Consider the following 110,906-nt stretch of genomic DNA (forward strand, 5'->3'; position numbering starts at 1 on the left):
CAGATGCAAGAAGAAATTCTACATAGGACGCAACCCTGGGCAATGCGGATGTTCACGAGAGAACACAGTGTTTCGCAGAATTTGAAGATGCCGGACGCCACGAAACTGTCATCTTGCGCTTGCAAACCGGCGGCGCGTTAAGCTGTTATTAGCCGCGAGATCAGACAATTTAGAGTATTCCCGTCGGTGCGGCGGCGGGTTCCGGAGCAAGAAAGCCATGTGTCGCTGGGCAGCCTATCGTGGAGACCCTCTCTATCTCGAGGAACTGGTATCCTCGCCTGCCCATTCCCTGATCGAGCAGTCCCATTGCGCCACCCGCGCCAAGACGGCGACCAATGGCGATGGCTTCGGCATCGCCTGGTATGGTGACCGGCCCGAGCCCGGCCGTTACCGCGATATCCTGCCGGCCTGGTCGGATTGCAATCTGAAGAGCCTGGCGCGCCAGATCCGTTCGCCGCTCTTTCTCGCCCATGTCCGCGCTGCGACCGGCGGCGGCACGCGCCGCGACAATTGCCACCCCTTCACCCATGACACCTGGTCCTTCATGCATAACGGCCAGATTTCCGGCTTCGAGCGGCTGCGCCGGCCGATGGAGGCGATGCTCGACGACGATCTGTTCAATGCCCGCGGCGGCACGACCGATTCCGAACTGATGTTCCTGCTGGCGCTGCAGTTCGGTCTGCGCGAGGCGCCGGTCGCAGCGATGGCTCACATGATCGGTGTCGTCGAGAACCTTGCCGAAAGTGTCATCGGCTCGATCCTGTTGCGCTTTACCGCTGCCTTCTCCGACGGCAACACGCTCTATGCGATCCGTTATGCCACCGATCGCAAGGCGCCGACGCTCTATGCCTCACCCGTCAGCGCCGGTTATTGCCTCGTCTCCGAGCCGTTGAACGATGATGTCGACGCCTGGGCGGAAATTCCGGACGGCAGCGCCGTCACCATCGGCAAAGACGGCATCGACGTCGCCGACTTCCGGCCGGAGAAGCGCAATGCGGTCAAGCCGCAGCGCCTGGCTATTCCTGCCTGAGCCGCTCGCGATTAGCTGAGCCACTCGACGTCAGCCGAGCCGCGCGATCAGCGGAGCCGCTGGGCGATCAGCGCTGCGAGCCTTTCGGCAACCTCTTCCTTCGCCAGGTCGGGCCATTGCTCGACGCCGTCGCGGCGGACGAGTTTGACGCTGTTGCGGCTGCCGCCCATGATCCCGGTGGCGGGAGAGACGTCATTGGCGACGATCATGTCGGCGCCCTTCCTCTCGAGCTTCGCCTTGGCATTGCTTTCCACGTCCTGCGTCTCGGCGGCAAAGCCGATGACCAGCTTCGGCCGCATCGTATGATGGCCGACGGTTTTCAGGATGTCCGGATTTTCGGTCAGCGCCAGCGTCGGAATGGATTCGCCGGGATGTTTCTTCAGCTTCTGGTCGGCCGCCGAGGCGACGCGCCAGTCCGCTACCGCCGCCACCATCACGGCGACGTCGGCCGGCAGTGCTGCAAGCACCGCATCACGCATTTCCTCGGCCCGTTCCACGTGGATGACGTTGACGCCGACCGGATCGGCGATCGTCACCGGTCCCGATACCAGCGTCACCTCCGCCCCGAGCTTTGCAAGGGCTGCGGCGATCGCATGTCCCTGCCGGCCGGAGGAGCGGTTGGCGATGTAACGCACCGGATCGATCGGCTCATGCGTCGGTCCTGAGGTGACGATTGCCTTGCGCCCCTTGAGCGGCTTTTCTCCGTCGTCGAGCAGGGTTTCGGCGGCCGCCACGATCTCCAGCGGCTCCGCCATCCGGCCGAGGCCCGTCTCCCGGCTTTCCGCCATCTCGCCGGCCATCGGCCCGACGAAGCGGATGCCGTCGGCCCTGAGCATCGCGGCATTCCGCCGGGTCGCCGGATGCGCCCACATGGACGGATTCATTGCCGGTGCGGCAAGCACCGGCCTGTTGGTTGCCAACAGCACGGTCGAGGCAAGATCGTCGGCAAGCCCGTTCGCCATCTTCGCCATCAGATCGGCCGTGGCAGGGGCGATCAGCACCAGATCGCAGTCGCGCGCCAGCCTGATATGGCCGATATCCTGTTCGTCCTGCCGCGAAAACAGATCGAGGAACACATGGTCCGCCGCCAGCGCACCGACGGCCAGCGGCGTGACGAATTCCTGCGCCCCGCAGGTCATCACCGGGCGCACGCTGGCGCCGCGCTCGCGCAGCCGGCGGATCAGATCCAGGCTCTTATAGGCGGCGATGCCGCCCGAGATGATGAGGAGGATGCGTTTTCCGCTGAGAGCCATGGCTTTTTCTACCCGTCGCCTTTTCTGACCGGCCCCGACCCTAAGCCTTTGGCGGAGAACATGCAATCACGCGGCGACAGGCATCGGCCGCAGTCGGCGGGTGCTGCCCCGTTCATGGACGTCAGCCGCCATTTTCGTGGGGTCAGAGGTTGCTCATCCCGCCGTCGATGACGAGTTCGCTGCCGACGATATAGGCAGCCTCATCGGAGGCGAGAAAGATGATCGTCTTCGCGACTTCGCTGGGGCTCCCGAAGCGGCCGACAGGGATTTGGGACTGGATCTGCGCGGTCATCGCCTTGGAATCGGCTTCCGACGCCCCGAGCTTGCTGTAGAGCGGCGTGGCGATCGGCCCCGGGCTGACGGCGTTGACCCGGATGCCGCGGCCGATGAGTTCGCCCGACAGGGTCTTGGCAAGCGTCAGCAATGCACCCTTCGTCAGTGAATAGACGCTGGAGTTCGGCATGCCGATATGGGCGTTGATCGAGGTATTGAGCACGATCGCGGCCTGTTTCGAAAAGATCGGCAGTAGCGACTGGATCAGGAAGAACGGTCCCTTGACATTGATCGCTACCGACCTATCGAAGGCGGCTTCGCTCCACTGTTCCAGCGGCCCGAATTCGGCGACACCGGCATTGACGAAGAGGATGTCGAGCGTGCCGAAAGCCTCTTTCACCTTATCGGCGACGGCCTTTTGGCCGGCCGCATCGCCGGCATCGGCCTGGATGACGATCGCTTGGTCGCCGAGTTCGCGACGGGCGGCTTCGACGCTTGCGGCACTGCTGCCGGTAACGACGACACGGGCGCCTTCGGCAATGAATTGACGGGCGGTTTCGATGCCGATGCCGCTGGTGCCGCCGGTGATGAGGGCTGTCTTGTTCGGAAGACGTGACATGATGCGTTCCTTCAATCGAATGTGGGGCCGCGGCCCGGGGTCAGTGGGAGAATGTTCCGGAAAAGGCGGCGCGACAATCCGGAGCGGGTCATCGCGCTTGGCTTTCGTCAGGTGCGGGTGATCGAGGCGCCGCCGTCGACCAGCGAAGCCGTGCCGGTGACGAAGCTCGCATCGTGGGAGGCGAGGTAGAGAACCGAGCGGGCAAGTTCTTCGGGAGTTGCGACGCGCTTCAGCGCATGCAGGTTGGTGACGAAGGCCTGTTTGTCGGGCGTATCGTTCATGTCCCGATACATGTCGGTATCGACAGCACCCGGCAGGATGGCATTGACCCGCACGCCCTGCTGGCCGAACTCGGCGGCAAGCGCCTGCGTCAGTCCGATCAGGCCGGATTTGCTGGCGGCATAGGCGGCAACGCCCGGGAAGGCGAAGCTGTAGCCGACGAAGGTCGAGGTGAAGATCACCGACCCGCCGCCATTTTCCACCATCGCGCCGATCTGGTGTTTGGCGGCGAGGAAGGAGGCCGTCAGGTTGATCGCCAGCGCCTCGCTGAAGCCTGCTTCGGAAACGGCGGTGCTCGGGCCGGCTTCGCCGAGCGTGCCGGCATTGTTGAAGGCGATGTCGAGCTTGCCGTAATGCGTCACGGCGGCCGCGACCAGCGCCTTGTGATAATCTTCCGAGCGCACGTCGCCGGCAATGGCGATGGCCTCGCCGCCCTCTGCCTTGATCTCCGCGACCAGGCTGTCGAGTTCACGCTCGCGGCGGGCGCCGACGACGATCCTGGCGCCTTCGGCGGCGAAGAGCTTTGCCGTGGCGCGGCCGATGCCGGAGCTTGCGCCGGTGACGATCGCGACCTTGTTGTTCAAGCGGTTCATGGTTTCATCTCCTGATCTTGAGGTGAGGCGGCCCCTGCCGTCCCTTTCGATGAAGGGAAGATGGCATTTTCCTTTCGTTCGGATTAGTCTCCAGATTGGGGAACTCGAATTCGGAAAAGCCGAACGATGATCAGGATCGAAGGTATTACGGCTTTCGTCGCCGTCGTCGAGGCGGGCTCGGTCAGCGAGGCGGCTCGGCGCCTGCGGCTGTCAAAATCCGTCGTCAGCGAAAGGCTGGCCGAGCTGGAGAAGTCGCTCGGCGGCATGCTGCTGCACCGAACGACGCGCAAGCTGAGTTTGACGGAGGATGGCGCGGTCTTCCTGGAGCGTGCCGCGCGCATCGTGCGCGAGATCGAGGCGGCTGCGGCCGATATGGCGGAGCGGCGCGGAAGCCTGTCCGGCCCGATCCGCATCGCCGCTCCGGTCACCTTCGGCCGCATGCATCTCGGCCCGGCGCTCTATCCCTTCCTTGCCGAACATCCCGAGATCGAACTCACCCTCGATATTGACGACCGACGTGTCGATGCCGCTTCGGACGGCTACGACGCCATCATCCGCAACGGTCCGATCGCCGATAACAGGCTGGTCGCCTGGAAGCTCGCGCGCAGCCGCCGTCTTGTCTGCGCCTCGCCGGATTATCTCGCGCGCCAGGGAGTGCCGTCGTCGCTTGATGATCTCAACGGCCATCGCGGAATCTTCTATACCAATCGCGGCGTTGCCGACTGGCGCTTCCAAACGCCGGAGGGCGCGGTCGTCGTCCGTGCGAAACTGGCGCTCGGCATCAACAATGGCGACATGCTCCGCGACGCCGCCATTGCCGGTCTCGGCATCGCGCTGCTGCCCGCCTTCATCGCCGGCCCCGCCATTGGCGAAGGCCGGCTTGCCGAAATCGATGTCGGTCACAAGCCGGAGGCCGAATTCATCTACATGGCCCATCCCGAGGGCCGAAACCCCTCCGCCAAGCTCCGCGCCATCGCCGATCACCTGAAGAAGAGTTTTGGCGATCCGCCCTATTGGGATCCGGCGGGCTAGAGCGTGTCGCGCAAAAGTGTGCAGCGCTTTTGCAAAACGACATGAGCAAGAACAAAGACCAGAGCCTTTCCGGGTTAGATTGCAGCATTCTGTTGGCTCAAACGGAGTCGGATGGTCGACCGGCCGGCGCGCGTCGTAGCCCAGCTCTACGGCCAAGCCGGCCGGTCGATCAGCCGGCCCGTTTCAGCCAACCCGAAGGGCCGGGCATCTTTCCGCCAGGGCAAAGGCGATCGGCTCGACCGTACCAAGAGGTATGCCCTTCGCCAATCGCCTCTGCCCTGACGAAAACCTGCTCCGGCAGAATGCTGCAATCTAACCCGGAAAGGCTCTAAAGCGCGAAGAGCGAATCTGAAGGATCGCGACGCGCTTTAGCTCAGCAGGCTCATCAGGTTCTCGGTGACCGGCGAGCGATGTGTCTTCAACATTGCCAGCGCCAGGCGCGCCACAGCCGGCGGCCCCTCGATCGGCCGGTAGGCGACGCCTTCGAGCCTGATCTGCGAAATCGAGGCCGGCACGATCGAGACGCCGAGCTCTGCCGCCACCAGATTGACGACGGAGGAAATCTGCGGCGCCTCCTGGGCCACGGTCAGCTCGAATCCCGCCTTGCGGCAGGCCAGCACGACATCGTCGTAGAGGCTCAAGCCGACGAGCCGGGGAAAGAGGATGAAAGGTTCGTCCGCCAGTGCCGCAAGCGGCAGTTTGCTGCGCCGTGCCAGAGGATGGCTGGCGGGCAGGGCGATCACCATCGGCTCATCCGGCAATCGCCGCAGCCGGACGCCGGCGGGGTCGTCGAGGCTGGGGCGCATGAAGGCGGCGTCGAGCTCGCCGCCTTCCAGCTTCTGCATCAGCGCCAGCGTATTCATTTCCGTCAGCGCCAGCCGGACATCGGGCCAGCGGGCACGAAATCGGCGGATCGTCGTGCTGACCACTGGGTTGAAGGCCGAGGATGCGGTGAAGCCGAGCGACAGCCGGCCGGTCTCGCCGCGATTGGCGCTTTGCGCCGCAAGCTTTGCCTTTTCGGCAGCCGCCAGCGAAGCCTTTGCCTCGCCGAGGAAGGCAGCGCCCGCCGCCGTCAATTCGGCGCCGTGCGGCACGCGGTGAAACAGCGCCGCACCCACTTCCCTCTCCAGGTCGCGGATCTGCTGGCTGAGCGGCGGTTGCCCGATGCCGAGCTTGGCGGCCGCACGGGTGAAATTGCATTCCTCCGCCACCGCGAGGAAATATCGCAAGTGCCGCAACTCCATCGTCATCTCCAAAACATATCGAAATCGCCAGTTTCATATATTGGACAAATGGAGCGGCGTTGACTAGATCGGAGACCGGAAGGATGAAGAGATGCCGACGTCAGCGCATGTATTAAAGACCTCCGAGATATCAGCGATCCCAGGGCAGAAGCACTATCTCACCCGTGGCACCGGCGCCTATCGCCGCGCCAGCCTGGCGCTCTTCCTTTCCGGTTTCTCCACCTTCTCGCTGCTCTATTGCGTCCAGCCGCTGCTGCCGATCTTCTCGCAGGAGTTCTCCGTCAGCCCGGCCGAAAGCTCGCTGTCCCTCTCGCTCTCCACCGGTTTCCTGGCACTTGCCATCGTCTGTGCCGCCGCCGTCTCGGAAGGCCTTGGCCGCCGCAGCCTGATGTCGATATCGCTGGTCGGCGCGGCATTGCTGACCATTGCCACCGCTTTTGCCCCGAACTGGCACCTGCTGCTTGTCATCCGCGCCCTGCAGGGCCTCGTTCTCGGCGGCGTGCCGGCCGTCGCCATGGCCTATCTCGCCGAGGAAATCGATCCGCGCGGCCTCGGCACCACCATGGGCCTCTATGTCGCCGGCACGGCCTTCGGCGGCATGTCCGGCCGCGTGCTGACAGGTATCTTCGCCGAATATTTCAGCTGGCGTCCGGCGCTCTTTCTGATCGGCGCCATCGGCCTTGCCGCTGCGATCGGCTTCATCGCCCTCTTGCCGCCGTCACGCAATTTCGTCCGCCGGCCGGGCTTCGATCCGCGCTTTCATCTCAACGCGTGGCGCGGCCATCTCAGCAGTCCGGCGCTGCCCTTCCTCTTCGCCATCGCCTTCCTGGCGATGGGCTCCTTCGTGACGATCTATAATTATGCCGGCTTCCGCCTCGTGGCGCCGCCCTACGGCCTCAACCAGACCGAACTCGGCCTGATCTTCACCGTCTATCTCTTCGGCATCGGCGCCTCCTCGATCGGCGGCCTCCTCGGAGACCGGATCGGCCATTTTTCCGTGCTTCTCTTCGGTCTGGCACTCACCGCCGCCGGCAGCGCGCTGACGCTGTTTGCCTCGCTCCCGGTCATCATCCTCGGCATCATCGTGCTCACCACCGGCTTCTTCATGAGCCATTCCATCGCCAGCGGCCTTGTCGGCAGGCTGGCGCATGGCACCAAAGGCCACGCCTCGTCGCTCTATATGCTTGCCTATTATGTCGGCTCCAGCTTGATGGGTTCGGCGGGCGGCTGGTTCTTCGCGGTTGAAGGCTGGACCGCCGTCGTTATCTTCACGCTTGCCATGCTGGCGCTGGCCTTTGTCTCCGCCTGTCTTGCAAAGCATCTCGCGAGGAGAACAGCATGATCCGCATCGACCGCCTCGACCATCTGGTGCTGACCGTCGCCGATATTGCCGTCACCTGCGATTTCTATGCCCGCATCCTCGGCATGTCGGTCGAAACCTTCGCGGAAGGCCGCAAGGCGCTGAAATTCGGCCGGCAGAAGATCAACCTGCACCAAGCCGGCCGCGAATTCGATCCCAAGGCGAGTCATCCCACAGCCGGCTCCGGCGACCTCTGCTTCATCGCCGAGACGACGCTCGCCGATGTCATCACGCATCTGCAGGCCTCCGGCGTTGCGATCGAAGAGGGTCCGGTCGAACGCACCGGCGCGACCGGGCGTCTGCGCTCGGTCTATTTCCGGGACCCCGACGGCAATCTCCTCGAGGTCTCCAATCTGATTGCCTGATGCCTGATAATTCTGGAAAGGGTCTGGATGTCTGCTCCCGCACATCAGCCAAGCCGGAGATAGGGCACGTCTTTCTTCGCCACTTCATCCAGCGCCTCCTCGTAACCGGCATCGGCATACCGCATGACGCCGAGTGCGGTATCGTTGGTCAGCGCATGGTCGAGCCTTTCGTCGGCGGCATCCGTGCCATCGGCGATGACGGTGACGCCGCAGCTCGTCATATAGCCGGCATAGCCGCCGCCGCCGGAATGAATGACGACGAGATCGGCCATCGACGAGCAGAGCATCATCGCATCGATCAGCGGCCAGTCGGCGATCGCGTCGGAGCCGTCCTTCATCCGCTCTGTCATGATGTTCGGGTGCGCCATGGCGCCGGCATCGAGATGGTCGCGGGAGAAGGCGACCGGGCCTCTCAGTTCGCCGCTCGCAACCAGCGTGTTGACGCGCCTCGCGAGTGCCGTGCGTTCGCCGTGGCCGAGCCAGGCGATGCGGGCCGGCAGCCCTTCGAAGGGAACATGCTCGCGCGCCAGCCGGATCCAGTTGGTGATGATCTTGTTGTCGGGGAACATCTCGAGCAGCAGGTCATCGATCCGGGCGATATCGCTCTCCTCGCCCGATAGCGCCATCCAGCGGAACGGGCCGATCGCCCGGGCAAACAGCGGCCTGAGATAGGCTTCGGTGAAGATCGGAATGTCGAAGGCATTGGCAACGCCGCCCTCCTTGGCCTGCGTGCGGATCAGGTTGCCGTTGTCGAAGACTTCAGAACCCTTCTTCTGGAATTCCAGCATCGCCGTCACATGTTCGACGATCGAGGCGCGGCTTGCCGCCATCAATTGCCCCTGGCCATCGTCGCGCAGGCCCTTGACCTGATCGAGGCTCATGCCTTTCGGCACGTAGCCATAGACGAGGTCATGCGCCGAGGTCTGGTCGGTGACGATGTCGGGCACGATGCCGCGCCGGGCGATTTCGGGATAGACCTCCGCCGCATTGCCGACCAGCCCGACGGACAGCGCCCGTTTCTCCCTCACTGCCGCATCGATCATCTGCAGGGCGGTATCGAGATCGGGTGCGATTTCCTGGAGATAACCGATCTGCTGGCGTTTGCGGGCGCGCTCCGGATCGATGTCGACGCAGAGGATTGCCGCCCCCGCCATGCGGCCGGCCAGCGGCTGCGCCCCGCCCATGCCGCCGAGGCCGGCGGTCAGCACGAAGCGGCCGAGGAGATCGCCGCCGAAGCGCCGCTCGGCAATGCGCATGAAGATCTCGTAGGTGCCCTGGATGACCCCCTGGCTGCCGATATATTGCCAGGCGCCGGCCGTCAGCCCGCCCCAGCAGATCAGCCCCTTGCGCTGCAGCTCGTAGAACACCTCGGCCTTTGCCCATTGCCCGACGATATTGCAGTTCGCCATGATGACGAGCGGCGCCTTGGCATGCGTCCGAACGAGCCCGATCGGCTTGCCGGACTGGATGAGCAGCGTCTGGTCCTCGTCCATTTCGGTCAGCGCCTTGACGATGCCTTTGTGGGCCGCCCAGTTGCGGGCCGCCTTGCCGAGCGCGGCATAGACGATGAGGTTGTCGGGATCCTCGCCGACGGAGAGCACGTTTTCGAGCAGCCGCAGCAGCGCCTCCTGCCGCCAGCCCTTGGCGCGCAGCTCCGGCCCGCCGGGAATCGGAAATTTCGGATGACGTGGATTGGCCTTCGGCATCGTGGGTTCCTCGTTTTGCTCTGCCTTCGATCGTCACTTACTCGGCAGCGATTCCACATAGGCAAGTGCCGCATCGAGCAAACGCCGTCTCAGGGCATCGTCGCCGTAAACCTCGGCACCACCGCGCACCCAGCCATGCATCACCCGCTCGCCCGACAGCATCTGGATCACGCCTGGCAATGCCAGCGCCCAGCCGTCATTGCCCTTGCCGAGACGGATCAGCATGCCGTCATGGCGCGCGCAGCAGAGGAGATTGCCGTTCAGGATGAAGGCCCAGCCGCCGAACATGGATTTTTCGGTAAGGCCCGGCCGATCGCCGAGTTCCTCGCGCATCAGTTCTTCGAGACCGGGATCGCGCGCCATGGCTCAGGCTTTCGTTGCCAGCGCATAACGTGCGATCTCGATCCCCATCGCCTTTTCGACGACGGGATAGACGGTCGGATCGAGCACGCTTGCCGAGAGCGGAATGATGTCCATCGGCACATGCAGGATGAAGACGTGCATGCCGTCCTGAAGCTGGCCGACGCTGAGCGGTTCGCCCTCTTGGGAAAGCGTGGTGATGACGGCCGGGAAAGTGGCAAGCCGCCCGCCATCCGCATCGTCCACGGCCATATATTCGTTCATCACATGCAGCGTCACCGATTTTTCGCCCGTGCCGACGGTGATCGTGCCGATGTCGAAGGCTTCCTTGGTGTAGACGACGTCCTTGCGGTTGATGATCCCCTCGGCAAGGATATGTCCGCCCGTCGTCTTGCAGATCGCGTCGATGACAGCTGATCCGCCGCGTTTCTCCGCCGCGATGATCGCCTCGCCGAGCGCCAGCGCCATTGAGATGCCACCGAGCGCCGCATGGCTCCGGACATAGGAAGCCCTCAGCGGATTGCGGCAGCTGGCGATGAAGCCGCCGGATTGATCGGCGGCGGCGCGCAGCACCGGCGAGATCTTCGCCGTCGCGCCCTTCACCACCAGTTCGATATAGCGGTTCTCCGCCCGATTGCCGCCGACCGCGGTCTGGATCATCTGCTCGGGCGAACCGGCCATGCCGATCGAACCCATGTCGCCCGTCGGATGCGCGCGGATGTCGCCGACCGCATCGACCACCTTGGTGCCGAGGATGGCCGACGGCAGCCAGCCGTTCAGCGTCGAGGATTTGCCGTTCTGGCCGATGATCAGCCCGGAAAGCTTTTCCCCAAGCGCCTCCTGCAGCAATTGCACTGCTTTCACATAGTCGATGCCCTGCATTTCCCAGGGGGTGGTGGAGGCCGGCGCGCCGATTGCGGCCGCGGTGGCGATCCAGTCCTCATCCTGCAACTCGTCGATCGAGACCAGCTCCGGCTTGCCGACATTGACGGCGGCAAGCCCAAGCATCCGTCCATGATCGGCCCAGCCGCCGCCGCCGGCGGCATAGACGGAGCCGCCCTTGACGGCTGCTTCCACGTCCTTCTCAACGAGTATGCGTCCCATCGGTCCTCTCCTGCCTCAAGCTCGTGTCCATCTCGCGCACCGCTTCGAACAGCACGGCGGCGCCAAGCGCGATATCGTCATTCTCGGCCCATTCGTCGGCCGAATGGCTGCGGCCTTCCCGGCAGGGCACGAAGATCATCGCCGCCGGCGCCACCTTGGCGATCCAGGCCGTATCGTGTCCCGCGCCTGAGGCGATGCGCCGGCTTTTTGCGCCGACCCGCTCGCAGGCCGCCTCCAGTGTCGACAGCAGCCCGGCATCGCCTGGCGTCGGCAGATTGTCGGAAACCCGGTTCGGCGTCTTGATCGTCACGCCGTAGGCTCCTGCCAGCTTTTCGACATGGCCGTCGAGCCAGCGGCAGAAAGCCTCCATGTCGGCGCGGATCTCCGCGCGCCCATCGATCAGCAGCGTGACCTTCGACGGCACGACATTGGCGGCATTCGGCTCGATGCGGAATTCCCCGACCGTCGCTGCAAAATGCCCCGGCGTTTTGGCAAGCTCTGCGGCGGCATTGCGGATGTCGAGCACCAGCTGCGATGCCGCCACCAGCGCATCCGCCCGTCGGTCCATCGGCGTCGTGCCGGCATGGTCGGCCCGCCCTTCGACGGTAATCTCGATCCGGGTGATGCCCGAGATCGCGGTGACGATGCCGATATCCTGCCTCTCGGCTTCGAGCACCGGACCCTGCTCGATATGGAGCTCGAGAAAGCCTGCTATATCGGGCCTGTTCTGCTGCATCAGCACATCGGGCCTGCCGCCGACCTCAGCGATGCCCTCGGCGAGGTCGCGCCCGTCGCTGACGCGCGAAAGCCAGGCCTCCGGCAGTTGGCCGGTCATGCCGCGGCTGCCGATGCAGGACACGCCGAAGATGCTGACCTCCTCGGCCAGGAAATCGACGATTTCGAGATCGTGATCGAGCTTGATATCCTGCTCAGCAAGCGCCCGCGCCACCTCCAGCGCCGAGATCACCCCGGCGATGCCGTCGAAGCGGCCGCCGTCCGGCACGGTGTCGGAATGCGAGCCGATCATGATCGTGCCGAGCCATGGTTTCTGGCCTGTCCGCCGGCCGACCAGATTGCCGGCGGCATCGATCCGCGTTTCCAGTCCCGCCGCCTTCATCCGCGCTTCGATATAGGCCCGGCCCTCGAGGAAGAGCGGCGAGAAGGCCCGCCGCGTCCAGGGACGCCCCGGCTCGGTCATTGCGGCCAGCGCCTCGATATCGCCAGCGATCCGGCCGGCATTGACGGGAAGATTGCGGCTCATGCGGCAGTTCCTGCCATGACCTGGCGCGGCAGCGGCCGCACGAACCGGCCGGTGCCGGGCTCGGCCAGCACCTTTCCGCCCTCGGCGATCTTTTCGCCGCGCAGATAGGTGGCCGAGACGGTCCAGGGCAGGCGGATGCCGTTATAGGGGCTCCAGCCGACGACGTTGTTGCCGCTCGCGGCGGCATCATAGACGCTGTCGTGCGGCTCCAGCACGGTGATATCGGCGTCCTTGCCCGGTGCCAGCGCGCCCTTGATATGCTCGAGCCGGAAATGCTTCGCCGGGTTCTCCGCCATCAGCTTGGCCGCCCATGTCAGGGGAATGCCGCGCTCGGTGGCGCCTTTGACGAACAGCGGCACCATCACCTCCAGGCCGGGAACGCCGGATGCGTTGGCGAGCATGTCGGGATTGATCTTGCGGTTTTCCGACCAGCTGACGTGATCGGTCGAGACCAGCCAGACATCGCCCTCGGCCACCTTCCGCCAGAGCGTCTCCACCTCGGCGCGCGCCCGTAGCGGCGGATTGATCTTCGCCTTGCCGCCCAAGCGCTTCACGTCGTTTTCCTCGTCGAGCGTCAGGTAGTGGATGCAGCATTCGACCGTTGCCGCAAATCCGTCGCGGCGATAGGCGCGGGCGATATCGTAGCCGCGTCCGAGCGAGCAGTGCACCACATGCGCCGGGCAGCCGGTGGCCGCACCCGTCTCGAAGATCGTGTGCATCGCCAGCAGCTCGGTAATCGCAGGCCGCGACAGGCCGTGCGCCCGCCAGTCGGTGATGCCGCTCGCCTTCACCTGCTCCATATAGGTTCGCACCGCCTCGTCGTCTTCATTGTGCACGCCCGCCGTCAGCCCCGTCGGCGCGATCGCCGCAAAGCAGGCGTCGAGCAGGGCCGGCGGAATGCGCGGAAAGCGCTTGGGATCGGTGCCGAAGGTCGAAAACTTGAAGGCGGCAACGCCTGCCTCCACCATCTCGGGGATCCGCGCCGGACCTTCTTCCGGATCGATGGTGCCGTAAAGCGCGAAGTCGACGCGCGCCTGCGGTCCGGCATGGTCGATCTTCCGCTGTAGCGCCGCAGCCGAGCAGACGAGATTGCCCTCGTCATAGGGCATGTCGACGATTGTTGTCACGCCGCCAGCCGCCGCCGAGCGCGTCGACCAGATGAAATCCTCCTGGTCCTTCTGCGAGAGTGAATGCACCTGCGCGTCGATCGCGCCGGGCAGGATCAGCGCTTTTCCGAGCAGATGCCGTTCGCGGCCCGCCGGCGGCACGCCGAGGCCGACCTCGGCGATCTTGCCGTCGCGCACGGCGACATAGCCCTGTTCAAGAATGCGGTCCGGCAGCACCACCGTGCCCTGCAGAACGAGATCGAAGTCCATGCCGCTTCCTCCCTAAACTGAAATCAGAGTGCTGCCGGCCCGTGATGGGTCAGCCGCTCTTCGACACGCTCCAGCGAGCCGAGGGCGAAGAAGTCGTCGAAGGAGGCGATCGGAACCTGCTCGGTCAGCTTCGAGACGAAGTCGTCCGAACCGAGCTCCTCCTCGATCGCCTCCACTTCCGCCGAAAGCGGCCGGTCGACAATATAGAAATCCGCATGTTTGCGCACGACCTCGTAGAGCATGGCGGCAACACCCTTCGGTTCATCGCCGAGTATGTCGATCGCCTGAGCCGACAGCAGCGCCTCGAGGGCGGCGAGGCGTTTCAGCGCCCGCATCTGCCGGTCGAAGCGCTCGATGACGAGCGGCAGGAAGGCCGCCTCGTCCTCCAACCCGGCTGCGACGACCAGCGACTGGGCCGAAACAGGATTGGACATCGACAGCACGCGCGAGAAGATCTCGCCGGCAAGCTTGATGATCGGCCCGAAACCTGTGGCGATCCGCCCCGGCGGCACGAGATTGACCGGCAGGTCGCGCCGCTGGCCGTTGCCAAGAATGACGCAGCGATTGAAGGCGTTGCGCGCCGCATGCGCCATGCAGAGCGCTGCCGATTCGAGCAGGATCGTTACATCGAGCGGCAGCGAACCGCCCGACGTCATCACCCGGCCCTCGACGACGACGGGATTGTCGTCCGAGCGGCCAGTGGCGGCAAGGATCTTGTGGCCGGTCGACAAAAGGTTTTCGATCACCGCGCCGAACACCTGGGCGATCATGCGCAGGCTGAGCGGATCCTGCACATGGGTCGCGACCGGCCAGTTCCATTCTTCGGAAGCATTGCAGAGCCAGGCGCCGATCAGCGCTTCGCGCGCCGTGCCGACATGGCGGACCGCCTTCCAGGGATCGCGGGAAGCGCCGAGCGCGCCGGCCGCCATCATCGCCGTCGCCAGCAGGATGCGGATCGAGGCCGCGGCATTGCGCGTCGTTTCCGCCGCCGAGGCAAAGCTCACCGCATTGATGCTGAGCGAGGCGAGGCTGTCGCGCGGCGCCATCCGCATCGGTTCCAGCCCGGCCGCCCGGAAGGCCTCGGCCGCCTGCATCCGGTTGCCGCGATAGATCGCTTCACCGACGCCGGTCAGCACCGCGCCGATCTGTCCCATCAGCCCGATATCCGCACAGCCGATGGAGCCGGTGCGGCGCACGACCGGGATGAGATCGGCCTCGAGCATCCGGATATAGGCCTCGATCAGCTCCGGCGTGCAGCCGACCTGGCCGGTCAGCGCCGTATTGATGCGGATCGCCATGGCATTGCGCACGATGTTGCAGGAAAAGGGTGTGCCGGTGCCGAAATGATGGGCGCGCACCAGGCCGAGATTGAAAGTGTCGAGTTCGTCGGCCGACCACTCCACATCCTTCATGGCGCCGACGCCTGTCGTCGAGCCGTAGACGGGCATGCCGGAGGCAATTGCATCCTCGACGATCTCGCGGGCGATCGCGATGCGGGACATGCCTGTCGCCGAAGCCGAAATCGCAGCCTTGCCCGCACCAATCGTCACCATCTCGGCAAAACCGAGCGGTCGTCCGGAAAGTTCGATGCCAAGGCGTTCGTGCTTCATGTGCCTATCTCCTTGAAAATGAGACTAAGCGAGCCCTCCGTCACATGGGATATCCCAAATGCCGAACACAGCATGTTTTTGGCAGACGGTCAGCTCAGCATCCAGGCAATATAGAGAAGCGTCAATGCGATGATCCACAGCGCGATCCTGGCCGAGCGATTGTGGCGCGCCTCGGCCTTGCCGATCGCATCCGCCGTCTGCGCATCGAAGCGCAGCCCGTGCTCGCTCATATGCAGAAGCTGGTGGTGGAATTTTTCGGTCTTCGCCGCAATTTCCGGCACGGCTTCGGCGAGCTTGACCGCTGCCTTCAGCCCGTCCTTGATATCGGTGGCGATCCGCTTCGGCCCGAGATTGGTGCGGATCCAGTCGCCGACGACGGGCTCGGAGGCCTTCCACATGTTGAAGCGCGGATTGAGCATGCGCGACACGCCTTCGACCACGACCATGGTCTTTTGCAGCATCACCAGTTCCGGCCGCGTCGCCATGTCGAACAGTTCGGTCACTTCGAACAGCAGAGTCAGCAGCTTGCCCATCGAGATCGTCTCGGCCGGCTGCCCGTGGATCGGCTCGCCGATCGCCCGGATCGCCTGGGCGAAGCTCTCGACATTGTGATGGCCGGGCACATAGCCGGCCTCGAAATGCACCTCGGCGACGCGGATATAGTCGCGGGTGATGAAGCCGTAGAGGATTTCGGCGAGGAACCGCCGCTCCTTCTTGCCCAGCCGCCCGACGATGCCCATGTCGACGGCGACGATCATGCCGTCGGCATCGACGAAGAGATTGCCCGGATGCATGTCGGCATGGAAGAAGCCGTCGCGCAGCGTGTGGCGCAGGAACGACTGGATCAGCGTATCGGCAAGCAGGTTGAGATCGTGGCCGGCCGCCCGCAGGCCCTCGACGTCGGACATTCTCGTGCCGTCGATCCACTCCATGGTGATGACGTCGCGCCCGGTGCGCTCCCAGTCGACCTTCGGCACCCGGAAGCCCGGGTCTTTTTCGGTATTCTCGGCGATCTCGGAAAGGGCGGCCGCCTCCAGGCGAAGATCCATCTCCACCTTGGTCGTCTGCTCTAGCGTCTTCGTCACCTCGACCGGCCGCAGCCGCCGGCTGAAAGGCAGGAAACGCTCCTGCATATGGGCAACGAGATACATCGCCTCGATGTCATGGGCGAAGCGCTGGCGCACGCCCGGCCGCACGATCTTGACGGCGACCTTCTTGCGGCCCGCCGATGTCTCGACCTCGGCCGGATGCACCTGGGCGATCGAGGCGGCGGCGATCGGCTCGCCGAAGCTCGCATAGAGCTCGCCGATCGGCCGTCCAAGCGAGCCTTCGATATTGGCCTTGGCGGCGGCCGAGGGAAAGAAGGCCATCCGGTCCTGAAGCTGCGACAGGTCGTTGGCAAATTCGACGCCGACGACATCCGGCCGCGTCGCCAGGAACTGCCCGATCTTCACATAGGAGGGGCCGAGCCGTTCGACGGCCTGCGCCAGCCGGTCGCTGCGCGCAATCGCCTTGGCGCGGTTGCGCGCAAACACGCCGACGAAGGATTTGGCAAGGCTGATCGGGGGCGGCAGGCCCTCCGACGGCAGCGCCGAGATCACGCCTTCGCGCACAAGAATCCAGCCGACCCGAATGAGCCTGAAATATGCCCCGAAAGTGCTCATGTCCTGTGTGATTCTCGCGCGACGCTATCCGAAAACCGCTCTACATTTTTCGGCGTCATGCGTCAGAGCTTCCAGCCGGAATGGAGAGCGGCGATGCCGCCGGTATAATTGGTGTAGGTGACGCGCGAAAAGCCGGCCTGGCGGATCATGGCCGCAAAATTCTCCTGGTTCGGGAACTTGCGGATCGATTCCACCAGATATTGGTAGGGTTCGGCATCGCCGGTGATCGCCTTGCCGAATTGCGGGATGGCATTGAATGACCAGGCGTCGTAGATCTTGTCGAGAAGCGGCATATCGACTTCGGAAAATTCCAGCACCAGCAGCCGTCCGCCGCGTTTCAAGACGCGATAGGCTTCCGACAGCGCGACGTCGATCCTCGGCACGTTGCGGATGCCGAAGGCGATCGTATAAGCATCGAAGCTCCCGGCCTCGAAAGGCAGTTCCTCGGCATTCGCCTCGACGAAGGTGAGATTGCCGGAAAGCTTCTTCTTTTCCGCCCGCTCGGCACCGACGCCGAGCATCGAACCGTTGATGTCGAGCACGGTGGCATGCGCCTGCCGGCCCGAGGCCTCGACGATGCGGAAGGCGATATCGCCCGTGCCGCCGGCGACGTCGAGCACCTTGTAACCCGGCTCCTTGCGCGGGTTCAGCGCCGAAATCATCGCATCCTTCCAGGCGCGGTGCATGCCCATCGACATGACGTCGTTCATGATGTCGTAGCGCTTGGCGACCTTGTGGAACACCTGGTTGACCAGGCCCTGCTTCTCGCCGTCAGGCACCTCGCGGAAGCCGTAGGAGGTCTCCATGCCGCCATCGGCGGAAGTGCGGCTTTCTGACATCAGACTGCTCCATTCCTGAAGATTCGGGCGCGGCGGCCATAGCGAAAGACCGTGCGCGACGTTATCTATGGACCGCGTTCTCCGCGGCACACTGGCGCTATAGCGCACATCGTCGTCGGTTGAAACACGTTAGATATAGATGGGTTAAGATGCCGGAATTGCCAGAAGTCGAAACGGTGAAACGCGGCCTGACGCCGGCGATGGAAGGCACGCGCATCACCAGGCTGGAACTGCGGCGCGGCGATCTGCGCTTCCCCTTTCCCGACGCTTTCGCCGACAGGGTTTCCGGCCGCACTATTGTCGGCCTTGGCCGCCGCGCCAAATATCTGCTGGTCGACCTCGACGACGGCAACACGCTGATTTCCCACCTCGGCATGTCCGGTTCCTTTCGCATCGAGGAGGGCCGCATCGAGGAGGGGGTTGCCTCCGCTGCGCCAGGCGAATTCCATCATGCCCGCTCGAAGGACGAGAAACACGATCACGTCGTCTTCCATTTGCAGGGTGCAAGCGGCCCGCGCCGCGTCGTCTATAACGATCCGCGCCGTTTCGGCTTCATGGATATGGTGGGGCGGGCCGATCTTGCCGCCCATCCCTTCTTCCGCGATCTCGGCCCGGAGCCGACGGGAAACGAACTCGGCGCCGCCTATCTCGCCGAACGCTTCCGCGACAAGGCGCAGCCGCTGAAGAGCGCGCTGCTCGACCAGAAGAACATTGCCGGTCTCGGCAATATATATGTCTGCGAGGCGCTGTGGCGCTCGCATCTTTCGCCGGTCCGCGCCGCCGGCTCGCTGGTGACGGCGGCCGGCAGGCCGAAGGCGCAGCTCGACCTGCTCGTCGCCTCGATCCGCGACGTCATCGCCGATGCGATCGCGGCCGGCGGATCGTCGCTGCGTGACCATATCCAGACCGACGGATCGCTCGGCTATTTCCAGCATTCCTTCTCCGTCTACGATCGCGAAGGTCAGACTTGCCGCACGCCCGGCTGCGGCGGTACGGTCGCCCGCATCGTCCAGGCGGGTCGCTCCACCTTCTATTGCGCCGCCTGCCAGAAGTAAGAGTGAGAAACCGGGAGAACAGCATGACCTACGAGACCCTGATCGTCGAAACCCGAGGCAATGTCGGCCTCGTCACGCTGAACCGTCCGCAGGCGCTGAATGCCCTGAACTCCACCGTGCTGAAGGAGCTGAAGGAGGCCTATGCCGGCTTCCACGCCGATGAGACGGTCGGCGCGATCGTGCTCACCGGTTCCGAGCGCGCCTTTGCCGCCGGCGCCGATATCAAGGAAATGCAGGCGCTTCAGTTTGCCGACATCTATAAGAGTGATTTCATCAGCGGCTGGGATGATGTCGCCAAGGCGCGCAAGCCTGTCATCGCTGCCGTCAGCGGTTTTGCGCTCGGCGGCGGCTGCGAGCTCGCCATGATGTGCGATTTCATCATCGCCTCGGAGACGGCGAAGTTCGGCCAGCCGGAAATCACCCTCGGCGTCATTCCCGGCATGGGCGGGTCGCAGCGGCTGACCCGCGCCGTCGGCAAGGCGAAGGCGATGGACCTCATCCTGACCGGCCGGATGATGGATGCGGCGGAAGCCGAACGATCGGGACTCGTTTCGCGTGTGGTGGCGCCCGAGCGTCTGCTCGACGAGGCTTTTGCCGCGGCCGAAAAGATCGCCTCGCTGTCGCGTCCCTCGGTCCTGATGGCCAAGGAGGCAGTCAACCGCGCATTCGAGACGACGCTGGAGGAGGGCTTGCGTTTCGAGCGCCGGCTGTTTCACAGTCTCTTTGCCACCGACGACCAGAAAGAAGGCATGGCGGCCTTCGTCGAGAAGCGCAAACCGGCTTTTACGCACCGTTGAATGTTTTTCGGCGCTTGCCGGTGGTAAAGCTTGAAAATCCGCGTTGACGTGGGCCGGCTTTAGAGTTATATGCCCGCCCACGGTTCGGAAAGCCGGTTTGGTTTTCCGCGATTGCTCCCGCATTGCTGGATTTTGTGGCCGCAGGGCCCGCGGTAATGGCGGAGTTTGTTCGAATTCTTGAGAGAGGCATCCATGGCCAATACAACTTCGGCGAAAAAAGCGACCCGCAAGATCGCCCGCCGTACCGACGTCAATAAGGCTCGTCGCTCGCGCGTTCGTACTTTCGTTCGCCAGGTCGAAGAGGCCATCGCATCCGGTGACGCCGCCAAGGCGAAGGAAGCTTTCCTGGCGGCTCAGCCCGAGCTTGCCCGCGCCGCCAGCAAGGGTGTGCTGCACTCCAATACGGCATCGCGCAAGGTTTCGCGCCTGGCTGCTCGTGTGAAGGCTCTTTCGGTCACCACGACCGCATAATCTTCCTTTAACGACTTCCTCTTTATGATTAGCCCGGTAATTTTACCGGGCTTTTTCGATTCCGCCAATCAGCCCCTGCATGGTTAATCTCACGACTGTTTCGTGTCAGTGCCATGACAGGAAAAATTGTTTAAAAACAATGGCTTGCGCTAGGATGCTTTCACGCCGCGCGACTCTACCCCACGCTTTCGGGGTCAGGGGTGAGTCAAGAAGATTTTTATTTTTTTTCTTTCCATGCGTGTCAAAATAGCCCGAACGGGGAATCTCCTTGATTCAAAAGCGATTCTTTTTTGACGCTGGTGTGACGCCCGAAAAGGGCAGGCGGAGTCAATGGCCGCTTCTTAATTTTGCGTAAAATTCATCGTTGATATTGCCTTTTGATCCTGCCTAAATGGCTTTCAACAAAGGGCGCGGACATCACCTGCAGAGGCTCGGTCTTAACTGCCACGTCGGCAGGGCGATAAGTTTGTGCCCTTTGTTACGGAGCATTGCGTTTCCGTTTTTTCAAGCACTTGACGGATTTGGGCCGTAACGTGGCTGTTACGGAGCGGAGATGTTTTGTGCCTTCAGCGGCCACACGTTTAAGGCGAGACCGCAGGAGAGGGTTAAAGTGATATTGCGTTCGGGCTGGTCGGCCGAAAACGAGGATCGACCGCCAGCCTGGCACGGAAAGCCGCTGAAGGTTCCGCATGAATGCGGTCCCTGCAACGGAATTCTGTTGCCGGTCCCTTCGGGGGCAGTGTTTGAGTGAACCGGCAGGTGAGCGGCTTCATGAGGATGCCGTCAGCCCGCCAAAGCGGGGAATGATCGGGCGGCTATTTTAGCGGAAGCCGCCCGGTGGAATTGAAAGGCGGCATTATGCACATGAATACGATGACGACGGGCGGGCTCGACAATGGGGATGCGGCACCGCAGACGTTCGGCACCATTCGCCTGGAAGTGGGGGAAGCAAAGGCGGACATGAAGCACAGCATCTTGTTTGAGCGCGTCAGCGCGCGCTTGAAGGCCCAGGTCGGTCCTGACGTCTATGCCAGCTGGTTCGCCAGGCTGAAGCTGCATTCGGTATCGAAGAGCGTCGTTCGTCTCTCGGTTCCCACGACCTTCCTGAAGTCGTGGATCAACAATCGTTATCTCGATCTCATCACCGGTCTGTTCCAGGCCGAGGACCCGGAAATTCTCAAGATCGAAGTCCTGGTGCGCACGGCAACGCGCAGCGGCACCAAGGCGCTCGACGAGGCGGTTCAGCCCGAGCCGGTCGTTGCCCCCCAGATGCGCCGCCCGACGAGCGCCCAGCCGGCCGGTCAGGCCGTCCAGCAGGCGGTGTCGGCTGTTGCTGCGGCAAGGCCCGCAAGCTTCGGTTCGCCGCTCTTTGGCTCGCCGCTCGATAGCCGCTTCACCTTCGATACCTTCGTGGAAGGCAGCTCGAACCGGGTCGCGCTTGCGGCTGCCAAGACGATCGCGGAAGCCGGTTCCGGCGCCGTGCGCTTCAATCCGCTCTTCATCCATTCGACGGTCGGCCTCGGCAAGACCCATCTGCTGCAGGCGGTCGCCAATGCGGCGGTGCAGAACCCGAGAGCGCTGCGCGTCGTCTATCTGACGGCCGAATATTTCATGTGGCGCTTCGCCACCGCAATCCGCGACAATGATGCGCTGACGCTGAAGGATTCGCTGCGCAACATCGATCTCCTGATCATCGACGACATGCAGTTCCTGCAGGGCAAGATGATCCAGCATGAATTCTGCCATCTCCTCAACATGCTGCTCGACAGCGCCAAGCAGGTCGTCGTTGCTGCTGACCGTGCGCCCTGGGAGCTGGAGTCGCTCGATCCCCGCGTCCGTTCGCGCCTGCAGGGCGGTGTCGCGATCGAATTCGACGCGCCGGATTACGAGATGCGTCTCGAAATCCTCAGGCGTCGCCTTGCTGCAGCCCGGCTCGAAGATCCATCACTCGAAATTCCGGCCGAACTGCTCCAGCATGTCGCCCGCAACGTCACGGCCAGCGGCCGCGAACTCGAAGGCGCCTTCAACCAGCTGGTCTTCCGCCGCTCCTTCGAGCCGAACCTGTCGATTGAGCGCGTGGACGAACTGCTCGCCCATCTGGTCGGCTCCGGCGAGCCCCGCCGGGTGCGCATCGAGGATATCCAGCGCATCGTCGCCAGGCACTACAACGTCTCGCGCCAGGAACTGGTCTCGAACCGCCGCACCCGCGTCATCGTCAAGCCGCGCCAGATCGCCATGTATCTGTCGAAGACGCTGACGCCGCGCTCCTTCCCGGAGATCGGCCGCCGTTTCGGCGGTCGTGATCACACGACCGTGCTGCATGCCGTGCGCAAGATCGAGGAACTGATTTCGGGAGACACCAAGCTTTCGCACGAAGTCGAGCTTCTGAAGCGGCTGATCAACGAATAATCGACGATTCTCTTCTGAATTCGACGGCCGGAAGCGATTCCGGCCGTTTTCCTTTATAAGTTTTTTATTCTATACCTCCGGCGCATCCAGTGCATGTCAAAGACTGAAGCGCTGAAATGAGCGCGTGGGAGGAATGAATGAGTTTCGAAAAGATCGCCGTTCTCGGCCTGGGCAAGGTCGGACGGCTGGCGGCGACGCTGTTGCATGAAGGCGGCTTCGAGGTGATCGGCGTCGATGCGCAGCTGCCGCTGAGCGACGTCCCCTTCAAGTGCCGCACCGGCGATATTTCAGATCCCGCGGTGATCGGCGAACTGCTCTCCAGTGTCGAGGCGGTGCTCTCCTGCCTGCCTTATCATTTGAACATCGAGTTGGCGCGCGCCGCCCATCTTGCCGGCATTCATTATTTCGATCTGACCGAAGATGTTCCCACAACCAATTTCATCATCGAACTGTCGAAGACCGCCCGCGGCCTGATGGCGCCGCAATGCGGCCTGGCGCCGGGTTTCGTCGGTATCGTCGGCGCAAGCCTGGCCGACGGCTTCGATCGCTGCCGTTCGATCCGCATGCGCGTCGGCGCCCTGCCGCAGCACCCGACCGGGCTGCTCGGCTACGCCTTCAACTGGTCGCCCGAGGGCGTCGTCAACGAATATCTGAACGACTGCGAGGTGATCGAGGGCGGTGTCCGCAAGCTGGTCTCGCCGATGGAATGGCACGAGACCGTCTATGTCGGCGGCGTCAAGCTCGAAGCCTTCACCACCTCGGGCGGTCTTGGCACCATGTGCGACACCATGCTCGGCAAGATCGACAATCTCGATTACAAGACGATGCGTTATCCCGGCCATATGGAGCTGATGAACTTCTTCTTCCACGAACTGCTGATGCGCGACAAGCGCAAGCTCGCCGGCGAGATCCTGACCAACGCCAAGCCGCCGGTTGAAGACGATGTCGTCTATGTCCATGTCGCCGCCGAAGGGACGGAGAATGGCAGCCTGCGCCGCAAGGAATTCGTGCGCGCCTATTACCCGATCGAGATTGCCGGCGCCCGCCGCACCGCAATTGCCTGGACGACCTCGGCCTCGGTCGTGGCCGTCATCGAAATGGTCCGCGACGGCCTGCTGCCGGCGACCGGCTTCCTGCACCAGGAGCATATTCCGCTGGAGATGTTCTTGAAGACGCCGACCGGCAGCCTGTTCAAATCAGGCGCGACCAGCCACGGCTGATAAATGCGCTCCAGCGCGGCGGCGATATCGATGCCGCCGCGTTGTAAATTCGCACGTCGTATTGATGTCAGCAGGCGAGATCGGCGACGACGGAGTCGAGGATCAGCATGCCGGACGGCGTGCAGCGCAGGCGTGAATTGCCGATCCGCTCGATGAATTTGTGTTCCAGCAGGAATTCCTCGCGTTTCGGGTCGAGGTCGCGGCCCGAAAGCTGCTGCCAGCGGGCAAGATCGACACCTTCCCGGAGCCGCAGCCCCATCAGCAAGAGCTCGTCGGACTGTTCCTCGAAGCCGAGCCGCTCCTCGTCGAGAATGCCGTGGCCGTCGCGCTCGACCATGTCGAGCCAGGCTTCCGGCTTGCGCTCGGTCGCCGTGGCGATCTTCTCCGGGCCGCGTGTCAGCCGGCCATGGGCGCCGGGGCCGATGCCGGCATAATCGCCGTAACGCCAGTAGGTCAGGTTATGCCGGCTTTCGGCACCCGGCCGGGCGTGATTGGAAACCTCATAGGCCGGCATGCCCTCGCGCGCGGTGATCTCCTGCGTCGCCTCGTAGAGCAATGCCGATTGCTCGCCGTCCGGCACGACCAGCTTGCCCGCCTTGTGCAGGCCGTAGAAGGGCGTGCCTTCCTCGATGGTCAGCTGATAGAGGGAGAGATGGTCGACCGCATAGGAGATAGCCTCCTTCAGCTCTTTCTCCCATTCCTCGACCGTCTGCTGCGGCCGGGCATAGATCAGATCGAAGGACATGCGGGGAAAAATGTCGCGCGCCAGCCGGATTGCTTTCAGCGCGTCGGCGACATCATGCAGACGGCCGAGGAATTTCAGGTCCCGATCATTCAGCGCTTGCACGCCGAGCGAGACACGATTGACGCCGGCGGCCCGATAGCCGCGGAAGCGGTCGGCCTCGACGCTCGAAGGGTTGGCCTCCATGGTGATTTCGATGCCGGCAGGCACGTGCCAGTGCCGGGCAATGCCGTCGAGAATGGCCGAGACCGTTTCCGGCTTCATCAGCGAGGGCGTGCCGCCGCCGAGGAAGATGCTGGTGACCGTCTTCGGCCCGCTCATCGCCCGCACCGTTGCCATCTCCTTCAAGAAGGCAGCGGTGAAGCGCTCCTGATCCACCGGCTGGTGGCGCACATGGCTGTTGAAATCGCAATAGGGACACTTCGCCGCACAGAAGGGCCAATGCACGTAGACGCCGAAGCCGGGCTCACCGGTATCGGGCAAAAGTGCTGCATCGCGCGAGCTGCTTGGCGTGTCTGATGTGCCCACGTACCGACCTTATGCCTCCAGGCAGGTTTCGACGAAGAGTTTGAAGGCGCGGGCCCGGTGCGACAGCGCTTGCGGCTTGCCGACGTTCCAGCCGTGTTTTTCCTCGCCGCTCATTTCGCCGAAGGTGATGTCGTAACCCTTAGGCTGGAAGACCGGATCGTAGCCGAAGCCCTGGGTGCCGCGCGGCGGCCAGACGACGCTGCCTTCCACCTCGCCACGGAACAGCTCCGTGTGCCCGTCCGGCCAGGCGAGGCAGAGCACGCTGATGAAACGTGCGGTGCGCTGTTCCGGCTTCGTCGCGCCGGCATCCTGCAGCGCCTTTTCCACCTTGGCCATCGCCATGTCGAAATCGCGCGTGCCGTCGGCCCTCTCCGCCCAGTTGGCGGTGTAGACGCCGGGATCGCCGCCGAGCGCGTCGACCACCAGTCCGGAATCGTCCGAAAGCGCCGGCATGCCGGCGGCATTGGCCGAGGCCACCGCCTTGATCGTCGCATTCTCCTCGAAACTCGTGCCGGTCTCGTCAGGCTCGACGAAATTCAGCTCCGCCGCCGATTTGGCGGTGAAGCCGAGCGGCCCGATCAATTCCTGGATCTCGCGGATCTTGCCGGCATTGTGGCTGGCGACGACGATGGTCTTCGTTTCAAGCTTGCGCATTCAGATATCCTGTTCGATGCCCCAGATTTTAGCCTCTGCGCATTCCAGGCTGTTGCCGGCCGGATCGCGGAAATAGATCGAGCGGCCGCCGTTCGGCCAGCGCACCTCGGATTCGATCGCCACATCAGCCGCCGTCAGCTTCTCGGCCATGGCGTCGATATTGCGGCCGGATACCCGGAAACAGGCATGGCCCTGGCCGGTGGTGCCGTGCGGCGGCACCTGCAGGGCATCAGGCGCCGGCGGCTTCACCGTTTCCTCGGGGTTGAAGATTAACAGAACGCCGGGCCCGCAGCGGAAGAAGACATGCCGGTTGGCGGCGCGGGCGATCTTCTCCAGTCCGAGGACGTCTTCGTAAAACGCCTCGGCCTGATCGAGATCCCGCGCATAGAGCGCCGTTTCCAACATGCCTTCCAGCATGGGGTTCATCCTTCGACGGCTTGCTTCTGCAGCGCCACCAGTTCGCCGATGCCGTTTCTGGCAAGCTGCATCAGCGAGGTGAATTCGCCCTCGCTGAACGGCGTGCCCTCGGCCGTGCCCTGGATCTCGACGATCCCGCCGGTGCCGGTCATGACGAAGTTCGCATCGGTCTCGGCCGAGGAATCCTCGAGGTAATCGAGATCGATCACCGGCTGGCTGGCGAAGATACCGCAGGAGATGGCGGCGACATGATCCTTCAGGACCCGGTCAACCTTGATCATGTTGCGGCTTTCCATCCATTTCAGGCAATCGTAAAGCGCAATCCAGCCGCCGGTGATCGAGGCGGTCCGCGTGCCGCCATCGGCCTGGATGACGTCGCAGTCGAGCGTGATCTGCCGTTCGCCGAGCGCCTGCAGGTCGACGACGGCGCGCAACGACCGGCCGATCAGCCGCTGAATTTCCTGGGTGCGGCCGCCCTGCTTGCCGGCGGCGGCCTCGCGCTTCATCCGTTCGCCGGTCGCCCGCGGCAGCATGCCGTATTCGGCGGTGACCCAGCCCTTGCCGGTATTGCGCAGCCAGGGCGGCGTCTTTTCTTCAAGGCTGGCCGTGCAGAGCACATGCGTATCGCCGAACTTGACCAGGCAGGAGCCTTCCGCATGCTTGGAAAAATTGCGCTCGAACGAGACCTTGCGCATCTGGTCGATTTTTCTGCCTGAAGGCCGCATTCTTATCTCCTGGGGTTTGTTGACCGCTTCTACGATTGGCGGCGCCTATTTGCAAATTCCCTTTTGCCACGGGTGCGAGTTTGACTTACTTTTCGGGAAGTATCATCAGCGCGGGTTCTTAAGCTTCATGGGCATCAGGTCGACGTCGGTTTCGGATGCTGTTGCCGCACTGGACGAGCGCTCCAGGGAAATTTTTCGGCGCATCGTCGAAGGCTATCTGGAAAGTGGCGAGCCGCTCGGTTCGCGCAACCTGTCCCGTCTTCTGCCGATGTCGCTGTCGCCGGCCTCGGTGCGCAACGTCATGAGCGATCTCGAAGAACTCGGCCTGATCTATTCGCCGCACGTCAGCGCCGGACGGCTGCCGACCCAGATCGGCCTGCGTTTCTTCGTCGATGCCTTCATGCAGGTCGGCGACCTCTCTGCCGAGGAGCGCGCCAACATCGACCGGCAGGTGCGGGCCGAAAGCGGCGGCAATCCGGTGGAATCGATGATGAACGAGGCAAGCCGCATGCTGTCCGGCATTTCGCGCGGCGCCGGCCTCGTCATCACCTCGAAAAGCGATCCGGTGCTGAAACATGTCGAGTTCATCCGGCTCGAACCGACCAAGGCGCTGGCCGTGCTCGTCGGCGATCACGATCAGGTGGAAAACCGCATCATCGAGCTGCCGGCGGGCGTCACCTCCTCGCAACTGACCGAGGCGGCGAATTTTCTCAATGCCCATATGTCCGGCCAGACGCTGCCGGAACTCCGCAAGCAGTTGAGCCGGCTGAAGGATGACGTCCGCCACGAGCTCGATGCCCTGTCGCGCGATCTCGTCGAGCGCGGCATCGCTGTCTGGGCCGGCAGCCCGGACGAGGGCAAGCCCGCGCAACTGATCATCCGCGGCCGCGCCAACTTGCTCGAGGGGCTGGCCGGCGCCGAGGATCTCGACCGGCTGCGCTTGCTGTTCGACGATCTCGAGAAGAAGGACAGCCTGATCGAGATTCTCAATCTCGCCGAAACCGGTTCCGGCGTGCGCATCTTCATCGGTTCGGAAAACAAGCTCTTCTCGCTGTCCGGCTCGTCGCTGATCGTCGCGCCCTATCGTGACGATGACGATCGCATCGTCGGTGCCGTCGGCGTCATCGGCCCGACGCGGCTCAATTATTCCCGCATCGTGCCGATGGTGGATTACACCGCCCAGCTCGTCTCCCGCCTTTCGCGCAATCAGCTTTGACGCCGCAACTGGCGAACGTGCGGAATTTTCGCTTCTTTGTCACGCAGACTTGATTTTTTTCGGTCAAACCTCGATATCGGGCGCATCTGAAGACACCAACCGGAGACCGTCATGACCGATGACACGACGAAAAACGGACCTGACGCAACTGCGGCCGATGCCGCAGCCGACGCTGCCGCCTACGTCGAGAACGATATTGCGCAGGAAGAGGCTGCCCAGCCGGACCCGCTCGAGCTTCTGAAAGCCGAAAACGGTGAGCTGCGCGACCGCTATCTGCGCCTTGCCGCCGAGATGGACAATCTGCGCCGGCGCACCGAGCGCGAAGTGAAGGACGCCAAGTCCTATTCCGTCGCGGGTTTTGCGCGCGACATGCTCGCCGTCTCGGACAATCTGCGCCGCGCGCTTGATGCCATCTCTCCGGAGACCAAGGCCGCGGCCGATGCCGGCCTCAGCACCCTGATCGAAGGTGTCGAGATGACCGAGCGCGCCATGCTGTCGGCTCTTGAGCGCCACGGCGTTCGCAAGCTGGAGCCGGTCGGCCAGAAGTTCGATCCGAATTTCCATCAGGCGATGTTCGAGGTGCCCAACCCCGACGTGCCGAACAATACGGTCGTCCAGGTCGTGCAGGCAGGCTTCACCATCGGCGAACGCGTGCTGCGCCCGGCCATGGTCGGCGTCGCCAAGGGCGGCCCCAAGCCGGCCGAAGCCGAAACCAATTCCGTCTTCGACGAGAAGGACGCTTAAGGACGTTTCCCTTCCGCTCAGGAAGGGAAACCAAAGCTTCAGATGCGGGCGAAACGTTCGATCAGCAGATCGAAGAAGCCGTCCGCATCGACATGGCGCATGACCTTGGCATTGCGCTTGCGCTCGGTCACATGCCACCAGTCGACGACGGTCATGCCGACGGTGAGTTCGGACCGGACCTCGATCTCGACATTGCAGTCCCGACCCCTGAAGAGCTCCGGCTTCAGCAGATAGGCGATCACGGTCGGGTCGTGCAGCGGCCCGCCGTCGGAGCCGTATTTCTCGATATCGAACCGCTCGAAGAATTCCAGCATCTCGACCATGGCCTTAACAGGCGCCGTGCCGATTTCGGCCATGCGCTTCACCCGGTCCTTGCGGGTCAGCAATTGGTGAGTGACGTCAAGCGGCATCATCACGATCGGCACGCCTGAGCGAAAGACGATATCGGCGGCCTCGGGATCGACATAGATGTTGAATTCGGCGGCCGGCGTGATGTTGCCGCCCTCGAAGAAGCCGCCGCCCATCATCACCAGTTCGCGGATGCGGGGAACGATGTCGGGCGCCTTCTGGAAGGCCAGGCCGATATTGGTGAGCGGCCCGAGCGTGCAGAGCGTCACCGTGCCTGTCGGCTCGCGGCGCAGCGTCTCGATGATGAAATCGACCGAATGGTCGGGCTGCAGCGCCATCGTCGGCTCGCTGAGGTCGGGCCCGTCGAGGCCGGTCTTGCCGTGCACATGTTCGGCCGTCACCAGATTGCGGGCGATCGGCGCGTCGGCGCCGGCGAAAACCTTTGTCTCCCGCCGGCCGCAGAGCTCGCAGACGATGCGCGCATTGCGGCTGGTGAAGGAAAGCGGCACGTTGCCGGCGACCGTCGTGATCCCCAGCACCTCCAGCTCCTCGGGACTGCCGAAGGCCAGCATGATGGCGGCCGCATCGTCCTGGCCGGGATCCGTGTCGATGATGATCTTTCTTGCGCTTGCCATTCCGATCGTTCCATCCTCGCGGGTGCGCTTTGCCTCGGCATGCACCGATTTGTTCATTTCCCGTCACAAATCAGCACAGTCCGTGCGGGCATGTTTTGATGCGAGGCAGCCGCCGCTTTGTCAAGCAAGCAGCCGGCGGCACCGCTTTAAAATTGTGAGGTGGCGCCGGCACGTCGCACCGTGCCTTGCAGCACTGGACTGCTCTCCCCATATTAGCGGCATCCGGACGCTGCGTTTAAGGTCCGGGATGGTCGCTTGCATCAAGGACTTGAAAAGAGATGAGCCGCATTACCCCTTTCGCCAGCCCGCTGCTTCTGGGCTTCGATGCCATGGAAAAGACGCTGGAGCGCATTTCCAAGGCGAGCGACGGATATCCGCCCTACAATATCGAGCGCATCGCCGCCGACAACGGCGCCCCGGAACGTCTGCGCATCACCCTTGCCGTCGCCGGTTTCAGCGAGGAGGAACTCGATGTCTCCATTGAGGAGAACCAGCTTCTGATCCGCGGCCGCCAAGTGGAACAGGGCGAACGGGACTATCTCTACCGCGGCATCGCCGCCCGCCAGTTCCAGCGCACCTTCGTTCTTGCCGACGGCATGCAGGTGCTCGGCGCCGGCCTGAAGAACGGTCTGCTCTCCGTCGATCTAATTCGTCCGGAACCCGCGCGCATGGTCAAGAAAATTAACATTTCGGTTTCACAGTAGCACAACGGTTTGTCGAACCGTTGGTCCCTTCTTCCGGAGGAACAGGAATGTTGATGAAAGAAGCCACGTCTCACTTGACCAAATCCGAGCTTGCCCACATCGGCAACGGCGAGGTCGCCTACATCAGAAAAATGCGCACCGAAGAGGTCGCCAAGTGCTTTCCCGAGGCGCCGGATATCGATCCGAACGTCGATCTCTGGGCACTCTTCGGCGCCGACGGCACGCCGATCCTCTTGACGGACAACCGCTCCAGCACCTTTTTCAAGGCTGCCGAGGACGAACTGAAGACGGTCAGCCTGCACTGACCGTCAGATGGTGTCCGTCGCGTTTCACCGCTCTTGCAGTGCGCGGTCGCTTATCCGATTTTGCTGCGGTCGGGGCTGATGTCACGATATATGCGCGTAGCCTGCTTTCGACGTTTTCCGTGCGATGATGTTGGAAGCTCCAGGATTCGGTATCAAATCCCACCAGACTGACAGGGTTATGGCAACTGTGCGCCAGTAGGAGAGATTGGCGTCGGGTTGGATTAGTGACCGCATTGGGGCCGTAAGCCGACTGGCAGCTTTTTGGCGCTCACACGCGATAACAGACATCCAGCGAGGAAAGATCAGCGCCATCCCTGACCGATGCGGACGCTTGATCACTATGAGCGTTTCTTCCGCTTTGCGGCCAAAAGCGGTGAGCAAGCGGTAACTATGCGACCAAACACCAACTGTTCGAGTAAGATCTTCAGCTTCGACGGATTTGGGTCTAGAGAGCATTTCCCCGACATCTGAGTTAGTATTGCGACTGAGGAACCGAATTCAGCCACAGGAGAGCTGGTGTGGACGTTGCCGCTTGGTTGCGAGGAATCGGTGTCACAGCCCTTGAATAGCGTCGACCTCTGATAGTGGTGAAGCCTGCCGTCCACTTTTGCCTCGCGCTCCTTGATCGGAAAAGTCGAGATGGGTCGATACCCGAAATTCGAGAATGCTGAACAAGATTCGGGAGCACGCCAACAAGCAGAAATCGCATGAGCTTGATCTCTGCTATGGAATTTCAGCATAGCGGATGATGCTCTGATTTTGGACGTTGGCGACTAATTCATCAGAGCGAGACAAAAATCGGCGGAGCAAAGGTGAGGAATTTGAATCGTTGTATCCTAAGGTGAGATCAATTGTCGGAGGCACACCCTCAAGTGCTCTAGCAACGACATTTGGCGTCAGCATATTTTGCGCATAAAGCGGAATAAGCGTTATTCCACCTGTAGACACGACGAGCGACATTGCTGACGGCAGGCCTTCGCCTTCGTACTCTGCCTTGAGGGTGATCCCAACGTTCGACGCGTAATCTTGGATCACGGATTGCAATACGGGAGAAATTCTAGCCGAACTGACGTAAGTTTCGCGGGCAAGGTCCTGCGGCCGGATCTTTTTGCGCGACGTCAAGCGATGGTCCGCCGGCAGTACGGCGATCAGTGGCTCCTTGGCTAAAAACTTGAAGGACACACCAACACTCTGCGTCTCGGGGCGAAGGAACGCGACGTCCAGCTTGCCTCGCATCAGTGCCAGAGCAAGGTCCGGGGAAGACTGACTGGACAATATGATTTCAACCTCCGGCGCTTCCTCACGAATAATGCGCAATGCATGGGGTAGCCACACGACCTCTTGCCCTGCGAGAAAACCGATAGTGAACGACTGCTTTTCTGGCCGTTCTGCCCGCCGGGCCCCTTCCGCAGCCGCCTCGACTTGCAATAACGCCAGCCGCGCGTGATCAAGAAACACTTTACCGGCGGCGGTGAGCGTCACGCCGCGCGACTGCCGTTCCAGCAGCTTTACACCGACTTCGGTTTCCAGATCGCGAATTTGCCTGCTGAGTGAGGGCTGGGACGTGTGAAGCCGCCGCTCTGCTGCGGTCAGTAAGCTTCCCTCCTCCGCAACAGCAACAAAATAGCGCAAATGCCTCAGCTCCATCGGATCCTCGCTATACCTTTAAGGCATAGCTCGAACGTACAAGGTATTTGTCTTCGATAGAAGGGGGATTTAATTAACGTCGCAATTTCGGGATACAATCGAACGCGCCTCACCGGAGTATTTCGCCTGCGCTTCGAAAAGAAAGATGAGGCATGCGTGGCAATATTGCGTTGATTATTGCAGTGGCGCGTGGATGAATGGCTCTAATTGATTATTTTGACCTTCAAAGGAATGTTTAACAGCGCAGAGGGAGAGACTCGATGCCTACAATCACTACCACGGACGGCGTAAACATCTTCTACAAGGACTGGGGCTCAGGCCAGCCGATCGTTTTCAGCCACGGCTGGCCGCTGTCGGCGGACGATTGGGACGCCCAGATGACCTTCTTCCTTCGCCAGGGCTACCGGGTGATCGCCCACGACCGGCGCGGCCACGGCCGATCCGACCAGCCCGGCACCGGCAACGACATGGACCACTGGGTTGCCGACCTCGCGGCCCTGACCGAGCACCTCAACCTGCGCGACGCGATCCACATCGGCCACTCCACAGGTGGCGGTGAGGTGGCTCGCTATGTCGCTCGCCACCCGGAGCGCGTCTCGAAGGCGGTACTGGTCGCTTCCCTGACGCCGAACATGTACCGGAGCGAGGAAAACCCGTCCGGTCAGCCGCCGGAGTGGTTCGATGCGATCCGAGCGGGCGTGCTGGGCAACCGGTCGCAGTTCTTCCGGTTCGTCCCTGAGAACCCGTTCTACGGTTACAACCTCGACGGGGCCGAGCCTTCGGAGGCGATCATTGCGAACTGGTGGCGCCAGGGCATGGCCGGTGGTGCCCTGGCTCACTACGCGACTGTCGACTCTTGGCTGGAAGATTATACCGAAGACCTCAAGAAGATCACCGTGCCGGTGCTGGTGATGCATGGCGAGGCCGATCAAGTCGTCCCCTTCGCAAGTTCCGTGCCGCGTGCGGTCGACCTGCTCAAGAACGGGTCGCTGAAGACCTACCCGGGCTACCCCCATGGCATGCTGACCACACATGCAGATGTCCTCAACCCCGACCTGCTCTCGTTCATCAGGTCTTGACGACATCGACCGGACCGCGGCCTTCATCCAACGTCGGCCGGACGATCTGTCACCCGGCAGTGCCGGGTGACACCTGTTGGTGCTGGTACGTGGAGCGTCCCCGGAGGGTGCTTCCGACAGTGGCAATTTGCTTGGCGCGTAGTGAAAGATGCAACTTGTCGCGCTTAAATTTTTCGTTGCGGTGGCCGATTACTCCACCGGCCGAAATGGCTCGGCGTCTCGGCTTCGACATCTGGGAATTAAGAGCGGGGGGATGTCCGTCGATTTAATGTCGGAAGTACCACCGGCTTCCGAAGTGCTCATTATAGGCGCTCAGCTCGATGGCAGCTTTTGGAACACTGACCATAGTGTCTGAACGGCTGAAATGAGGCGCAAAGCGGTCATGAATGCAGAGAGCGCCAACGGCAGCTGAGAGCCATCAGCAGTCATTGGTGCCACTTGTGACGTGACGGAATACCAGAAAGTTCCAGCAGCCCCGGGCAATCCTTCGCGCCGCCGAACATTGCGTCTGTCCGCCGACTTTCCTTGAGCCTCAGATCTTCCTGAACGTCAGATAGGCCGAAGAGCGGCCCTCGCGCCGGGCCTTGGTCTCGTAGCGCGTGCTCGGCCAGCCCGCATAGGGGGTGAGCCAATCCGCTGCATTCTCGGCCACCCAGTCGAAGCCGCCATGGTCGCGGCATTTGAGCAGCGTCCAGTTCACATAGGTGTCGATGTCGGAGGCGAAGCAGAACAGGCCGCCGGGCTTCAGCACGCGATGAAAGCGGTCGAGATTGGTCTTCGAGACGAAGCGCCGCTTCCAGTGCTTCCGCTTCGGCCAGGGATCGGGATAGAGCAGATCGATCTGATCGAGCGAGGCGTCCGGCAGCCAGTCGAGCAGCTGTGTCGCGTCGTCATTATAAACGCGGATATTGGACGTGCCGGTCTCGCCGATGCGCGACAGCAGCTTCTGCATGGAATTGACGAAGGGCTCGACGCCGATGAAGCCGGTCGACGGCGTCTCCAGGGCGCGGTGGATCAGATGTTCGCCGCCGCCGAAACCGATTTCCAGCCGCAAGCGCTCGACCGGAACCGGGAAGAGGGACGTCAGCGGCGCCGGGGGCGCCGCCGAGAGATCGATCAGGAATGCCGGCAGCAGGCTGTTCAGCGTCTCGGCCTGCTGTTCGCGCAGAGCCTTGCCTTTGCGGCGACCGAAAAAGGCTTCGGTCGCCCGGCCGCGACGTTCCATATCCGTCATGCTTTATCTCAGGCCTTTACGCTTTCCTTGAGCGCCTTCACGAGGTCGGTGCGCTCCCAGGAGAACGAGCCGTCGCGGCCGGCCTTGCGGCCGAAATGGCCGTAAGCGGAGGTCTTGGCGTAGATCGGCTTGTTGAGGTCGAGATGGCGGCGGATACCGGTCGGCGAAAGGTCCATGTTCTTGCGGATCGCTGCCTCGATCTGATCCTCGGTAACCTTGCCGGTGCCGTGCAGGTCGACATAGATCGACAGCGGCTGGGCGACGCCGATCGCGTAGGAGATCTGGATCGTGCAGCGGTCGGCAAGGCCGGCGGCGACGACGTTCTTGGCAAGGTAACGGGCGGCATAGGCGGCCGAACGGTCGACCTTCGTCGTGTCCTTGCCGGAGAATGCGCCGCCGCCATGCGGAGCGGCACCGCCGTAGGTGTCGACGATGATCTTGCGGCCGGTGAGGCCCGCATCGCCGTCCGGTCCGCCGATGACGAACTTGCCGGTCGGATTGATGTACCACTTGCAATCGTCAGCGATCTTCAGCTCGCCCAGCGCTTCGCGGATATAGGGCTCGACGACGGCGCGAACCTTGTTCGAATCCCAGCTCTCGTCAAGATGCTGGGTCGACAGCACGATCGAGGTTGCTTCCGACGGCTTGCCGTCGACGTAGCGCACGGTCACCTGGCTCTTGGCGTCGGGGCCGAGCTTGGCGACTTCGCCGTCGCCCTTCTTGCGGGCGACTGCCAGCAGCTGCAGGATCTTGTGGGAATAATAGATCGGGGCCGGCATCAGGTCCGGCGTTTCGCGGCAGGCGTAACCGAACATGATGCCCTGGTCGCCGGCGCCCTCGTCGCCCTGCTGGTCGGCGGCGCTGTCGACGCCCTGCGCGATGTCGGCCGACTGCGAATGCAGCAGCACGTCGATCTTGGCCTTCTTCCAATGGAAGCCGTCCTGCTCGTAGCCGATATCCTTGATGGCGCGGCGCGCGGCGGCCTTGAACTTCGACGGGTTGATGACGTCCTTGCCGTCCTTGTCCTTCTTCATCAGGCTCGGCGGCAGGCGGACTTCGCCGGCGATGACGACGCGGTTGGTCGTCGCCAGCGTTTCGCAGGCAATGCGCACGCCCCACGGATTGACGCCGGTCTTGGCCGCTTCGCGGTAGACCAGATCGACGATCTCGTCGGAGATGCGGTCACAGACTTTGTCCGGATGACCCTCGGCAACAGATTCGCTGGTAAAGAGATAATTCGCGCGCATTTCGGGATTCCCCTCAAAGAATAAAAGCCAGCTAGTAGGTACTCAGTTCGAGGCTTGATGACAAGCGCAGAAGGACATAAATATATCTTTATATCTGCGGCAAAGTGACAAATTTTGCCCCAAAAACGCAGAAAAGGCGGCCTTTCGACCGCCTTTCGAATTCCACGCCTGATGTGGTTCAGTCGGCGTCGGCTTCAGCCGCAAGCGCCTTCACCAGCTCCACGACCTTGCGGCGAACCTTGGGATCGGAAATCTTGACGAAGGCGCGGTTGAGCTGCAGGCCTTCCGAGGAAGACAGGAAATCGACGACGTAATTCGAGCTGGAGGCCTCGGCCATGCCGCCCATGGAGCCGGTATGTTCGCCGGGCGCGTCCTCGAAGAAAAAGGAAACCGGAACATTGAGAATGTTCGAGATGTTCTGCAGGCGGCTTGCGCCGACGCGGTTGGTTCCCTTCTCGTATTTCTGGATCTGCTGGAATGTAATGCCGAGACTTTCGCCCAGTTTCTCCTGGCTCATGCCAAGCATCGTTCGGCGGAGACGAATACGGCTGCCAACGTGGATGTCGATGGGATTTGGCTTCTTCTTGTTTTCAATCATGGTCGTGCCCTAGCTAAGAATTTCAACTGTTTCTAACCGGCATGCCCCTGATCCATCCCAAAACGCCACGTTGCAGGCGGTAAGAACCCACCTTCAAACATACGCTAAGAACGCCGATTGTCATCACTATGCAATTTTAGGGGTTTTTGGTCAATTCAACCCGGAAATAAAACCTCTACGAGAAATTAGCGCAATCAAAATGAGCAGCGACTCGGTCAACCAGAAGTATGTTTGCCGGGGGATTGGCGTTCCGTCCCCTTCGCCGAGCCTATCAAGAGTTGCATCGATAAAGCCGGTTTGCTCGAGATCGAGACCGGCGATAATTTCCCCATGTGCGTTCACCAGCGCCGAAATGCCGCTATTGGCATCACGAATCAACGGCAGGCCGGTTTCGACAGCCCGGACCCGCGCCTGCTGGAAATGCTGATAGGGTCCGGGTGTCGCGCCGAACCAGGCATCATTGGTGATATTGAGGATCGCATTGGCGTCTTTGATGTCGCCGGTCATTTCATCGGGGAAAATAATCTCGTAGCAGATCAGCGGATAGAGATTGAGCCCGCCGGGCAGCGCCAGCAGGTGCCGGCTTGCCGCGGCCGAAAATCCTCCCGGTATCTCGACGACATTCTGGATGCCGAATTCGGTGAGCACGTCCTCGAACGGCAGATATTCGCCGAAGGGCACCAGATGCACCTTGTCGGAGGCGGCGATGATCTGGCCGCGGCCGTCGATCACGTAGATGGAATTATAGTAGCGCGCAGGCGTGCCCGGTCCCATCTCCTCGGCGCGGACGGCGCCGGCGATCAGGATCTGGTTGTCGTCGAGCGTATCGGCGATCCGCGTCAGCGCATCCTGATTGTCTGTCAGGATGAAGGGGATCGAGGTTTCCGGCCAGACGATGATGTCGGGCTTGCGTCCGCCATTCCTCGGCGCTTCGGCCGACAGCTTCAGATGCGTCTCGAAGATCGCATTGCGGTCGGCGTCGTTGTCCATCTTCGCCGCCTGATCGATATCAGGCTGCACCAGCCGCACCACCGGCCGCTTGTCCTCGGGCAAGGCTTCCGGCCGCGGCGCGAGATGGAGGGCATAGGCCCCGTAACCGAGATGGGCGGCAAACAGCGCCACGGCGAGCGCGATGCCGCCGCGTGCATCTTGGCGTGTCCCGGCAAGCGCCGGGGCGGAAAAGATGAAGACGGCAAGCGCCGTCACCCCCATCGCCCCGATCACATGCGCCGACTGCATCATCAGCGGAACGGGCATCATGCCGTAGCCGATGGCGTTCCAGGGAAAGCCGGTGAGGATCACGCTTCGCAGCCATTCCATCAGCCCGAAGCCGGCCGCCAGCGCGGCGATCCGCCCCATGCCATCCGACCAGAAGATGCGGGCAAGGGCGGTCGCCAGCCCGTAGAAGATCGCCAGACAGGCCGGCAGCCCGAGGATGGCTAAGGGCAGCGCCCAGGCGAATTCCTCCTGATCGACCAGCAGCGCATGGCCGAGCCACCACAGGCCCGCGACGAAATAGCCGAAGCCGAACAGCCAGCCGGTTGCAAATGCCGGCCACAGCCTGCCGACCAAGCCGCTTTCAGGCGAAGCCGCCACCCCGTCGATCAGCCAGACGAGCAGCGCGAAGGAGATGAACATTGCCGCGAAAAAGCCGATGGGCGGCAGCGCCAGAACCGCAAATGCTCCGGCGGCGATGGCCAGCAGCGACCGTTTGAAACCCCAGACGAGGATAACCCTGTCCGCAAGCCGCTCCATGCGCACTCCCATCAAACCGCGAATCAACCCGTTCGCAGTCTTTCAAAAAAGCGGCTCTTTGTCCTGTTAATGGATGTTAATGCATGTCGCCCGGAGATGTGCGGCGGTGCCGGGACAACGACAGGCACAAAAACCAACAACTGAAGGGCATCGCATCAATCAAATGGAATGCGACGCTCCAACCTTCACGCATCGTGCTTTCCGAAAATCGATTCCAATTTTCGGGCCGAAGCGCTAGTTGGCAGCCGATTCCGCCGGCCGGTCGTCGCCGGTCTCGGAGCCGGGAGTGGAGTCGCCATCCGCCTTGGCGCGGCGGCGCATCGCATGGCGCTTGCGGGTGATACGCAGCCGCTTGATGCGGCGCGGATCGGCGTCGAGAATATGGAATTCGAAGCCGGGCAATGCCTGGACGACCTCGCCGCGCACCGGGATGCGGCCGAGCGCCGAGAAGATCAGCCCGCCCAGCGTATCGACCTCGTCGACCTGCTCGCTGATGTCGAAATCCGGCCCGATCGCTTCGGCGATCTCTTCCAGTTCGACACGAGCATCGGCGATGAAGACGTCTTCGGCGACGCGCTTGAACATCACCTCTTCGTCGTCATGTTCGTCGTCGATGTCGCCGACCACCATTTCGACGATGTCCTCGTGCGAGGCGAGCCCGTCGGTGCCGCCATATTCGTCGATGACCAGCGCCATCTGGGTGCGGTTCACCTGCATGCGGCGCAACAGGTCGGACGCCAGCATCGACGGCGGCACGAACAGGATCTTGCGGATGATGCCGGCCTCGGCCAGCGTCTTCTGCAGGTCGACGCGGGCGAGATCGAAATTTGGCTTGGCCGAACGCGTGGGCTTCTGGATGTTCTCAGGCGCAACCTCGATCGCCGGTACGCCAGCGGCCGGTTTCGCCGGGCCGCGGCGCTTGTTGCGCGCCTGCTTGGCGACATAGGAGAGCAGGTCGCGGATATGCACCATGCCGCGCGGATCGTCGAGCGTATCGGCATAGACGGGCATGCGCGAGCGGCCGGATTCCTCGAACAGGATCATCAATTCGCCGATGGTGATGTTCTGGTCGACCGCCTCGATATCGGCGCGCGGCACCATCACGTCGGCGACGCGCACCTCGCGGAAGCGCAGGATATTGTGCAGCATCGCCCGTTCGTCGGGCGAAAAGGCGTCGTCGCCGGCCGCATCGGTCATCAGCGCGTCGGCGAGATCCTCGCGCAGTCGCGAGCCCTGCTGCGGGCGAAGGATGCGCGCGGCGCGCGACCAGAAGGATTGGGATCGGCCGGATGGCCGACTACTACTGCCCGCCTCGTCCGAAGAGGAGGATGGCTCGGAGTCCTTGGCGTCTGCCGCCGGCTTCGTCGTAAAGTCGCTCATGGTTCCATTTTAAGGTCTTGACCCTCGTAGGGATCAGATAGGCCGAGCTGCGCCAAAATGCGAGTCTCCAGCCCCTCCATAATTTCGGCTTCAGCACTATTCATATGGTCGTAGCCGAGAAGATGCAAGAAACCGTGCACCAGAAGATGGGTCAGGTGGTCGTCGAAACTCTTTTCGAGCTCGTGGGCTTCCCGCTCCACCGTCTCCCGGGCGATGATGATGTCGCCGAGCATCGGACCGGGCATTTTGCCGGGCTGCACCGGAAAGGCCGGAAACGACAGCACATTGGTCGCCTTGTCCTTGCCGCGCCATTCGGCGTTGATGTCCTGGATCGAGGCATCGTCGGTAAAGACGAGCGAAACCTCGGGCGGCATCTTGGGGAAGGGCTGCTTCTCGCTGTCGCGGAGATAGATTGCCGCGGCGCTGAGCACGCGTTCGCAAAACGACAGCAGCGTCTCCTCGCCGGGCCAGCCGATATCCTCGACGCTGATCTGGATGTCGAGTTCGGCCATCAGTCCTGCCGGCTGACGTCTTCGGCTTCGACGGCATAGGTGGAATCATAGGCCCTGACGATGCGCCCGACCAGCGGATGGCGCACGACATCGGTATCCTTGAAGCGCACGATCGAGATGCCCTCGACGCCGTTCAGAAGCTGCAGCGCCTCGACGAGGCCGGATTTGACACCGCGCGGCAGGTCGATCTGGCTCGGGTCGCCGGTGACGATCATGCGCGCATTTTCGCCGAGACGCGTCAGGAACATCTTCATCTGCATCGATGTCGTGTTCTGCGCTTCGTCGAGGATGATGGCGGCGTTGGCCAGCGTCCGGCCGCGCATGAAAGCGAGCGGCGCGATTTCGATGACGCCGGCGGTGATCGCCCGATCGACCTTGTCGGCCGGGATCATGTCATAGAGCGCATCATAGAGCGGGCGAAGATAGGGATCGACCTTTTCTTTCATGTCGCCGGGCAGGAAGCCGAGGCGCTCGCCGGCTTCGACCGCCGGACGCGACAGGATGATCTTTTCGACCGCCCCGCGCTCCAGGAGCTGGGCGGCATGGGCGACGGCGAGATAGGTCTTGCCGGTGCCGGCCGGGCCGACGCCGAAGACCAGCTCGGCACGCTCCAGCGCCCTGATATAGGCGTCCTGGGTCGGGGTGCGGGCGATGATCGTTTTCTTGCGGGTGGAAACCTGTGCCATCGTCAGCTTTGCCTTGCGCTCCATTGTGGGCAGGCTGAGCTGATCGTCGGCGGCGACCGCCATGCGGATTGCGCCCTCGACATCGGATCTTTCCACGCTGCCGCCTTTCTGAAGCTTTTCATAGAGATAGTCGAGCGTGCGCCGCGCCTGGTTGGTGGTCACGATATCGCCTGTGATGACGACCGAATTGCCCCGCGCCCGCGCATCGATATTGAGCCGTTCCTCGAGCAGCTTGAGGTTCTGGTCGAATTGACCGAAGAGCTCGCTAGCGAAGCGGTTGTTCTCGAACGTCAGGACGAAGTGATTGGTATCGCTCGGCGTGCGGGGGTGGCGCGGTGAAGAAGAAACCAATTCTTGTCCGTTCAAGCGGTCGGGCTCCTTGGGTTAAACCGCAGCCTCTGCGCGTTCGGCAAACAGGCTGTTCGTTCCGGTTCCGGTGATTCGCACTTTAATAATGTCACCGATTTGCGATGCTTTTGCATCAACATTCACGGATTGAAGCCAGGGAGAACGTCCGATCAGTTGTTCCGGCATGCGACCGGGCTTTTCGAGCAACAGGTCGATCTCTTTGCCGATGCAGGATTCGGCAAATTCCTGCTGCTGCTTCAGGAGAAGCGTTTGCAGGCGTTCCAGCCGTTCTGCCTTGATCTCTTCCGGCACCTGGTCCTTCAGTTCCGCGCCGGGAGTGCCCGGCCGTGTCGAGTATTTGAACGAGAAGGCCTGTGCATAACGAACCTCCTCCACAAGCCTGAGTGTATCCTCAAAATCCTTGTCTGTCTCCCCCGGAAAGCCGGTGATGAAATCGCCAGACAGGGCGATGTCGGGCCGCACCGTGCGGATGCGCTCGATCAGCGTCAGATATTCGGCCGCCGTGTGGCGTCGGTTCATCGCTTTCAAGATACGGTCCGACCCCGATTGCACCGGCAGGTGCAGATAGGGCATCAGCGCTCTCAAGTCGCGATGGGCGTCGATCAGCCGGTCGTCCATGTCGCGTGGATGGCTGGTGGTATAGCGCAGCCGCGCCAGGCCGGGGATCTCGGCAAGGCGGTAGAGCAGGTCGCCGAGGCTCCACGCCTCGCCACCCGGCCCGGCGCCGTGCCAGGCATTGACGTTCTGCCCGAGCAGGGTGATCTCGCGCACCCCGCCCTCGACGAGCTTTTCAGCTTCCTCGACGATCTGGGAAACCGGCCGCGACACTTCCGAGCCGCGCGTATAGGGCACGACGCAGAACGTGCAGAACTTGTCGCAGCCCTCTTGCACCGTCAGGAAAGCGGTGACGCCGCGGGCGCGGATTTTTCGGCTCTCTGCGATCGGCAGATGCTCGAACTTGTCCTCGATCGCATATTCCGTATCGACGACGCGTTGACCCTGCTTGGCCCGGCGCAGCGCCTCCGGCAGGCGGTGATAGGTCTGCGGGCCGATGACGACGTCGACGGCAGGCGCCCGGCGCAGGATCTCCTCGCCTTCGGCCTGGGCGACGCAGCCGGCAACGCCGATCATCATCTCCCGGCCATCCGCCGCCTTCTTCTTTTTCATCTCGCGCAGCCGCCCGAGCGCCGAATAGACCTTCTCGGCCGCCTTCTCTCTGATGTGACAGGTGTTGAGCAGAACGAGGTCCGCCTCTTCCATGTCTTCGGTCGGCTCATAGCCGTCACGGGCGAGCGCATCGCTCATGCGCGTCGAATCGTAGACGTTCATCTGGCAGCCATAGGTCTTGATGAAGACCTTGCGGCTGTTGCTGCCGTCGGGGATTGCCTCCGGGGCCTGGAGAAGGGCGCTGTCCTGTGTCATGGCGCGCTATTTAGTGGTTTTTGCCGCCCGAGAAAATCGAAATCTTGTTTCAGGAGATTTCCCTCCCGCGCAGGCGGCTGTTCAGGAGGTTGCGGATGCGCAAGGCGATCGTCGCGCTCACCTCCTTGCGATTGGTCTCGGTGCGGTAATCCACCGCCTCGCCGAAGGAAACCTCGGCGTCGATGGCGCCGCATCGGACGATATCGAGGAGATGCGGCAGGAGTTCGATATCACCCGGCCAGGCGGCGAGCGGCCTGTGATAGCGGCCCATGGCGATACCGTGCACGCGGGTATAGGCAACCGCCACCGGCTGCACCACGACGGTTCCCGTTGGCGAATAGGGCACGGCCATCGCGGCGGCGCCGAACAGCGAAGACTTGACCTCCAGCAGCCGGTTGCCGTCCGAGGTCGTGCCCTCGGGGAAGAGCACGACGATCTCGCCGTCGGCCATGCGCCCGGCGATCTCGTTTGCCTGGTGACCGGTCTTGCGCCTCTCCTCGCGCACGACGAAGACGCTCTTCTGCAGCTTGGCGAGCGTGCCGAAGATCGGCCAGTCGCGCACCTCGATCTTGGCGATGAAGGCGACGTCGGCAACGGCCGACATCACCATGATATCCATCCAGGACGAATGGTTGGAACAGAGCATCAGCGGCCGGCGGTCTTCCAGCCTGCCGGTCACGCGGACGCGGATGCCGAGGCAATAGCAGACGATGCGGTGCCAGATGCGCGGGAGCCTGCGGCGCAGCCGCCAGTCGAAATAGAGCGCCAGCAGCTGCAGCGGCATCAGCACGATGCTGGCCGCGAGAATGACGACAGCGGCCAAGGCGATGCGCAGCCAGGCGATCAAATGCTGGTCTCCCGGGCTGCCATTGCTTCAGAGGTCTTCCTTCTTCAACGGAACGCCGTAGAGCTCCAGACGATGGTCGACCAGCCGGAACCCATGCTCGCGGGCAATACGCTCCTGCAGCGCCTCGATCTCGGGCGAACGGAATTCGATCACCGTGCCGGTCTTCAGGTCGATCAGGTGGTCGTGATGTTCTTCCGGCACCGTTTCGTAGCGCGAGCGCCCGTCGCGGAAATCGTGGCGGGCGATGATGCCCGCGTCCTCGAACAGTTTCACGGTGCGGTAGACGGTCGAGATCGAGATCTTCGCATCGACCTTCACCGAGCGGCGGTAGAGTTCTTCGACGTCGGGATGGTCTTCCGAGTCTTCCAGGATGCGCGCGATCACGCGGCGCTGCTCGGTCATGCGCATGCCGCGTTCGGTGCAAAGCTCCTCAAGGGTCTTGGCTACATCAGACATGGCCCGCCTTTAAAGAAATTCGTGTTTCGACAACGCCGCACGGCGTTCGCGCCGGCCTGCATGTCATCTCGCTGACAGGGAACTACCGAAGAACGCGCTTCATGACAAGCGCCGTGGAGAGGGCGCCGTTTTCCTGCTTGTAGTAACCTTGGCGCTCGCCGACTTTTTCGAAGCCGAGCTTGCGGTAGAGGCCAAGCGCTGCGGTATTGCCGTTGTCGACCTCGAGAAACATGCTCTCGCCGCCGCGGGCGCGCGCCTCGCGCATCGCCGCCTGCATCAGCCGCCAGCCAAGCCCGGCGCGGGCGACCTTCGCCTGCACGGCGATCGTCAGGATCTCCGCCTCGCCGGCGACATGGCGGGCAAGAATGAACCCCGGAAGCGGCTTTTTCAGGATGGCGTTGGTCTGGCGCGCGACGAAGCCGAACACGGTGTCCTGCATCAGCAGGCCGTGAAATTCACCGTCGCCCCAGGGCCGGGCGAAGCGCTCGCCGTGCAGGATGGCGACATCGCGGCAATCCTCGCGCTCCATGGCGATGATTTCGAATTCCGGTTTCAGCGTCAGATAGGCTTCCAGCATCGTCATACTCGTCGGGCAATCGCATACCCGGCCTGCGGCTTGGCATCGGGTCCGCGCAGATAAAGGGGCTTCGGCTTTCCGGAATCGGGGGAGGCGGCAGCACCGAGGCGCGCCACCACGGAGATCGGGAATCGGTTGGCGTGATCGCCGCCGGCATCCGCCTTCAGCAGCGGTGTTGCCGAACCGGTGATCTCGCCGTCGAAGCCGGCGGCAAAAGCCTGGGCCTCCCCAATGCTGACCGCCCGGGGGGCGTCGAGCGGAGAACCGTCGGCTGCAAAGGATTGGAGATAGATTTCGTCCCGCTTGGCGTCCATTGCCGCGAGCACCGCGCGATCAGGCGTCTTGTCGCGCTGGGCAGCGGCCATGACTTCGAGCGTGGTAACGCCGACGGCCGGCACATTGAGGGAAAGCGCAAAACCGCGGGCTGCGGCAACACCGACGCGGATACCGGTAAAGGAGCCGGGACCGATGGTGACGGCAAGCCGGTCGATATCAGAAAGGGCAAGTCCCGCCTGATCCAGCGCGCGATCGACGATACCAATCAGATGTTCAGCATGCCCCTTGCCGATCATGTCCGATGCCTCCCCCAGCATCGTATTCCTGCCGCTGTCGTAGACGCCGGCAGCGCAATCTACACCTGCCGTGTCGAGCGCCAGAATGATCATGCCATCAATTTCCGAATAAACCAGTGTCGCCTATCGATAAATTCGCCTGGCCGAACCTGAGATGAACGACAGGGACGAATTCAAGATTTTTAAGCGGCAATCACTTCCTGCACTTCCGGAACGAAATGGCGCAGCAGGTTCTGCACGCCGTGCTTCAGCGTTGCCGTCGAGGATGGGCAGCCGGCGCAAGAACCCTTCATGTTCAAATAGACCTTGCCGTCCTTGAAGCCGCGGAAGGTGATGTCGCCGCCGTCCTGGGCAACGGCCGGGCGCACGCGGGTCTCCAGAAGCTCCTTGATGGTCAGCACGATCGATTCATCGCCTTCGTCGAAGAATTCGTCGCCGGCATCGGCGTCTTCGGAGAGGATGGAGGCATCGCCCATAACCGGCTTGCCGGACATGAAGTGCTCCATGATCGAGCCCAATATAGCCGGCTTAAGATGCTGCCATTCGGCATTGTCCTTGGAGACGGATATGAAATCATAGCCGAAATAGACGCCGGTGACGCCGGGGATTTCGAACAGGCGGGCGGCGAGCGGCGACGCTTCAGCTTCTTGCGCGCTGCGGAACTCGGCCGTGCCGTTTTCCATCACCACCTTGCCCGGCAGGAACTTCTGCGTGGCGGGGTTCGGCGTGGCTTCGGTCTGAATGAACATCTGGTTCTCCATGCGGACGGCCCGTCGGCTCCGCCGTCTTTAGAATTCTTCAAAAGAAGATAAGCCCATTGCCTGAGCTAATCAAGAGACTTGTACTCAAGAAAAGCTAGCAGAGGGCGTCGATTTCCTCGTTGGTCAGCGTATCCGGCAGCACGGTGACCGGGATCGGAAAGGCGGCGGCGCGGCCGGCGACCGACGAGACCAGCGGCCCCGGGCCTTCCTTGGCCGAACCGGCGGCCAGGACCAGGATCGCCACGTCGCGGTCTTCCTCGATCACGGTATTGATCTGTTCGGCCGCACTGCCCTCGCGGATGACGATCTCGGGCTCGATACCGATCGTTTCGCGCACGATCTGGGCGATCTTGGCAACGACCGCCTCGGCCTCCTCGCGCGCTTCCGCCCGCATGATCTCCTCGACTCCAAGCCATTGCTGGAAATCCCCGTCGGGGATGACGTAGAGCAGCACCAGCCCGCCATTGGAATTCTTCGCGCGCCGGCCGGCATAATGAACGGCGCGTTGGCATTCGGGTGTACCGTCGATCACCGCCATGAATTTGCGGCGATGACCTTCGAGCCGTGAGAGTCGTTTCGATACCATGGCGCGGACTCTGACACCCGAAGCGGGAAATTTGCAAGCCCAGTTTTTGCCCTGATGTCCGAGAACAAAATCCTCTTCTCCCGCGGCGGGGAGAAGAGGAGATCTATCTCAGTAGAGGAAGCCGATGACGTCGCGCACCTGGCGCATCGTCACCTCGGCGCGTGCCCTGGCGCGCTCGCCGCCCTGGCGCAGGATCGCGTCGATATGGCTGGTGTCGTCCATCAGCCGGCGCATTTCGCCGGTGATCGGCGCCAGCACCTGGATGGCGAGGTCGACCAGCGCCGGCTTGAAGACGGAGAATTGCTGGCCGCCGAATTCGGCCAGCACATCCGCCTTCGACTTGTCGGCAAGTGCGGCATAGATCGCCACCAGATTGTCGGCTTCCGGACGGCCCTGCAGCCCGTCGACCTCGCTCGGCAAACCGTCCGGATCGGTCTTTGCCTTGCGGATCTTCTTCGAGATCGCGTCCTCGTCGTCCATCAGGTTGATGCGCGACAGGTCGGAAGGATCGGATTTCGACATTTTCTTGGTGCCGTCGCGCAGCGACATGACCCGCGGCGCCGGTCCGCCGATCAGCGGCTCGACCATCGGGAAATAGGCGTGCACCGGCTCGTTGCCGACGGTGATGTCGATGCCGTAGTCGGTCCTGCCGATATGCTCGGCATAATCGAGGTTGAACTTCATCGCGATGTCGCGGGCAAGCTCCAGATGCTGCTTCTGGTCCTCACCGACTGGCACATGGGTGGCGCGATAGACGAGAATGTCGGCCGCCATCAGGCTCGGATAGGCGTAAAGCCCGAGCGAGGCCTGCTCGCGGTCCTTGCCGGCCTTATCCTTGAACTGCGTCATGCGGTTCATCCAGCCGATGCGGGCGACGCAGTTGAAGATCCAGGCGAGTTCGGCATGCTGCGGCACGGCCGACTGGTTGAAGACGATATGTTTTTCCGGATCGATGCCGGCGGCGATGAAGGCGGCGGCGATCGAGCGCGTCTGGCTCGGCATGTCCTCATGCACGAGCTGGGCGGTGAGCGCATGCATGTCGACGACGCAATAGATGCAGTCATTGCCTTCCTGCAGCGCCACGAACCGGCGGATCGCGCCGAGATAATTGCCGAGATGCAGATTGCCGGTCGGCTGCACGCCGGAGAATACGAGTTTCTTGAATTCGCTCATGTCGTCCTCAATAGGCTGGTGGAGGGCCCACAGCGCCGCGCGTCTTTTCAGGCGCGCAAAGGACGCTGTAACAGTTCAAATTGCTGCGTTATGCGGCAGGGTTTTCACCCATGTTGCTAACGCCGCGGCTTATGCACGGCCGCCCGGTCGCAATCAAGGGGTTCAGGCCGCGTGATGCTGGATCAGATCGAAGGTGTTGCCGTAGGGATCCGCAAAGACCGCGACCGTGCCGTAGAGCTCATGGCGCGGCGCCTCCAGAAAACGCACGCCGGCGGCCAGCATCGCGGCATGGTCGCGCATGAAATCGTCGGTCTTCAGAAAGAAGCCGACACGCCCGCCCGTTTGATTGCCGATTGCCGCCCGCTGCGCCGCATTTGCCGCCTGCGCCAGCAGAAACGCCGCTCCGTCTTCGCCCTTGGGCTTCACCACCACCCAACGTTTGCCCTCTGGCTGTCGCTCATCCTGCAGGCAGTCGAAGCCGAGGGCATCGCAATAAAAGGTCTTGGCGCGGTCGTAGTCGTCGACCACGAGGGTGACGAGGAAAAGCGACTGGATCGTCATGTCTATCTCCCGATTGAGACGTTTATTCCATTTTGGATCGGAAATATCCGTTATTTTAAGCCGAATTGATCAAGCTATTTACTCACAATTGAGTATAAAATTTCACAGAAAAGCTTTTTTTGAACTGAAAATCCTCCGCCTGATGCCGGTGCCGTTGGGGTCGCCGGATAGCCGATCGGAGCGACCATGCAGAACGCAACTTTGCTCGCCATGGCAGGCCTTTTCGCCCTACAATCAGCAACGGGTGCTGTCGGTCAAGAGATCAAAAGGCACGCCGTCCATCTTCCCCAACATGAGGCGCGCACCGCCTACACCGTGCAGACCGTCAGCGTCCGGGCCGGCTGCTTTCCCGAACGGCTGCGGGCGATCCTGTCGCATATTGCCGCAAAGACCGGGCGACGCCCGGTAATAACCTCTGGCCACAGACCGCATCCCCGCCGCCATGGCTCCCTACATGGGAAATGCCTGGCGGCCGATATCAGGATGCCCGGTCTCTCGGAACGCACCATCATCGCGGCGGCAAGAAGTGCGCCCGGCATCGGCGGCATCGGCACCTATTGCAATGGCATCGTCCATGTCGACGTCGGACCGCAAAGGCGCTGGGTCGACTGCTAGAGCGCCGTGCGTCCTTTCGGACGCACAAAGGACGCTCTAACACTTTCAATCTTCGCATCGCGCTTTCCGAAAATCGATTCCGATTTTCGGGCCGATGCGCTACAGCGCGATTACGCGTCTTCTGCCGGGGCCGGCTTGCGGTTCAGATTGCGCCTTATCATGCCGAGATCCGCCCCGCCGATCAGGAAGGCGGCGGCGAAATAGACCAGCATGGCGATCGCAATCAGCAGTCCGAGGGCGCCGATCTTGGTGAGAAGCGGCGCGCCGGAGGCGAGCCACGGCGCCCAATATTGCTTGAGGAAGACGATGGCCGCCCCCATGACGGCTGCGGCGACGACCAACAGGGCGGCGCGTTTTGCCAGCGCCCATTCCCATGTCAGATGGCCGCGGCGCAACAGCGTGGTGAACAGCAGCACGGTGCTGATCCAGCCGGCGGTGGCTTCGGCAACGGCGATGCCGGGCGCGCCCATATAGGGGAAGAGGGTCAGCGCCGTGGCGCAGTTGGTGGCGACTGCGATGGCCGAAAAGCGCATCGGCGTCTTGGTGTCCTCGCGGGCATAAAACCCCGGCTGCAGCGCCTTGATCAGCACGAAGGCCGGCAGGCCGATGCCGTAAATCGCCAGGATCGCGCCGACGACGGCGGTGTTTTCCTGATGGAAGGCGCCGCGCTCATAGAGCACGCGGATGATCTCGTCGGAGAGGATCCAGAGCGCGAAGGCGGCGGGAATCGTCAGGAACAGCACGAATTCGATCGAGCGGTTCTGCAGGTTTCCAGCCTCGCGCAAATTGCCGCCCTTCAGCGCCCGGGCAAGCTCCGGCAGAAGCACGACGCCGACGGCCACACCGACGACGCCGAGCGGCAGCTGGTAGATGCGGTCGGCATATTGCAGCGCTGCGATGGCGCCGTCGCGCGAGGAGGCGATCGCCTGGCCGATCAGCTGGTTGATCTGGGTGATGCCGCCGGTCACCGCGGCCGGCACCGCCAGGATCAGCAGCCGCTTGACGTTGGGCGTCATCTTCGGGAAGCGGAAGCCGATGCTCATGCCGGCCGCAAGCACGCCGACATAGACGACGGCGAGCTGCAGCACGCCGGCGGCAAGAACGCCCCAGGAGAGATACCAGGCCGTCGCCAGCGGATCGGCGCCGGTATAGAGCGCATAAAACAGCGCCCCGATCATCACCACGTTGAGGAAAACCGGCGCGATGGCGGCGGCGAAGAAATGATGCAGTGAATTCAGCATGCCGCTCATCATCGCCGTCAGCGACATGCACATCAGATAGGGAAACATCACCGCCGCCATGCGGATGGTGATCGAGAATTTGTCGGGATCGTCGGCAAAACCCGGCGCGATGACGAAGCGCACCAAGAGCGGCATGGCAAGCTCCATCACGATGGTGATGAGCAGCAGCACCGAAAACAACACGCCGAAGACTTCTTCCGAAAAGCGCTTGGCGCCCTCCGTGCCGTTCGCCTCGATCTCCTTGGCAAAGAGCGGCACGAAGGCGGCGTTGAAAGCGCCCTCGGCAAACAGCCGGCGGAAGAGGTTCGGAAAGCGGAAGGCGGCGTAGAAGACGTCGGCCATCGGTCCGGTGCCCAGCGCCGCCGCCATCAGCGTTTCACGGGCGAAGCCGAAGATGCGGCTGCCGAGGGTGGCGCCGCCGACGGTCGCGAATTTCTTGACGAGGCTCATGCGTTGGGGCTCATGCTCATATGGGGGAACCGGCTTTCTTTTCGGCGGAAGTCGGGGTCCGGGCGGTGGCGGCCGGCGCGATGATGCCGGAAGGCATGCGCTCGCGCAGCTCGTCTTCCTCCTCGGCCATGACCGCCTTCATCCGGGCGGTGATGTTGGCGCGCTTGCTGTCGCCGGAGATTTTCTGGCCGACCAGATCGGTGACGTAGAAGGTGTCGATCACCTTCTCGCCGAAGGTGGTGATGCGGGCCGACTGGATGTCGAGCGACAGATCGGAGAGCACGGCGGTGATTTCCGACAGCAATCCCGGCCGGTCGAGGCATTCGACCTCGATGACCGTGAACTTGTTCGACAGGCTGTTGGTGATGTTGACCGACGGCGGAATGACGAAGGCCTTGCTTTTCTTGCGGTTGCGCGTGCGCGTGGCGATGACCTCGGGCAGCCGCTTGCGGCCGGAAAGCACATCCTCGATCATCCGGCCGATCGTCGCGGCCCGGCGCAGCTCGTCGGCATCGTCGGGAAATTCGCGGCTGACATGGATGGTGTCGAGCGCCCGCCCGTCCGATGTCGTGAAGATCTGCGCGTCGACGATGTTGGCGCCGGCCGCGGCACAGGCGCCCGCGATGACGGCGAGCAGCCGCGGATGGTCGGGCGACAGCACGGTGATCTCGGTGATCGCATGGAAACTGTCGGTCCGCACCGTGGTGGCGAGCGCCTGGCCCGCTTTGTCGGCCTGACGGATGAAATTCGCGTGGCGAATCTGGTCTTCCAGCGGCACGGAGAGCAGATAGGGCTGGTAGTGCAGCTTCGTATAGGTGTTGCGGTCCTTCTGGCTCCAGTCGGCAAGGGCCGCATGCAGCGCCTCGGCGGCGGCATTGGCCCGCTCCTTGCGGGAAACCTCGGAAAAGCCGCCGGCGAGCAGCAATTCAGTTTCATAATAGAGGGTGCGCAGCAGCTGGCCCTTCCAGCCGTTCCAGACGCCCGGACCGACGGCGCGGATATCGCAGATCGTCAGGATCAACAGCATCTTCAGCCGCTCGAGCGACTGCACCCGGTCGGCGAAATCGGTGATCGTCTTGCGGTCGGTGAGGTCGCGGGTCTGCGCCACCATCGACATCGTCAGATGTTCCTCGATCAGCCAGACGACGATTTCGGTCTGCTTCTGCGACAGGGCGAAGCGGGCGCAGAGTTTGCGGGCGACGCGGGCGCCGGCGATCGAATGATCCTCCTGGCGGCCCTTGGCGATGTCGTGGAGAAGAACGGCGAGATAAAGCGCCTCGCGGTCCTCGATGCCCGAGATCAGCTTGTTGGCAAGCGGATGCAGCTCCTCGGCGCGCCCCTTGTCGATCTCGGAGAGAATGTCGACGGTGCGGATCAGATGTTCATCGACCGTATAGTGGTGATACATGTTGAACTGCATCATCGCGACGATCTTGCCGAATTCGGGGATGAAGCGGCCGAGCACGCCGGCCTCGTTCATGCGGCGCAGGATGAGCGCCGGATCGCGCTTCGACGTCAGGATCGACATGAACAGGCGGTTCGCCTCGTCGTTTTCCCGCAGGCTATTATCGATCAGGGCAAGCGACCGGGTGACGCGTTTCAGCGCGTCCGGATGGAATTCCAGCCCGTTGATGTCGGCGACGTGGAAGAGCCGGATGATGTTGACCGGATCGCGCTTGAAGACTTCCGGATCGGCGAGCGCAATGCGGCCGCGGTCTTCGACGAATTCGACGCTGCCGGCGATCTTGCGGTTGCGATGGGTGAAGCGGCTGATGACGCCGGTCAGGCCGGGGATCGTCTTCGCCTGCTGGTCTTCGAGCGCGGCGCAGAGGATGCGCGTGAGATCGCCGACATCCTTGGCGACCAGGAAATAGTGCTTCATGAAGCGCTCGACGGCCGAAAGGCCCGGGCGGGTGTGATAGCCGAAGGCTTCGGCGATCTCGCGCTGGATGTCGAAGGACAGGCGCTCCTCGGCCTTGCCGGTCAGGAAGTGCATATGGCAACGCACCGCCCAGAGAAAATCGTCGGCTTTCTCGAGCAGACGGTATTCGTGTTTGGACAGCACGCCGAGCTTGACCAGCTCCGCCTGGTCGCGCACGTGATAATAATATTTCGAGATCCAGAACAGCGTGTGCAGGTCGCGAAGCCCGCCCTTGCCTTCCTTGACATTCGGTTCGACGAGATAACGTGTGTCCCCGGCCTTGCGGTGGCGCTCGTCGCGCTCGGCAAGCTTGGCGGCGATGAATTCCGGGCCGGTGCCGGTGACGATCTCCTTGTCGAAGCGGGTCTCGAGTTCGGTTTCCAGCCGCTGCAGGCCGCAGATATAGCGCATCTCGAGGATAGCGGTGCGGATCGTCATGTCGGATTTAGAAAGCGCGATGCATTCCTCCACCGTGCGGGTGGCGTGGCCGACCTTGAAGCCCATGTCCCAGAGCACGTAGAGCATGAATTCGACCGCCTTGTGCGTCTCTTCGGCCGGTCTCGGCAGGAAGAGGAAGAGCAGGTCGATATCCGAACCCGGCGCCAGCGTGTCGCGGCCATAGCCGCCAACGGCGGTGACCGCGAACTTGTCCTTCTGCCGCGGAAAGATATGGGCGGTGGCAAAATTGTAGAGGACGGTGATGATCTGGTCTTGCAGCCAGGAAATCCGGTAGGCGCAATTGAGCCCACCGCCGTCGGCCAAGAGGGCGGCGCGCGCCTTCTGCCGGCCTTCCGCGCTCGCCTTTTTCAGCACCGCCAGAAGATCGGCGCGCAGGAGGTCGGGCCGGTTGCTGTTGGCCTCGGCAACGGCGTCGCACTGCTTCTGCAGCAATTCGACATCGAGGATATTGGAGAAATCGAGGTCGCGCATCGCTGTCGCCGGGGCGGTTTCCTGTTCATGCCGGACTGCCGGTTCACGGTCTGCCGCTTGTTTCGTCTGCATGCGCTATAGCCCCTTTGCCCGGCGATTGACACGGGCTTTCATACTGCAAGAACCTTTAAATTTGGCGAAATGGTGTTGGTTCACGGCAAGAGGCGAGGGCGCTTTGACGCAAGGCGCGGGCTTTTTGCGAAAACTTCAGCTGGCGGCCCGCGCATTCAGCAAATGCAGCACCTGGCGTGTCTCGCCCATGATCTCCTCGATCGTCTGCCTGTCGCATTCGCGATAACCCGCCTTGGCGATCGCGGAGCCGAGCTCGCAGATCACGGCGCAGCAGCGGGTGATTTTCAGCATGCCGATCGGCGAGGTCCAGCCACGCGCATTGCGGTCCTTATCGGCGCGCCGCATCGTGTCGAGCATGGAGCAGATGAGCGAGAGGCGCTCGGTTTCGCGAACCAGTTTTTCCATGAACATGGCGCGCCGCTCCTATTTCAGTTTCTTCTTGAGGTCGTAAAGTGCGTCCATTGCCTCGCGCGGCGTCATATCGTCAAGGCTCATCGCCTTCAGCGCCTCCTCGACCTTGGACGGGCCGCGGGCCGTGTCCTCGCGGCGCACCGCCACCTGGAAGAGCGGCAGGTCGTCGATCAGCTGGCTCGCCGGGTTTTTGCGGTCAGCATCTTCCAGACGGGTAAGCACGTCGCGGGCCCGCGCCACGACCGAGGCCGGCAGCCCGGCAAGGCGCGCGACCTGGATGCCGTAGGAGCGATCCGCCGCCCCCGGCCCGACCTCGTGCAGGAAGATGACGTCGCCGTCCCATTCCTTGACGCGCATCGTGGCGTTCGACAGCCGGCCAAGCTTTTCCGAAAGCACGGTCAGCTCATGGAAATGCGTGGCGAAGAGGCCGCGGCAGCGATTGACCTCATGCAGGTGTTCGACGGCCGCCCAGGCGATCGACAGGCCGTCAAAGGTGGCGGTGCCGCGGCCGATCTCGTCGAGGATGACGAGCGAACGGTCGCTCGCCTGGTTGAGGATCGCAGCCGTTTCCACCATCTCGACCATGAAGGTGGAGCGCCCGCGCGCCAGATCGTCGGAGGCGCCGACGCGGGAGAAAAGCCGGTCGACGATGCCGATATGGGCTGATGTCGCCGGCACGAAGGAGCCCATCTGCGCCAGGATAGCGATCAGCGCGTTCTGGCGCAGAAAGGTCGACTTGCCGCCCATGTTCGGGCCGGTCAAGAGCCAGATCGCCCCGTCCCGGTCGCCGGTCTTCGGCGACAGATCGCAATGATTGGCGACGAAGGGCCCGCCCGCCTGCCGCCGCAGCGCCTGCTCGACGACCGGATGGCGCCCGCCCTCGATGGCAAACATCTTCGAGCCGTCGACCTGCGGGCGGCAATAGGCCTGCTCTTCGGCGAGAAGCGCCAGGCCCGCGGCGACGTCGATGACGGCAAGCGCCTTCGCGCCCGATTTGATCGCCTCGGCTTCCGCAACCACGGCCGCCGTCATCCTGTCGAAGGCTGCAAGTTCGATCGAAAGCGCCCGGTCGGCGGCATTGGCGATGCGGCTTTCGAGATCGGCAAGTTCGGTGGTGGTGAAGCGCATCGCGCTCGCCATTGTCTGGCGGTGGATGAAGCGCGCCTTGGCCTCCGCCGTATCGGTCATCGGCGCAGCATTGCCGGCGGTGACCTCGATGAAATAGCCGAGGATATTGTTGTGCTTGATCTTCAGCGACCGGATGCCGGTTTCCTCGGCATATTGCAATTGCAGGCCGGCGATGACCCGGCGCGACTGGTCGCGCAGCGCCCGGACCTCGTCGAGTTCGGCGCTGGCGCCGTCGCGCAGAAAACCGCCGTCGCGTTTCAACAGCGGCAATTCATCGGCAAGCGTTTCGGCAAGCAGCTTTTCCAAGGCTGCGGGAAGCGCCTGCAGCCCGGACAATGCCTGGCCGAGCTCTTCGGGCAGCATCGCCTTGTCGAGCAGGCCTGCAAGTCCCGCCGCCGCTTCCAGGCCCTGGCGGATCGCCCAGAGATCGCGCGGGCCGCCGCGGTCGAGTGCGAGGCGCGACAGCGCACGCGGCATGTCGGGCACATGTTTCAGCGTGTCGCGCAGATTGCCGCAGAACAGGGGTTCGTCGATCAGGAAACCGATCGAATCGAGCCGCGCATTGATACGGGCAGGGTCGGTCAGCGGCGACATTAGCCGCTCGGCGAGAAGCCTGGCGCCGCCGCCGGTGACGGTGCGGTCGATCGCTTTCAAGAGCGAACCATTGCGATCACCCGAAAGCGTGCGGGCAAGTTCCAGATTGGCGCGCGTGGCGGGGTCGATGAACAGCGTCGAAGCCGCACTTTCCCGCTCCGGTTTTCCAAGCGGCGGGCGCTCGGCGATCTGCGTCTTCTCGACATAGGCGACGGCAGCTGCCGCTGCCGCGAGTTCGGCGCGCGAGAAGGTGCCGAAGCCGTCGAGCGTCGCGACGCCGAAATAACGGGCAATCCGGCCCTCGGCGCTGGCGCTGTCGAAGAGCACGGAAGGCTGCGGTACGGCTGTCCGGCCGAGCACGTCGAAGACCGGCTTGAGCTCTGGATCGTGGAAGATCGTGTCGGGCAGGATGAGTTCGCGCGGATCGATGCGCAGGATATCGGCCAGCAGCCGAGAGGCTTCGGTTTCGGCAAGCCGGAAGACGCCCGTGGAAATATCGATCCAGGCAAGCGCCAGCAAGGGCTCGGCCCCGCCGCGAATGCGGGTCAGCGCCATCAGATAGTTGGACTCCGAGGGCGAAAGCAGCTTTTCCTCGGTGATCGTGCCGGGGGTGACGAGGCGGATGACGTCGCGCTTGACGACGGATTTCGCGCCGCGTTTTTTCGCTTCGGCCGGATCCTCGATCTGCTCGCAGACGGCGACGCGGAAGCCGAGCGAGATCAGCTTCTGCAGATAATCGTCGGCCGCATGCACCGGAACGCCGCACATCGGGATATCCTGGCCCATGTGCTGGCCGCGCTTCGTCAGCGTGATGCCGAGCGCGCGCGACGCTTCCAGCGCGTCCTCGAAGAACAGCTCGTAGAAATCGCCCATCCGGTAGAAGAGCAGCGAACCCGGATTGTTCGCCTTGATCTCGATATATTGCTCCATCATCGGCGTCGCCGAGGCACGGCTTTCCGCCGTGGCGAGCTCGGCAGCCGAAAAGGCTTCATTCCCTGTGTCTATTCGTGCGTTCACGGAGGTGGAGTTTTTCCCAAAAAAACAGGTGCCAACCCTATCCGCCCGCCGCTATAGATGACAACAGCATTTGAGGAAGAGCAAAGCGTCGCCCACAGGACGTTGGAGGATTTATGCCCGATATCGATAAGAAGGACCGGCCGGTGACCTCTGTTACCGACCAGGAGGCGCTCGAATTTCACGCCATGGGCCGGCCCGGCAAGCTGGAGATCAACCCGACCAAGCCGATGGCGACGCAACGCGATCTCTCGCTGGCCTATTCGCCGGGTGTTGCCGTGCCGGTGAAGGCGATCGCCGCCGATCCGCAGACGGCCTATGATTACACGGCGCGCGGCAATATGGTCGCCGTCATATCCAACGGCACGGCAATCCTCGGTCTCGGCAATCTCGGCGCGCTGGCTTCCAAGCCCGTCATGGAAGGCAAGGCGGTGCTCTTCAAGCGCTTCGCCGACGTCGATTCCATCGACCTCGAGATCGATACGGAAAATGTCGACGAGTTCATCAACTGCGTGCGCTTCCTCGGTCCTTCCTTCGGCGGCATCAACCTCGAGGATATCAAGGCACCGGATTGTTTCGTCATCGAAAGCCGGCTGCGCGAGCTGATGGACATTCCCGTCTTCCATGACGACCAGCATGGAACGGCCATCATCGCCGCTGCCGGCCTGATCAACGCGCTGGAGCTGACCGGCCGCGACCTGAAGACGACAAAGCTCGTCTGCAATGGTGCCGGTGCTGCGGCGATCGCCTGCGTCGAACTCATCAAGGCGATGGGGTTTGCCCCTGACAATGTCATCCTCTGCGACACCAAGGGCGTCATCTACCAGGGTCGCACCGAGGGTATGAACCAGTGGAAATCGGCGCATGCGGCAAAGACCGACGCACGCACGCTGGAAGAGGCGATGCAGGGCGCGGACGTCGTTTTCGGCCTGTCGCAGAAAGGTGCGTTTTCGGCCGAGATGATCCGCTCGATGGCCGAGCGGCCGATCATCTTCGCCATGGCCAATCCCGATCCCGAGATCACGCCGGAAGAGGTCGCCCGCATCCGCGACGACGCCATCATGGCGACGGGCCGGTCGGACTATCCGAACCAGGTCAACAACGTCCTCGGCTTTCCCTATATCTTCCGCGGCGCTCTCGATGTCCGTGCCTCGACAATCAACGATGCGATGAAGATCGCCGCTGTCAATGCGCTGGCAAACCTGGCCCGCGAGGACGTGCCCGATGACGTTGTCGCCGCCTATCAGGGCAACCGGCCGCGTTTCGGGTCGCAATACATCATTCCCGTTCCCTTCGATCCCCGCCTGATCTCGGCGATCCCGGTGGCAGTCGCGCAGGCTGCGATCGAAAGCGGCGTCGCCCGCAAGGTCATCACCGACATGGCGGGTTATGCCCGCGAGCTGTCGGCACGCCGCGATCCGATCGCCTCGACGCTCGCCAGCCTCTACGAGCGTGTCCGCCGCCGCCCGAAGCGGATCGTCTTTGCCGAGGCCGAGGAAGAACAGGTCCTGCGCGCAGCTCTTTCCTATGCCAACCAGCAGCTCGGCACCGCCATCCTGCTCGGCCGTGAGGATCTGATCCGGGCGACGGCGGAACGCGCCGGCATCGATCTCAACCGGCCCGGCCTCGAGATCGTCAATGCCCGTATCTCCACCCGCATTGAGGCCTATGTCGATTATCTCTATGCGAGGCTGCAGCGGCACGGTTATCTCTATCGCGATGCCCAGCGGTTGATCCACAACGACCGCAACCACTTCGCCGCCACCATGGTGGCGCTCGGCGACGCCGACGGCATGGTGACGGGCATCACCCGCAATTATTCGACGGCGCTCGAGGATGTACGCCGCTGCATCGACGAGAAGCCCGGCCACCGCATCATCGGCGTGTCGCTGGCGCTCTGCCGCGGCCGCACGGTCTTCGTGGCCGATACGGCGGTGCACGACATGCCGACGGCCGAGCAGCTTGCCGATATTGCCGAGGAGGCCGCGGGTCTGGCGCGGCGCATGGGTTATTCGCCACGCGTCGCCCTGCTTGCCTATTCCACCTTCGGCCATCCCTCGGGCGAACGCTCCGAGCGGGTGCGCGAGGCTGTGAAGATCCTCGACAAGCGTCGCGTCGATTTCGAATATGACGGCGAGATGGCGGCCGACGTCGCTCTGAACCGCAAGGTGATGGAGCAATATCCTTTCTGCCGCCTGTCCGGCCCGGCCAACGTGCTCGTCATGCCGGCTTTCCACTCGGCCTCGATCTCGACCAAGATGCTGCAAGAACTTGGCGGCTCCACGGTGATCGGTCCGATCCTCGTCGGCGTCGACAAGCCGGTGCAGATCACCGCGATGGGCGCCAAGGATTCCGACATCGTCAACATGGCGGCGATCGCCGCCTATGGGGCGGGTTCGTAAACGCGCCTCTTGCGACATATGAGACGGCATTCCGTGCCCGGCCGACTGCCCGTCGGCCGGGCACAAGTTTTCGTGGCAGCTGATGAAGTCTGCTCTTCCGATAAGTCATACTTTTGATACAATAGGCCTGTAGGGGGCGGCATAATTTGCCCGCAGGGACATTGAAAGACCGCGGGCAATCGATGCGGTTTTGCAGCTCAGTTGTTTGATATCAGCCGGTTGGTGTCCCATGCCAGAAAACGCATCCGCCAATTTCATCGCCCGATTTCAGGGGGCAACCTTCGACGATATGGTCGAGGCTCTGACCAGGGGGTTCGGTTCGTTCGATGCATGGCGCAATGGTCGGGAGAAACCGCTCGACTGGAAGGTTGGCTTCTGGGGTGATGAAAGATTGTCGCTGGTCAGCAACCAGGATTCCGGCGGCTGGGGTGCAAGAACGGCCCATGGAACGCCGGAAACGCTGGCAATCATCATGCCGCGGAGGGGCGCTCTGGATGTAACGCTGGGTCGGAACGTGATCCAAGGGACACCTGGGCGGCTCTTGTTGATGAACAATCTCGAGCCGGAACGGGTTTCCGTACGGGCAGCGCCTCACCGGTCGGATACACTGAGCCTGAACTGGACGATCATCGCTCAAACCGTCGCCTCCATACTGGAGACACCCCTGACCGGGCCAATGGACCTGGCGCCGCTCGTCGATCTTTCCACCGCAGCCGGACAGTTGATCGGCAGCCTCGCCCAAACGATCATCATCGGCATGCGCAACAACGGGCCGCTCCTTCACTCGCCAATCGCCATGTTGAACCTGACCCAGGGGTTTGCCGATCTGCTGGTGCGCTCGGTTCCTCATCGGCTCTCGCACCTTCTCGACAGGAAAATCCACCTGATCGCACCCCGGCATGTCCGTCGGGCAGTTGAATTCATGCATGCGAACATCGCACAGCCGTTGACGATGCAGAGCGTCGCGGAGGCGGCCGGCATTTCTATTCGCGCGCTTGAAAGCGGTTTTCGTGCCTTCAAGGGAACCACACCGGCTGCCTACCTCAGGACGATCCGCTTGCAGGCGGTGCGAGAGGATCTGCGCGATCCTTCAAACCGGCAGCCATTGCGGGACATCTGCTTGAAGTGGGGATTCTTTCACTTTGGCCGCTTTGCGGCAACCTATCGGGCGGCCTATGGAGAGAACCCGTCGGACACCAGAAGGCGAGCCGATCTGTGACGGACGATCGTCACTCGAAGTAGACCAAGTTAGCTCGCGAAGCGGCCGGCGTCGGCGCCGTAATAATTCAGGTAGCGGTCGGAAATGCTGGCGATCGGCAGCACGATCAGCACGTCGGTCGTGTTGAAGGCATGGTCGATGACCGCGCTGGAGCCGACCATGGCGCCGAGGCGCAGATAGCCCTTGATCAGCGGCGGCAGGGCCATCAGCGCCCGCTTCGGGTTGATGGCTTCGACCGGCATCAGGTCCATGTTGCGGGCGAGGTCCGGTAGGGCGCCGACGGCCCATTCGTTCTTCGCCAGCACATTGTGGTAGAGGAAGGACAGTGCCAGCGCATGGCTTTCCAGATAGACGCCGGGGAAGGAAGCGCAGCCGAACATGGCGCTCACGCCGTGCTTCAGCGCATAGGCCCAGTTGCCCTGCCACAGAAGTTCGACGGTGCGCTTGGTGCGATATTCCGGCAGCACACAGGAACGGCCGAGTTCCATGAAGCGCTTATCCGGATGTTTGGCAATGAGGCCCTCGATCTCGAATTCGGAAGCCGAGTAAAAACCGCCATTGGCGATGGCGACATCCTGGCGCAACAGCCGGTAGGTGCCGACGATCTGGTCTTCCGGATCGCCCTCGATTGCACGGTCGAGAACGAGAAGATGGTCGCAGAAAGCGTCATACGCGTCGACGTCGCGCTGGCGGCGCATGGCCTCCAGCGGCAGCTGCGCCTTCATTTCGTCGACGAAGACGCGGTAGCGCACAGCCTGGGCGGCATCGATCTCTCGTGCCGTGCGGGCCAGGCGAGTCTCCAGATTGCCGATGCGGCCGAGAATGTCGCCGTCCTTCTGTGCAGCAGCCGTCGAAGGTCGCGCAGCCTCCGCCGTGGTGTCACGATTCAGGATGTCGATGGCGGACATGGCGATTCTCCCGTTGCCGGCTTATCGACGCCATAAAACACTTCTATACGACAGGAAAGTGACATTTTGAATTTCCCAAACGCAAGGAGCGTACCGGTTTCGACGCGCCTTACCGCGCCTCAGCACGGCGGGCGGAAAGTGCGGCGACAGCCTGAACTTCGGTCAGCAGCCGCACCGGGTCGACCGGCTTAACCATGACGCGGTTGGCGCCGTTGAGCAAGACCTGCCGGCGTGATTCGTCGCTCTTGTCGGCGGTGAGAACGATCACCGGCACCGGGGCAAGATCGAGCCGTCTTTCATGGCCCCGCAGGCGCCCCAGCATGTCGATGCCGTTCCCGCCCGGCATCGACAGGTCGCTGATGATGATGTCGGGCCGGGCATTCGCTTCGCAGAGCGCATAGTCGAGCAGCGACTCGAAATCCTCGACATGGCGCACCTTGTGCCCGCCCTTTTCCAGGACGACGCGCACCAGCATGGCATTGATCGGATCATCCTCGCCGAGCAGGATGCTGAGCCCGCTCGCCGCAACCAGCGTCTCCGTCACCGAAAGGCCGAAGCCCGGCTGGTTGTCGTTCAGCGCGTCGCGTTTCTCCATGCCGCGCATGCGCCCGCGCAGCACGTCGATCAGCGACTGCTCGCGCAGCGGCCGGATCAGCCAGGCGTCGAAGAGGTCGAGCGGATGGGCGCTGCGCTCTTCCGGATTGACGAGCAGGACCTTGCGCAGGCCAAGAGCGGCGATGTCGGCGCGGTCGGCAAGATGGGCGGAAAATTCCGCCGACATCCGGTGGTCGATGATGATATCCGTCGGCCGCTTTCCGCTCTTTGCCAAGCCTAGCAGCGTTGCCCGCGCCGTTTCGCCATCGCCGACGAGATGGCAGAAGCCGCCGAGTGTGCTGATCGTCTCGGCAATGGCGGTGCGGGCCGCACCTGCCGGCGCCAGCAGCACGACGCTGTTGCCGGCAAGCAGCGTGTTTCGCCGGTCGGGGCGCTCGCTGCCGATGTCGACGGGGAAGCGGATGGTGAATTCGCTGCCTCTGCCCTTTTCGCTGGCAACCGTCAGCGCGCCGTTGAATTCGCGCATGATGCGAGCGGAGATGGCAAGGCCGAGCCCGGTGCCGCTGCTCTTGTCGGCAAAGGTCCCGCCCTGCTCGAATTCGCCGAAGACGCGCGCCTGTTCCTCGGCCGTCATGCCGGGACCGCTGTCGGTCACGGTGATCAGCAGATCGCCGGCGTCGAGCGACACGCGGATGAAAACGCCGCCGACCTGGGTGAATTTCACGGCATTGCCGATGACGTTGAAGAGAACCTGGCGCAGCCGCGCCGGATCGAAGCTCATATTCTCCGGCACGTCGGACGATACGGTGGCGCCGATCTCGATACCCTTTTCATGCGCCCGGTGGGCGAGCATCTCGACGACGCTTTCCAGAAGCTTGCGCAGCGATTCCGAGCGCGGGTGCAGCGCGAAGCGGCCGACTTCGATGGTGGAGAAATCGAGCAGGTCCTCGACCAGCTGGGTCAGCGCGTGGCCAGACTGGCGGATGTTCGCCAGATAGTCCTGCTGCTCCTGCGTCAGCCGCGTCTCGGCGATCAGATGCGTCATGCCGAGAATGCCGGAAAGCGGGGTGCGCACCTCGTGGCTGACGGTGGCAAGCAGCCTGGATTTGGCGGCGCTGTTATATTCGGCCTTCTGCCGCGCCTCCTCGCGGCCCTGTGCGATCAGCCGCTCGTCGGTGACGTCGCGGGCAACGCTCTGCAGCAGCAGGCGACCGTTTGCCGGGTCACGGGTGACGACGTCGCGCCAGAGGAAGATGCGCTGGCCCTCCGGCGTCGAGATCTCGACGTCGTAGCAGTGCGGGATCGGGCCGGGGCGGAAGGCAAGCCCGATCTCCTCACAGGTTTTGCCCTCCGGACGCAGCCGCCCGGTCAGGCGGCGAAACGTGTCGTTGGCGGAGATGATGCGCCGGTCCATGGTGCGGCCGAGGGTGATGTCGCCGAGCACGTCGTGCACGTCGGCAAACAGCTTTGCGCCATCGTTCGAATCCGTGGATTTGCCGTTGCGCCGTCCGGCCGTGCGCGACCGTACCATCAGCAGGGCGTAGCTGGCGATGACGGCAAGGCCAAGAACGACGAGACCGCCCGAAAGCAGCAGCGGATCGCCGGCATGGGCAAGCAGCATCAGGATCGTTGCGGCAAGCAGGCCGGCGCCGCCCAGCCAGTAGAACAGCAAGCGCCGCGTCGCGGCAGGCCCGTTCTGGCAGTCTTCGGTTCCCCGGGGTGCCGATGCTTTCGGTCGTGAAAAGATGGCCCCGATCCGCTCTTCATGCGGCTTGGCGGCGGGTCCACCGAAGGCGGCGGACAATCTTTCGTGCAACTGTCCCAGGTTGTGCATGGTACCTGGATAACATGAGGCCTCTTCCGAATGCCTTCAGGAATTCGATAAGATTTTAGCGGCCGGTCTTTTTCGGCAGCAGCAACTCATCGAGAATGACACAACCGGCGCCGATGGTGATGAAACTGTCGGCGAGATTGAACACCGCGAAGGACCAGCTTTCGGTGTAAAAAAGAATGTAATCGATCACATGCCCATAGGCGAAGCGGTCGACGAGATTGCCGATCGCCCCGGCGATGATCAGCGCATAACCGAGATGGGCGAGCCAGCGGTCCTTCGCCGTGCGGTACCACAGCCAGATGACGAAGGCGACGATGACGAGCCGCATGCCGACGATGAACCAGCCGTCCATGCCCGACAGCATCGAAAAGGCGACGCCGAGATTGTAGGTGCGGTAAAGCGCCAGCATCGGAACGACCGGCACGACCTCCTGCAGCGGCAGGTAGTGATCGACGGCGATCTTGACGATCTGGTCGATAAGAACGGCGACGACGATGAAGAAAAGAATCGGCGCCGGGCGCGAAAACAGCGCGGGGCGTGCAAGCGTCTGTTCGGTCATTTGCCCTCGGCAAGTGAGAGGAGATGGCGGCGCGCCTCGAAAAGCATGACGGCGGTGGCGACGGCGAGGTTCAGGGAATCGGCGCGGCCCTGCTGCGGAATGCGGGCAAGCGCATCGGCTTCCCTCGCCAACTGGTCCGGCAGGCCGGATTGTTCATTGCCCATCAGGAGCACGACGGGCTTTTTCCGGTAGTCGATCGTGCGGTAATCGACCGCGCCGGCCAGATGCGTCGCGACGATGGAAACGCCGGCCGATTTCCGCCAGGCGATGAATTCCTCGGGGGTCGCCCGCGCCACCGGAACGGCAAAGACCGAGCCCATGGTGGCCCGCACCGTTTCGAGCGAGAAGGGATCGGTCGTTTCTCCCAGCAGAATGATGCCGGAAGCGCCGGCCGCATCCGCTGTCCGGATGATCGTGCCGAGGTTGCCGGGGTCGCGCACCCGGTCGAGCGCCACCCAGGTCTCGCCATCCCTTGGCCGAATATCCCGCAGCGGCTTCCAGCGCTGCTCGAAAATGCCGACGACCATCTGCGGATTGTCGCGGCGGGTGATCGAGGCGATCACCTTTTCGCTGACTTCGAGCACCAGCCCGCCCGAGGCAACGGTCCTGGCCGCCATCTGCTCGACCAGCGGCTTGCCCTTGGCGGCCTTGGCATAGACCAGCGTGCGGATCGTCCAGCCGAGTTCGATCGCATCGATGACGAGCTTCAGTCCTTCGGCGAGGAAAGTACCGCTTTCCTCGCGCGACTTCTTGTTCGTCAGCGCCTTGATGTCCTTGATGATCGGATTGGCGAGCGAGGTGACTTCCTTCACCTGTCCGACCCTGCGCGGTCCCTGATCGTGGAAGTCCTTGCTCATTTCGGCACCCAGCGGGAAAAGAGGGAAGTGGAAAGGGCGCGGCCCTCAGTCTTGCCGTCAGTGCCGGCTTCGCGAATCACCAGCTCGCCGGATTCGACCACGCCGCCGGCGCCGCGCATCGTCTCGCGCATCAGCTCGTGGATCGAATAGAAGCTGGCGCGGATCGAATAGGCCGTCAGCACCAGGCCCACCGCCTTCGGCGACAGGATCTCGCGGCAGATGTCGAGCATCAATGGCAGATGCTCGAACAGATGCCAGACCTCGCCATTCGGGCCGCGGCCGAATTTCGGCGGATCGGTGAGGATGATGTCGTATTGGCTGCCGCGGCGTTCCTCGCGCAGGATGAATTTCATCGCATCCTCGCAGATCCAGCGGATCGGCAACTTCTCCATCCGCCCGAGCGCCTGGTTTTCGCGCGCCCAGCCGATCGCCTTCTTCGAGGCGTCGACATGGGTGACCTCGGCGCCGGCAGCGGCGGCAACCAGCGAGGCGACTCCAGTATAACCGAAGAGATTCAGCACCTTCAGCGGCCGACCGGCCTTTTCGACCTGCTCCTTCATCCAGCTCCAGTGCACGATCTGCTCGGGGAAGACGCCGACATGACGGAAAGAGGTGAAGCGGCCGAGAAAATCGACGCCGAGCAGATTGAGCGGCCAGGTCTCGCCGAGCGCTTCTTTCGGAAAGCGCCAGCGGCCGGTGCCTTCCTCGTCGGTATCGCCGGTGAAGACGGCATCGACCTTTTCCCAGACATGGGCCGGCAACGATGGCCGCCACAGCGCTTGGGCCTCGGGACGGATGATGCGGTAAGGGCCGTATTGCTCCAGCTTTTCGCCATTGCCGCTGTCGATCAGGTGAAAGTCGCCGGCGCCGAGCGATTCGAGGATGACAGGCACGCGCTCAGCCGGACGCTCGCCGCTGCGCGTCATCAGGGGGCGCATGACGGCAGCCTGCGCGGCAGCCTCGCGCACAGTCTCGCGGGTCGCCGGTGGCCGCGCGACCGGCTTTGGCGGCCGGCCGGCCCGATCGTCCCTGCGGCTTTCACCGGAGGGACCGGATGTCTTCTTCTGGCCCGGCCGGCGTTCTCTTTGTTTCAACGTGCTCTTCCGCGTCTCTGTCGGGGTGTCTTTAGGCTATGCAGTAGCCCAGAAGACCGTGCCGGATCAACTGCGCGCTGGCCGGCCCCCGCGAGTGGGCGGGTTCTGCGGGCACAGCGCCTATTTCAAGCCCTCGGACGCCTCTCTTCGAAGCCAGCTTTCCGCCGCATAAAGTGCAGCGACATGCATCGACTGCATGATGACGGCGCCGGATTGCAGGTCGCTGAGGATGGCGGCAAGATCGGCAAACAGCAGCTCGACCTTCTCGCCAGGGTCGAAACGCGGTTCGCCGGCCCGGCTCAGACCGAGCGCCAGCCAGCTCGTCACCGCGTTGCTGTGGCTGGCCGCATTCGGATAGGAGGTGAGCAGCTTGACGAAGGTCGAGGCTTCATAGCCGGTCTCTTCCCGCAGTTCGCGCTGTGCCGCCGCCAACGCCGCGTCGACGGTCTCGCCGTGGCCAGTCTTGCCATCGTCTGGTTCGACGCCGCCGGCGACGAGGCCGAGCACGATCTCGCCGCGGCCGTGCCGGTATTCCCGCGTCAGCAGCACCCGCCCGTCGGGCATGACAGGGATGACGTTGATCCAGTCGGGATAATCGAGCACATGGAATGGCGCGATGACGATTCCGTCGGCGGTGACACAATCGTCGCTCCGCACCCGGATCCAGCGGTCCTCATAGGTGATGCGGCTTGCCGTCACGCTCCAGGGCTTCAGTTCGTTCATCGGCCAATTCCTCGCTCGGTATGGTCACGCAGATAACATTCCCCTCCGCCTTGGCAAAGCGCTTTCCCGCTGGATAAGTTGAGCGAATCGAAGATGGGGCTGCCGAATGGATTTCACCGGCGAAGAACGCATCGCCGCACCGCGGGACGTCGTCTGGGCAGCGCTCAACGATCCCGAGATCATGCGCGGCTGCATTCCAGGCTGCCAGGGCATCGAGCGGCTGTCGCCTGATGTCTTCGAGGCGACGATCAAGGTCAAGTTCAGCCTGCTGTCGGCCACCTTCCACGGCTCGCTGACGCTTTCCAATGTCGATGCGCCGAGGAGCTATACGCTGTCGGCCGAAGGCAAGGGCGGTCTTGCCGGTTTCGCCAGGGGCAGCGCCGATGTCGTACTCGAGCAAAGCGGCGTCGAGACCATCCTGCACTATCGGGCGAGGGCCGAGCTCGGCGGAAGGCTTGCCCAGTTCGGTGCCCGCCTGCTCGATTCGACCTCGCAGAAGCTCGCCGAAGGGTTCTTTTCGGATTTCAACGCCGCTGTCGTCGCGAAGATGACGGCGGGGTAGGCTTGGCGCGAGCACAGGGTTTGTTTAAATCGACGTCATGACGTGGACCATCAGGCCGCCGCGGGCGGAAGACCAGGAAATGCTCGCGGAGATCTATCTTTCCGTGCGCCGCGAAACATTTGTCTGGGTCGATCCCGGCAAGTTCCATCGCGAGGATTTCGCCGCCCATACCAACGGCGAGACGGTCTTGGTCTGCGAGCATGCGGATGGCAGTGTCGCCGGCTTCCTGTCGCTCTGGCCGGAGGACGATTTCATCCACATGCTCTACCTGAGACCGGAATTCCAAGGGAAGGGCGCCGGCACGGCGCTGCTGCAGGCGCTGCCGGAATGGCCGCAGCACCGGTACCGGCTGAAATGCCTGGTGAAGAACCGGCGGGCGAAGGCGTTCTACCTCTCCCACGGCTTCCAGGTGACGGGCAATGGCGCCTCGCCGGAAGGCGACTATGAGGAACTGAGTTTTTTTCCGGTTTGACGGCGCCCAAAGCCGTTGAAATCGAGCCGATCTTACCGCGACGGCAGCTGCCCGGCGATTTCTTCGGCGCGGTTCTTGTGACGATCGGCCTCACCCTGCCAGCGGATGGCTTCCTTGGCCTCGGTGCGGGCGCGCTTGCGGTGTTTGCCTTGGCTGAACCAGGTGGCGGCCGAGCCGATCAGCATGCCTGATATCAGCGCGATGAACAGGAAGACGAAGAAGGGCGCGGAAACCGCAAGCACCTGGTCCTCCGGCCGGAACGGATTGAAGGCGAGCGTGACGCTCTGCCGGTTGGCGACGCAGAAGACGATGAGGATGACGCCGAGCGGCAGCAGAATCAGCAGGTTGACGATCTTCTTGGCCATTTGAGGTCTCCACGCGGCATATTGCGCCGGTTTTTTTGAAGGGCGCGTTTGATGCTTGGCAGGATAGGAAAACGGCTCTCGAATTCAAGTGCGGTTTCGCCGCAGGCGGCAGCCGCTGCTCAATCCTCTTCGTCGGCCTGGCCGGGATTGAGCCGCTCACGCAGCTCCTTGCCGGTCTTGAAGAAGGGAACCCACTTCTCCTCGACGAACACCGTATCGCCGGTCCGCGGGTTGCGGCCGGAGCGGGAAGGGCGATTCTTGACCGAAAAGGCCCCAAAGCCGCGCAATTCGACTCGGTTACCCGCAGCCAGTGCATCCGTGATCTCGTCGAGAACCGCGTTGACGATATTTTCGACGTCGCGGTGATAGAGATGCGGGTTGCGTGCCGCAACTATCTGCACCAATTCGGACTTGATCACAGTCGCCCCCTTAAATTATTGATTTCTTATCAATCGCGGCCAACCTGCCAAACTGAAAGCAGCCCGTCAAGAAGCAACTTTGGGGGCAGGATTCCATTAATATCCTGGGTTTTCATGAGATCATCATAACCGAAGATCGTAATCAACCGCGAAACAGCCCCAGCGAGCAGAAACGGCGTATTGCTCTTCTTGTCCCAGTCGACCATCGGCAGGTCGGCATCGACGCCGCGCGATTTGAGATAGGCGCGGATTTCGGGCTCGCCGCCGATCGTATCGACGAGTTTCACCTTCAGCGCCTGGCGGCCGGTATAGATTGTGCCGTCGGCGAGTTTCAGCACCTCGTCGCGCGGCAGCTTGCGCCGGTCGGCGACCAGGTCGACGAACCAGTTATAGCTGTCGACCACCATGTTGCGGATCATCGCCTTGGCCTCTTCGCTCGCCTCATGGAAGGGCGAGGGCTCGGCCTTCAGCGGCGAGGACTTGATCTCCTGCAGCGAGACGCCGATCTTGTCGAGCAGCGGCTGGATCTGCGGATACTGGAAGATGACGCCGATCGAGCCGGTGATCGAGCTGTCGCCGGCAATGATCGTATCGCCGGCGGTGGCGATCATGTAGCCGGCGGAGGCGGCAAGCGTGCGCACGTCGGAGACCACAGGCTTCTTGGCTGATATTGCCCGGATGGCGTTGAAGATTTTTTCGCCGCCATAGGTCGTGCCGCCGGGCGAGGAGATCGAAATCACCGCCGCCTTCACCTGGTCGCTGGTCTCGACCTTCTTCAGCCGCTCCAGAAGCTCGTCGTCGTCGACGATCAGTCCCGATATCGTCACATGGGCAATATGTGGGCGCTGCGTCCCGGCATCGCCGACGGCGAAGTGGTAGAAGGCGAAACCAAGCGCCACGATGAGGGCAACGGCAATGAGGCGCCAGAAGCCGAGCTTGCGGCGCAACCGCCGGCGATCCGCGATGATCGAACTGTCCATAGAAACCTCCAGCGCTGGCCCGGCTTCGGCATGCCGCCGAGAGGTCCGGTAAAATAAGGCGGCCGCGGCGCGTACGAATGCCACTTTTTGATGTTTTTCCGTTTTGTTGCTTGTTGCAGAAAAAATTCCATATTGGCAAGCCAATGTAATAATGCGAAACGAACTGTGATTGGCGGCCGGCTTTGTTAGAGAGGCGCGGCGATCACCGCACATGGACGAGGCCTATGCTCGACACCCTGAAGAACAACGGAAATGCCGCCTTTACAGGGTCCGGCAGAAGCGCCTATGGCGACGCGTTGTTCCATTCTGCCCGCGTGCGCCGGCTGAAGATATTGCTGCCGGTGGCCGCCCTCATCGTCGCGGCAGGCCTCACCGCGGTGGCGTTGATCAGCATCTATCTGCCCGAGAACATCAAGATGGAAGGCGCCAAGATCGAAAACGGCAAGGTCGTGATGGAGAAGCCGGCGATATCAGGACGCAATTCAGACGGCATCAACTATTCGATGCTGGCCGAAAGGGCTTTGCAGGATATCCGCAATCCCGATCTCATCACGCTCGAGACCATCAAGGCCGCCGTGCCGATGAATGACGGGCTGATCGCGCGCGTCGTCGCCTCGACCGCCGATTACAATCGCGCCACCGACAATCTGCATATGACGGCCCCCTTCACCCTCGTGCTGAGCAGTGGCCTCAATGCGCAGTTCCAGTCCGCCCGGCTCGACATCAAGGGCGGAAACATGCGGAGCGACGATCCCGTCACCATCACCAAGGACAATGCCTCCATTGTTGCGCGGACGATGGAGATAACCGATAAGGGGCGGGTGATCACATTCGAGGGGAATGTTCGCATGAATGTCGATCCATCCACCATCCATAAACAGGGCACTTAACCAGCCGGGTCACCATGACAAAAGATTGTCGCATATCCACTTGCAAGACTGGCATGGCATTCATTGCCGGCGCATTTGCCCTTATCCTGACGGCTTCGGGCGCGCCCGCGCAGCAGGCGGCCACGATGTCGGGCATGAAGCTTTCCAACGACCAGCCGATCCAGATCGAAAGCGACAAGCTGGAGATCCACGACCAGGAGCACACCGCGCTCTTCACCGGCAAGGTCAAGGTCGTCCAGGGCACGACGACGATGCAGTCCGGCAAGATGACCGTCTATTACAAGGACAAGGCGGCAAAGCCGGCCGCTGACGGGGCGCAACCTGCGGCCCAGCCGCAGCAGTCGGGCTCGCTTGCATCGGGAAGTGCTGATATCGACAAGATCCTGGTGACCGACAAGGTCCTCCTGACCTCGGGCACGCAGACGGCGACTGCCGATGACGGCAATTTCGACATGGCCTCGCAGACATTCATCCTCACGGCGGATGAGGGAAATAAGGTTATTCTGTCGGATGGGCCGAACGTCTTTACCGGCTGCAAACTGACGGTTCACATGCAAACCGGCCAGGCGGAGCTTGAAAGCTGCGGCGGGCGTGTCCAAATTCAGCTCGATCCGAAGTCGCAGCCGAATACGCAGCAGAAGCAGAACTGAGAAGCCGGCCTCCCACGTGAAATTATCATCGCTATCCACCATGTTCGGCAAGCCCGGGCCACAAGCTGCGGGTACCGCCGACAAGAGCCGTTATCAGGGAACGCTGATCGCGCGCGGTCTGACGAAGACCTATGCGACGCGACGCGTCGTCAACGGCGTCTCGCTGGTGGTGCGCCGCGGCGAGGCCGTCGGACTGCTCGGCCCGAACGGCGCCGGCAAGACCACCTGTTTTTACATGATCACCGGCCTCGTGCCGGTGGATGAAGGCACGATCGAGATCGACGGCAACGATGTCACGACCATGCCGATGTATCGCCGCTCGCGTCTCGGCGTCGGTTACCTGCCGCAGGAAGCCTCGATCTTCCGCGGCCTGACGGTGGAAGAGAATATCCGCGCCGTCCTCGAAGTGCATGTGAAGGACAAGGCCGAGCGCGAGCAGAAACTGAATGAGCTGCTGGAGGAATTCCATATCCAGAAGCTGCGCAAGAGTGCCGCCGTCGCCCTGTCGGGCGGTGAGCGCCGCCGCCTCGAAATCGCGCGTGCGCTCGCGACCGATCCGACCTTTATGCTGCTCGACGAACCTTTCGCCGGCGTCGACCCGATCTCTGTCGCCGACATCCAGAACCTCGTTCACCACCTGACGGCGCGCGGCATCGGCGTTCTCATCACCGACCACAATGTGCGCGAGACGCTGGGCCTCATCGACCGGGCCTACATCATCCATGCCGGCGAGGTACTGACCCATGGCCGGGCCAACGACATCGTCAATAATCCTGAAGTGCGTCGGCTTTATCTCGGCGACAATTTCAGCCTCTGACGCCGGATCCGGATGATTTTGGGCCGGATCGGCCTGAAATCTGAATCTGGATCGAAATCCAGGAATGAGAGTATGATGTCGTTCGAAAACGGCTCATACGCGCCGGCCGCTCGCCCAGGCGACTCCGTTTGAGCCAGCAGATTGCTTCAATCTGACCAGGAAAGCCTCCAGCCGCAGAAATTCACCTTGTTGGCATAGTTCCGCTTGACCAAATAGAATAAAAAAGCAATTTTTGGGCCAACTTGGATTTCCGTGGCCTGAGGCCTTGATCAGACACGGTTTCCCGGAGGAATTGAGGGGAGTTTCGCGTCCGTCATGGCACTGTCCGCCAATCTTTTCCTGCGCCAGACCCAGTCCCTGGTGATGACACCGCAACTGATGCAATCCATCCAGTTGCTGCAGATGACGCATTTTGAACTCAACCAGTTCATTGCCCAGGAAGTGGAGAAGAATCCGCTGCTCGAATTCCCGTCGAATGACGGCGAGGCCGGCGGCGAGCGCGGCGAGGCCGAAGATGATCAGTATGGTCATCAGCCGGAGGATGCCGGTTCCGACGACGGCTACGACAACCGCACCGACGCGCTCTCCAGCGACTGGTACGATAATGGCGGCAGCGCCAGCACCAGCCGGCTGAACGACGAACTCGACGCCAACTACACCAATGTCTTTCCCGATGACGGTGCCCCGCAGCGCCTCGATGCGCCGGAGCTCGTCAGCCAGTGGAAATCGATGCCGGGCAGCGGCGAGGGCGCCGATTACGATCTCGACGATTTCGTCGCCGGCCAGGTGTCGCTGCGCGATCATCTCGGCCAGCAGATCCCCTTCGTCCTGCCTGACATGGCCGACCGGCTGATCGCGCAGAATTTCGTCGACCAGCTCGATGACGCCGGTTACCTGCACGCCGATATCGTCGAGGCGGGCGAGAGGCTGGGCACCAGCGTCACGCAGGCCGAGCGCGTGCTTGCCGCCCTCCAGACGCTCGATCCGCCGGGTGTTTTCGCCCGCAGCCTTGCCGAATGCCTGGCCATCCAGCTCAGACAGAAGGATCGGTACGATCCCGCCATGCAGGCGCTGGTCGAAAACCTCGAACTTCTGGCGCGGCGCGACTTCGCCACGTTGAAGCGGATATGCGGCGTCGACGAGGAAGATCTTCTCGACATGCTCGGCGAGATCCGCCAGCTCAATCCCAAGCCCGGCAGCGGTTTCGAGGCGGGTGTTTCCGAAGCGATCATGCCGGACGTGGTCGTCAGGTCCTCCTCGGAGGGCGGCTGGCTGGTCGAGCTCAATCCGGATACGCTGCCGCGCGTTCTGGTCAACCAGTCCTATTTTTCCCGCGTGACAAAGAACGGTGAGGATCACGCCTTTCTCGCCGATTGCCTGCAGAGCGCCAATTGGCTGACGCGCAGCCTCGACCAGCGGGCAAAAACCATCATGAAGGTGGCAAGCGAAATCGTTCGTCAGCAGGACGCCTTCCTGCTGCACGGCGTCGACCACCTGCGGCCGCTGAACCTGAAGACGGTCGCCGAGGCGATCAAGATGCATGAATCCACCGTCAGCCGCGTCACCTCGAACAAATATATGCTGACGCCGCGCGGCCTCTTCGAACTCAAATATTTCTTCACCGTCTCGATCAGCGCCGTCGAGGGCGGCGACAGCCATTCGGCCGAGGCCGTCCGCCACAAGATCCGCGCGCTGATCATGCAGGAGAGCCCGGACGCAGTGCTTTCCGACGACGATATCGTCGACATGCTGAAGAAGGGCGGCGTCGATCTCGCCCGCCGCACGGTTGCCAAATACCGGGAAGCGATGAACATCGCCTCCTCGGTCCAGCGTCGCCGCGAGAAGCGGGCGCTTGCCAAGGTCGCTGGCTTCTGAGGCGGCATACTTCGAGCTTGATCGAAGCATCCATCTCCAAATCCCCGCTATTACGCTGATGTCTTGAACCAACATCGAATGCCGACCATGCAGCCGCAAAATGCCAGCTTTGCCAGAGAGCTTGTCCTGCTGCTGGTGCTGGCGACCCTCTGGGGTTCCTCCTATACCTTCATCAAGATCGGCGTCGAGACGATTCCGCCCGTGACGTTGATCGCCGCACGCACGCTGATTGCCGGCGGTCTTCTGCTGGCCGTCCTCCGCTACCGGCGTGTCCGCCTGCCGCGCGATCACGCGACATGGCGCCGGTTCCTGCTTCAGGCCTGCCTGAACAGCGTCGTCCCCTTCACGCTGATCGCCTGGGCGGAACAATCCGTCGATGCCGGATTGGCGGTGATCCTGAATTCGGCAACGCCGATCTTCACCTTCCTGTTGACCGTGCTGATTACCCGCCATGAGCAGGTGACGTCGCGAAAACTTTGCGGGGTCATGGCCGGGCTCGCCGGCATCTGCCTGGTCATCGGCATCGAAGCGCTCGGCGGTCTCGGCGAAAACCTGATGGCGCAGCTTGCCATCATCCTGGCGACCATTTGTTATGCAGGTGCCGCGATATTCGGCAGAAACTTCAAGGGGCTCGATCCCGCCGTGCCGGCCGCCGGCTCGTTGATCTCAGGCGCGGTCATCCTCTTGCCCGTCAGCCTCGTCGTCGACCGGCCGTGGGAACTCGATCCGTCGGCGGCATCGATGCTGGCGCTGCTTGGCCTCTCCGCCTTTTCGACGGCGCTGGCTTTTGTGATCTATTTCCGCCTCGTCCAGACGCTGGGTTCGGTCGGCACCACCTCGCAAGCCTATCTCAGAGTGCCGATCGGTGTTGCGATCGGCCTGGTCTTTCTCGGCGAAAGCCTCAGCCCGACAGCCTGGATCGGCCTCGTCTGCGTCATGTCCGGTGTGGCCGCCATGACGGTCCCCGCAAAGGCGGGCACAACGAAAGCGCGAAGTGCTTAAAGCCGATCAGATGGCGATTCGCGATGGACCTGCCTCACCGCGCCTTCCATGCACGTTTATCGAGCATCACTTATCGGGAATTTCCACGCTATTGACTTTTTGGTAACCTCTGGCTAGAAGCGCGCCGCAATCGATGCCGTGAACGGCGTCTGGAGTTATCCCCATCATCCCCAAGGCACCAAGGACCCGCAGGCCTAAGCCGATCTTGCTTGAGATTGCGCGAAGTGCTTGGATGAACCTGAGGCTTGGCGTAAACTGATACCCGCAAACGACCATAAGAAGGGAAACTCCATGAGTGTGCGTGTATCCGGGAAACATATGGAAATTGGTGAATCCTTCCGTCAAAAGATCGAGGACCAAATTGGTATGGCCATCACGAAATACTTCGACGGGGGGTATTCCGGCCAAGTGACCGTGGAAAAAGCGAGTTCTCGTTTCTCCGCAGACTGCAAGCTTCATCTCGACAGCGGGGTGGTGCTGCATGCAGCCGGCGAGGCGACCGATCCGCAGCTTGCTTTCGACGCCGCTTCGGAGCGCATCGAAAAGCGCCTGCGCCGCTACAAGCGCAAACTGAAGGACCATCACGCCGGAAACCACCTGAATGGTTTTGCAGAAGTCGCCTACACGGTCATGGATTCTGTTCCTGATCACGAAGATGAAATTGCCGACGATTTCGCTCCGGCGATCGTCGCCGAAAGCACGAAGCAGCTGAAGACCATGTCGGTCGCCACCGCCGTAATGGCGCTCGACATGACCGATGAGCCGCTTCTCCTGTTCCGCAGCCCCGGCAAGGAACATCTGAACATCGTTTACCGTCGGCACGACGGAAATATTGGCTGGATCGATTCAGCCAATATCAAAGGCTGAGATCAGGGTGATGAGCGGCGGTGTTGCCGCCGCTCCTTGCATCATCTGATCCCGGCGACAGAAGGAAAAAGAAATGGCATTGGCAGATTTGCTCCATCAGGATGCGATCATTCCCGCCCTCAGAGTAAATTCCAAGAAACAGTTGCTTCAGGAATTGGCTGCAAGAGCCGCCAGGATCACCGGGCTTTCCGAGCGGGAGATCTTCGACGTCATCCTGCAGCGCGAACGCCTGGGCTCCACCGGCGTCGGCAACGGTATCGCCATTCCCCACGGCAAGCTGGTCAACATCCATTCGATCGTCGGCATCTTCGCCCGGCTGGAGCAGCCGGTCGATTTCGAGGCGCTGGATGACCAGCCTGTCGATCTCGTATTCCTGCTGCTGGCGCCGGAGGGCGCGGGCGCCGACCATCTCAAGGCTCTGTCGCGTATCGCCCGCGTCCTGCGCGATCACGATCTGGTCGCCAAGCTCCGCGCAACCGATTCCGCCTCGGCGATCTATGCCTTCCTCAACGAAGAGCAGACGTCGAACGCCGCTTAACGCCGTATCGATGAACGCTGACATGTGAAAAGGCGCCGGGTTCCCCAGGCGCCTTTTTCAGGATGAGCGGCTGAAACGATCAGAATTCTTCCCAGCTGTCCTGGGCGACGGCCGCCGAACCGCGCGACGGGGCGGCTGCGTGGCGAACCGCAGGCGCGGCCACCCGATGCGAAGAGGCCGCGGCAACAGGCGCGCGCATCCTTTGCGCGACGGAGGCGAGTGCGGCGGAGTTACCCCCCGAGACGCTGAAGCGGGTGGCGAGCGTCTTCAGCGTCTGCGCTTCGTCATTGAGGACCATGCTGGCGGCGGTCGCTTCCTCCACCATGGCCGCATTCTGCTGCGTCACCTGGTCCATCTGGTTCATGGCCTGGTTGATTTCCTTCAGGCCGACAGCCTGTTCGCTGGCCGATGCCGAGATTTGCCGGATGAGGTCGTTGATGCCCATCACCTGTTCGGCGATCTTGTGCAGCGTGCCGCCGGCGCGCCCGACGAGATCGACGCCTTCCTTGACCTGGACAGCCGAGGTGTTGATCAGCGTCTTGATTTCCTTGGCGGCATTGGCCGACCGTTGCGCGAGTTCGCGCACCTCCTGGGCGACGACGGCAAAACCCTTGCCGGCCTCTCCGGCACGCGCGGCCTCGACGCCGGCGTTGAGTGCCAGGAGGTTGGTCTGGAAGGCGATCTCGTCGATGACGCCGATGATCCGCGAAACCTCCGTCGAAGACTGTTCGATCCCTTGCATCGAGGCAATCGCCTTCTGCACCACTTCGCCGGATTTTTCCGCATCCTGGCAGGCGAGGTTGACGTTGTCGGCAGCCGTGCGCGCATTCTCGGCGCTGGAATCGACCTGCGCGGTGAGCTCGTTGAGCGCGGCCGCCGTCTCTTCCAGGCTTGCCGCCTGCTGTTCGGTGCGCTTGGCGAGGTCGGAAGCGCTGCTGCTGATCTCACCGGTGCCGGAGCCGATATTGGCGACGCTGAGGTTCATCGTGTTGATGGTCTCTTCCAGGCTCGCCAGGGCGGCGTTGAAATCCTGTTTCAGCTTGCCGTATTCGCCGGGGAAGTCGTCGGTGATGCGGTGAGCGAGATTGCCCTGCGACAGCTCGGAAAGGCCGGCGCCGACGATCGAAACGATATGGCGCTGCAGCGATAACGATTCCTGGCGTTCCGATTCCGAGCGGCCGCGCTCGGCTTCCGCAGCCTGACGCTCTCGGGCCGCCTCGTCCTCAAGGCGCCGGCTGTCGGCGAGCTTGAAGCGGAAACCTTCGAGCGCCTTGGCGACCGAGCCGATTTCGTCGCTGCGCTCCTGGGCGGCGACCGGTTCGGCATATTGGCCGTCGCTGAGCGCCTTGACGCTGGCGACGAGACCGCCGAGCGGCCGCTGCACGAAAGAGCGGACGGCGAAATAGAGCGCCAGCATGACCGCGCCGAGCACGATCAGGCCATTGACGATCATCATGTAGGTCTGGTCCTGCACCGGGGCGTTGATCGCCGTGTGCGGGACGTCGACGAGCACGACCCAGGTGGCGTTGACGCCGGGAACCGCGAAGGGATAGACGACGCGGTCGAAGGGAGCGAGGCCGTCATATGTGAGGTTGCTGACGAGGCCGGGCTGCTTGCTCGACAGCGCCGTCTTGACGATGTCGGCGCCTTCGCCGCTATATTCCTTGGTCATCAGGTCGGGGATCGGCGCGACGATCCAGTTGCCGGCCTGCGACAGCAGCGTGACGCGGCCCGAGCCGAAAGGATGCAGCGCCTGCAGCTTGTCGGTGAGCGACTTCAGCGAAATGTCGACGCCGGCGACGCCGATCATCTTGCCAGCCGACATGACCGGATAGGCGATCGAGGTCAGCAGCGTCGGAACATCCGTTCCTTCGGCCATATAGGGCGTCGTGATCGCGCCCTTGCCGCTGTCGGCGGCGAGCTTCCACCATTCGGCGGTATAGTCATTGTCGAAGGTCGAATACTGGATGCCGCCATCCTTGGTCTTCGACCAGTAGGGCGTGAAGGCGCCGTTCTTGTTCGTGCCTTCGTCATTATTGTTGGCGATCTCGGTGGTCTTGCCATCCAGCGCGCCGAGCTGCTCGCAGAACCAGCTGCCGAAGGCGAAGGCGTTCTGTTCGAGATTGGCCTTCAGCACGTTGATCATGCCCTTGCGATCGAGCGACTTGCCTTCATGGCCGCGGCCGACGACGCCCGACATGGTGCGCGCGGCGCTGGCGAGTTCGCCGACATTGGCGGCGATTTCATTGGCGATCGATTTTGCCTCGAGGTTGGCCTGATCCATCGTCAGGATCTGGACCCGATCCCGGGTCTGACCGATGAGGAAAAAATTCGAAACGATGAGAACAAGCGCGATGGCGATGCCGGTGATGACGATGAGTTTCGCCGCAAGCGATTTCATTCGAAAAATGAACATGAGGTCCTCGGACAAGGATGCGCCGAACGGGCATTCTCCGGCGCAGGAGCGAAGGCATCGCCCCGTCATGGAGCCGCCGCGTGGTTGCCGATTCCTGAAAGCGCGAGGAACCTGCGACCGCGGGCAACATCGCCAGAGATCTCTTAAATTTGAATGAAACTTGCTTGATCAAGGCAAGGAAAACCGCCGGAACACCCTGAATTACCGGGGGTTTTGCCGGCGGCTTCGCAAAGGGACGCTTCCTATATTCTGTCTGCGACTTCCTCGCTCCAGGGGATCGAAGGTTGCGCGCCGGCCTTCAGGCACGCGAGCGAACCGGCGACGGCCGCACGGCGCAGCGCCGAGGCAAAATCGAGGCCGTCGTCGAGGCTGGCAGTGAAATAGCCGCAGAAGGTATCTCCCGCGCCGACCGTATCGACGGGTTCGATCTTGAGGCCCTGTGCCCGTGAAATTGCCCCGTCGCGAATGGCGATGACGCCATCGCCGCCGAGCGTCACGATCAGCGTCTGGCCCGTCTCCGCATGCAGGCGGGTAAGGGCGGCCTCGCGCGCTTCAGCGTCCATGCCCTCCTGGCCGGCCAGCCGCTCGAACTCGGTCTCGTTGGCAATGACGATATCGGCGAGCCGGCCGAGTTGGGCCGCATCGGGGATGAGCGGCGCAAGGTTGAGGATGCTGGTGACGCCCTTGGCGCGGGCTGCCGACAGCGCGCGTTCGACGGCGGCCGCCGGCACTTCGAGCTGCAGCATCAGGAGATCGCCTTCGTTCATGCGGCCGACCGCTTTCTCGGCATCGGCAGGCGTGACCAGGCCGTTGGCGCCGGGAACGACGGCAATCATGTTTTCGCCGTCGCCGCCGACAAGGATCAGCGCCGTGCCCGTGGGGCCGTCGACATGCTTGACGAGAGAAAGGTCGGTGCCGGCATCATCGAGCAGGGCCAGCGCATCCGCGGCGAAGCCATCCTTGCCGACGGCGCCGGCCATATGCACATAGCGGCCGGCGCGGCGCGCTGCCAGCGCCTGGTTGGCGCCCTTGCCGCCGGCGGCCGTGGCAAAGCCGTTGCCGGCCACCGTCTCGCCGGGCTTCGGCAGGCGCTCGGTCGTGGCGATGAGATCCATGTTGATGGACCCGAAAACTGTGATCATCAGGGTGTCCCGTCTTTTGGAGCCTGCAAGCGACGTCATGGCGAAAACTAGGCGCGGTTTTCGGACGGCGTCATGCTCCTGCTGTTTCATGCGGGCGAGACACTGCCCGAAGCGGTCACTCCTCGTCAACCACCCGGAGCTTCAGAAGACCGGTGCGGCTTTCCACCGATTTGGCCGCGGCTTCGCTGTCGCGGGCAGGCTTTGCCTCGCCGCCGCCCGCCTCGAATTCCAGCGCTTCGATCCTGGCGCCGCGCTTGGTGAGCTTGTCGGCTGACGTGACCACCATGTCGATATCCTTCTGCGCCATGGCGAAATGGCCCTGCAGCTTGCGCACCCGCTCGTCGAGCCGGCCGAGATCGTCCATCAGTATCGCCACCTCGCCCTGAATCAGATGCGCCTGCGCCCGCATGCGCTGGTCCTTGAGCACGGCCTGGATGACCTGGATCGACAGCATCAGCAGCGACGGCGAGACGATGACGATGCGCGCCCGGTGCGCCTTCTGCACCACGGCCTCGAAGTGCTCGTGGATCTCGGCGAAGATCGATTCCGAGGGCACGAAGAGAAAGGCCGTATCCTGGGTTTCGCCCTGGATCAGATATTTCTCGGAAATGTCCCGGATATGGATCTCCATGTCGCGGCGGAACTGCTGGCCGGCGATCTTGCCGGCCTCGGGGCTGCCGGCGTCGCGGATCGCGTTCCAGGCTTCGAGCGGAAATTTCGCGTCGATGACAAGCGGCGGCGCGTCGTTCGGCATGCGGATCGTGCAGTCCGGCCGTGAGCCGTTGGAGAGCGTCTGCTGGAAGGTGTAGGCGCCCATCGGCAGGCCGTCGGCGACGATCGTTTCCATCCTCGACTGCCCGAAGGCGCCGCGCGTCTGCTTGTTGGACAGAATGGCCTGCAGCCCGACGACATCCTTGGCGAGGCTCTGGATATTGTTCTGCGCCGCATCGATGACCGCCAGCCGCTCCTGCAGCCGCCGCAGGTTCTCATGCGTCGATTTCGTCTGTTCGGTGATCGTCGAGCTGACGCGCTGCGACATGCCGTCGAGGCGTTGGCTGATCGTCTGGTTGAGTTCGCTCTGGCGCGCGCCGAAGACCTCGGTCATCGCCGCAATGCGGCCCTGCATCTCCGCCTGGATCTTCAAAAGCTCGGCCATGCGCGCTTCGTTTTCCCCGGCGCGGAAGCTCGCCTCCTCTGCCTGTTCGCGGCGAAGGCTGGCGCCGCGCAGCAGAAGCACGATCACCAGCAGGACGAGGGCGGCGAGAACCCCGCCGCCAAGCGCCAGCATGGCCGGACTGATCGAGGCAAGGGAAAGGGCGAGCGATTCGGAATGGACGGTCATACCGCGAGCATAACAGAAGACACGGCAATATATAGATCAAAACGTGAACAGAATTGCCGGCCCTTACGATCTTCACAGGCTGCTGCTCTTCCCAGCTGATGAAGAAGAAATCGCCGCCCGATTTAACGATTGCTCAACCATATTCGCCAAAACCTGTGGCGCAGAAATTCCTTCCCGCGCCTTGCGCCAAGTACAGAGACCCTCCATGACATCCCAGCAGACCGACAGTGCCCTCAGGCAGCGCCTCGATTTCATCGAACTGGATGAGGCGGCGCGCAGGTCGATGCGGGATCTGCGCCCCGTCATATCGGAACTGATCGGCGGCGCCCTCGATAAATTCTACGCCAAGATCGCCAGGACCCCTGCGGTCGCAGGCTTTTTCGCCGATAAGAACCACGTCGGCCATGCCAAGAAGCGCCAGCAGGATCATTGGGCCAATCTTGCCGGCGGTGCATTCGACGAGAGCTATGTCGACGGGGTCACGGCGGTCGGGCGGACGCATGCCCGCATCGGGCTGGAGCCGCGCTGGTATATCGGCGGTTACGCCATCGTCATGTCCGAACTCGTCAAGGGCATCATGGAGAAACAGTGGCCGTCGGTCTTCGCGCGCCGGCAAGGCAAGCAGCTGGCCGAGAAGCTGTCGGCCGTCATCAAGGCCGGCATGCTCGACATGGATTATTCCATCTCGGTCTATCTCGAGACGCTCGAAGCCAAGCGCCGGGCCCTGGAAGAGGAGCGCACCCGGGCCGAATCCGACCAGGCAGTCGCGCTGGAACAGCTGCGCCGCGGCTTGGAAGCGCTGTCGCGCGGCGATCTCGAAGCCACCCTGCCGTCCGATCTGCCGGGCAATTTCAGGCAGATGGCCGAGGATTACAACCGCGCCGTCAGGGCGCTAAGCCAGTCCTTCGCCTCCGTGCGCGACACCTCCGGCCATATCATGAGCGGCGCCGACGTCATTGCCAATGCGACCAACGATCTGGCGCTGCGCACCGCCCAGCAGGCGGCCGGTGTCGAGGAGAGCTCGGCGGCGCTGCAGCAGCTTTCCGTTAGCGTCGGCCAGACGGCCGCCAATGCCGAGAAGGCTTCGGCCGCCGTACGCGAGACGCAAGAGAAGGCGAAGAATTCCGGTGAGCTCGTCACCAGCGCCGTTTCGGCGATGGCCGGCATCGAGAAATCCTCGACCGGGATCTCCAAGATCATCGGCGTCATCGACGAGATCGCCTTCCAGACCAACCTCTTGGCGCTGAACGCCGGTGTCGAGGCAGCCCGTGCCGGTGATGCCGGCAAGGGTTTTGCCGTCGTCGCCCAGGAGGTCCGCCAGCTCGCCCAGCGCACGGCGGATGCGGCCAAGGAGGTCAAGAACCTGATCTCGCAGAGCTCGACCCAGGTCAATCAGGGCGTCGGCATCGTCTCCAGCACCGGCGAGGCGCTGAACGACATGATCAGTCGTATCGACATCATCAACCGTTTCGTCGCCGATATCGCCGCCGCCGCCCGCGATCAGGCGACCGGCGTCAACGAGGTCAGCGTGGCGGTCCGCAACATGGGGGCGATCACCCAGCAGAATTCGGACATGGTCGAGCACTCCTCAGCCGAAACCCGCCGCCTCAAGGACGAGGTGGAGAAGCTGATCGAGCTGCTGCGGCGCTTCCGCGCCCGGCCGGAGGGCCATTCCGCCCTCGCTGCCCGCCGGGCGGCCTGAGGAGAATATGGCAAAATTCCAGGCGGGGATGCAAAAAAGCGTATTCCCCGCCTGCCGGATAATTCCATAGTCGGAAAAGATGGGTTATGGGAACGCCATGACCATCAAGCCACTCATCATTCTTCCCGATCCTATTCTCCGCCAGCTGTCCAAGCCGATCGAGCGGGTGGATGCCGACCTGCAGCGTCTTGCCGACGACATGCTGGAAACCATGTATGACGCACCGGGCATCGGCCTTGCCGCAGTCCAGATCGGCGTGCCGCGCCGCATGCTCGTCATCGACGTCTCGCGCGAGGGCGAGGAAAAGCAGCCGCAGGTCTTCATCAACCCGGAGATCGTCACATCGTCCGACGAGCGCTCCGTCTACGAGGAAGGCTGCCTGTCGATTCCGGATTATTATGCCGAGGTCGAGCGCCCGGCCGTCGTCTCGGTCAAATATCTCGACCGCAACGGCAAGGAACAGACGGTTGAAGCCGACGGCCTGCTCGCCACCTGCCTGCAGCACGAGATCGACCACCTGAACGGCGTGCTGTTCATCGATCACATCTCACGTCTGAAGCGGGAGATGGTCATCAAGAAGTTCACCAAGGCGGCGAAGTCCAAGGCGCTCTGAGCAGCACGTTGAAAACTTATCGGCAAAGCACTATGATATCAGTGATATCATGATGGAGGCGCCGCATGGGTGATTTTCTGATCAGGAATATTTCCGAGGCGATGAAGCGAGACATTGCGGAATCGGCGCAGCGGAGCGGAAACAGCCTTTCTGACGAGGCCAAGGAACTTTTGCGGGAAGCGCTGAAAAGGAAAAACGAAGCAAAGCCCGAGACTTTGTCGGCCTATGAAGCAATACGCGCCGCTTTTGTCAGCGAAAACGCAGTGGACGATGAATTTGCCGCAATCATGGACGAAATCGAGGCCGCGCGGAAAAAGGATTTCGGCCGGCCGTTCGAGGATTTCGAATGATCGTTCTCGATACCAATGTGGTTTCCGAGTTCGCCAGGCCATATCCAAGTGAAAAGGTGAAGGCTTGGATATTGCGGCAGGATAGCTCGCGAATCTGGTTTTGCACGGTCGGCTTGATGGAGCAGATTTATGGAGCCGAAAGGGTTTTCTTGAAGACCGGATCGGACCGCTTCTTCCGGGCTATCGAGAATTTGGTAAAAGGCCAATTTCGTGACCGCATCGTTGGCTGGGATTTGGAAACGGCTATAGTGACTGGTCGCTTGCGGGCGAAACGCGAAAGCATCGGGCGGCCGATTTCGGTCCAGGACGCCATGATCGCCGCTATCTGCCTTGCCAACGGTGCGACGCTCGCCACCCGCAATGTCAAAGATTTCGAGGGGCTTGATCTCAAGCTCGTAAACCCGTTTGAAGACGGCTGATCCTCAATTGGCGAGATAGAATGTCTCTTCGCATCATCTTCATGGGAACCCCCGAGTTCTCGGTTCCGACCCTGCGCCTGCTCGTCGATGCCGGCCACCGGATCGTTGCGGTCTATACCCAGCCGCCGCGGCCGGGCGGGCGGCGCGGGCTCGATCTGCAGAAATCGCCGGTGCACCAGGCAGCCGAACTGCTCGGTCTGCCGGTTTTCACCCCGGTCAATTTCAAGGACCCAGAGGAGCGCGAGAGGTTTCGCGCCCTCAATGCCGATGTCGGCGTCGTCGTTGCCTACGGATTGTTGCTGCCGGAAGCGATTTTGAACGGCACGAGGGATGGCTGCTACAACGGCCATGCCTCGCTGCTGCCGCGCTGGCGGGGTGCCGCACCCATCCAGCGGGCGATCATGGCGGGCGATGCAAAGACCGGCATGATGGTGATGAAGATGGACAAGGGTCTCGATACCGGCGCAGTGGCGCTGACCCGCGAAGTCGAGATCGGCCCGAACATGACGGCTGGCGAGCTGCACGACCGGCTGATGCTCGTAGGCGCCAAGGCGATGGCGGAAGCCATGGTGAAGCTCGAGATGAACGACCTGCCGCTGACGCCGCAGCCGGAAGAGGGCGTGCTCTATGCCGCCAAGATCGACAAGGCCGAGACCCGCATCGATTTCGCCAGAAACGCCAGGGACGTGCACAATCACATCCGCGGCCTGGCGCCGTTTCCGGGCGCCTGGTTCGAGCTTGCGATCGGCGGCAAGCCGGAGCGGGTGAAGGTGCTGGCCTCCGAGCTGGCCGAAGGGCAAGGCACATCAGGCGAATTGCTGACGGACGATCTCGTCGTCGCCTGCGGTTCGGGCGCGGTGCAGCTGACCAGGCTGCAGAAGGCCGGCGGCAAGCCGCTGGCCGCGGCCGATTTCTTGAGAGGCACGCCGCTTGCGGCCGGCACGAGGCTTAGCTGATGCCGCGTTTCCGCATGACCGTCGAATATGACGGCGGCCCCTATGTCGGCTGGCAACGCCAGGAAAATGGTCCCTCGGTGCAGGGCGCGATCGAAGCGGCGGTGCTGTCGCTGACCGGCGAGACGGTGTCGGTGCGCGGCGCCGGCCGCACAGATTCCGGCGTCCATGCCATGGGCCAGGTCATCCATGCCGATCTTTCGAAGGACTGGTCGCCCTACAAGCTGCAGAATGCCTTGAACGCGCATCTGCGGCTGGCCGGCGAGCGCGTCTCCATTCTCGACGTCGAGGCGGTTCCCGAATTCTTCGATGCTCGGTTCTCGGCGCTGCGGCGCCATTATCTCTACCGCATCGTCAGTCGCCGGGCGCCGCTGGCGCTCGAAGCCGGCAAGGCCTGGTGGGTACCGAAGGCGCTCGACCACGAGGTCATGCACGCCGCCGCTCAGAGGCTGGTCGGCCGGCACGATTTCTCCACCTTCCGCTCGGCCCATTGCCAGGCAAACAGCCCGGTGCGCACGCTCGACCGGCTGGATGTGACCCGCAATGGCGAATTGATCGAGATCCGCGCCACGGCGCAGAGTTTTCTCCACAACCAGATCCGTTCCTTCGCCGGCACGCTGAAGCTTGCCGGCGAAGGCAAATGGACGCCCGACGATGTCGAGGCGGCGCTTCAGGCGCGCGACCGCAAGGCCTGCGGTCCGGTGGCGCCGCCCGACGGGCTCTATTTCATGCAGGTGGATTATCCCGACGTCATCACCGACCGCCGCCGGCCGATCAGCGATACCGATGATGACGCCGATCTTTCGTAGGCCTGATCAGGCGGGATAGATGCCGAGGAAGTGCTGAAGATATTCCGAAAGGATCATCGATGGCACCAGCAGCACCAGCGTCATCGCCCCGACCATCAGTGCGTGACCGTGGCAGATCATCCGCAGAATGCGCGCCAGTGCGAAGACCTGCGCCAGCATGAAGGCCAGCAGCAGCAGCGAGACGAGGCCGACGGAGCCGGGCAGGAAGACCACCATCGCCAGCAGCAGCCCGTTGATGTAGGAGAGGGGCACGCCGAGCCAGTTGACGCTGACGACGACGGGGGCAAAACGCTCGCCCATGCGGAAAGCAAGCAAGAGCAGCCCGGCAAAGACCAGCGGCACGAACCAGTTGGCGATCTCGACGAGGCCGAGCCTGAGATAGAAGGCAACATCGACATCGGCTTCCGGCGGCATCGACCGCAGGAAGGCCTGCCGCCACCAGAGCCAGGAAATCCCCATCGGCGGCAGGCACCAGGCCATTGCCCAGAATGAGCGGTTGACGCCGCGCTCGGACATGTCGAGGTAGCGGAAGCCGCGCGGATCCAGCCGGATCAGCAACCAGAGGCCGGCCAGGTAATATTGAACTTCCCTAAAGCCCGGCATTGGCGAACCAGCGGGCGATGAAGGTCTCGTAGATCGCCGTCAGCATCTCCAGATCGGCGACCGCGACGCGCTCGTCGACCATGTGCATCGTCTGGCCGACGAGGCCGAATTCGACGACCGGGCAATAATCCTTGATGAAGCGCGCATCCGATGTGCCGCCGGTGGTCGAAAGCTTCGGCGACTGGCCGGCGACGCTTTCGACGGCCGAGGACAGCGAGGCGATCAGCGCATTGTTGCGCGTCAGGAAGACATGGCTCGGCCGGTCGGCCCAGACGATGTCGTATTTCACCGGTTGACGGCCCGGTCGCAGCGCCCCGTCCCCGGCGGCGGCTTCCAGCCGGCGCAGGATTTCGGCCCGCAGCGTCTCGACCGTCCAGCTGTCGTTGAAGCGGATATTGAAGCTCGCCGACGCCTTGGCCGGGATGACGTTGGTCGCCGGATTGCCGACATCGACCGTGGTCACCTCGAGGTTCGACGGCTGGAAGTCGTCGGTGCCGCCATCGAAGGCCGGATCCATCAGCGCCTGCGTCAGCTGCAGCATGCCGCGCACCGGATTGTCGGCAAGATGCGGATAGGCGGCATGGCCCTGGACGCCATGCACGGTGATCTTGCCCGACAGCGAGCCGCGCCGGCCGATCTTGATCATGTCGCCGAGCCTGTCCGGATTGGTCGGCTCGCCGACCAGGCAGGCATCCCAGCGCTCGCCGCGTTCGGCGGCCCATTGCAGCAGCTTGACCGTGCCGTTGATCGCCGGCCCTTCTTCGTCGCCGGTAACCAGGAAGGAGATCGAGCCGGCCGGCGGCCCGTTTTTCTCGATATGACGGGCGACGGCGGCGATGAAACAGGCGATGCCGCCCTTCATGTCGACGGCACCGCGGCCGAAAAGCTCGCCTTTCGAAATCTCGGCGGCAAAGGGCGGATGCGTCCAGGCGGCTTCGTCGCCGACCGGCACGACATCGGTATGGCCGGCAAACATCAGATGCGGGCCGTCCTTGCCGAGGCGGGCATAGAGGTTTTCGATATCGGCTGTTCCCTCTTCGCTCGCCTTCACCTTGTCGATGGCAAAGCCGAGCGGCGCAAGCATAGCCTCCAGCGCTGTGAGCGCGCCGCCTTCGGCGGGCGTCACGGAAGGGCAGCGAATCAGCGTCTGGAGATTGGCGACGGGATCGGTAGCGGTCATGGCGGTCGAACTATCCGGCGGGAATGGCAAAGACATGGCAAGGCAGGGCTGCCTCGCGTAAAAAGACGCCGTCTGTTTACCGGATCAATGTCCCGGTGTCATCAATCTCTGAGCAGCTCGTTGATGCCGGTCTTCGAGCGGGTCTGTTCATCGACGCGCTTGACGATGACGGCGCAGTAGAGATGCGGCGCCGGCTTGCCGTTGCCCATCGTCGCATTGCCTGACGGCATCGAGCCGGCGACGACGACGGAATAGGGCGGCACTTCGCCGTAGGTCACCTCGCCGGTGGCGCGATCGACGATCTTGGTCGACTTGCCGATATAGACACCCATGCCGAGCACCGAGCCTTCGCGGATGATGCAGCCTTCGACCACTTCCGAACGGGCGCCGATGAAGCAATTGTCCTCGATGATCGTCGGGCCGGCCTGCATCGGTTCCAGGACGCCGCCGATGCCGACGCCGCCGGAGAGATGCACATGCTTGCCGATCTGCGCGCAGGAACCGACCGTCGCCCAGGTGTCGACCATCGTGCCTTCGCCGACATAGGCGCCGAGATTGACGAAGGAGGGCATCAGGATCGCATTCGGGGCGATATAGGCCGAGCGGCGCACGACGCAGTTCGGCACGGCGCGGAAGCCGGCGGCGCGGAAATGGTTCTCGCCCCAGCCTTCGAATTTCGAAGGAACCTTGTCCCACCAGGTGGAATTGCCCGAGCCGCCATTGACCACTTCCATGTCGTTGAGGCGGAAGGACAAGAGCACGGCCTTCTTCAGCCACTGATTGACCGTCCAGGCGCCGTCGGCACCGCGCGTCGCGACACGGACCGTGCCGGCATCGAGCAGATTGAGTGCTGCCTCGACCGCATCGCGAACCTCGCCCTTTGTCGACATGTTCACATTGTCGCGATTGTCGAAGGCGGCTTCGATGGTCTTTTCGAGGGATGCGAGGTCGGTGGCGCTCATGAGAATTCCTTAAACTTCGATCTTTATCGTGGAGACGGCGAAGTCTCCGGAATTGCGGTTGGCGGGGGTCAATCCTGCTCTACAGCATGAACCCGTAGAACGGAATGATTTTTCCGACAAGATCATATCTGGATTCAAGGCGTTATAGCGACATATCCGGCTTCTTGGCCGGCAATACTGAAAGGCATTACGATATGGCGAAGGGACGAAACGGCGGTTCGCGGCGCAAGGATGGCGTATGGGACCCGCTGAAGAGCAGCTCGACCGACAGGCAGCGTGCCGAAGCCGTGCCGAAGACGCCGCAGACGATGTCGCCGGCCTACCGTCTTGCCTATGTCGACGAGGATTTCCTTTGCCGCGAGGAATTGCGGCCGATCCGCCTGCAGCTGGAGCTGCTGAAGACGGAGATGATGTTGACCGAACGCGGCATCAAGTCGACGGTCGTCATGTTCGGCGGCGCCCGCATTCCCGCCCCCGGCCAGAGCGCCTGGGCAGCCCGCAACGATATCCAGCGCGTCAACCTGGAGGCGGCCTCCGTCTATTATGACGAGGCGCGCAAATTCGCCCGGCTCTGCTCGAAATATTCTGCCACCTTGAATTTCCACGAATATGTCATCGTCACCGGCGGCGGCCCCGGCGTGATGGAGGCCGGCAATCGCGGCGCCGCCGACGAAGGCGCCCCGTCGATCGGCCTCAACATCGTGCTGCCGCACGAGCAGGCGCCGAACGTCTATGTGACGCCGGAGCTCAGCTTCAACTTCCACTATTTCGCCATCCGCAAGATGCATTTCATGGTGCGCGCCAAGGCGATCGCGGTCTTTCCCGGCGGCTTCGGCACGCTCGACGAATTCTTCGAATGCCTGACACTGATCCAGACCGGCCGCATGGAGCGCCTGCCGCTGATCCTCTTCGGCGAGACCTTCTGGCGAAGCATCATCAATTTCGATGCTTTGGCCGAATTCGGCACGATCGCGCCCGACGACGTCAAGCTGATCAGCTTCGTCGATACGGCCGAAGCCGCATGGAAGATCATCCAGGATTTCTACGAACACCGCGAATAAGGACAAGAAACGCGGCGTTTCGCCGAACCTCCCACTCTTTCCCCGCCGGAGCGGGGAAAGATATCGGTTTGTCCGGCCTTACAGAAGCGGCCGGTCCGGCATGTCGTCGATCGAGATGACTCCGTCCTTGTTGCGGTCCATCCGGGTGAACAGCTTGTCGATGGCGGCTTCGGCTTCCTGTTTGGAGATCTGGCCGTTCTGATCGGTGTCGACCCGGTGCATCATGATCGAGGCACGCATGATGTTGCCGCCATGGCGCATCCAGCGATGTCCGTCGCGACCCTCGTGGCCTTCGCGAGGCGGCCGTCCCTGGTCGTCATTGTCCGCCGTCTCGGCTGCGGCGTTCGCATCCTTGTTTTCCCCAGCCTCCTGCTTGCGCTGATCTCTCATCGCCTGCATCTGCGCTTTCTGGTACGCTTGGATTTCGCCCGGGGTCAGCGAGCCGTCATTATTGGTGTCGATCGCAGCGAAGACCTTGTCGATGCCGGCGGTCGCCTCGTCCTTGGAGATCTGTCCGTCCTTGTTGGTGTCGAACTGCTTGAGCATGCGGACATAGGTGATTTCGCGGAAGGCGGCAGGTCCCCCACCGTGCATGGGACCGTGCCTGCCGGGATGCTGACGCGGCCCGTCACCGGGTGCGGCATAGCCTGCTCCGGCGGCTGCGCCGAAGATGAGGGTGGAAGAAAGCGCTGCCAGTATCAGCTTGTTGCGGTACATCGTGTTTGCCTTTCGTAAGGTGTCCCCTCACGAAAGAAGCTACGGCAGCAGCCCCGAAAGACCCAATTAAACATCGGTAAGCTAAGTGAAAACTTCGTAATCAATGCATGTCGCCCAAAACTGTGCAGCGGTTTTGGGACAACGACATGCATCAAATAAAGACTGGCTGTCAGCCGGTAATCTTGCTGAGGAAGGCGGCGAGGTCGTCGGTGACGAAATCGATATGATCCTCTTCGCCGCTGGTCTTTTCCCACCATTCGACGACCGTCTCTTCGAGATTGCGCGGCACCAGCAGCACGGTCTGCATGCCGAGCGCTTTGGGCACCGTCAGGTTGCGCGGCAGATCCTCGAACATGGCCGCCTTGCCGGTTTCGACGCGCTTCAACGCCGTGAACTTGTCGTAGGTCGCCTGCGCCGGCTTCGGCACGTAGTCGGCGGCGACGATGTCGAAGATATCGTCGAAATGCTCGAGAATGCCGAGCGCCTCCGCCGTCATTTCGGCATGCCTGACGCTGCCATTGGTGAAGATGAACTTGCGCCCCGGCAGCGCCTTGATCGCCTCGCCGAGTTCCGGCTGCGGCGTCAGCGCCGAATAGTCGATCGCATGCGCCTTTTCGAGGAAGTCGTTCGGGTCGATGCCGTGATGGATCATCAGGCCCTGCAGCGTCGTGCCGTGGTCGAGGTAATATTGCTTCTGCAGCTTGCGCGCCTCTTCCCGCTCCATCTGCAGGAGCGCCGCGACATAGGCCGTCATGTTTTTGTCGATCTGCGCGAACAGATTGACATGATGCGGATAGAGCGTGTTGTCGAGGTCGAAGACCCAGTCTGTGACGTGCGCGAAATCGGCTTTATCAGGTTTGCGGTCGATCTTTGTCATGGCGGTCTTATGGCACGGCTGTTCGCCCAAGGAAATCGACAAGAAGAAATAGACGCCCGATTTTCGGCGGACGGCTGGGGCCGAGGATGCTAGAAAGCCGGCATGCTTTTCGAACGCCCCGATGACGATACGCTCTATGACGCCCTGATCGCGCGCAGCGCCGATTATGAGGGCCAGGCCTATGTCTGCGTGAAGACGACGGGCATCTTCTGCCGGCTGACCTGCCCGGCACGCAAGCCGAAGCGGGAAAATACCATCTTTTTCGACACGATCGCCGCCTGCATGCATTCCGGCTTCCGCCCCTGCCGGCGTTGCAGGCCGCTGGAGCAGCCGGGCAGGGAGCCGATCGTCGACGCACTGCTGGCAGAGCTCGATCGCGCGCCGCAACTGCGCTGGAGCGAGGATGAACTCGTGCGCCGGGGTCACGATCCCTCGACCGTGCGCCGCGCCTTCAAACGGGCGCTCGGCATGACCTTCCACGATATCGTCCGCTATATCAGGCTCGGCGAGGCGGCGCGGCAACTGGCCAATGGGGCGCGTGTCATCGATGCGCAGCTCGATGCGGGATATGAATCCCCAAGTGGTTTTCGAGCGGCTTTTCAGCGGCTCATCGGCAAGGCGCCGGCGCTGTCGCAGAACCGCGAACTGCTTTTTGCCGACTGGTTCGACACGCCGCTCGGCCCGATGATCGCGGTTGCCGACAAGACGCACCTGCATCTCCTCGAATTTCATGACCGTAAGGCGCTGCCGACCGAGCTCGAGGCGTTGCAAAAGCGCGTCCGCTCCTCGGTCGCAATCGGCCGCACGCCGGCGATCGACCAGATCGAGGCTGAGATCAGGGACTATTTCGAGGGGCGGCTGACGGTCTTCGAGACGCCGTTGGCGCTTGGCGGCACGGCCTTCGAAAAACATGTCTGGGCAAAGCTCATTGATATCCCTGCCGGCCAGACGCGCGCCTATGGCGATCTCGCAAGAGAGATGGAACGGCCGGAAGTGGTGCGCGCCGTCGGCCGTGCCAATGGCGCCAACCAGCTCGCCATCATCGTGCCATGCCATCGCATCCTCGGCGCGGACGGATCGCTGACGGGATATGGCGGCGGACTATGGCGCAAGCAATGGCTGCTGCGGCATGAACAGAAAATCAGCGCGCAAGCAGCTGACCAGGCACCTGATCAAGTACCTGATATGGAGGAGACAGCATGAACCAGAACGAAAAGGCCAAGGCATTCGGCGCATTGCATCGGAAGGGCGACCCGGTCGTTCTCTACAATATCTGGGATGCCGGGACGGCCAAGGCGGTTGCTGATGCCGGCGCCAAGGCGCTGGCGACGGGAAGCTGGTCGGTCGCTGCTGCCCATGGTTATGCCGATGGCGAGAAGTTGCCGATGTCGGTGCTGGTCGAGACCGCGAAATCCATCACCTCGGTCATCGACCTGCCGCTTTCGGTCGATTTCGAGGGCGCTTATTCGGCCGAGCCTGAGGGGGCTGCGGCCAATGTGGCAAAACTGGTGGAGGTCGGTGCGGTCGGCATCAATTTCGAGGATCAGGTGGTCGCCGGCAGCGGGCTCTATCCCATCGACAGGCAGGCGGCCCGCATCCGCGCCATTCGCGCCATGGCCGAAGCCAAAGGCATCGCTTTCTTCATCAACGCCCGCACCGACCTCTTCCTCGCCGAGAGCGATCTTGCCAAACATGCCGGTCTGGTGGATGAGGCGATCGAGCGCGGCAGGGCCTATGCGGCGGCCGGCGGCAGCGGCTTCTTCGTGCCGGGTCTGATCGATCCCGCCTTGATCGAGAAAATCTGTGCGGCATCGCCGCTGCCGGTCAACGTCATGATGAGGACGGGCGCCCCTGACGTGAAAACGTTGGCTGGGCTCGGCGTCGGCCGCATCAGCTATGGTCCGGGACCTTACCGGTCGATGATGGACAAGCTGAAGCAGGAAGCGGCGGCGATCTATAGCCAGCTTTGACGCCGATATCCCTGGCGATAGTCGCGAGATCAGGACGATGCGCCCTTCGCAGCGAAGGGCGCAAGCCTCGATCAGGGAACGATCAGCGTTCCGATGCCGTGCTCGGTGAAGATCTCGAGCAGCACGGAATGCGCGGTCTTGCCGTTCAGGATGACGACACCCTGGACGCCGGCCTTGATCGCATCGATGCAGGTCTCGACCTTCGGGATCATGCCGCCTGAAATCGTGCCGTCGGCGATCAGCGCATGCGCCTCGGCGACGGAAAGCTCCTTGATGAGCTGGCCGTTCTTGTCGAGCACGCCGGGCACATCGGTCAGGAAGAGCAGCCGGGTGGCGTTCAGCGCGCCGGCGATGGCGCCGGCGAAGGTATCGGCATTGATATTGTAGGTCGCGCCGTCGCGGCCAGGCGCCACCGGCGCGATGACCGGGATCATCTCGGAGCGGGCGAGCAGATCGAGCAGCGTGCGGTCGACCTCGACCACTTCGCCGACGAAGCCGAGATCGAGCACGCGCTCGATGTTCGAATCCGGATCCTTCACGGTCTTGCGTGCCTTTTCGGCGAAGACCATGTTGCCGTCCTTGCCGCAAAGGCCGATCGCCCATTCGCCCGTCTGGTTGATCAGCGCGACGATTTCCTTGTTGATCGAGCCGGCGAGCACCATCTCGACGATCTCGACCGTCTTCTGGTCGGTGACGCGAAGCCCGCCTTCGAATTTCGATTCGATGCCCATCTTGTTCAGCATGGCGCCGATCTGCGGGCCGCCGCCGTGAACGACGATCGGGTTGACGCCCGATTGCTTCAAGAGCGCGATGTCGCTGGCAAAGGCCTTGCCGAGCTCGGGATTGCCCATGGCGTGGCCGCCATATTTCACGACAATCGTCTTGTTCTCGTAACGCTGCATGAAGGGCAGCGCCTTGGCCAGAAGCCGTGCCTGCAGTTCGCTTTCGGTTTCGTTCATGGGAACCCCGCAGAATTGATCGCGGCCTTTTATCGCAAGTTTCTGACAGAGGGAATAATCCAGAGGGTAATAGTTTTTCGTATCTGGCGCGGAGCCGGAGCACTTCGCCGCCCGGCGCACGCAAGCTTGAGATGAGGAACGCCATGCAAGGCGATGAGATCGCAGACCTGATCGGCCGCGTCGCACTCGGCGACCGCAGGGCTTTCGTGGCCCTCTACAACCAAACCGGACCGAAACTTTTTGCGGTCTGCCTGCGTATCTTGAAGGATCGCACGGAAGCCGAAGAAGCCCTGCAGGAAGTCTATATCAGCATCTGGCAACGGGCTCGGAGCTTCCAGGCTGCCACGGGTTCGTCGTCGGCGTGGCTGGCCGCAATCGCCCGCAACCGGTCGATCGATGCGCTGCGGGCGCGCAAGCCTGTCGCCGACGAACTCGACAGTGCCTACGATCTTGCCGATGCCGGACCCGACCCGGAAATGCAGACGGTGACGAAGGATGAAGGAAGGCGGATTGACACCTGCATGGAAGAGTTGGAAGCTGATCGTGCGGTCGCGGTGAAACGGGCTTATGTCGAAGGGCTGAGCTATCAGGAACTGGCCGATCAGTTTGGTGTCCCGCTGAACACGATGCGGACCTGGCTCAGGCGCAGCCTCTTGAAACTGAGAGAGTGCATGGAACGATGACATCGCCCGACAAAAGCAAGGGAGACCGCTCCCGCGACGAGGTTCTCGCCGGCGAATATGTGCTTGGCGTCCTGTCGCTGCAGGACCGCCGGGTGGTGGAAGAGCGCATGCGCCACGATCGGCCTTTCGCGGCGATCGTCAGCCGCTGGGAAACCAATCTTTCCGCCTTCAATGACGAGTATGAAGGTGTTGCTCCGAACCGGGAAACCTTCAAGCAGATCGAGGCGCGGCTTTTCGGCGATAGCCAAAAGGCCGCATCCTTTTCGCATGGGCTCTGGAATTCCGCCGTTTTCTGGCGCTCGCTGAGCTTTGCTTGCGTCATCGTCGCCGTCAGTGCCGTCATCTTCGCCTCCGGCGTGGTGCCGCAGCCGCAGGGGCCGGCGCCTTTGGTGGCGTCGCTTTCGGGCCAGAACAGCACCATCAATCTTCTTGCCTCCTATGAGCTGCAGAGCGGCCGGCTGAAGATCGTGCCGGTCGCGGCCGGCAAGCCGGAAGAGAAGTCGCTGGAACTCTGGCTGGTGCCCGGCAGCGGCCTGCCGAAATCGCTCGGCGTCTTCCAGCCGGGCGAAAGCGGCGAACTGGTCATTCCCGCCGATCTGCGCAGCCATATCGCCGATGGTGCAACGCTCGCCGTCAGCCTCGAGCCCTTCGGCGGCTCGCCGACCGGCCAGGCGACCGGCCCGGTGATCGCAAGCGGCCCCCTGCACCGGCCATAAAATCACGCCGGCCGTAAAAATCATTTTCTCCTGTCTGAAACTCTTCGGCGCGGACCGTCGTAGTTCGAAATGTCCGGACGACGCTCAGGCATAAAGCCGGCGGATGGGGTCCGGTGAGGAGAAAATCATGATCAAGTCCGTATTGCGCGGCTTCGCGCTCGCCACCGCCATGTCGGCTGTCGCCTTTGCTGCCGCCAAGAACCCGATGGTCGGCGGTGCTGCAATGTTCGACAGCAAGAACATCATCGAGAACGCCGTGAATTCCAAGGATCACACGACGCTGGTCGCAGCCGTCAAGGCCGCCGGCCTCGTCGGCACGCTCGAGGGCAAGGGTCCCTTCACCGTCTTCGCGCCGACCAACGAAGCTTTCGCCGCCCTGCCGAAGGGTACCGTCGAAACGCTGCTGAAGCCGGAAAACAAGGCGACGCTCACCAAGGTTCTGACCTGCCACGTCGTTGCCGCCGATGCGATGGCCAAGACCGTTGCCAAGATGATCAAGGATGACGGCGGCGAGCACGACATCAAGACCGTCGGCGGCTGCGTGCTGAAAGCCCGCGAAAGCAAGGGCAAGATCACGCTGACCGATGAAAACGGCGGCGTTTCCCATGTGACCATCGCCGACGTCAAACAGTCGAACGGCGTCATCCACGTCGTCGACAAGGTGCTGCTGCCGAAGATGTAAGTCTCGTATCGACGAAGGCATGGGGCGCTGTTGAGGCGCCCCTAACGCAAATTGACGAGGTGGCTATTGGGCCGCTTCCGCTCTCGGGAAGACGAGGGAGACACTCATGCCGGTGCCAGGGGACGAGCTTACTTCAACCTCGGCGCGGGCATTCTGTTTCAGCGACTGTACGATCATCGCGCTCAGTTTTCCCGGCTGCGGCCAAGTCACATCTTGGGGAAGGCCGACCCCGTTATCAGCAACGGTGATCCTGCACCCGGTATCGCTGACGACACAGCGGAGCGTGATTTCGCCGCCATCACGCCCCACGAAGGCATGCTTCAGCGTATTGGTGAGGAGTTCGTTGATGACGAGGCCGGCCGGCATGGCGACATCGACCGAAACCGGCCAGGTATCGACCTTCATGTCCAGCCGGATCCCTTCCACCGCGTGGGCCGCCATCACCGAGGCGGCAATCTGGCTGACATAGGTGCCAAGATCGACAGTGGCGCCTTTCTCTTCGTCTGACAGCGAGCGATAGAGCAGGGCCAAGGCTTCAATCCGCCCGGCAAGCCGTGCAAACCTCTCGCTTTCCTCATTCTGTTGAGCGTTGCGCGCCTCCATTCGGATGAGCGCCGTGATCATCTGAAGATTGTTCTTCACGCGATGCTGAAGTTCCCGCAGAAGGACATCTTTCTCCGTCAGCAGTTCGCTGAAGCTCTCAGCGGCCGTCGCCTCATTGCGGGCAGCAAAGGCCACCAATCGGAAGAGTGGCGTGTCGTCATCGTCGACGATCGTATTCGACCAGACATCGACAATGACGGTGCTGTCGGGTTCGGCCACCAGCGAGAAGGCGCCAATATAATCCTCCGCAGTTGTCACAGCGGCCGTGAGCGACGCCTCTCCGGAGACAGCGGTGGAGTTCAGCTTAATTTCCGGCCAAGGTTTTCCCTGGACCTCGATTGCCTCAAGCGCCGTCAGCCGTTCGAATTCGAGGTTGACGTAAATCAGCAGCTCGTCGCCACTGAGTTCTGAGACAGCCACTGCGAATGGCACATGATCGAGAAAGTGTCGAAACCGGTCGTCATCAAGGGCTTCGGCAAGATGGGGCAAGTTGCCGACGCCTTCCGGCGAAATCGGCTGGTCTTTGCTATCGGTCATCAAATCTTACTCTTGGACGCGGCTGCTCCCGCACAGCAGGAGAACTAGGGTTGCTTTAAAACCTGCGGGGACGCAAGCGTTGATCGGCGGCACGTCCGCCGATTGCCGGCCACAGGATGATTTAGGCCCGGTCATAGGTAAATGACGTCAGCAGGGTCGTGACGAAATTGCTCGCCCTTTCCTTGACCAGCACTTCCGTCCATTCATCTGTCCCGCGCAGCCGCAAATCCGTGTAGATGCTGTCGACGGCCGCTTCTTCGATACGCTTGATATGGGTCCTGAACGACGCTTCGCCGCCGCCGTGATACATGTCTCTGATCACCATGCGCAGGATCTCCTGAATGGCGATCTGCCAGGCGGTATTGATCGATTGAAGTTCGTTCGCAGTCTCTGCCATTGACGCTTCCTTGGTGCGAGTGAATGCCAGCACGCCTTCGGCATGCTGCAGCGCGCGATCTGCAAGCCCGTCATTTCAGATGCGGTTTAAATCCCGAGCCTTGTCGATCGGGTTGTGATCTCAGCGGGCCCTGGCGCGTTTGGCAATGAGGGCCGAGGTTGCCGATACCCGGTCACTCTGTTCCCTAGCAAGCCGGGCTTCCCGAAGCCGCAACGTCTTCGCCTGTTGCGATTGGGCGTCGGATTCAAGCTCTTCGGCCGCCTGGTTCTTCGCGAAGAATTGGGTCTGGACGTTGCCGAAGGCAATCTCCGCCCGCTGGCGAGATTTGCTGTATGTCTCAGTCATGTTGGCTCCGATATTGGAGGGCTCGACGCGCGAGCGAAAACAAAAAAGGCCAGGCAAATCGCCTGGCCTTGGATTGATAACGTGCTTCCGGCAGTGCCAGTACATCCGTGGTCAAAGGGAAGCAGATACCGATTTAAGCGTTCTGGAGATTGCAGGCGGACATCTTGCCCGACTTGTTGTCGCGCTCGAGATCGAAGCCGATCTTCTGGCCTTCGACGAGTTCGCGCATTCCGGCGCGCTCGACGGCGGAGATGTGAACGAAGGCGTCATCGCCGCCATTGTCAGGCTGAATGAAGCCGAAGCCTTTGGTGGAGTTGAACCATTTAACTGTGCCAGTGGCCATGATGATGAACCCTTTCATAGCAATATTGAAGAACCGCAACGCCAAGGCGATGCGGATGATGATAGCGATTTTTGAAAGGAAGTTCGTTCAGAGCGCGGTGCCAATCGCGCGATAACCAAGCCAGCAAGCAAAATTCGATGCTCGCTATCTAGCTCATCAAGCTTGCGTCGTCAACCGTTAGTTTTCCGATTGCGCTGTCTTCAACTTATGGGTGCCGCGGAGACCTTTACACCAAACAGGGCTCCGCGTCCGGGGCGCGTGCGCCTTCTACTTCCAGCGGGCGATGCCGACGGTTTCGCCAATCGCCTGGCGCAGATCGTCCAACCCATCGCCCTTTTCCGAGGAGGTGGAGAGCACGCCGGGATAGGCGGCCGGGCGCTTGCGGATCTTGTCGGCTGTTTCGGCCAGCAGCTTCGGCACGCCGGCCGCCTTGATCTTGTCGGTCTTGGTCAGCACGATCTGGTAGGAGACGGCAGCCTTGTCGAGCAGGTCGAGCACGTCGTCGTCGTTCTTCTTGATGCCGTGGCGGCTGTCGATCAGCACGTAGACGCGCTTCAGCGTCGCGCGGCCGCGCAGATAATCGAAAACCAGCTTGGTCCACTTGTCGACCTGCTCCTTCGGCGCCTGCGCATAACCATAGCCCGGCATGTCGACGATCGCCATCGGCGGCAGGTCGCCGCCTTCGCCGGAATAGCCGTCGGGAACGAAATAGTTGAGTTCCTGCGTGCGTCCCGGCGTGTTCGAGGTGCGCGCCAGGCCCTTCTGGCCGACCAGTGCGTTGATCAGCGAGGATTTGCCGACATTCGAGCGCCCGGCGAAGGCCACCTCCAGCGGCCCTTCCGGCGGCAGGAAGTTCAGGGATGGCACGCCGCGGATGAAGATCCATGGGTGGCCGAAGAGCGGCTTTTCGGTGTCGGGCATGCGGGCTCTGCAATCTCTGGGTTGGGTGTCTTACCGGGCTTCATGGTTTTGTGGGCAGATGTCAAGCTTTAGAGGCGGCTTGCAGGGTCTTACCCTGCGTCCTTCTCCGACGCCCGGGAAAGAAAAGCCCCGCCGGAGCGGGGCTTGGCAGGCGTCATTTCGATGGCGCTTCTTTTCGTCGGAACAGGCCCTTCAGATTGTCGAAGAGTTCGACCTTGACGCCGTGGCGCCTCATGATCACCGACTGCTGCAGCACCGAGAGCGTGTTGTTCCAGGCCCAGTAGATGACGAGGCCGGCCGGGAAGCTTGCCAGCATGAACATGAACACCAGCGGCATCCAGTTGAAGATCATCGCCTGGGTCGGATCGGGCGGGGTCGGGTTCATGCGCATCTGCACGAACATGGTGATGCCCATGATCAGCGGCCAGACGCCGAGATGCAGCAAGGTCGGGGCCTCGAAGGGCAGCAGGCCGAACAGATTGACGATCGTCGTCGGATCGGGCGCCGAAAGATCCTTGATCCAGCCGAAGAAGGGCGCATGCCGCATCTCGATGGTGATGTAGATCACCTTGTAGAGCGAGAAGAAGATCGGGATCTGCAGCGCCACCGGCCAGCAGCCGGCGATCGGATTGATCTTCTCGTCCTTGTAGAGCTGCATCGTCGCCTGCTGCAGCCCCATGCGGTCGTCGGCGAATTTCGCCTTCAACTCCTCCATCTTCGGCTGCATGCGTTTCATGTTGGCCATCGAAGCATATTGCTTGCTGGCGAGCGGGAAGAACAGGAGCTTGACGACGATGGTGGTGCACAGGATCGCCACGCCGAAATTGCCGAAGTAGCGGAAGAAGAAGTCCATCAGCTTGAACATCGGCTTGGTGATGAAATAGAACCAGCCCCAGTCGATCAGACGGTCGAACTTCGGGATCGAGTAGCTCGCCTCATAGCCGTCGATGACGGGCACTTCCTTGGCGCCCGCAAAGACGAGGTTCTTCAGCTCGATCGATTGGCCCGGCGCGACGGTGAAGGCATCTTCCTTGTAGTCGGCCTGATAGCGCGGCTGACCGTCGGGAAAATGCGAGAAGCTTGCCTCATAGGGACTGGTCTGCGGCGGAACGATCGTCGCGGCCCAGTATTTGTCGGTGATGCCGAGCCAGCCGCCGGTGGATTTGGCCGGCTTCACGGCTTCCTTCTCGGCGGCGGTATATTTGGTTTCCACCAGGCCGTCATCGCCGATGACGCCGATGAAGCCTTCATGCAGGACGTAGACCGACGGCGTCGTCGGCTTGTTGTAGCGCGTGACGCGGCCGTAGGAATTCAGCGAGGCGGGCGCCTGGCCGGCATTCTCGATCTTGTCGGCGACGGTGAACATGTAGCGTTCGTCGACGGAGATGGTGCGGGTGAAGGTCAGGCCCTTGTCGTTCGTATAGGTCAGCGTCACCGGCGTCTTTTCGGTGAGCTTGGCGCCCTCAGGTGCGGTCCAGAGCGTCGAGGGACCGGGAACGCTGCCCGTCGCATCGCTGCCGATATAGCCGAGTTCGGTGAAATAGCCGTCCTTGGTCTCGGCCGGGCTGAACAGCGTGATGATCGGGCTCGAGTCGTCGACGGTCTCGTGATAGCCCTTGAGCTTCAGATCGTCGAGGCGGGCGCCGGCAAGGTTGATCGAACCGGAAAGTGCCGGGGTATCGATGACAATGCGCGGCGACTTCTGCAGCGCTTGCTCGAGCGTCGCCGTCGCGGCCGCCTGGCTGGAAGGGGCCGCACCGCTCGGCTGGGCCGGCGCCTGACCGCTTGCTGCGGGCTGCTGCGCCTGCTCGGTCTGCTGCTGCGCCTTCTGGGCTTCCTGCGCCTTGCGCTGGGTCTCGATGCGCGGATTCATATAGAGAAACTGCCAGCCGAGGACGATCAGCACCGAGAGAGCGATCGCAATGAAGTAATTGCGGTTGTTTTCCATCATACGTTCCTGGGGCGTCCGTCTCCGGAGCGCCGGTGTTTCGGCCTGGTTTCCACGCGGGATTTCAGTTCCGCGGCCAATTCTTTGAAGGACGCCTGAAGCACGTCCCTGCGCGCGACAACCACATAGTCGTGTCCGGGCTGCATTGCAAACCCCGCATGAAGCCGCACCGCCTCTTTCAGGCGGCGGCGCATACGGTTCCGTTCGACCGCGTTGCCATGTTTTTTGGTGACTGTAAAACCGACACGGGCTTGGCTGTCGGGTTCCTTCCGGTCGAGGACTTCGAGAAGGAAGAGGCCGCCCCGGCGTTTTTCGCCCTCGCGCGCGGCAAGAAACTGCGGGCGGCTCTTCAGCCGCCCGACAGTGTGTTTCTTCTCACTGGTCGTCAATTCGCCCGCCATCTCTTACCGGGCAATCCGGCCTTAAGCCGAAAGACGCTTGCGGCCCTGCGCGCGGCGGGCAGCGATGACCTTGCGGCCACCCTTCGTGGACATGCGCGCACGGAAGCCGTGGCGACGCTTGCGAACAAGCTTGGATGGTTGGTAGGTACGCTTCATTTATTTGAATACCGCGGAGTGCGGCCCTTCTTGAATTTGCATAATGCAAGGAGCGTTGTTTTTCGAACGGGCGAGCCAAAAAGGCTGAGTGACCGGACGTGCGGCGGCTTATACGGATGAAGCCTTAGAAAGTCAATTATACCCGATAATTTCACTTTGCGCCGTCGGCCCGAAGTAATTTTCGCACTCTGGTGTTAAGAATTTCCGCTTGCTCCGAGCGGTTGTAATTTGGTGCCGCAAGCGATCGATAAGCCTGGTTTGCAGGGGGTTACGTCCCGCGACCGCGTCCAACAGGGATAATTTTCCCTCGGCATAATCGTAAATATTGGAAATCTAACTTTAATAAATGTCGCCGATATTCAGCGCATGGGCTGGAATTTGCTTTCCAGGCAGTGGCGTAGCTAGGAGGGCATTGCATTGAAGATCCGTGGCAAAATTAATCTGCTGGTGTGCGTGATGGGCGCGGTCGCGCTTCTGATCGGCGCAACGGCATTGTCCGCGATGCACGAATACAGTCGCAACCTGACGGCTTACGAACAGGCCGCCACCCGCGCCTATGCCGGCGAACGTCTCAACCGTTTCGTGACGGCCGTGGTGATGGAATCGCGCGGCATTTATGCCGCCAAGACGATCAAGGATACGCCGAATTTTGCCAAGGGCCTGCTGGCCGGCCTCGACGAGATCGACAAGGTCATCGCGGGCTGGGCGCCGCTCGTTCCCGAGGATGAGAAGGACAGTTTTGCCAAGCTTGTCGCCCGCGCTGCGGAATTCCGCACCTTCCGCGCGGAAACGGCCCGCCTCGGTACCGAGGTCGGCCCCGAGGCCGCCAGCCAACAGGGCAACAATGAGGCCAACCGCGCCAACCGCAAGGCGTTCCAGGCGGAAATCGACGCGGTCGTCGCCATCGACAAGGCCGCGCTGCAGACCGTCAACGCCGAGATCGAAAGCTTCCGCTCCTGGGTGCTGATGCTCGTCCTCAGCATCACCGGCATCGGCATTTCGGCCGGCATCGGCATGGGCTTCTACATCGGCACCAGCCATCTGAGCCGCCCGATCAAGCGCGTCACCCATGCGATCAAGGAGGTTGCCGACGGCAATTTCGAGGCCGAGGTTCCTTTCGCCGGACGCCAGGATGAAATCGGCGAGATGGCCGCAGCGGTCGCCGTCTTCAAGGCGAACGGCCTTGCCATCAAGCGCCTGAACGCTCAGGAGGCGGCGATGCGCGCCAAGAGCGACGACCTGCAGTCGAGCATGTCCGTCGTCGTGGCTGCGGCCGCGGCCGGCGATTTCGGCCACCGCATCGATAAGGACTACGAGGACGAGAACCTCAACCAGTTCGCCGGCAACATCAACACGCTGCTGGCGAGCGTCGATGCCGGCATCGGCGAGACCCGCCGCGTCATCGCAAGCCTTGCCGAAGGCGACCTCACCCAGACGATGCGCGGCAGCTTCCAGGGCGCCTTCGCCGAATTGCAGCAGAACGTCAACAATACCTTCGTCACCCTGCAGGCGACGATGCGCGAAGTGCGCGAGACGACGGAAGCGATGAACGGCAACACCGCCGAACTGCGCAATGCCAGCGACGACCTGTCGAAGCGCACCGAGCAGCAGGCGGCTGCCCTCGAACAGACTTCGGCCGCCCTCGATGAGATCACCGCTGTCGTCCAGAATTCCACCGAGCGGGCGCATGAAGCAACCATCATGGTGTCCGAAGCCAAGGAGAATGCCGGCCGCTCCGGCGTCGTCGTGCGCAATGCCGTCGAGGCCATGGGCCGCATCGAGCAGGCGTCGCGCGAAATCAGCCAGATCATCAACGTCATCGACGAGATTGCCTTCCAGACCAACCTGCTGGCGCTGAATGCCGGCGTCGAGGCCGCCCGCGCCGGCGAGGCCGGAAAGGGCTTCGCGGTGGTCGCCCAGGAAGTGCGCGAACTGGCCCAGCGTTCGGCAACCGCGGCCAAGGACATCAAGGCGCTGATCACCAAGTCGGGCGACGAGGTGCAGGTCGGCGTCAAGCTGGTGCAGGCGACCGGCGAGGCGCTCGCCGAAATTGGCACCCGCGTCATCGCCATCAACGACCATATCCATTCGATCGCGACAGCCGCGACCGAACAGTCGACCGGCCTCAAGGAAGTCAATACCGCCGTCAATCAGATGGACCAGGTAACCCAGCAGAATGCCGCGATGGTCGAAGAGACCTCCGCCGCCACGCACAGGCTGTCGGCCGAAGCCAATGGGCTGGTGAGCCTCATTGCCCGCTTCAAACTGTCGGACGGTGCGCCGGCGCCTGTGGCGCTCGTCCGCAACGAGCCGCACCGGCCCGTCGCCTCGCCTGCCCGCCGGGCGATCGCCAAGGTCGCCCGCGCTTTCGGCGGCAATGCGGCGCCCGCCGAACAGAGCTGGGAAGAGTTCTAAGCTTTACTGATCACGCGCCTTTCAACGCCGCCTCCGGGCGGCGTTGGTTTTTTCTGCCCGGTCCGCGCCGGGCGAAGACCTCGCCCCAAGCCTAACCTGTCGCACCGGCGCTTCCAACTTCGTCGTTTCACCCGCGGAAAGGCTGATATTTGCCGCGTGGGCGCCGCAAATTGGTCCCTCCCTCTTGTGGGGAAAGGTTGGGGAAGGGCCTTCCTTCTCCAAGCTGGACGCTTCTTTGTGACGACGTGACGCTGCTCGCAAAGATTTGAAAGCGGAGCATCTTGGTCTAATATAAAGCTCCAGCGGTAAGGGCGGCGCAAATGCTGCCGATCGGGCGAGACGCGAATGCCGATGAAAGACCAGGGTGACAATCCTTCGGCGGAGACCCCGGCGGCCGGCGAGGCTGCGAGGGCGCCGTGCCCGTCTGCCCGCATGTTCGGCGGGCTCTCCGGCAAGCTGCTCTGGCTCACCGTCTTCTTCATCATGCTCGCCGAAATCCTGATCTTCTTCCCCTCGGTTGCCAGCATGCGCATACGCTGGCTGGAAGACAGGCTGAACACGGCCGCCGCCGCCGCCATCGTCATCGACGGGCTGCAGCCGGTCGAGCTGCCGCGAGCGCTGCAGAAGGAAACGCTGGAGGCAACCGGCACCAAGGCGATCGTGCTGCGCAAGGACGGCACCTCGCGGCTGCTGGCGACCACCGATATGCCGACCTCCGTCGATGAAGCCTATGATCTCACCGACGTGCCGCCAATGACGGCGATACGCGATGCGCTCGACACGCTGATCTTCGGCGGCAGCAGGATGATCCGCGTCTATGGCCCCGTCGGCGACACCAATACCGGCGTCGAGGTGGTGATGAGGGACAGGCAGTTGCGCACGGCGATGTTCGCCTATTCCCGCAACGTCCTCCTTCTGTCGGTGCTGATCTCCGTCTTCACCGCGACGCTGATCTTCTTTGCGATCAACCGCATCCTGATCGGCCCGATCCGCCGGCTGACCGGCAGCATGCAGCAATTCTCCTCCGATCCGGAAAACCCGGCCCATATCTATATCGGCGACGGCGGCCGCGACGAACTGGCGGTCGCCGGCCGCAACCTCACCTCGATGCAGATGGAGCTGCAGAAGACGCTGAAGCAGCAGAAGAACCTCGCCGCTCTCGGCCTTGCCGTCTCCAAGATCAATCACGACATGCGCAATATCCTGGCGTCGGCGCAGCTGATGTCGGACCGTCTCGTCGATGTCGACGATCCGATGGTCAAGAGCTTCGCCCCGAAGCTGCTGCGCACCATCGACCGCGCCGTCGGCTATACCACCGAGGTGCTGTCCTACGGCAAGGCGAGCGAATCGGCGCCGCGCCGCCGCCATATCCTGCTTTTGGAACTGACCCAGGAGGTCAAGGACATACTGGCGATCGACCCGCAGAGCGGCATCGAATTCGTCGAGCAGATCGGCGCCGAGCTCAAGGTCGATGCCGATGGTGAACAGCTCTTCCGCGTCATCCACAATCTCTGCCGCAACGCGCTGCAGGCGCTGACCGCGCCGGGCGAGGGCGCCCCGGGTACCTTGAGGCGCATCACCGTCGCCGCCCAGCGCGTCGGCAGCGTCGTCAGCATCACGGTCGACGATACCGGCCCGGGCATGCCGCTGAAGGCCCGCCAAAACCTCTTTGCCGCCTTCCGCGGTTCCGCCCGCTCCGGCGGCACCGGCCTCGGCCTCACCATCGCCCGCGAGCTGGTGCTGGCCCATGGCGGCACGATCGCGCTGGTGGAAAAGCCGACGGTCGGCACCCAATTCCGCATCGAGATCCCCGATCGCCCGGTTTCGCTGGAGGATTACCGCAGCCGGACGCATTTGGAAAAGTGACCTCGCTGGGCAAGGCGCTGCTGCGAACAGGCAAAGACGCGATTTTTTCAGAAATGCTCTTGCATTGTCCCGAAGGACGTTTTAGAGGATCGCCACGCAAGCGGCACCGCCGCATTTTGCACGCACCCGTAGCTCAGCTGGATAGAGCACCAGACTACGAATCTGGGGGTCAGGAGTTCGAATCTCTTCGGGTGCGCCATTCTTCCCAATTACCATGCCATCGGTCTTCAGGCCCCGGTTACGGACTGGCCATTTGGGTCTGATCGCACTTCAGTTCGTTATTTCCCATGCACATCCTCTAGGTGCGCGCAAGCTCGCAGCTATGCCCATGAGGCGCGTCGCGTCCTACTGGATCGGTGCCGTATGCCAAGCCGCCAGATGGCCTCAGTCGAGTTTGGCCGGCGACGAGAACGGCAGATTGGCGTCCACCACAAAGATGGCGAACTCATCGAGATCGCTTGTTCCGGCATTAAACACTTCCATCGGTGTATCCGCGCCATGACCAACCATGGTCGTTCCGGCTTCGGCATATGCCATGCCGTGCGGCGTCCTCTGGCCCAGCTTGCCGGCCAGCACATAAAAGGCCTCCGGCCCCGGATGTGAATGGATCGAAGTCTTGGCGCCCGGCACGCCTCCGGCGCGGTTGATGCGCAGCAAATATTCGCTTGCGCTGACCGGTGGGATGGGACCAATCGCGGCGACACTGGTTCCGCCTGGCGTAGAGCCATCCTTTGGTCCAAGCGTGAACAACCACACCTTGCCTGCGACCTCGGCCGCGAGTGACGTCGGGCCTGCGGCGCTTTGGGCCTGGGCCAGCGTTGGGAAATTCTCCAGCCGCCAGAACAATGGTCCGGGCGGCAGTTCCTTCACCTTCTTCTCGACCACTGGTTCGACGAGCAATTTGGCATTTTCGGCCGTCGCGGCGGACGTCGTAAGACCGAAAGCAACCTGCGAAATGAGCAGTATTCCGATCAGGCTCTCTGTGAGGGTTCGCAGGTTCATGGTGGTTCTCCTACCGATTCAACCTTGCATATGGTTTGGGGACGATGGGTCGCGACGCGCGCTTGGTGCGACGTTGGACGCGCACAATGCCAATGTCCCGAACGACTGGTGATCGTTCGGTGAAAAATTGCCGAAAAACAAAGGCGCTGCGGCGGCATTCACGGAGTTGCAGCTGTCTGATATGATAATGGATGTCCCCGCGGCAGGAGGCGGAGGATGGATTCCCGGGCTGCCAGGACGTTCGCGGTTAACGGCGTTATCGTTGATATTGCCGGAGGGATTGTGTGTGACGGGGAAGGGCGCGAGATCGCTCTCAGGCCGCAGGCCTTCCACCTCCTGAAGTATCTCCTCGAAAACGCCGATCGGCTGGTCACCAAAGATGAGCTGATGCAGGCGGTGTGGCCAGGCGTGTTCGTCACCGATGACAGCCTGGTCCAATGCGTGCGCGATGTACGCCGCGCTCTTCACGATGAGCAACAGGCAGTTCTCAAGGCCGTACCGAAACGCGGATACCGGCTGATGATCACCGCCGCGAACCCGCCTTTGGCGCCGGCAAGGTGGAAATGGACTGCGGGTCTGGGCCTGGTGGTCTTTCTGGCGGCAGGTGCAGTCTGGCTCTTTACAAGTTACGCAATCGAGAAGCGTCCCGACGCGGGGCTGCCATCCATCGCGGTGCTGCCCTTCGACAATTATCGCGGTGACGAGGCGACCGAACGCCTCGCCGATGGCCTCGTCGAGGACATAATCACCGATCTGGCGGGGTTCCCTGAATTCGAGGTGATCGCCCGCAACTCGACTGAACAATACCGGGACAAACCAGCCGAGCCGAATGAGGTGGGCAGGACGCTTGGCGCGAGCTTTATTGTCGAAGGCTCAATTCAACGCCAAGCCGATCGGGTGCGGGTTACAGCACAACTCATCGACGCCAAAACGAACAAGCACCTTTGGTCGCAGCGCTGGGACCGGCCGGACCGGGACCTCTTTGCGATTCAAACGGAGATTGCCGGGCAGGTCTCCAACCGGCTCGGCGGCGGAGGCGGCGTGATCCAGGAGGCAGGCCGGATCGCGGCCCATCGCAAGCCGCCAAGCGACCTTACCGCCTATGAGCTGTACCTGCTCGGCACGGAGAAGCTTGCGAAGATGAATCGCGCTGATGTCGAGGAGGCAATCAAGCTCCTCAAAAGCGCCGCGGAACTGGACCCGGGGCTGGCGCGCGCCTGGGTTGAACTTTATCACGCGTATAGCGTCATGCCGAGTTTTGGCGCCGATTTCGAGGTCAACTTCCGACTGGCCGCCGAGGCCGCCGAGCGCGCGGTCACGCTCGATCCGATGGACGCCGAGGCGCACGCCGTGCTGGGCTTTAGTTTCGGCGACAGGAACGATCTTGCACGCGCCAAAGCGGAATTCGACACGGCGCTGCGCATGGCGCCGAACCAGTTCGAAATTCTGACCTTCTACGCCTTCTTGGCATCCACCTTCGGCGAGCCGCAGCGCGGTGCGGAGATGGTCGATCAGGCAATCCGCCTTAATCCGATCTACCCGGTGTGGAGTACGAGAATCTTTGCTGCTGCCTATTTCATGGCAGGACGCTACGAAGATGCGCTTCGCATGCAGGGTCAAATGGGTCCGGAAAACTACGGTCGACGGATGTGGGTATATCGTCCAGCCGCGCTAGCCGCCACCGGCCGCACGGCGGAAGCGAAAACGGCTCTCACACAAGCACTGAAATGGTTTCCCGATCTCACCATAGAGGGATTTGTGAGCCTTCCTGATACAAATGAAAACGACAGGCGGCGATTGATCGAAACCATGCGACTTGCCGGCTTTCCGCCCTGCGCAAAGCCCGAGGCATTGGCCGGTTTTGTCAAGCCTTTCAGGTTGCCTGAATGCGTCGAGCGTTGAATCTCGCAAGCAGTCTGCGGCGCGGATAGCGGTAACTTCGAGATTGAAACCTAGCTGGCCGGCTCGTTGCAACCGCACAAACCCTGAAATGCGCTACGAATGGTCTCTTCAACGGATGGTCGCTCGGCAGCGGCTTAGAGCGTCAGTGTTTCTGGAAGGAGCCGATTGCACCCAACGCGGCCAACCCAACGGCTCACCTCTAAAATCGGCTATTTTCCCGACATGATTGCGCCGGATTCTAAGCGCTACGATTAAGCATTGCGGTCAACAGGGAGTGGGGGCTTCCAATGCAACGCAGGCTTTCGGCGATCCTCTCGGCTGACATCGTCGGCTACACCCGTTTGATGGAAATCGATGACATCAGCACGCTGAACCGCCTCAAGTCGTTGCGCCATGACCTGGTCGACCCCTGTATTGCGACTCACAACGGACGGATCGTCAAGCTGATGGGTGATGGGATGCTGGTGGAGTTCGCCAGCGTTGCCGATGCCGTAAGGTGCGCCACCGAGATTCAAAGCACGATAGCCAGAGCCGAACCCCAGGAGGCCCAAGACCGCGGTCTCGTATATCGCATCGGGGTCAATCTTGGCTACATCATCGTCGATGGTGACGACATCCATGGTGACGGGGTCAACGTCGCGGCGCGCCTGCAATCCCTCGCCGATCCCGGCGGGGTCGCGATCGCTGGCATCGTGCGCGAGCATATCGGCAGCGAGTTGGGGGTCGACTTCGAGGATTTCGGCCAACATTCCGTGAAGAACCACGAGAGGCCCATACAAGTCCACATGGCGCGCTTCGGACACAGATGGCAGGATTCACCGCCGAAGCGGCCTCCTGCGGCGGTGATCGCCGAAAGCGAAGGCGTGTCTATTGCGGTGCTACCGTTCACCAACATGAGCGGCGATCCGGAACAGGAATACTTCAGTGATGGCATCACCGAGGACATCATTACGGATCTTGCGAAAGTGTCCGCGCTCAGCGTCATCGCCCGCAATTCAAGCTTTATCTACAAAGGTCGCGCCGTGGACATGAAGCAGGTGGGATGCGAACTCGGCGTGCGGTATGTGCTGGAAGGCAGCGTGCGCAAGGCCGGAAACAAAGTGCGCATTGCGGCTCAGCTTATCAACGGAACGGATGGCCGGCACGTGTGGGCGGAGCGATACGATCGCGACCTTGAAGATATATTCGCGCTGCAGGACGAAATCTCCAAGCACATTGTCGACGCGCTTAAGGTCCGGCTCCTCGCAAAGGAGCTGGAGACTATCACCAAGCGGGGAACCGACAATCCGGAGGCCTATCAAATTTATCTGATGGGGCGGTCGTTCTTTAACCGTGGACACGAATCGAGAAGCATAAAGGCAGCCCGGGGTCTGTTCGCGAAGGCCGTCGACCTAGATCCGCGCTATGCACGGGCTTATGCCGGACTGTCCGACTGCGACTCCTACCTTCTGCTCGCCAATGATCCGGCTGCCACATATGACAACATCCTAGACAACGCCAACCGGGCTCTGGAGCTCGATCCAGGTCTCTCCGACGCCCATGCATCGCGA

Annotated in this window: 107 protein-coding genes and 1 tRNA gene (1 of these 108 cut by a window edge); 43 read left to right on the forward strand and 65 right to left on the reverse strand. The window is 62.4% G+C overall.

The window, feature by feature from the left end; all coding sequences use genetic code 11:
* Window positions 1-217 precede the first annotated feature (217 nt).
* Window positions 218-1,030: a class II glutamine amidotransferase gene (locus FHX10_RS19520; protein ID WP_184390089.1), complete on the forward strand. Its 813-nt coding sequence runs from the start codon at window positions 218-220 to the stop codon at window positions 1,028-1,030.
* A gap of 47 nt (window positions 1,031-1,077) precedes the next feature.
* On the opposite strand, the gene coaBC is transcribed toward FHX10_RS19520, so the two are convergent.
* The 3 genes from coaBC to FHX10_RS19535 form a co-directional block, all read right to left on the reverse strand.
* Window positions 1,078-2,283, reverse strand: a complete 1,206-nt coding sequence (gene coaBC, locus FHX10_RS19525) for a bifunctional phosphopantothenoylcysteine decarboxylase/phosphopantothenate--cysteine ligase CoaBC (RefSeq protein WP_184390092.1) — start codon at window positions 2,281-2,283, stop codon at window positions 1,078-1,080.
* A gap of 142 nt (window positions 2,284-2,425) precedes the next feature.
* A complete protein-coding gene (locus tag FHX10_RS19530) occupies window positions 2,426-3,175 on the reverse strand; it encodes an SDR family oxidoreductase (protein ID WP_028757682.1) in 750 nt (249 codons plus the stop codon).
* Window positions 3,176-3,282: 107 nt separating this feature from the next.
* Window positions 3,283-4,047 (reverse strand): SDR family oxidoreductase, encoded by a 765-nt coding sequence (locus tag FHX10_RS19535; protein ID WP_184390094.1) that lies wholly within the window; start codon window positions 4,045-4,047, stop codon window positions 3,283-3,285.
* A 126-nt stretch (window positions 4,048-4,173) separates the two neighbouring features.
* On the opposite strand from FHX10_RS19535, the gene FHX10_RS19540 reads away from it, so the two are divergent.
* Window positions 4,174-5,079 carry a LysR family transcriptional regulator gene (locus tag FHX10_RS19540; RefSeq protein WP_184390097.1) on the forward strand — a complete coding sequence of 302 codons (906 nt, stop codon included), beginning with the start codon at window positions 4,174-4,176 and terminating at the stop codon, window positions 5,077-5,079.
* 368 nt (window positions 5,080-5,447) lie between these two features.
* On the opposite strand, the gene FHX10_RS19545 is transcribed toward FHX10_RS19540, so the two are convergent.
* On the reverse strand, window positions 5,448-6,323 hold the full coding sequence (locus FHX10_RS19545; RefSeq protein ID WP_097594967.1) for a LysR family transcriptional regulator: 876 nt from the start codon (window positions 6,321-6,323) through the stop codon (window positions 5,448-5,450).
* 91 nt (window positions 6,324-6,414) lie between these two features.
* On the opposite strand from FHX10_RS19545, the gene FHX10_RS19550 reads away from it, so the two are divergent.
* Both FHX10_RS19550 and FHX10_RS19555 read left to right on the forward strand, forming a co-directional pair.
* Window positions 6,415-7,665: an MFS transporter gene (locus FHX10_RS19550; protein ID WP_063474787.1), complete on the forward strand. Its 1,251-nt coding sequence runs from the start codon at window positions 6,415-6,417 to the stop codon at window positions 7,663-7,665.
* The gene (locus FHX10_RS19555) at window positions 7,662-8,048 is read left to right on the forward strand and encodes a VOC family protein (RefSeq protein ID WP_063474786.1); all 387 of its coding nucleotides are present in this window, start codon (window positions 7,662-7,664) and stop codon (window positions 8,046-8,048) included. Before FHX10_RS19550 ends, FHX10_RS19555 begins: the two co-directional genes overlap by 4 nt.
* A 44-nt stretch (window positions 8,049-8,092) precedes the next feature.
* Here FHX10_RS19555 and FHX10_RS19560 read toward each other — a convergent pair whose 3' ends face one another.
* From FHX10_RS19560 to ubiE, 8 genes are all read right to left on the reverse strand, one after another.
* Window positions 8,093-9,754 carry a urocanate hydratase gene (locus tag FHX10_RS19560; RefSeq protein WP_047617234.1) on the reverse strand — a complete coding sequence of 554 codons (1,662 nt, stop codon included), beginning with the start codon at window positions 9,752-9,754 and terminating at the stop codon, window positions 8,093-8,095.
* Between the two features lie 33 nt (window positions 9,755-9,787).
* On the reverse strand, window positions 9,788-10,117 hold the full coding sequence (locus tag FHX10_RS19565; RefSeq protein WP_047617233.1) for a TfoX/Sxy family protein: 330 nt from the start codon (window positions 10,115-10,117) through the stop codon (window positions 9,788-9,790).
* 3 nt (window positions 10,118-10,120) lie between these two features.
* Window positions 10,121-11,218: a DUF917 domain-containing protein gene (locus tag FHX10_RS19570; protein WP_063474785.1), complete on the reverse strand. Its 1,098-nt coding sequence runs from the start codon at window positions 11,216-11,218 to the stop codon at window positions 10,121-10,123.
* Window positions 11,199-12,479 (reverse strand): Zn-dependent hydrolase, encoded by a 1,281-nt coding sequence (locus FHX10_RS19575; protein ID WP_063474784.1) that lies wholly within the window; start codon window positions 12,477-12,479, stop codon window positions 11,199-11,201. Before FHX10_RS19575 ends, FHX10_RS19570 begins: the two co-directional genes overlap by 20 nt.
* Window positions 12,476-13,855: a dihydroorotase gene (locus FHX10_RS19580; protein ID WP_063474783.1), complete on the reverse strand. Its 1,380-nt coding sequence runs from the start codon at window positions 13,853-13,855 to the stop codon at window positions 12,476-12,478. Before FHX10_RS19580 ends, FHX10_RS19575 begins: the two co-directional genes overlap by 4 nt.
* A gap of 23 nt (window positions 13,856-13,878) precedes the next feature.
* Window positions 13,879-15,465 carry an aromatic amino acid lyase gene (locus FHX10_RS19585; protein WP_063474782.1) on the reverse strand — a complete coding sequence of 529 codons (1,587 nt, stop codon included), beginning with the start codon at window positions 15,463-15,465 and terminating at the stop codon, window positions 13,879-13,881.
* Window positions 15,466-15,554: 89 nt separating this feature from the next.
* On the reverse strand, window positions 15,555-17,129 hold the full coding sequence (ubiB, locus tag FHX10_RS19590; protein ID WP_063474781.1) for a 2-polyprenylphenol 6-hydroxylase: 1,575 nt from the start codon (window positions 17,127-17,129) through the stop codon (window positions 15,555-15,557).
* Window positions 17,130-17,191: 62 nt separating this feature from the next.
* Window positions 17,192-17,968: a bifunctional demethylmenaquinone methyltransferase/2-methoxy-6-polyprenyl-1,4-benzoquinol methylase UbiE gene (ubiE, locus tag FHX10_RS19595; protein ID WP_063474780.1), complete on the reverse strand. Its 777-nt coding sequence runs from the start codon at window positions 17,966-17,968 to the stop codon at window positions 17,192-17,194.
* Between the two features lie 149 nt (window positions 17,969-18,117).
* Here ubiE and mutM point away from each other — a divergent pair, with 149 nt between their 5' ends.
* The 5 genes from mutM to FHX10_RS19620 all read left to right on the forward strand — a co-directional run bounded on the left by mutM (window position 18,118) and on the right by FHX10_RS19620 (window position 23,920).
* Window positions 18,118-19,023 carry a bifunctional DNA-formamidopyrimidine glycosylase/DNA-(apurinic or apyrimidinic site) lyase gene (mutM, locus tag FHX10_RS19600; protein ID WP_063474779.1) on the forward strand — a complete coding sequence of 302 codons (906 nt, stop codon included), beginning with the start codon at window positions 18,118-18,120 and terminating at the stop codon, window positions 19,021-19,023.
* A 23-nt stretch (window positions 19,024-19,046) separates the two neighbouring features.
* Entirely contained in the window at window positions 19,047-19,820 is a 774-nt protein-coding gene (locus FHX10_RS19605; RefSeq protein WP_063474778.1) for an enoyl-CoA hydratase, read from the forward strand.
* Between the two features lie 192 nt (window positions 19,821-20,012).
* The gene (rpsT, locus tag FHX10_RS19610) at window positions 20,013-20,291 is read left to right on the forward strand and encodes a 30S ribosomal protein S20 (protein WP_003544819.1); all 279 of its coding nucleotides are present in this window, start codon (window positions 20,013-20,015) and stop codon (window positions 20,289-20,291) included.
* An 858-nt stretch (window positions 20,292-21,149) separates the two neighbouring features.
* The gene (gene dnaA, locus FHX10_RS19615; RefSeq protein WP_047617290.1) at window positions 21,150-22,700 is read left to right on the forward strand and encodes a chromosomal replication initiator protein DnaA; all 1,551 of its coding nucleotides are present in this window, start codon (window positions 21,150-21,152) and stop codon (window positions 22,698-22,700) included.
* Between the two features lie 137 nt (window positions 22,701-22,837).
* Window positions 22,838-23,920 (forward strand): saccharopine dehydrogenase family protein, encoded by a 1,083-nt coding sequence (locus FHX10_RS19620; RefSeq protein WP_047617221.1) that lies wholly within the window; start codon window positions 22,838-22,840, stop codon window positions 23,918-23,920.
* 67 nt (window positions 23,921-23,987) lie between these two features.
* On the opposite strand, the gene hemW is transcribed toward FHX10_RS19620, so the two are convergent.
* The 4 genes from hemW to rph are packed head-to-tail and all read right to left on the reverse strand — an operon-like array spanning window position 23,988 to window position 26,986.
* Entirely contained in the window at window positions 23,988-25,190 is a 1,203-nt protein-coding gene (hemW, locus tag FHX10_RS19625) for a radical SAM family heme chaperone HemW (RefSeq protein ID WP_047617219.1), read from the reverse strand.
* Window positions 25,191-25,199: 9 nt separating this feature from the next.
* On the reverse strand, window positions 25,200-25,844 hold the full coding sequence (gene rdgB / locus FHX10_RS19630) for an RdgB/HAM1 family non-canonical purine NTP pyrophosphatase (RefSeq protein ID WP_047617217.1): 645 nt from the start codon (window positions 25,842-25,844) through the stop codon (window positions 25,200-25,202).
* Window positions 25,845-26,270 carry a VOC family protein gene (locus FHX10_RS19635; protein ID WP_063474777.1) on the reverse strand — a complete coding sequence of 142 codons (426 nt, stop codon included), beginning with the start codon at window positions 26,268-26,270 and terminating at the stop codon, window positions 25,845-25,847.
* Entirely contained in the window at window positions 26,267-26,986 is a 720-nt protein-coding gene (gene rph / locus FHX10_RS19640; RefSeq protein ID WP_011650181.1) for a ribonuclease PH, read from the reverse strand. The genes FHX10_RS19635 and rph overlap by 4 nt, the downstream gene beginning before the upstream one ends.
* A 127-nt stretch (window positions 26,987-27,113) precedes the next feature.
* Between rph and hrcA the strand changes: the two genes are divergently transcribed.
* Window positions 27,114-28,202 (forward strand): heat-inducible transcriptional repressor HrcA, encoded by a 1,089-nt coding sequence (hrcA, locus tag FHX10_RS19645; RefSeq protein ID WP_047617213.1) that lies wholly within the window; start codon window positions 27,114-27,116, stop codon window positions 28,200-28,202.
* A gap of 111 nt (window positions 28,203-28,313) precedes the next feature.
* Window positions 28,314-28,946: a nucleotide exchange factor GrpE gene (gene grpE / locus FHX10_RS19650; RefSeq protein WP_047617212.1), complete on the forward strand. Its 633-nt coding sequence runs from the start codon at window positions 28,314-28,316 to the stop codon at window positions 28,944-28,946.
* Window positions 28,947-28,984: 38 nt separating this feature from the next.
* Here the strand turns inward: grpE and FHX10_RS19655 are convergent, their stop codons facing one another.
* Entirely contained in the window at window positions 28,985-29,929 is a 945-nt protein-coding gene (locus FHX10_RS19655; RefSeq protein ID WP_063474859.1) for a nucleoside hydrolase, read from the reverse strand.
* Window positions 29,930-30,207: 278 nt separating this feature from the next.
* Between FHX10_RS19655 and FHX10_RS19660 the strand changes: the two genes are divergently transcribed.
* Complete coding sequence (locus FHX10_RS19660) at window positions 30,208-30,633, forward strand: Hsp20 family protein (RefSeq protein ID WP_047617210.1); 426 nt, start codon at window positions 30,208-30,210, stop codon at window positions 30,631-30,633.
* A gap of 47 nt (window positions 30,634-30,680) precedes the next feature.
* On the forward strand, window positions 30,681-30,938 hold the full coding sequence (locus FHX10_RS19665) for a DUF1150 family protein (protein ID WP_008524631.1): 258 nt from the start codon (window positions 30,681-30,683) through the stop codon (window positions 30,936-30,938).
* Window positions 30,939-31,661: 723 nt separating this feature from the next.
* Here FHX10_RS19665 and FHX10_RS19670 read toward each other — a convergent pair.
* Complete coding sequence (locus tag FHX10_RS19670) at window positions 31,662-32,585, reverse strand: LysR family transcriptional regulator (RefSeq protein ID WP_063474776.1); 924 nt, start codon at window positions 32,583-32,585, stop codon at window positions 31,662-31,664.
* A 260-nt stretch (window positions 32,586-32,845) separates the two neighbouring features.
* On the opposite strand from FHX10_RS19670, the gene FHX10_RS19675 reads away from it, so the two are divergent.
* On the forward strand, window positions 32,846-33,664 hold the full coding sequence (locus FHX10_RS19675; protein WP_047617206.1) for an alpha/beta fold hydrolase: 819 nt from the start codon (window positions 32,846-32,848) through the stop codon (window positions 33,662-33,664).
* A gap of 532 nt (window positions 33,665-34,196) precedes the next feature.
* Here the strand turns inward: FHX10_RS19675 and FHX10_RS19680 are convergent.
* The 16 genes from FHX10_RS19680 to FHX10_RS19755 form a co-directional block, all read right to left on the reverse strand.
* Window positions 34,197-34,898 carry a tRNA (guanine(46)-N(7))-methyltransferase TrmB gene (locus FHX10_RS19680; protein ID WP_047617202.1) on the reverse strand — a complete coding sequence of 234 codons (702 nt, stop codon included), beginning with the start codon at window positions 34,896-34,898 and terminating at the stop codon, window positions 34,197-34,199.
* An 8-nt stretch (window positions 34,899-34,906) separates the two neighbouring features.
* On the reverse strand, window positions 34,907-36,145 hold the full coding sequence (gene metK, locus FHX10_RS19685; RefSeq protein WP_018485328.1) for a methionine adenosyltransferase: 1,239 nt from the start codon (window positions 36,143-36,145) through the stop codon (window positions 34,907-34,909).
* Window positions 36,146-36,323: 178 nt separating this feature from the next.
* Window positions 36,324-36,743: a helix-turn-helix domain-containing protein gene (locus FHX10_RS19690; RefSeq protein WP_028757650.1), complete on the reverse strand. Its 420-nt coding sequence runs from the start codon at window positions 36,741-36,743 to the stop codon at window positions 36,324-36,326.
* 150 nt (window positions 36,744-36,893) lie between these two features.
* On the reverse strand, window positions 36,894-38,498 hold the full coding sequence (gene lnt / locus FHX10_RS19695; RefSeq protein WP_063474775.1) for an apolipoprotein N-acyltransferase: 1,605 nt from the start codon (window positions 38,496-38,498) through the stop codon (window positions 36,894-36,896).
* Between the two features lie 234 nt (window positions 38,499-38,732).
* Complete coding sequence (locus tag FHX10_RS19700) at window positions 38,733-39,878, reverse strand: hemolysin family protein (RefSeq protein WP_047617198.1); 1,146 nt, start codon at window positions 39,876-39,878, stop codon at window positions 38,733-38,735.
* Window positions 39,875-40,390, reverse strand: a complete 516-nt coding sequence (gene ybeY, locus FHX10_RS19705; RefSeq protein WP_028757285.1) for an rRNA maturation RNase YbeY — start codon at window positions 40,388-40,390, stop codon at window positions 39,875-39,877. Before ybeY ends, FHX10_RS19700 begins: the two co-directional genes overlap by 4 nt.
* Window positions 40,390-41,442 (reverse strand): PhoH family protein, encoded by a 1,053-nt coding sequence (locus tag FHX10_RS19710; protein WP_028757284.1) that lies wholly within the window; start codon window positions 41,440-41,442, stop codon window positions 40,390-40,392. Before FHX10_RS19710 ends, ybeY begins: the two co-directional genes overlap by 1 nt.
* Before the next feature lie 18 nt (window positions 41,443-41,460).
* Window positions 41,461-42,867 carry a tRNA (N6-isopentenyl adenosine(37)-C2)-methylthiotransferase MiaB gene (gene miaB, locus FHX10_RS19715; protein ID WP_063474774.1) on the reverse strand — a complete coding sequence of 469 codons (1,407 nt, stop codon included), beginning with the start codon at window positions 42,865-42,867 and terminating at the stop codon, window positions 41,461-41,463.
* Between the two features lie 49 nt (window positions 42,868-42,916).
* Window positions 42,917-43,714: a lysophospholipid acyltransferase family protein gene (locus FHX10_RS19720; RefSeq protein WP_047617195.1), complete on the reverse strand. Its 798-nt coding sequence runs from the start codon at window positions 43,712-43,714 to the stop codon at window positions 42,917-42,919.
* Between the two features lie 27 nt (window positions 43,715-43,741).
* Window positions 43,742-44,170: a Fur family transcriptional regulator gene (locus FHX10_RS19725; protein WP_007633774.1), complete on the reverse strand. Its 429-nt coding sequence runs from the start codon at window positions 44,168-44,170 to the stop codon at window positions 43,742-43,744.
* A gap of 82 nt (window positions 44,171-44,252) precedes the next feature.
* Window positions 44,253-44,753 carry a GNAT family N-acetyltransferase gene (locus FHX10_RS19730; protein ID WP_174824480.1) on the reverse strand — a complete coding sequence of 167 codons (501 nt, stop codon included), beginning with the start codon at window positions 44,751-44,753 and terminating at the stop codon, window positions 44,253-44,255.
* The gene (gene tsaB, locus FHX10_RS19735; protein ID WP_063474773.1) at window positions 44,750-45,412 is read right to left on the reverse strand and encodes a tRNA (adenosine(37)-N6)-threonylcarbamoyltransferase complex dimerization subunit type 1 TsaB; all 663 of its coding nucleotides are present in this window, start codon (window positions 45,410-45,412) and stop codon (window positions 44,750-44,752) included. Before tsaB ends, FHX10_RS19730 begins: the two co-directional genes overlap by 4 nt.
* Before the next feature lie 89 nt (window positions 45,413-45,501).
* On the reverse strand, window positions 45,502-46,068 hold the full coding sequence (locus FHX10_RS19740; protein WP_028755485.1) for a NifU family protein: 567 nt from the start codon (window positions 46,066-46,068) through the stop codon (window positions 45,502-45,504).
* A gap of 106 nt (window positions 46,069-46,174) precedes the next feature.
* A complete protein-coding gene (locus tag FHX10_RS19745; protein WP_028755484.1) occupies window positions 46,175-46,666 on the reverse strand; it encodes a universal stress protein in 492 nt (163 codons plus the stop codon).
* A gap of 108 nt (window positions 46,667-46,774) precedes the next feature.
* A complete protein-coding gene (trpS, locus tag FHX10_RS19750) occupies window positions 46,775-47,839 on the reverse strand; it encodes a tryptophan--tRNA ligase (RefSeq protein ID WP_028755483.1) in 1,065 nt (354 codons plus the stop codon).
* A 162-nt stretch (window positions 47,840-48,001) separates the two neighbouring features.
* Entirely contained in the window at window positions 48,002-48,400 is a 399-nt protein-coding gene (locus tag FHX10_RS19755) for a VOC family protein (RefSeq protein WP_028755482.1), read from the reverse strand.
* A gap of 186 nt (window positions 48,401-48,586) precedes the next feature.
* Between FHX10_RS19755 and FHX10_RS19760 the strand changes: the two genes are divergently transcribed.
* The gene (locus FHX10_RS19760; protein WP_049810846.1) at window positions 48,587-49,015 is read left to right on the forward strand and encodes a YcbK family protein; all 429 of its coding nucleotides are present in this window, start codon (window positions 48,587-48,589) and stop codon (window positions 49,013-49,015) included.
* 110 nt (window positions 49,016-49,125) lie between these two features.
* Here the strand turns inward: FHX10_RS19760 and murJ are convergent, their stop codons facing one another.
* The 4 genes from murJ to mutS form a co-directional block, all read right to left on the reverse strand.
* Entirely contained in the window at window positions 49,126-50,706 is a 1,581-nt protein-coding gene (gene murJ, locus FHX10_RS19765; protein ID WP_028755480.1) for a murein biosynthesis integral membrane protein MurJ, read from the reverse strand.
* A 16-nt stretch (window positions 50,707-50,722) separates the two neighbouring features.
* Window positions 50,723-53,629: a [protein-PII] uridylyltransferase gene (locus FHX10_RS19770; protein ID WP_028755479.1), complete on the reverse strand. Its 2,907-nt coding sequence runs from the start codon at window positions 53,627-53,629 to the stop codon at window positions 50,723-50,725.
* Between the two features lie 135 nt (window positions 53,630-53,764).
* A complete protein-coding gene (locus tag FHX10_RS19775) occupies window positions 53,765-54,040 on the reverse strand; it encodes a hypothetical protein (RefSeq protein WP_028755478.1) in 276 nt (91 codons plus the stop codon).
* Window positions 54,041-54,052: 12 nt separating this feature from the next.
* Window positions 54,053-56,779 carry a DNA mismatch repair protein MutS gene (gene mutS / locus FHX10_RS19780; protein ID WP_028755477.1) on the reverse strand — a complete coding sequence of 909 codons (2,727 nt, stop codon included), beginning with the start codon at window positions 56,777-56,779 and terminating at the stop codon, window positions 54,053-54,055.
* Window positions 56,780-56,892: 113 nt separating this feature from the next.
* Between mutS and FHX10_RS19785 the strand changes: the two genes are divergently transcribed.
* Together FHX10_RS19785 and FHX10_RS19790 are read left to right on the forward strand one after the other, a co-directional pair.
* Entirely contained in the window at window positions 56,893-59,178 is a 2,286-nt protein-coding gene (locus FHX10_RS19785; RefSeq protein WP_028755476.1) for an NADP-dependent malic enzyme, read from the forward strand.
* Window positions 59,179-59,407: 229 nt separating this feature from the next.
* Window positions 59,408-60,397 carry a helix-turn-helix transcriptional regulator gene (locus FHX10_RS19790; protein ID WP_028755475.1) on the forward strand — a complete coding sequence of 330 codons (990 nt, stop codon included), beginning with the start codon at window positions 59,408-59,410 and terminating at the stop codon, window positions 60,395-60,397.
* A gap of 29 nt (window positions 60,398-60,426) precedes the next feature.
* Here FHX10_RS19790 and FHX10_RS19795 read toward each other — a convergent pair whose 3' ends face one another.
* The 6 genes from FHX10_RS19795 to FHX10_RS19820 form a co-directional block, all read right to left on the reverse strand.
* Window positions 60,427-61,305, reverse strand: coding sequence for a GNAT family N-acetyltransferase (locus FHX10_RS19795; RefSeq protein ID WP_028755474.1), 879 nt, complete (start codon window positions 61,303-61,305; stop codon window positions 60,427-60,429).
* Between the two features lie 109 nt (window positions 61,306-61,414).
* Entirely contained in the window at window positions 61,415-63,694 is a 2,280-nt protein-coding gene (locus tag FHX10_RS19800) for an ATP-binding protein (protein WP_028755473.1), read from the reverse strand.
* Window positions 63,695-63,749: 55 nt separating this feature from the next.
* Window positions 63,750-64,253: a signal peptidase II gene (lspA, locus tag FHX10_RS19805; protein WP_028755472.1), complete on the reverse strand. Its 504-nt coding sequence runs from the start codon at window positions 64,251-64,253 to the stop codon at window positions 63,750-63,752.
* Window positions 64,250-65,110 (reverse strand): TrmH family RNA methyltransferase, encoded by an 861-nt coding sequence (locus FHX10_RS19810; protein ID WP_028755471.1) that lies wholly within the window; start codon window positions 65,108-65,110, stop codon window positions 64,250-64,252. Before FHX10_RS19810 ends, lspA begins: the two co-directional genes overlap by 4 nt.
* A complete protein-coding gene (locus FHX10_RS19815) occupies window positions 65,107-66,204 on the reverse strand; it encodes a class I SAM-dependent methyltransferase (protein ID WP_028755470.1) in 1,098 nt (365 codons plus the stop codon). The genes FHX10_RS19810 and FHX10_RS19815 overlap by 4 nt, the downstream gene beginning before the upstream one ends.
* Before the next feature lie 120 nt (window positions 66,205-66,324).
* Window positions 66,325-66,927 carry an NUDIX hydrolase gene (locus FHX10_RS19820; protein WP_028755469.1) on the reverse strand — a complete coding sequence of 201 codons (603 nt, stop codon included), beginning with the start codon at window positions 66,925-66,927 and terminating at the stop codon, window positions 66,325-66,327.
* A gap of 106 nt (window positions 66,928-67,033) precedes the next feature.
* On the opposite strand from FHX10_RS19820, the gene FHX10_RS19825 reads away from it, so the two are divergent.
* Together FHX10_RS19825 and FHX10_RS19830 are read left to right on the forward strand one after the other, a co-directional pair.
* Window positions 67,034-67,489 (forward strand): SRPBCC family protein, encoded by a 456-nt coding sequence (locus tag FHX10_RS19825; RefSeq protein WP_028755468.1) that lies wholly within the window; start codon window positions 67,034-67,036, stop codon window positions 67,487-67,489.
* A gap of 37 nt (window positions 67,490-67,526) precedes the next feature.
* Window positions 67,527-67,961: a GNAT family N-acetyltransferase gene (locus FHX10_RS19830; RefSeq protein WP_028755467.1), complete on the forward strand. Its 435-nt coding sequence runs from the start codon at window positions 67,527-67,529 to the stop codon at window positions 67,959-67,961.
* A 32-nt stretch (window positions 67,962-67,993) separates the two neighbouring features.
* Here the strand turns inward: FHX10_RS19830 and FHX10_RS19835 are convergent, their stop codons facing one another.
* From FHX10_RS19835 to sppA, 3 genes are all read right to left on the reverse strand, one after another.
* Window positions 67,994-68,326, reverse strand: a complete 333-nt coding sequence (locus FHX10_RS19835) for a LapA family protein (RefSeq protein WP_028755466.1) — start codon at window positions 68,324-68,326, stop codon at window positions 67,994-67,996.
* A 119-nt stretch (window positions 68,327-68,445) separates the two neighbouring features.
* The gene (locus FHX10_RS19840) at window positions 68,446-68,745 is read right to left on the reverse strand and encodes an integration host factor subunit beta (protein ID WP_003544934.1); all 300 of its coding nucleotides are present in this window, start codon (window positions 68,743-68,745) and stop codon (window positions 68,446-68,448) included.
* 29 nt (window positions 68,746-68,774) lie between these two features.
* On the reverse strand, window positions 68,775-69,725 hold the full coding sequence (sppA, locus tag FHX10_RS19845; protein ID WP_028755465.1) for a signal peptide peptidase SppA: 951 nt from the start codon (window positions 69,723-69,725) through the stop codon (window positions 68,775-68,777).
* Window positions 69,726-69,949: 224 nt separating this feature from the next.
* Here sppA and lptC point away from each other — a divergent pair, with 224 nt between their 5' ends.
* From lptC to ptsN, 7 genes are all read left to right on the forward strand, one after another.
* Entirely contained in the window at window positions 69,950-70,615 is a 666-nt protein-coding gene (gene lptC / locus FHX10_RS19850) for an LPS export ABC transporter periplasmic protein LptC (protein ID WP_025554407.1), read from the forward strand.
* Between the two features lie 14 nt (window positions 70,616-70,629).
* Window positions 70,630-71,265 (forward strand): LptA/OstA family protein, encoded by a 636-nt coding sequence (locus tag FHX10_RS19855; RefSeq protein WP_025554405.1) that lies wholly within the window; start codon window positions 70,630-70,632, stop codon window positions 71,263-71,265.
* A gap of 40 nt (window positions 71,266-71,305) precedes the next feature.
* Window positions 71,306-72,082, forward strand: coding sequence for an LPS export ABC transporter ATP-binding protein (gene lptB, locus FHX10_RS19860; RefSeq protein ID WP_025554404.1), 777 nt, complete (start codon window positions 71,306-71,308; stop codon window positions 72,080-72,082).
* A 315-nt stretch (window positions 72,083-72,397) separates the two neighbouring features.
* Window positions 72,398-73,957 (forward strand): RNA polymerase factor sigma-54, encoded by a 1,560-nt coding sequence (rpoN, locus tag FHX10_RS19865; protein WP_025554403.1) that lies wholly within the window; start codon window positions 72,398-72,400, stop codon window positions 73,955-73,957.
* Window positions 73,958-74,035: 78 nt separating this feature from the next.
* A complete protein-coding gene (locus FHX10_RS19870; RefSeq protein WP_025554401.1) occupies window positions 74,036-74,959 on the forward strand; it encodes a DMT family transporter in 924 nt (307 codons plus the stop codon).
* 291 nt (window positions 74,960-75,250) lie between these two features.
* On the forward strand, window positions 75,251-75,826 hold the full coding sequence (hpf, locus tag FHX10_RS19875; protein WP_025554397.1) for a ribosome hibernation-promoting factor, HPF/YfiA family: 576 nt from the start codon (window positions 75,251-75,253) through the stop codon (window positions 75,824-75,826).
* A gap of 73 nt (window positions 75,827-75,899) precedes the next feature.
* Window positions 75,900-76,364, forward strand: a complete 465-nt coding sequence (gene ptsN, locus FHX10_RS19880; protein ID WP_003570770.1) for a PTS IIA-like nitrogen regulatory protein PtsN — start codon at window positions 75,900-75,902, stop codon at window positions 76,362-76,364.
* Window positions 76,365-76,443: 79 nt separating this feature from the next.
* On the opposite strand, the gene FHX10_RS19885 is transcribed toward ptsN, so the two are convergent.
* The 3 genes from FHX10_RS19885 to FHX10_RS19895 form a co-directional block, all read right to left on the reverse strand.
* On the reverse strand, window positions 76,444-78,780 hold the full coding sequence (locus tag FHX10_RS19885) for a methyl-accepting chemotaxis protein (protein ID WP_025554391.1): 2,337 nt from the start codon (window positions 78,778-78,780) through the stop codon (window positions 76,444-76,446).
* 242 nt (window positions 78,781-79,022) lie between these two features.
* Window positions 79,023-79,922, reverse strand: a complete 900-nt coding sequence (locus FHX10_RS19890) for a ribokinase (RefSeq protein WP_025554389.1) — start codon at window positions 79,920-79,922, stop codon at window positions 79,023-79,025.
* Window positions 79,923-80,037: 115 nt separating this feature from the next.
* Window positions 80,038-81,264, reverse strand: coding sequence for a DNA recombination protein RmuC (locus tag FHX10_RS19895; RefSeq protein WP_025554388.1), 1,227 nt, complete (start codon window positions 81,262-81,264; stop codon window positions 80,038-80,040).
* A 205-nt stretch (window positions 81,265-81,469) separates the two neighbouring features.
* Here FHX10_RS19895 and FHX10_RS19900 point away from each other — a divergent pair, with 205 nt between their 5' ends.
* From FHX10_RS19900 to truA, 6 genes are all read left to right on the forward strand, one after another.
* Complete coding sequence (locus tag FHX10_RS19900; protein ID WP_025602812.1) at window positions 81,470-82,966, forward strand: globin-coupled sensor protein; 1,497 nt, start codon at window positions 81,470-81,472, stop codon at window positions 82,964-82,966.
* A 97-nt stretch (window positions 82,967-83,063) separates the two neighbouring features.
* Window positions 83,064-83,579: a peptide deformylase gene (gene def / locus FHX10_RS19905; RefSeq protein ID WP_025554647.1), complete on the forward strand. Its 516-nt coding sequence runs from the start codon at window positions 83,064-83,066 to the stop codon at window positions 83,577-83,579.
* A 65-nt stretch (window positions 83,580-83,644) separates the two neighbouring features.
* Window positions 83,645-83,929, forward strand: a complete 285-nt coding sequence (locus tag FHX10_RS19910) for a FitA-like ribbon-helix-helix domain-containing protein (protein WP_025554648.1) — start codon at window positions 83,645-83,647, stop codon at window positions 83,927-83,929.
* Complete coding sequence (locus FHX10_RS19915; protein WP_025554650.1) at window positions 83,926-84,348, forward strand: type II toxin-antitoxin system VapC family toxin; 423 nt, start codon at window positions 83,926-83,928, stop codon at window positions 84,346-84,348. Before FHX10_RS19910 ends, FHX10_RS19915 begins: the two co-directional genes overlap by 4 nt.
* A gap of 20 nt (window positions 84,349-84,368) precedes the next feature.
* Window positions 84,369-85,304, forward strand: coding sequence for a methionyl-tRNA formyltransferase (gene fmt / locus FHX10_RS19920; protein WP_025554652.1), 936 nt, complete (start codon window positions 84,369-84,371; stop codon window positions 85,302-85,304).
* Complete coding sequence (truA, locus tag FHX10_RS19925) at window positions 85,304-86,110, forward strand: tRNA pseudouridine(38-40) synthase TruA (RefSeq protein ID WP_025554654.1); 807 nt, start codon at window positions 85,304-85,306, stop codon at window positions 86,108-86,110. The genes fmt and truA overlap by 1 nt, the downstream gene beginning before the upstream one ends.
* 6 nt (window positions 86,111-86,116) lie before the next feature.
* Here the strand turns inward: truA and FHX10_RS19930 are convergent, their stop codons facing one another.
* From FHX10_RS19930 to dapD, 3 genes are all read right to left on the reverse strand, one after another.
* Window positions 86,117-86,713, reverse strand: coding sequence for a hypothetical protein (locus FHX10_RS19930; protein WP_025554655.1), 597 nt, complete (start codon window positions 86,711-86,713; stop codon window positions 86,117-86,119).
* Window positions 86,700-87,893 (reverse strand): succinyl-diaminopimelate desuccinylase, encoded by a 1,194-nt coding sequence (gene dapE, locus FHX10_RS19935; protein WP_025554657.1) that lies wholly within the window; start codon window positions 87,891-87,893, stop codon window positions 86,700-86,702. The genes FHX10_RS19930 and dapE overlap by 14 nt, the downstream gene beginning before the upstream one ends.
* Before the next feature lie 101 nt (window positions 87,894-87,994).
* Window positions 87,995-88,855 (reverse strand): 2,3,4,5-tetrahydropyridine-2,6-dicarboxylate N-succinyltransferase, encoded by an 861-nt coding sequence (gene dapD, locus FHX10_RS19940; protein ID WP_028755464.1) that lies wholly within the window; start codon window positions 88,853-88,855, stop codon window positions 87,995-87,997.
* Window positions 88,856-89,049: 194 nt separating this feature from the next.
* Between dapD and FHX10_RS19945 the strand changes: the two genes are divergently transcribed.
* On the forward strand, window positions 89,050-89,916 hold the full coding sequence (locus tag FHX10_RS19945; protein ID WP_025603433.1) for an LOG family protein: 867 nt from the start codon (window positions 89,050-89,052) through the stop codon (window positions 89,914-89,916).
* A 78-nt stretch (window positions 89,917-89,994) separates the two neighbouring features.
* Here the strand turns inward: FHX10_RS19945 and FHX10_RS19950 are convergent, their stop codons facing one another.
* Together FHX10_RS19950 and FHX10_RS19955 are read right to left on the reverse strand one after the other, a co-directional pair.
* Window positions 89,995-90,633 carry an EF-hand domain-containing protein gene (locus FHX10_RS19950; RefSeq protein WP_025554967.1) on the reverse strand — a complete coding sequence of 213 codons (639 nt, stop codon included), beginning with the start codon at window positions 90,631-90,633 and terminating at the stop codon, window positions 89,995-89,997.
* A gap of 169 nt (window positions 90,634-90,802) precedes the next feature.
* A complete protein-coding gene (locus FHX10_RS19955) occupies window positions 90,803-91,510 on the reverse strand; it encodes a pyrimidine 5'-nucleotidase (protein WP_028755463.1) in 708 nt (235 codons plus the stop codon).
* Window positions 91,511-91,612: 102 nt separating this feature from the next.
* Here FHX10_RS19955 and FHX10_RS19960 point away from each other — a divergent pair, with 102 nt between their 5' ends.
* Together FHX10_RS19960 and FHX10_RS19965 are read left to right on the forward strand one after the other, a co-directional pair.
* Complete coding sequence (locus FHX10_RS19960) at window positions 91,613-92,713, forward strand: bifunctional transcriptional activator/DNA repair enzyme AdaA (protein WP_025554814.1); 1,101 nt, start codon at window positions 91,613-91,615, stop codon at window positions 92,711-92,713.
* Window positions 92,710-93,480: an isocitrate lyase/phosphoenolpyruvate mutase family protein gene (locus FHX10_RS19965; RefSeq protein WP_025554812.1), complete on the forward strand. Its 771-nt coding sequence runs from the start codon at window positions 92,710-92,712 to the stop codon at window positions 93,478-93,480. The genes FHX10_RS19960 and FHX10_RS19965 overlap by 4 nt, the downstream gene beginning before the upstream one ends.
* A 71-nt stretch (window positions 93,481-93,551) precedes the next feature.
* Here the strand turns inward: FHX10_RS19965 and argB are convergent, their stop codons facing one another.
* Window positions 93,552-94,439 (reverse strand): acetylglutamate kinase, encoded by an 888-nt coding sequence (argB, locus tag FHX10_RS19970; RefSeq protein ID WP_025554810.1) that lies wholly within the window; start codon window positions 94,437-94,439, stop codon window positions 93,552-93,554.
* A gap of 143 nt (window positions 94,440-94,582) precedes the next feature.
* Between argB and FHX10_RS19975 the strand changes: the two genes are divergently transcribed.
* From FHX10_RS19975 to FHX10_RS19985, 3 genes are all read left to right on the forward strand, one after another.
* Entirely contained in the window at window positions 94,583-95,122 is a 540-nt protein-coding gene (locus FHX10_RS19975) for a sigma-70 family RNA polymerase sigma factor (protein ID WP_025554809.1), read from the forward strand.
* Window positions 95,119-95,838 (forward strand): anti-sigma factor domain-containing protein, encoded by a 720-nt coding sequence (locus FHX10_RS19980; RefSeq protein WP_028755462.1) that lies wholly within the window; start codon window positions 95,119-95,121, stop codon window positions 95,836-95,838. The genes FHX10_RS19975 and FHX10_RS19980 overlap by 4 nt, the downstream gene beginning before the upstream one ends.
* Window positions 95,839-95,965: 127 nt before the next feature.
* Window positions 95,966-96,520 (forward strand): fasciclin domain-containing protein, encoded by a 555-nt coding sequence (locus FHX10_RS19985; protein WP_028755461.1) that lies wholly within the window; start codon window positions 95,966-95,968, stop codon window positions 96,518-96,520.
* Window positions 96,521-96,583: 63 nt separating this feature from the next.
* Here FHX10_RS19985 and FHX10_RS19990 read toward each other — a convergent pair whose 3' ends face one another.
* From FHX10_RS19990 to rpmH, 8 genes are all read right to left on the reverse strand, one after another.
* Window positions 96,584-97,660 (reverse strand): sensor histidine kinase, encoded by a 1,077-nt coding sequence (locus FHX10_RS19990; protein ID WP_049810845.1) that lies wholly within the window; start codon window positions 97,658-97,660, stop codon window positions 96,584-96,586.
* A gap of 121 nt (window positions 97,661-97,781) precedes the next feature.
* Window positions 97,782-98,057 carry a hypothetical protein gene (locus FHX10_RS19995; RefSeq protein ID WP_024323874.1) on the reverse strand — a complete coding sequence of 92 codons (276 nt, stop codon included), beginning with the start codon at window positions 98,055-98,057 and terminating at the stop codon, window positions 97,782-97,784.
* Window positions 98,058-98,177: 120 nt separating this feature from the next.
* A complete protein-coding gene (locus tag FHX10_RS20000; RefSeq protein ID WP_003556111.1) occupies window positions 98,178-98,402 on the reverse strand; it encodes a hypothetical protein in 225 nt (74 codons plus the stop codon).
* Window positions 98,403-98,535: 133 nt separating this feature from the next.
* Window positions 98,536-98,745 (reverse strand): cold-shock protein, encoded by a 210-nt coding sequence (locus FHX10_RS20005; RefSeq protein WP_003545000.1) that lies wholly within the window; start codon window positions 98,743-98,745, stop codon window positions 98,536-98,538.
* Between the two features lie 267 nt (window positions 98,746-99,012).
* The gene (yihA, locus tag FHX10_RS20010) at window positions 99,013-99,666 is read right to left on the reverse strand and encodes a ribosome biogenesis GTP-binding protein YihA/YsxC (protein WP_028755459.1); all 654 of its coding nucleotides are present in this window, start codon (window positions 99,664-99,666) and stop codon (window positions 99,013-99,015) included.
* Window positions 99,667-99,820: 154 nt separating this feature from the next.
* A complete protein-coding gene (yidC, locus tag FHX10_RS20015) occupies window positions 99,821-101,614 on the reverse strand; it encodes a membrane protein insertase YidC (RefSeq protein ID WP_028755458.1) in 1,794 nt (597 codons plus the stop codon).
* Complete coding sequence (rnpA, locus tag FHX10_RS20020; RefSeq protein ID WP_028755457.1) at window positions 101,614-102,015, reverse strand: ribonuclease P protein component; 402 nt, start codon at window positions 102,013-102,015, stop codon at window positions 101,614-101,616. Before rnpA ends, yidC begins: the two co-directional genes overlap by 1 nt.
* 21 nt (window positions 102,016-102,036) lie before the next feature.
* Window positions 102,037-102,171, reverse strand: a complete 135-nt coding sequence (rpmH, locus tag FHX10_RS20025) for a 50S ribosomal protein L34 (RefSeq protein WP_008524438.1) — start codon at window positions 102,169-102,171, stop codon at window positions 102,037-102,039.
* A 417-nt stretch (window positions 102,172-102,588) separates the two neighbouring features.
* On the opposite strand from rpmH, the gene FHX10_RS20030 reads away from it, so the two are divergent.
* From FHX10_RS20030 to FHX10_RS20040, 3 genes are all read left to right on the forward strand, one after another.
* A complete protein-coding gene (locus tag FHX10_RS20030) occupies window positions 102,589-104,586 on the forward strand; it encodes a methyl-accepting chemotaxis protein (protein ID WP_028755456.1) in 1,998 nt (665 codons plus the stop codon).
* 345 nt (window positions 104,587-104,931) lie between these two features.
* Window positions 104,932-106,452 carry an ATP-binding protein gene (locus FHX10_RS20035; protein ID WP_028755455.1) on the forward strand — a complete coding sequence of 507 codons (1,521 nt, stop codon included), beginning with the start codon at window positions 104,932-104,934 and terminating at the stop codon, window positions 106,450-106,452.
* Between the two features lie 122 nt (window positions 106,453-106,574).
* Window positions 106,575-106,651 (forward strand) — tRNA-Arg (locus FHX10_RS20040).
* Between the two features lie 185 nt (window positions 106,652-106,836).
* Here the strand turns inward: FHX10_RS20040 and FHX10_RS20045 are convergent.
* Entirely contained in the window at window positions 106,837-107,454 is a 618-nt protein-coding gene (locus tag FHX10_RS20045; protein ID WP_028755454.1) for a hypothetical protein, read from the reverse strand.
* 216 nt (window positions 107,455-107,670) lie between these two features.
* Here FHX10_RS20045 and FHX10_RS20050 point away from each other — a divergent pair, with 216 nt between their 5' ends.
* Both FHX10_RS20050 and FHX10_RS20055 read left to right on the forward strand, forming a co-directional pair.
* Window positions 107,671-109,356, forward strand: coding sequence for a winged helix-turn-helix domain-containing protein (locus tag FHX10_RS20050; protein ID WP_049810844.1), 1,686 nt, complete (start codon window positions 107,671-107,673; stop codon window positions 109,354-109,356).
* 287 nt (window positions 109,357-109,643) lie between these two features.
* Window positions 109,644-110,906 carry the 5' portion of an adenylate/guanylate cyclase domain-containing protein gene (locus tag FHX10_RS20055; protein WP_028755453.1) on the forward strand. 639 nt of this gene lie beyond the right edge of the window, so the window shows 1,263 of its 1,902 coding nt (coding positions 1-1,263); it begins with the start codon at window positions 109,644-109,646; its stop codon lies beyond the right edge, outside the window.

This window comes from Rhizobium sp. BK591 (genome assembly GCF_014195045.1).
GTDB classification, from domain to species: Bacteria; Pseudomonadota; Alphaproteobacteria; order Rhizobiales; family Rhizobiaceae; genus Rhizobium; species Rhizobium anhuiense.

What these genes read in the sequence shown, in the direction of transcription:
- FHX10_RS19535 (WP_184390094.1), bottom strand. Translation starts at nt 4,047, where the DNA reads ATGAACCGCTTGAACAACAAGGTCGCGATCGTCACCGGCGCAAGCTCC.
- FHX10_RS19965 (WP_025554812.1), top strand. Translation starts at nt 92,710, where the DNA reads ATGAACCAGAACGAAAAGGCCAAGGCATTCGGCGCATTGCATCGGAAG.
- FHX10_RS19895 (WP_025554388.1), bottom strand. Translation starts at nt 81,264, where the DNA reads ATGACCGTCCATTCCGAATCGCTCGCCCTTTCCCTTGCCTCGATCAGT.
- FHX10_RS19655 (WP_063474859.1), bottom strand. Translation starts at nt 29,929, where the DNA reads ATGGCAAGCGCAAGAAAGATCATCATCGACACGGATCCCGGCCAGGAC.
- FHX10_RS19675 (WP_047617206.1), top strand. Translation starts at nt 32,846, where the DNA reads ATGCCTACAATCACTACCACGGACGGCGTAAACATCTTCTACAAGGAC.
- dapE (WP_025554657.1), bottom strand. Translation starts at nt 87,893, where the DNA reads ATGACCGCTACCGATCCCGTCGCCAATCTCCAGACGCTGATTCGCTGC.
- FHX10_RS20000 (WP_003556111.1), bottom strand. Translation starts at nt 98,402, where the DNA reads ATGACTGAGACATACAGCAAATCTCGCCAGCGGGCGGAGATTGCCTTC.
- FHX10_RS19980 (WP_028755462.1), top strand. Translation starts at nt 95,119, where the DNA reads ATGACATCGCCCGACAAAAGCAAGGGAGACCGCTCCCGCGACGAGGTT.
- FHX10_RS19770 (WP_028755479.1), bottom strand. Translation starts at nt 53,629, where the DNA reads ATGCAGACGAAACAAGCGGCAGACCGTGAACCGGCAGTCCGGCATGAA.
- fmt (WP_025554652.1), top strand. Translation starts at nt 84,369, where the DNA reads ATGTCTCTTCGCATCATCTTCATGGGAACCCCCGAGTTCTCGGTTCCG.
- FHX10_RS19995 (WP_024323874.1), bottom strand. Translation starts at nt 98,057, where the DNA reads ATGGCAGAGACTGCGAACGAACTTCAATCGATCAATACCGCCTGGCAG.
- FHX10_RS19580 (WP_063474783.1), bottom strand. Translation starts at nt 13,855, where the DNA reads ATGGACTTCGATCTCGTTCTGCAGGGCACGGTGGTGCTGCCGGACCGC.
- ubiE (WP_063474780.1), bottom strand. Translation starts at nt 17,968, where the DNA reads ATGTCAGAAAGCCGCACTTCCGCCGATGGCGGCATGGAGACCTCCTAC.
- FHX10_RS19800 (WP_028755473.1), bottom strand. Translation starts at nt 63,694, where the DNA reads ATGCACAACCTGGGACAGTTGCACGAAAGATTGTCCGCCGCCTTCGGT.
- rpsT (WP_003544819.1), top strand. Translation starts at nt 20,013, where the DNA reads ATGGCCAATACAACTTCGGCGAAAAAAGCGACCCGCAAGATCGCCCGC.
- dnaA (WP_047617290.1), top strand. Translation starts at nt 21,150, where the DNA reads ATGCACATGAATACGATGACGACGGGCGGGCTCGACAATGGGGATGCG.
- argB (WP_025554810.1), bottom strand. Translation starts at nt 94,439, where the DNA reads ATGAACGAAACCGAAAGCGAACTGCAGGCACGGCTTCTGGCCAAGGCG.
- sppA (WP_028755465.1), bottom strand. Translation starts at nt 69,725, where the DNA reads ATGGACAGTTCGATCATCGCGGATCGCCGGCGGTTGCGCCGCAAGCTC.
- ubiB (WP_063474781.1), bottom strand. Translation starts at nt 17,129, where the DNA reads ATGAGCACTTTCGGGGCATATTTCAGGCTCATTCGGGTCGGCTGGATT.
- miaB (WP_063474774.1), bottom strand. Translation starts at nt 42,867, where the DNA reads ATGACACAGGACAGCGCCCTTCTCCAGGCCCCGGAGGCAATCCCCGAC.
- FHX10_RS19635 (WP_063474777.1), bottom strand. Translation starts at nt 26,270, where the DNA reads ATGAACCCCATGCTGGAAGGCATGTTGGAAACGGCGCTCTATGCGCGG.
- FHX10_RS19910 (WP_025554648.1), top strand. Translation starts at nt 83,645, where the DNA reads ATGGGTGATTTTCTGATCAGGAATATTTCCGAGGCGATGAAGCGAGAC.
- FHX10_RS19820 (WP_028755469.1), bottom strand. Translation starts at nt 66,927, where the DNA reads ATGAACGAACTGAAGCCCTGGAGCGTGACGGCAAGCCGCATCACCTAT.
- truA (WP_025554654.1), top strand. Translation starts at nt 85,304, where the DNA reads ATGCCGCGTTTCCGCATGACCGTCGAATATGACGGCGGCCCCTATGTC.
- rnpA (WP_028755457.1), bottom strand. Translation starts at nt 102,015, where the DNA reads ATGGCGGGCGAATTGACGACCAGTGAGAAGAAACACACTGTCGGGCGG.
- FHX10_RS19775 (WP_028755478.1), bottom strand. Translation starts at nt 54,040, where the DNA reads ATGTTCATGGAAAAACTGGTTCGCGAAACCGAGCGCCTCTCGCTCATC.
- FHX10_RS19520 (WP_184390089.1), top strand. Translation starts at nt 218, where the DNA reads ATGTGTCGCTGGGCAGCCTATCGTGGAGACCCTCTCTATCTCGAGGAA.
- FHX10_RS19885 (WP_025554391.1), bottom strand. Translation starts at nt 78,780, where the DNA reads ATGTTCATTTTTCGAATGAAATCGCTTGCGGCGAAACTCATCGTCATC.
- FHX10_RS19620 (WP_047617221.1), top strand. Translation starts at nt 22,838, where the DNA reads ATGAGTTTCGAAAAGATCGCCGTTCTCGGCCTGGGCAAGGTCGGACGG.
- metK (WP_018485328.1), bottom strand. Translation starts at nt 36,145, where the DNA reads ATGCGCGCGAATTATCTCTTTACCAGCGAATCTGTTGCCGAGGGTCAT.
- rpmH (WP_008524438.1), bottom strand. Translation starts at nt 102,171, where the DNA reads ATGAAGCGTACCTACCAACCATCCAAGCTTGTTCGCAAGCGTCGCCAC.
- yihA (WP_028755459.1), bottom strand. Translation starts at nt 99,666, where the DNA reads ATGCCCGACACCGAAAAGCCGCTCTTCGGCCACCCATGGATCTTCATC.
- hpf (WP_025554397.1), top strand. Translation starts at nt 75,251, where the DNA reads ATGAGTGTGCGTGTATCCGGGAAACATATGGAAATTGGTGAATCCTTC.
- FHX10_RS19985 (WP_028755461.1), top strand. Translation starts at nt 95,966, where the DNA reads ATGATCAAGTCCGTATTGCGCGGCTTCGCGCTCGCCACCGCCATGTCG.
- FHX10_RS19700 (WP_047617198.1), bottom strand. Translation starts at nt 39,878, where the DNA reads ATGAGCGACTTTACGACGAAGCCGGCGGCAGACGCCAAGGACTCCGAG.
- FHX10_RS19830 (WP_028755467.1), top strand. Translation starts at nt 67,527, where the DNA reads ATGACGTGGACCATCAGGCCGCCGCGGGCGGAAGACCAGGAAATGCTC.
- rpoN (WP_025554403.1), top strand. Translation starts at nt 72,398, where the DNA reads ATGGCACTGTCCGCCAATCTTTTCCTGCGCCAGACCCAGTCCCTGGTG.
- FHX10_RS19930 (WP_025554655.1), bottom strand. Translation starts at nt 86,713, where the DNA reads ATGCCGGGCTTTAGGGAAGTTCAATATTACCTGGCCGGCCTCTGGTTG.
- FHX10_RS19785 (WP_028755476.1), top strand. Translation starts at nt 56,893, where the DNA reads ATGCCCGATATCGATAAGAAGGACCGGCCGGTGACCTCTGTTACCGAC.
- FHX10_RS19870 (WP_025554401.1), top strand. Translation starts at nt 74,036, where the DNA reads ATGCCGACCATGCAGCCGCAAAATGCCAGCTTTGCCAGAGAGCTTGTC.
- FHX10_RS19660 (WP_047617210.1), top strand. Translation starts at nt 30,208, where the DNA reads ATGAGCCGCATTACCCCTTTCGCCAGCCCGCTGCTTCTGGGCTTCGAT.
- dapD (WP_028755464.1), bottom strand. Translation starts at nt 88,855, where the DNA reads ATGAGCGCCACCGACCTCGCATCCCTCGAAAAGACCATCGAAGCCGCC.
- FHX10_RS19960 (WP_025554814.1), top strand. Translation starts at nt 91,613, where the DNA reads ATGCTTTTCGAACGCCCCGATGACGATACGCTCTATGACGCCCTGATC.
- FHX10_RS19760 (WP_049810846.1), top strand. Translation starts at nt 48,587, where the DNA reads ATGCAGAACGCAACTTTGCTCGCCATGGCAGGCCTTTTCGCCCTACAA.
- FHX10_RS19790 (WP_028755475.1), top strand. Translation starts at nt 59,408, where the DNA reads ATGCCAGAAAACGCATCCGCCAATTTCATCGCCCGATTTCAGGGGGCA.
- grpE (WP_047617212.1), top strand. Translation starts at nt 28,314, where the DNA reads ATGACCGATGACACGACGAAAAACGGACCTGACGCAACTGCGGCCGAT.
- FHX10_RS19545 (WP_097594967.1), bottom strand. Translation starts at nt 6,323, where the DNA reads ATGGAGTTGCGGCACTTGCGATATTTCCTCGCGGTGGCGGAGGAATGC.
- FHX10_RS20005 (WP_003545000.1), bottom strand. Translation starts at nt 98,745, where the DNA reads ATGGCCACTGGCACAGTTAAATGGTTCAACTCCACCAAAGGCTTCGGC.
- murJ (WP_028755480.1), bottom strand. Translation starts at nt 50,706, where the DNA reads ATGAGCCTCGTCAAGAAATTCGCGACCGTCGGCGGCGCCACCCTCGGC.
- FHX10_RS19950 (WP_025554967.1), bottom strand. Translation starts at nt 90,633, where the DNA reads ATGTACCGCAACAAGCTGATACTGGCAGCGCTTTCTTCCACCCTCATC.
- FHX10_RS19540 (WP_184390097.1), top strand. Translation starts at nt 4,174, where the DNA reads ATGATCAGGATCGAAGGTATTACGGCTTTCGTCGCCGTCGTCGAGGCG.
- def (WP_025554647.1), top strand. Translation starts at nt 83,064, where the DNA reads ATGACCATCAAGCCACTCATCATTCTTCCCGATCCTATTCTCCGCCAG.
- FHX10_RS19745 (WP_028755484.1), bottom strand. Translation starts at nt 46,666, where the DNA reads ATGGTATCGAAACGACTCTCACGGCTCGAAGGTCATCGCCGCAAATTC.
- FHX10_RS19955 (WP_028755463.1), bottom strand. Translation starts at nt 91,510, where the DNA reads ATGACAAAGATCGACCGCAAACCTGATAAAGCCGATTTCGCGCACGTC.
- rdgB (WP_047617217.1), bottom strand. Translation starts at nt 25,844, where the DNA reads ATGCGCAAGCTTGAAACGAAGACCATCGTCGTCGCCAGCCACAATGCC.
- lspA (WP_028755472.1), bottom strand. Translation starts at nt 64,253, where the DNA reads ATGACCGAACAGACGCTTGCACGCCCCGCGCTGTTTTCGCGCCCGGCG.
- coaBC (WP_184390092.1), bottom strand. Translation starts at nt 2,283, where the DNA reads ATGGCTCTCAGCGGAAAACGCATCCTCCTCATCATCTCGGGCGGCATC.
- FHX10_RS19680 (WP_047617202.1), bottom strand. Translation starts at nt 34,898, where the DNA reads ATGACGGATATGGAACGTCGCGGCCGGGCGACCGAAGCCTTTTTCGGT.
- FHX10_RS19560 (WP_047617234.1), bottom strand. Translation starts at nt 9,754, where the DNA reads ATGCCGAAGGCCAATCCACGTCATCCGAAATTTCCGATTCCCGGCGGG.
- yidC (WP_028755458.1), bottom strand. Translation starts at nt 101,614, where the DNA reads ATGGAAAACAACCGCAATTACTTCATTGCGATCGCTCTCTCGGTGCTG.
- lptB (WP_025554404.1), top strand. Translation starts at nt 71,306, where the DNA reads ATGTTCGGCAAGCCCGGGCCACAAGCTGCGGGTACCGCCGACAAGAGC.
- FHX10_RS19740 (WP_028755485.1), bottom strand. Translation starts at nt 46,068, where the DNA reads ATGTTCATTCAGACCGAAGCCACGCCGAACCCCGCCACGCAGAAGTTC.
- FHX10_RS19530 (WP_028757682.1), bottom strand. Translation starts at nt 3,175, where the DNA reads ATGTCACGTCTTCCGAACAAGACAGCCCTCATCACCGGCGGCACCAGC.
- FHX10_RS19915 (WP_025554650.1), top strand. Translation starts at nt 83,926, where the DNA reads ATGATCGTTCTCGATACCAATGTGGTTTCCGAGTTCGCCAGGCCATAT.
- FHX10_RS19605 (WP_063474778.1), top strand. Translation starts at nt 19,047, where the DNA reads ATGACCTACGAGACCCTGATCGTCGAAACCCGAGGCAATGTCGGCCTC.
- FHX10_RS19810 (WP_028755471.1), bottom strand. Translation starts at nt 65,110, where the DNA reads ATGAGCAAGGACTTCCACGATCAGGGACCGCGCAGGGTCGGACAGGTG.
- lptC (WP_025554407.1), top strand. Translation starts at nt 69,950, where the DNA reads ATGCTCGACACCCTGAAGAACAACGGAAATGCCGCCTTTACAGGGTCC.
- FHX10_RS19900 (WP_025602812.1), top strand. Translation starts at nt 81,470, where the DNA reads ATGACATCCCAGCAGACCGACAGTGCCCTCAGGCAGCGCCTCGATTTC.
- FHX10_RS19795 (WP_028755474.1), bottom strand. Translation starts at nt 61,305, where the DNA reads ATGTCCGCCATCGACATCCTGAATCGTGACACCACGGCGGAGGCTGCG.
- tsaB (WP_063474773.1), bottom strand. Translation starts at nt 45,412, where the DNA reads ATGATCATTCTGGCGCTCGACACGGCAGGTGTAGATTGCGCTGCCGGC.
- FHX10_RS19990 (WP_049810845.1), bottom strand. Translation starts at nt 97,660, where the DNA reads ATGACCGATAGCAAAGACCAGCCGATTTCGCCGGAAGGCGTCGGCAAC.
- FHX10_RS19835 (WP_028755466.1), bottom strand. Translation starts at nt 68,326, where the DNA reads ATGGCCAAGAAGATCGTCAACCTGCTGATTCTGCTGCCGCTCGGCGTC.
- FHX10_RS20050 (WP_049810844.1), top strand. Translation starts at nt 107,671, where the DNA reads ATGGATTCCCGGGCTGCCAGGACGTTCGCGGTTAACGGCGTTATCGTT.
- trpS (WP_028755483.1), bottom strand. Translation starts at nt 47,839, where the DNA reads ATGAGCGAATTCAAGAAACTCGTATTCTCCGGCGTGCAGCCGACCGGC.
- FHX10_RS19855 (WP_025554405.1), top strand. Translation starts at nt 70,630, where the DNA reads ATGACAAAAGATTGTCGCATATCCACTTGCAAGACTGGCATGGCATTC.
- FHX10_RS19665 (WP_008524631.1), top strand. Translation starts at nt 30,681, where the DNA reads ATGTTGATGAAAGAAGCCACGTCTCACTTGACCAAATCCGAGCTTGCC.
- FHX10_RS20045 (WP_028755454.1), bottom strand. Translation starts at nt 107,454, where the DNA reads ATGAACCTGCGAACCCTCACAGAGAGCCTGATCGGAATACTGCTCATT.
- FHX10_RS19585 (WP_063474782.1), bottom strand. Translation starts at nt 15,465, where the DNA reads ATGAAGCACGAACGCCTTGGCATCGAACTTTCCGGACGACCGCTCGGT.
- FHX10_RS19555 (WP_063474786.1), top strand. Translation starts at nt 7,662, where the DNA reads ATGATCCGCATCGACCGCCTCGACCATCTGGTGCTGACCGTCGCCGAT.
- FHX10_RS20035 (WP_028755455.1), top strand. Translation starts at nt 104,932, where the DNA reads ATGCCGATGAAAGACCAGGGTGACAATCCTTCGGCGGAGACCCCGGCG.
- rph (WP_011650181.1), bottom strand. Translation starts at nt 26,986, where the DNA reads ATGCGGCCTTCAGGCAGAAAAATCGACCAGATGCGCAAGGTCTCGTTC.
- FHX10_RS19690 (WP_028757650.1), bottom strand. Translation starts at nt 36,743, where the DNA reads ATGATTGAAAACAAGAAGAAGCCAAATCCCATCGACATCCACGTTGGC.
- FHX10_RS19825 (WP_028755468.1), top strand. Translation starts at nt 67,034, where the DNA reads ATGGATTTCACCGGCGAAGAACGCATCGCCGCACCGCGGGACGTCGTC.
- lnt (WP_063474775.1), bottom strand. Translation starts at nt 38,498, where the DNA reads ATGGAGCGGCTTGCGGACAGGGTTATCCTCGTCTGGGGTTTCAAACGG.
- hrcA (WP_047617213.1), top strand. Translation starts at nt 27,114, where the DNA reads ATGGGCATCAGGTCGACGTCGGTTTCGGATGCTGTTGCCGCACTGGAC.
- FHX10_RS19570 (WP_063474785.1), bottom strand. Translation starts at nt 11,218, where the DNA reads ATGGGACGCATACTCGTTGAGAAGGACGTGGAAGCAGCCGTCAAGGGC.
- mutM (WP_063474779.1), top strand. Translation starts at nt 18,118, where the DNA reads ATGCCGGAATTGCCAGAAGTCGAAACGGTGAAACGCGGCCTGACGCCG.
- FHX10_RS19890 (WP_025554389.1), bottom strand. Translation starts at nt 79,922, where the DNA reads ATGATCACAGTTTTCGGGTCCATCAACATGGATCTCATCGCCACGACC.
- FHX10_RS19945 (WP_025603433.1), top strand. Translation starts at nt 89,050, where the DNA reads ATGGCGAAGGGACGAAACGGCGGTTCGCGGCGCAAGGATGGCGTATGG.
- FHX10_RS19725 (WP_007633774.1), bottom strand. Translation starts at nt 44,170, where the DNA reads ATGTCTGATGTAGCCAAGACCCTTGAGGAGCTTTGCACCGAACGCGGC.
- FHX10_RS19565 (WP_047617233.1), bottom strand. Translation starts at nt 10,117, where the DNA reads ATGGCGCGCGATCCCGGTCTCGAAGAACTGATGCGCGAGGAACTCGGC.
- FHX10_RS19670 (WP_063474776.1), bottom strand. Translation starts at nt 32,585, where the DNA reads ATGGAGCTGAGGCATTTGCGCTATTTTGTTGCTGTTGCGGAGGAGGGA.
- FHX10_RS19550 (WP_063474787.1), top strand. Translation starts at nt 6,415, where the DNA reads ATGCCGACGTCAGCGCATGTATTAAAGACCTCCGAGATATCAGCGATC.
- FHX10_RS19575 (WP_063474784.1), bottom strand. Translation starts at nt 12,479, where the DNA reads ATGAGCCGCAATCTTCCCGTCAATGCCGGCCGGATCGCTGGCGATATC.
- FHX10_RS19730 (WP_174824480.1), bottom strand. Translation starts at nt 44,753, where the DNA reads ATGACGATGCTGGAAGCCTATCTGACGCTGAAACCGGAATTCGAAATC.
- FHX10_RS19975 (WP_025554809.1), top strand. Translation starts at nt 94,583, where the DNA reads ATGCAAGGCGATGAGATCGCAGACCTGATCGGCCGCGTCGCACTCGGC.
- ybeY (WP_028757285.1), bottom strand. Translation starts at nt 40,390, where the DNA reads ATGGCCGAACTCGACATCCAGATCAGCGTCGAGGATATCGGCTGGCCC.
- ptsN (WP_003570770.1), top strand. Translation starts at nt 75,900, where the DNA reads ATGGCATTGGCAGATTTGCTCCATCAGGATGCGATCATTCCCGCCCTC.
- FHX10_RS19755 (WP_028755482.1), bottom strand. Translation starts at nt 48,400, where the DNA reads ATGACGATCCAGTCGCTTTTCCTCGTCACCCTCGTGGTCGACGACTAC.